94 protein-coding genes, 3 tRNA genes, 1 pseudogene and 1 other annotated feature (1 of these 99 running past the window's edge) are annotated in these 115,343 nt (G+C 53.6%); of the genes and pseudogenes, 56 read left to right on the plus strand and 42 right to left on the minus strand.

Going from position 1 to position 115,343, the window contains the following annotated elements; all coding sequences use genetic code 11:
* Positions 1 to 59: 59 nt before the first annotated feature.
* The 6 genes and pseudogenes from ACT3RR_RS13230 to ACT3RR_RS13255 all read left to right on the plus strand — a co-directional run.
* Positions 60 to 356, plus strand: a pseudogene (locus tag ACT3RR_RS13230) (type II toxin-antitoxin system RelE/ParE family toxin); the annotation flags it as partial.
* The gene (locus ACT3RR_RS13235; RefSeq protein ID WP_353500853.1) at positions 346 to 669 is read left to right on the plus strand and encodes a helix-turn-helix domain-containing protein; all 324 of its coding nucleotides are present in this window, start codon (positions 346 to 348) and stop codon (positions 667 to 669) included. The pseudogene ACT3RR_RS13230 and the gene ACT3RR_RS13235, both read left to right, overlap by 11 nt.
* 503 nt (positions 670 to 1,172) lie before the next feature.
* Positions 1,173 to 2,456 (plus strand): HAAAP family serine/threonine permease, encoded by a 1,284-nt coding sequence (locus tag ACT3RR_RS13240; protein WP_496200489.1) that lies wholly within the window; start codon positions 1,173 to 1,175, stop codon positions 2,454 to 2,456.
* 101 nt (positions 2,457 to 2,557) lie between these two features.
* A complete protein-coding gene (locus tag ACT3RR_RS13245) occupies positions 2,558 to 3,925 on the plus strand; it encodes an L-serine ammonia-lyase (RefSeq protein WP_496200490.1) in 1,368 nt (455 codons plus the stop codon).
* A gap of 132 nt (positions 3,926 to 4,057) precedes the next feature.
* Positions 4,058 to 5,710 (plus strand): dihydroxyacetone kinase subunit DhaK, encoded by a 1,653-nt coding sequence (locus tag ACT3RR_RS13250; RefSeq protein WP_496200491.1) that lies wholly within the window; start codon positions 4,058 to 4,060, stop codon positions 5,708 to 5,710.
* 239 nt (positions 5,711 to 5,949) lie between these two features.
* A complete protein-coding gene (locus tag ACT3RR_RS13255) occupies positions 5,950 to 8,112 on the plus strand; it encodes a YgiQ family radical SAM protein (protein WP_496200492.1) in 2,163 nt (720 codons plus the stop codon).
* On the opposite strand, the gene rhaM is transcribed toward ACT3RR_RS13255, so the two are convergent.
* The 5 genes from rhaM to rhaB are packed head-to-tail and all read right to left on the minus strand — an operon-like array spanning position 8,087 to position 13,178.
* A complete protein-coding gene (gene rhaM / locus ACT3RR_RS13260) occupies positions 8,087 to 8,401 on the minus strand; it encodes an L-rhamnose mutarotase (RefSeq protein ID WP_496200493.1) in 315 nt (104 codons plus the stop codon). The genes ACT3RR_RS13255 and rhaM overlap by 26 nt on opposite strands.
* A gap of 13 nt (positions 8,402 to 8,414) precedes the next feature.
* Complete coding sequence (fucO, locus tag ACT3RR_RS13265) at positions 8,415 to 9,563, minus strand: lactaldehyde reductase (RefSeq protein WP_485902231.1); 1,149 nt, start codon at positions 9,561 to 9,563, stop codon at positions 8,415 to 8,417.
* A 19-nt stretch (positions 9,564 to 9,582) separates the two neighbouring features.
* Entirely contained in the window at positions 9,583 to 10,407 is an 825-nt protein-coding gene (gene rhaD / locus ACT3RR_RS13270; RefSeq protein ID WP_353500860.1) for a rhamnulose-1-phosphate aldolase, read from the minus strand.
* 42 nt (positions 10,408 to 10,449) lie between these two features.
* Positions 10,450 to 11,706: an L-rhamnose isomerase gene (locus tag ACT3RR_RS13275; RefSeq protein WP_353500861.1), complete on the minus strand. Its 1,257-nt coding sequence runs from the start codon at positions 11,704 to 11,706 to the stop codon at positions 10,450 to 10,452.
* Positions 11,703 to 13,178: a rhamnulokinase gene (rhaB, locus tag ACT3RR_RS13280; protein ID WP_496200494.1), complete on the minus strand. Its 1,476-nt coding sequence runs from the start codon at positions 13,176 to 13,178 to the stop codon at positions 11,703 to 11,705. Before rhaB ends, ACT3RR_RS13275 begins: the two co-directional genes overlap by 4 nt.
* A gap of 330 nt (positions 13,179 to 13,508) precedes the next feature.
* Between rhaB and rhaS the strand changes: the two genes are divergently transcribed.
* Complete coding sequence (rhaS, locus tag ACT3RR_RS13285) at positions 13,509 to 14,336, plus strand: HTH-type transcriptional activator RhaS (RefSeq protein ID WP_496200495.1); 828 nt, start codon at positions 13,509 to 13,511, stop codon at positions 14,334 to 14,336.
* Positions 14,337 to 14,424: 88 nt separating this feature from the next.
* Positions 14,425 to 15,294, plus strand: a complete 870-nt coding sequence (gene rhaR, locus ACT3RR_RS13290) for an HTH-type transcriptional activator RhaR (protein ID WP_353500864.1) — start codon at positions 14,425 to 14,427, stop codon at positions 15,292 to 15,294.
* Positions 15,295 to 15,363: 69 nt separating this feature from the next.
* Here the strand turns inward: rhaR and rhaT are convergent, their stop codons facing one another.
* Together rhaT and ACT3RR_RS13300 are read right to left on the minus strand one after the other, a co-directional pair.
* The gene (gene rhaT, locus ACT3RR_RS13295) at positions 15,364 to 16,398 is read right to left on the minus strand and encodes an L-rhamnose/proton symporter RhaT (protein WP_485902240.1); all 1,035 of its coding nucleotides are present in this window, start codon (positions 16,396 to 16,398) and stop codon (positions 15,364 to 15,366) included.
* Between the two features lie 496 nt (positions 16,399 to 16,894).
* Entirely contained in the window at positions 16,895 to 17,986 is a 1,092-nt protein-coding gene (locus ACT3RR_RS13300; protein ID WP_485902242.1) for a GGDEF domain-containing protein, read from the minus strand.
* 264 nt (positions 17,987 to 18,250) lie between these two features.
* On the opposite strand from ACT3RR_RS13300, the gene ACT3RR_RS13305 reads away from it, so the two are divergent.
* The gene (locus ACT3RR_RS13305; RefSeq protein WP_353500867.1) at positions 18,251 to 18,535 is read left to right on the plus strand and encodes a DUF1435 domain-containing protein; all 285 of its coding nucleotides are present in this window, start codon (positions 18,251 to 18,253) and stop codon (positions 18,533 to 18,535) included.
* Positions 18,536 to 18,671: 136 nt separating this feature from the next.
* On the opposite strand, the gene ACT3RR_RS13310 is transcribed toward ACT3RR_RS13305, so the two are convergent.
* The 4 genes from ACT3RR_RS13310 to rsmC form a co-directional block, all read right to left on the minus strand.
* A tRNA-Leu gene (locus tag ACT3RR_RS13310) sits at positions 18,672 to 18,757 on the minus strand.
* 49 nt (positions 18,758 to 18,806) lie between these two features.
* Positions 18,807 to 18,892: transfer RNA gene (locus tag ACT3RR_RS13315), tRNA-Leu, on the minus strand.
* Positions 18,893 to 18,949: 57 nt separating this feature from the next.
* A tRNA-Leu gene (locus ACT3RR_RS13320) sits at positions 18,950 to 19,035 on the minus strand.
* A gap of 281 nt (positions 19,036 to 19,316) precedes the next feature.
* Complete coding sequence (gene rsmC, locus ACT3RR_RS13325; protein WP_396131572.1) at positions 19,317 to 20,375, minus strand: 16S rRNA (guanine(1207)-N(2))-methyltransferase RsmC; 1,059 nt, start codon at positions 20,373 to 20,375, stop codon at positions 19,317 to 19,319.
* Between the two features lie 115 nt (positions 20,376 to 20,490).
* On the opposite strand from rsmC, the gene ACT3RR_RS13330 reads away from it, so the two are divergent.
* From ACT3RR_RS13330 to ACT3RR_RS13360, 7 genes are all read left to right on the plus strand, one after another.
* Complete coding sequence (locus ACT3RR_RS13330; protein WP_396131573.1) at positions 20,491 to 20,904, plus strand: DNA polymerase III subunit psi; 414 nt, start codon at positions 20,491 to 20,493, stop codon at positions 20,902 to 20,904.
* Positions 20,873 to 21,316: a ribosomal protein S18-alanine N-acetyltransferase gene (rimI, locus tag ACT3RR_RS13335; protein ID WP_496200496.1), complete on the plus strand. Its 444-nt coding sequence runs from the start codon at positions 20,873 to 20,875 to the stop codon at positions 21,314 to 21,316. The genes ACT3RR_RS13330 and rimI overlap by 32 nt, the downstream gene beginning before the upstream one ends.
* 149 nt (positions 21,317 to 21,465) lie before the next feature.
* Complete coding sequence (gene prfC / locus ACT3RR_RS13340; RefSeq protein ID WP_034786949.1) at positions 21,466 to 23,055, plus strand: peptide chain release factor 3; 1,590 nt, start codon at positions 21,466 to 21,468, stop codon at positions 23,053 to 23,055.
* 480 nt (positions 23,056 to 23,535) lie between these two features.
* Complete coding sequence (gene osmY / locus ACT3RR_RS13345; protein ID WP_034786952.1) at positions 23,536 to 24,126, plus strand: molecular chaperone OsmY; 591 nt, start codon at positions 23,536 to 23,538, stop codon at positions 24,124 to 24,126.
* 283 nt (positions 24,127 to 24,409) lie between these two features.
* Complete coding sequence (locus ACT3RR_RS13350) at positions 24,410 to 24,571, plus strand: DUF1328 domain-containing protein (RefSeq protein WP_013577105.1); 162 nt, start codon at positions 24,410 to 24,412, stop codon at positions 24,569 to 24,571.
* A 213-nt stretch (positions 24,572 to 24,784) separates the two neighbouring features.
* Positions 24,785 to 25,996, plus strand: a complete 1,212-nt coding sequence (locus tag ACT3RR_RS13355) for a patatin-like phospholipase family protein (protein WP_496200497.1) — start codon at positions 24,785 to 24,787, stop codon at positions 25,994 to 25,996.
* Positions 25,996 to 26,775: a TatD family hydrolase gene (locus ACT3RR_RS13360; protein ID WP_496200498.1), complete on the plus strand. Its 780-nt coding sequence runs from the start codon at positions 25,996 to 25,998 to the stop codon at positions 26,773 to 26,775. The genes ACT3RR_RS13355 and ACT3RR_RS13360 overlap by 1 nt, the downstream gene beginning before the upstream one ends.
* Before the next feature lie 250 nt (positions 26,776 to 27,025).
* Here the strand turns inward: ACT3RR_RS13360 and ACT3RR_RS13365 are convergent, their stop codons facing one another.
* Positions 27,026 to 27,289 carry a hypothetical protein gene (locus ACT3RR_RS13365; protein ID WP_496200499.1) on the minus strand — a complete coding sequence of 88 codons (264 nt, stop codon included), beginning with the start codon at positions 27,287 to 27,289 and terminating at the stop codon, positions 27,026 to 27,028.
* A gap of 55 nt (positions 27,290 to 27,344) precedes the next feature.
* Here ACT3RR_RS13365 and deoC point away from each other — a divergent pair, with 55 nt between their 5' ends.
* The 5 genes from deoC (at position 27,345) to yjjJ (ending at position 33,315) form a co-directional block, all read left to right on the plus strand.
* A complete protein-coding gene (gene deoC / locus ACT3RR_RS13370) occupies positions 27,345 to 28,124 on the plus strand; it encodes a deoxyribose-phosphate aldolase (protein ID WP_496200500.1) in 780 nt (259 codons plus the stop codon).
* Between the two features lie 113 nt (positions 28,125 to 28,237).
* Positions 28,238 to 29,557, plus strand: coding sequence for a thymidine phosphorylase (gene deoA, locus ACT3RR_RS13375; protein WP_353500929.1), 1,320 nt, complete (start codon positions 28,238 to 28,240; stop codon positions 29,555 to 29,557).
* Positions 29,558 to 29,665: 108 nt separating this feature from the next.
* Positions 29,666 to 30,889, plus strand: a complete 1,224-nt coding sequence (gene deoB, locus ACT3RR_RS13380; RefSeq protein ID WP_353500930.1) for a phosphopentomutase — start codon at positions 29,666 to 29,668, stop codon at positions 30,887 to 30,889.
* Between the two features lie 109 nt (positions 30,890 to 30,998).
* Complete coding sequence (gene deoD, locus ACT3RR_RS13385) at positions 30,999 to 31,718, plus strand: purine-nucleoside phosphorylase (protein WP_353500931.1); 720 nt, start codon at positions 30,999 to 31,001, stop codon at positions 31,716 to 31,718.
* Between the two features lie 250 nt (positions 31,719 to 31,968).
* A complete protein-coding gene (gene yjjJ / locus ACT3RR_RS13390) occupies positions 31,969 to 33,315 on the plus strand; it encodes a type II toxin-antitoxin system HipA family toxin YjjJ (protein ID WP_485903069.1) in 1,347 nt (448 codons plus the stop codon).
* On the opposite strand, the gene ACT3RR_RS13395 is transcribed toward yjjJ, so the two are convergent.
* Positions 33,312 to 34,109, minus strand: coding sequence for a YtjB family periplasmic protein (locus tag ACT3RR_RS13395; protein WP_353500933.1), 798 nt, complete (start codon positions 34,107 to 34,109; stop codon positions 33,312 to 33,314). The genes yjjJ and ACT3RR_RS13395 overlap by 4 nt on opposite strands.
* A 252-nt stretch (positions 34,110 to 34,361) precedes the next feature.
* On the opposite strand from ACT3RR_RS13395, the gene serB reads away from it, so the two are divergent.
* The 3 genes from serB (at position 34,362) to nadR (ending at position 38,076) form a co-directional block, all read left to right on the plus strand.
* Positions 34,362 to 35,327 (plus strand): phosphoserine phosphatase, encoded by a 966-nt coding sequence (gene serB, locus ACT3RR_RS13400; RefSeq protein ID WP_396131580.1) that lies wholly within the window; start codon positions 34,362 to 34,364, stop codon positions 35,325 to 35,327.
* Positions 35,328 to 35,356: 29 nt separating this feature from the next.
* Entirely contained in the window at positions 35,357 to 36,739 is a 1,383-nt protein-coding gene (gene radA / locus ACT3RR_RS13405; RefSeq protein ID WP_396131581.1) for a DNA repair protein RadA, read from the plus strand.
* Positions 36,740 to 36,816: 77 nt separating this feature from the next.
* Positions 36,817 to 38,076 (plus strand): multifunctional transcriptional regulator/nicotinamide-nucleotide adenylyltransferase/ribosylnicotinamide kinase NadR, encoded by a 1,260-nt coding sequence (gene nadR, locus ACT3RR_RS13410; protein WP_034786984.1) that lies wholly within the window; start codon positions 36,817 to 36,819, stop codon positions 38,074 to 38,076.
* 65 nt (positions 38,077 to 38,141) lie between these two features.
* Here the strand turns inward: nadR and ACT3RR_RS13415 are convergent, their stop codons facing one another.
* On the minus strand, positions 38,142 to 39,143 hold the full coding sequence (locus ACT3RR_RS13415) for a zinc-binding alcohol dehydrogenase family protein (protein ID WP_496200501.1): 1,002 nt from the start codon (positions 39,141 to 39,143) through the stop codon (positions 38,142 to 38,144).
* Between the two features lie 100 nt (positions 39,144 to 39,243).
* On the opposite strand from ACT3RR_RS13415, the gene ACT3RR_RS13420 reads away from it, so the two are divergent.
* Complete coding sequence (locus tag ACT3RR_RS13420) at positions 39,244 to 40,164, plus strand: LysR family transcriptional regulator (RefSeq protein WP_353500936.1); 921 nt, start codon at positions 39,244 to 39,246, stop codon at positions 40,162 to 40,164.
* 44 nt (positions 40,165 to 40,208) lie between these two features.
* Here the strand turns inward: ACT3RR_RS13420 and ettA are convergent, their stop codons facing one another.
* Complete coding sequence (ettA, locus tag ACT3RR_RS13425; RefSeq protein WP_353500937.1) at positions 40,209 to 41,876, minus strand: energy-dependent translational throttle protein EttA; 1,668 nt, start codon at positions 41,874 to 41,876, stop codon at positions 40,209 to 40,211.
* 420 nt (positions 41,877 to 42,296) lie between these two features.
* Here ettA and sltY point away from each other — a divergent pair, with 420 nt between their 5' ends.
* Entirely contained in the window at positions 42,297 to 44,225 is a 1,929-nt protein-coding gene (gene sltY / locus ACT3RR_RS13430) for a murein transglycosylase (RefSeq protein WP_396131584.1), read from the plus strand.
* A gap of 55 nt (positions 44,226 to 44,280) precedes the next feature.
* Entirely contained in the window at positions 44,281 to 44,625 is a 345-nt protein-coding gene (gene trpR, locus ACT3RR_RS13435; RefSeq protein WP_396131585.1) for a trp operon repressor, read from the plus strand.
* An 8-nt stretch (positions 44,626 to 44,633) separates the two neighbouring features.
* Here the strand turns inward: trpR and yjjX are convergent, their stop codons facing one another.
* Positions 44,634 to 45,167, minus strand: a complete 534-nt coding sequence (gene yjjX, locus ACT3RR_RS13440) for an inosine/xanthosine triphosphatase (RefSeq protein WP_034786997.1) — start codon at positions 45,165 to 45,167, stop codon at positions 44,634 to 44,636.
* Positions 45,168 to 45,218: 51 nt separating this feature from the next.
* Here yjjX and gpmB point away from each other — a divergent pair, with 51 nt between their 5' ends.
* Complete coding sequence (gpmB, locus tag ACT3RR_RS13445) at positions 45,219 to 45,866, plus strand: 2,3-diphosphoglycerate-dependent phosphoglycerate mutase GpmB (protein WP_353500939.1); 648 nt, start codon at positions 45,219 to 45,221, stop codon at positions 45,864 to 45,866.
* A gap of 22 nt (positions 45,867 to 45,888) precedes the next feature.
* Here gpmB and robA read toward each other — a convergent pair whose 3' ends face one another.
* Entirely contained in the window at positions 45,889 to 46,755 is an 867-nt protein-coding gene (gene robA / locus ACT3RR_RS13450; protein WP_353500940.1) for an MDR efflux pump AcrAB transcriptional activator RobA, read from the minus strand.
* A gap of 211 nt (positions 46,756 to 46,966) precedes the next feature.
* On the opposite strand from robA, the gene creA reads away from it, so the two are divergent.
* Positions 46,967 to 47,443, plus strand: a complete 477-nt coding sequence (creA, locus tag ACT3RR_RS13455) for a protein CreA (protein WP_353500941.1) — start codon at positions 46,967 to 46,969, stop codon at positions 47,441 to 47,443.
* An 84-nt stretch (positions 47,444 to 47,527) separates the two neighbouring features.
* Here the strand turns inward: creA and arcA are convergent, their stop codons facing one another.
* On the minus strand, positions 47,528 to 48,244 hold the full coding sequence (arcA, locus tag ACT3RR_RS13460; protein ID WP_034787008.1) for a two-component system response regulator ArcA: 717 nt from the start codon (positions 48,242 to 48,244) through the stop codon (positions 47,528 to 47,530).
* A 664-nt stretch (positions 48,245 to 48,908) separates the two neighbouring features.
* On the opposite strand from arcA, the gene ACT3RR_RS13465 reads away from it, so the two are divergent.
* The 5 genes from ACT3RR_RS13465 to thrC all read left to right on the plus strand — a co-directional run bounded on the left by ACT3RR_RS13465 (position 48,909) and on the right by thrC (position 54,685).
* Complete coding sequence (locus tag ACT3RR_RS13465; protein ID WP_353500942.1) at positions 48,909 to 49,595, plus strand: tRNA/rRNA methyltransferase; 687 nt, start codon at positions 48,909 to 48,911, stop codon at positions 49,593 to 49,595.
* Between the two features lie 232 nt (positions 49,596 to 49,827).
* Positions 49,828 to 49,890 carry a thr operon leader peptide gene (thrL, locus tag ACT3RR_RS13470; RefSeq protein WP_229333726.1) on the plus strand — a complete coding sequence of 21 codons (63 nt, stop codon included), beginning with the start codon at positions 49,828 to 49,830 and terminating at the stop codon, positions 49,888 to 49,890.
* Positions 49,829 to 49,946: a sequence feature (Thr leader region), on the plus strand. (Overlaps the previous gene by 62 nt.)
* 55 nt (positions 49,947 to 50,001) lie before the next feature.
* Positions 50,002 to 52,461 carry a bifunctional aspartate kinase/homoserine dehydrogenase I gene (gene thrA / locus ACT3RR_RS13475; RefSeq protein ID WP_496200502.1) on the plus strand — a complete coding sequence of 820 codons (2,460 nt, stop codon included), beginning with the start codon at positions 50,002 to 50,004 and terminating at the stop codon, positions 52,459 to 52,461.
* 1 nt (position 52,462) lies between these two features.
* A complete protein-coding gene (gene thrB, locus ACT3RR_RS13480; RefSeq protein WP_496200503.1) occupies positions 52,463 to 53,392 on the plus strand; it encodes a homoserine kinase in 930 nt (309 codons plus the stop codon).
* Between the two features lie 3 nt (positions 53,393 to 53,395).
* Positions 53,396 to 54,685 (plus strand): threonine synthase, encoded by a 1,290-nt coding sequence (gene thrC / locus ACT3RR_RS13485; protein ID WP_353503894.1) that lies wholly within the window; start codon positions 53,396 to 53,398, stop codon positions 54,683 to 54,685.
* Between the two features lie 68 nt (positions 54,686 to 54,753).
* Here the strand turns inward: thrC and yaaA are convergent, their stop codons facing one another.
* Both yaaA and ACT3RR_RS13495 read right to left on the minus strand, forming a co-directional pair.
* On the minus strand, positions 54,754 to 55,527 hold the full coding sequence (gene yaaA / locus ACT3RR_RS13490) for a peroxide stress protein YaaA (protein ID WP_353500945.1): 774 nt from the start codon (positions 55,525 to 55,527) through the stop codon (positions 54,754 to 54,756).
* A gap of 137 nt (positions 55,528 to 55,664) precedes the next feature.
* Positions 55,665 to 57,110 (minus strand): alanine/glycine:cation symporter family protein, encoded by a 1,446-nt coding sequence (locus ACT3RR_RS13495; protein ID WP_496200504.1) that lies wholly within the window; start codon positions 57,108 to 57,110, stop codon positions 55,665 to 55,667.
* Between the two features lie 282 nt (positions 57,111 to 57,392).
* Between ACT3RR_RS13495 and tal the strand changes: the two genes are divergently transcribed.
* From tal to ACT3RR_RS13510, 3 genes are all read left to right on the plus strand, one after another.
* Positions 57,393 to 58,346, plus strand: a complete 954-nt coding sequence (tal, locus tag ACT3RR_RS13500; RefSeq protein ID WP_396131592.1) for a transaldolase — start codon at positions 57,393 to 57,395, stop codon at positions 58,344 to 58,346.
* A 148-nt stretch (positions 58,347 to 58,494) separates the two neighbouring features.
* Positions 58,495 to 59,082, plus strand: a complete 588-nt coding sequence (gene mog, locus ACT3RR_RS13505) for a molybdopterin adenylyltransferase (protein WP_353500948.1) — start codon at positions 58,495 to 58,497, stop codon at positions 59,080 to 59,082.
* A 127-nt stretch (positions 59,083 to 59,209) separates the two neighbouring features.
* Positions 59,210 to 60,526: an MFS transporter gene (locus tag ACT3RR_RS13510; RefSeq protein ID WP_485903073.1), complete on the plus strand. Its 1,317-nt coding sequence runs from the start codon at positions 59,210 to 59,212 to the stop codon at positions 60,524 to 60,526.
* Between the two features lie 73 nt (positions 60,527 to 60,599).
* Here ACT3RR_RS13510 and satP read toward each other — a convergent pair whose 3' ends face one another.
* The gene (satP, locus tag ACT3RR_RS13515) at positions 60,600 to 61,172 is read right to left on the minus strand and encodes an acetate uptake transporter (RefSeq protein ID WP_496200505.1); all 573 of its coding nucleotides are present in this window, start codon (positions 61,170 to 61,172) and stop codon (positions 60,600 to 60,602) included.
* Between the two features lie 318 nt (positions 61,173 to 61,490).
* Between satP and dnaK the strand changes: the two genes are divergently transcribed.
* The 4 genes from dnaK (at position 61,491) to nhaR (ending at position 66,983) form a co-directional block, all read left to right on the plus strand.
* Positions 61,491 to 63,392, plus strand: a complete 1,902-nt coding sequence (dnaK, locus tag ACT3RR_RS13520; protein WP_353500951.1) for a molecular chaperone DnaK — start codon at positions 61,491 to 61,493, stop codon at positions 63,390 to 63,392.
* 112 nt (positions 63,393 to 63,504) lie between these two features.
* A complete protein-coding gene (gene dnaJ, locus ACT3RR_RS13525) occupies positions 63,505 to 64,638 on the plus strand; it encodes a molecular chaperone DnaJ (protein ID WP_485903075.1) in 1,134 nt (377 codons plus the stop codon).
* 225 nt (positions 64,639 to 64,863) lie between these two features.
* Positions 64,864 to 66,045, plus strand: coding sequence for a Na+/H+ antiporter NhaA (nhaA, locus tag ACT3RR_RS13530; RefSeq protein ID WP_353500953.1), 1,182 nt, complete (start codon positions 64,864 to 64,866; stop codon positions 66,043 to 66,045).
* A gap of 47 nt (positions 66,046 to 66,092) precedes the next feature.
* Positions 66,093 to 66,983 carry a transcriptional activator NhaR gene (gene nhaR / locus ACT3RR_RS13535; protein ID WP_353500954.1) on the plus strand — a complete coding sequence of 297 codons (891 nt, stop codon included), beginning with the start codon at positions 66,093 to 66,095 and terminating at the stop codon, positions 66,981 to 66,983.
* 97 nt (positions 66,984 to 67,080) lie between these two features.
* Here the strand turns inward: nhaR and rpsT are convergent, their stop codons facing one another.
* Complete coding sequence (gene rpsT, locus ACT3RR_RS13540) at positions 67,081 to 67,344, minus strand: 30S ribosomal protein S20 (protein ID WP_034787052.1); 264 nt, start codon at positions 67,342 to 67,344, stop codon at positions 67,081 to 67,083.
* A gap of 509 nt (positions 67,345 to 67,853) precedes the next feature.
* Here rpsT and ribF point away from each other — a divergent pair.
* From ribF to ispH, 5 genes are all read left to right on the plus strand, one after another.
* Entirely contained in the window at positions 67,854 to 68,792 is a 939-nt protein-coding gene (ribF, locus tag ACT3RR_RS13545; protein WP_353500955.1) for a bifunctional riboflavin kinase/FAD synthetase, read from the plus strand.
* A 71-nt stretch (positions 68,793 to 68,863) separates the two neighbouring features.
* Complete coding sequence (gene ileS, locus ACT3RR_RS13550) at positions 68,864 to 71,680, plus strand: isoleucine--tRNA ligase (RefSeq protein WP_496200506.1); 2,817 nt, start codon at positions 68,864 to 68,866, stop codon at positions 71,678 to 71,680.
* Entirely contained in the window at positions 71,680 to 72,186 is a 507-nt protein-coding gene (gene lspA, locus ACT3RR_RS13555) for a signal peptidase II (protein ID WP_353500957.1), read from the plus strand. The genes ileS and lspA overlap by 1 nt, the downstream gene beginning before the upstream one ends.
* Positions 72,187 to 72,189: 3 nt before the next feature.
* A complete protein-coding gene (gene fkpB, locus ACT3RR_RS13560; RefSeq protein ID WP_034787062.1) occupies positions 72,190 to 72,660 on the plus strand; it encodes an FKBP-type peptidyl-prolyl cis-trans isomerase in 471 nt (156 codons plus the stop codon).
* Positions 72,641 to 73,594: a 4-hydroxy-3-methylbut-2-enyl diphosphate reductase gene (ispH, locus tag ACT3RR_RS13565; RefSeq protein WP_154145902.1), complete on the plus strand. Its 954-nt coding sequence runs from the start codon at positions 72,641 to 72,643 to the stop codon at positions 73,592 to 73,594. The genes fkpB and ispH overlap by 20 nt, the downstream gene beginning before the upstream one ends.
* A 75-nt stretch (positions 73,595 to 73,669) precedes the next feature.
* Here ispH and ACT3RR_RS13570 read toward each other — a convergent pair whose 3' ends face one another.
* Positions 73,670 to 74,539, minus strand: a complete 870-nt coding sequence (locus ACT3RR_RS13570; RefSeq protein ID WP_353500958.1) for an SMP-30/gluconolactonase/LRE family protein — start codon at positions 74,537 to 74,539, stop codon at positions 73,670 to 73,672.
* Positions 74,540 to 74,679: 140 nt separating this feature from the next.
* A complete protein-coding gene (locus ACT3RR_RS13575) occupies positions 74,680 to 75,831 on the minus strand; it encodes a porin (RefSeq protein WP_353500959.1) in 1,152 nt (383 codons plus the stop codon).
* Positions 75,832 to 76,439: 608 nt separating this feature from the next.
* Here ACT3RR_RS13575 and dapB point away from each other — a divergent pair.
* The 5 genes from dapB (at position 76,440) to kefC (ending at position 84,687) form a co-directional block, all read left to right on the plus strand.
* Entirely contained in the window at positions 76,440 to 77,261 is an 822-nt protein-coding gene (dapB, locus tag ACT3RR_RS13580) for a 4-hydroxy-tetrahydrodipicolinate reductase (RefSeq protein ID WP_496200507.1), read from the plus strand.
* A 477-nt stretch (positions 77,262 to 77,738) separates the two neighbouring features.
* Positions 77,739 to 78,899 (plus strand): glutamine-hydrolyzing carbamoyl-phosphate synthase small subunit, encoded by a 1,161-nt coding sequence (carA, locus tag ACT3RR_RS13585; RefSeq protein ID WP_353500961.1) that lies wholly within the window; start codon positions 77,739 to 77,741, stop codon positions 78,897 to 78,899.
* Between the two features lie 17 nt (positions 78,900 to 78,916).
* Positions 78,917 to 82,141: a carbamoyl-phosphate synthase large subunit gene (gene carB, locus ACT3RR_RS13590; RefSeq protein ID WP_353500962.1), complete on the plus strand. Its 3,225-nt coding sequence runs from the start codon at positions 78,917 to 78,919 to the stop codon at positions 82,139 to 82,141.
* Between the two features lie 145 nt (positions 82,142 to 82,286).
* Complete coding sequence (gene kefF, locus ACT3RR_RS13595) at positions 82,287 to 82,847, plus strand: glutathione-regulated potassium-efflux system oxidoreductase KefF (RefSeq protein ID WP_353500963.1); 561 nt, start codon at positions 82,287 to 82,289, stop codon at positions 82,845 to 82,847.
* Entirely contained in the window at positions 82,834 to 84,687 is a 1,854-nt protein-coding gene (gene kefC / locus ACT3RR_RS13600) for a glutathione-regulated potassium-efflux system protein KefC (protein WP_353500964.1), read from the plus strand. The genes kefF and kefC overlap by 14 nt, the downstream gene beginning before the upstream one ends.
* Before the next feature lie 82 nt (positions 84,688 to 84,769).
* On the opposite strand, the gene ACT3RR_RS13605 is transcribed toward kefC, so the two are convergent.
* Positions 84,770 to 85,384, minus strand: coding sequence for a LysE family translocator (locus ACT3RR_RS13605; protein ID WP_496200508.1), 615 nt, complete (start codon positions 85,382 to 85,384; stop codon positions 84,770 to 84,772).
* Positions 85,385 to 85,805: 421 nt separating this feature from the next.
* Here ACT3RR_RS13605 and folA point away from each other — a divergent pair, with 421 nt between their 5' ends.
* Positions 85,806 to 86,294 (plus strand): type 3 dihydrofolate reductase, encoded by a 489-nt coding sequence (gene folA, locus ACT3RR_RS13610; RefSeq protein WP_278878633.1) that lies wholly within the window; start codon positions 85,806 to 85,808, stop codon positions 86,292 to 86,294.
* Between the two features lie 65 nt (positions 86,295 to 86,359).
* Here folA and apaH read toward each other — a convergent pair whose 3' ends face one another.
* The 6 genes from apaH to lptD form a co-directional block, all read right to left on the minus strand.
* Positions 86,360 to 87,214, minus strand: coding sequence for a bis(5'-nucleosyl)-tetraphosphatase (symmetrical) ApaH (gene apaH, locus ACT3RR_RS13615; protein WP_396131607.1), 855 nt, complete (start codon positions 87,212 to 87,214; stop codon positions 86,360 to 86,362).
* Between the two features lie 5 nt (positions 87,215 to 87,219).
* Positions 87,220 to 87,597, minus strand: a complete 378-nt coding sequence (gene apaG / locus ACT3RR_RS13620; RefSeq protein WP_496200509.1) for a Co2+/Mg2+ efflux protein ApaG — start codon at positions 87,595 to 87,597, stop codon at positions 87,220 to 87,222.
* An 80-nt stretch (positions 87,598 to 87,677) separates the two neighbouring features.
* Complete coding sequence (gene rsmA, locus ACT3RR_RS13625) at positions 87,678 to 88,511, minus strand: 16S rRNA (adenine(1518)-N(6)/adenine(1519)-N(6))-dimethyltransferase RsmA (protein ID WP_353500969.1); 834 nt, start codon at positions 88,509 to 88,511, stop codon at positions 87,678 to 87,680.
* A gap of 20 nt (positions 88,512 to 88,531) precedes the next feature.
* Positions 88,532 to 89,539 carry a 4-hydroxythreonine-4-phosphate dehydrogenase PdxA gene (pdxA, locus tag ACT3RR_RS13630; protein WP_353500970.1) on the minus strand — a complete coding sequence of 336 codons (1,008 nt, stop codon included), beginning with the start codon at positions 89,537 to 89,539 and terminating at the stop codon, positions 88,532 to 88,534.
* Entirely contained in the window at positions 89,529 to 90,824 is a 1,296-nt protein-coding gene (gene surA, locus ACT3RR_RS13635; protein ID WP_496200510.1) for a peptidylprolyl isomerase SurA, read from the minus strand. Before surA ends, pdxA begins: the two co-directional genes overlap by 11 nt.
* Positions 90,825 to 90,890: 66 nt before the next feature.
* Complete coding sequence (gene lptD / locus ACT3RR_RS13640; protein WP_496200511.1) at positions 90,891 to 93,266, minus strand: LPS assembly protein LptD; 2,376 nt, start codon at positions 93,264 to 93,266, stop codon at positions 90,891 to 90,893.
* 182 nt (positions 93,267 to 93,448) lie between these two features.
* Between lptD and djlA the strand changes: the two genes are divergently transcribed.
* Positions 93,449 to 94,264, plus strand: coding sequence for a co-chaperone DjlA (gene djlA, locus ACT3RR_RS13645; RefSeq protein ID WP_441656070.1), 816 nt, complete (start codon positions 93,449 to 93,451; stop codon positions 94,262 to 94,264).
* Positions 94,265 to 94,322: 58 nt separating this feature from the next.
* Here the strand turns inward: djlA and ACT3RR_RS13650 are convergent, their stop codons facing one another.
* The 4 genes from ACT3RR_RS13650 to ACT3RR_RS13665 form a co-directional block, all read right to left on the minus strand.
* Positions 94,323 to 98,060, minus strand: coding sequence for a S6 family peptidase (locus ACT3RR_RS13650; RefSeq protein WP_496200512.1), 3,738 nt, complete (start codon positions 98,058 to 98,060; stop codon positions 94,323 to 94,325).
* Positions 98,061 to 98,291: 231 nt separating this feature from the next.
* On the minus strand, positions 98,292 to 98,993 hold the full coding sequence (gene rluA, locus ACT3RR_RS13655) for a bifunctional tRNA pseudouridine(32) synthase/23S rRNA pseudouridine(746) synthase RluA (protein WP_496200513.1): 702 nt from the start codon (positions 98,991 to 98,993) through the stop codon (positions 98,292 to 98,294).
* Between the two features lie 66 nt (positions 98,994 to 99,059).
* The gene (gene rapA, locus ACT3RR_RS13660; protein ID WP_496200514.1) at positions 99,060 to 101,957 is read right to left on the minus strand and encodes an RNA polymerase-associated protein RapA; all 2,898 of its coding nucleotides are present in this window, start codon (positions 101,955 to 101,957) and stop codon (positions 99,060 to 99,062) included.
* 195 nt (positions 101,958 to 102,152) lie between these two features.
* Positions 102,153 to 104,549 carry a DNA polymerase II gene (locus tag ACT3RR_RS13665; RefSeq protein WP_496200557.1) on the minus strand — a complete coding sequence of 799 codons (2,397 nt, stop codon included), beginning with the start codon at positions 104,547 to 104,549 and terminating at the stop codon, positions 102,153 to 102,155.
* Between the two features lie 314 nt (positions 104,550 to 104,863).
* Between ACT3RR_RS13665 and ACT3RR_RS13670 the strand changes: the two genes are divergently transcribed.
* On the plus strand, positions 104,864 to 105,631 hold the full coding sequence (locus ACT3RR_RS13670) for a DedA family protein (RefSeq protein WP_185688587.1): 768 nt from the start codon (positions 104,864 to 104,866) through the stop codon (positions 105,629 to 105,631).
* Between the two features lie 7 nt (positions 105,632 to 105,638).
* Here ACT3RR_RS13670 and thiQ read toward each other — a convergent pair whose 3' ends face one another.
* The 4 genes from thiQ to sgrR all read right to left on the minus strand — a co-directional run bounded on the left by thiQ (position 105,639) and on the right by sgrR (position 110,877).
* Positions 105,639 to 106,340 carry a thiamine ABC transporter ATP-binding protein ThiQ gene (gene thiQ, locus ACT3RR_RS13675; protein ID WP_496200515.1) on the minus strand — a complete coding sequence of 234 codons (702 nt, stop codon included), beginning with the start codon at positions 106,338 to 106,340 and terminating at the stop codon, positions 105,639 to 105,641.
* Entirely contained in the window at positions 106,324 to 107,934 is a 1,611-nt protein-coding gene (gene thiP / locus ACT3RR_RS13680; RefSeq protein WP_496200516.1) for a thiamine/thiamine pyrophosphate ABC transporter permease ThiP, read from the minus strand. The genes thiQ and thiP overlap by 17 nt, the downstream gene beginning before the upstream one ends.
* On the minus strand, positions 107,910 to 108,893 hold the full coding sequence (gene thiB, locus ACT3RR_RS13685) for a thiamine ABC transporter substrate binding subunit (protein ID WP_485903086.1): 984 nt from the start codon (positions 108,891 to 108,893) through the stop codon (positions 107,910 to 107,912). Before thiB ends, thiP begins: the two co-directional genes overlap by 25 nt.
* Positions 108,894 to 109,215: 322 nt before the next feature.
* A complete protein-coding gene (sgrR, locus tag ACT3RR_RS13690; RefSeq protein ID WP_496200517.1) occupies positions 109,216 to 110,877 on the minus strand; it encodes an HTH-type transcriptional regulator SgrR in 1,662 nt (553 codons plus the stop codon).
* A gap of 103 nt (positions 110,878 to 110,980) precedes the next feature.
* On the opposite strand from sgrR, the gene sgrT reads away from it, so the two are divergent.
* Together sgrT and ACT3RR_RS13700 are read left to right on the plus strand one after the other, a co-directional pair.
* Positions 110,981 to 111,160 (plus strand): glucose uptake inhibitor SgrT, encoded by a 180-nt coding sequence (gene sgrT / locus ACT3RR_RS13695; RefSeq protein ID WP_496200518.1) that lies wholly within the window; start codon positions 110,981 to 110,983, stop codon positions 111,158 to 111,160.
* Between the two features lie 157 nt (positions 111,161 to 111,317).
* Entirely contained in the window at positions 111,318 to 112,481 is a 1,164-nt protein-coding gene (locus tag ACT3RR_RS13700) for an MFS transporter (RefSeq protein WP_496200519.1), read from the plus strand.
* 64 nt (positions 112,482 to 112,545) lie between these two features.
* Here ACT3RR_RS13700 and leuD read toward each other — a convergent pair whose 3' ends face one another.
* The 3 genes in view from leuD to leuB are tightly spaced (at most 7 nt apart) and all read right to left on the minus strand, a layout consistent with a single transcriptional unit that may run on beyond the window.
* Positions 112,546 to 113,151 (minus strand): 3-isopropylmalate dehydratase small subunit, encoded by a 606-nt coding sequence (gene leuD / locus ACT3RR_RS13705; protein WP_353503896.1) that lies wholly within the window; start codon positions 113,149 to 113,151, stop codon positions 112,546 to 112,548.
* Between the two features lie 7 nt (positions 113,152 to 113,158).
* Positions 113,159 to 114,559, minus strand: coding sequence for a 3-isopropylmalate dehydratase large subunit (leuC, locus tag ACT3RR_RS13710; protein WP_185688581.1), 1,401 nt, complete (start codon positions 114,557 to 114,559; stop codon positions 113,159 to 113,161).
* Between the two features lies 1 nt (position 114,560).
* Positions 114,561 to 115,343, minus strand: the 3' portion of a protein-coding gene (leuB, locus tag ACT3RR_RS13715; protein WP_353500985.1) for a 3-isopropylmalate dehydrogenase. The gene runs 309 nt beyond the window's last position; 783 of the gene's 1,092 nt are visible here — the last part of the coding sequence; its start codon lies beyond the right edge, outside the window; its stop codon occupies positions 114,561 to 114,563.

The raw sequence follows: 115,343 nt of genomic DNA on the forward strand, positions 1-115,343 counted from the left end.
GGGAAGATGCGTGATCTGATCCTTCAACTCAGCAAAAGTTCGATTTATTCAACAAAGCCGATGTTGCTTTATGTGACGCTCTTAAAAAGGTACTTGAAGGTAAAGCGGAGGACTTAGGCGGAGGTGTTTACAAGAAGCGCCTTAATAAGAATAGAGATCGTTCAATTATTCTCGCTAAAGGTGGTCAAAATTGGTTCTATGCTTTTCTTTTTTCTAAACAAGACAAGTCTAATATTGATGATGCCGAACTCGCTGCGTTCAAGGTTCTAGCTAAGCAATATGCAGCACTGCAAGAAGTAAAACTCACAGAAATGATAATACAGAATGAATTAGTGGAGATTTGCCATGACTACTAAAAGTAAGTTCAAAAGCCCTGCGTTTGAAGCTATTCACAGCGCGGCGTCAGGCTTAAGAAGTGTTGATGCTATTAGTCAGGAAACCATGCGTCAGTTTGATGCAACCTGTTTATCGGTTGTTGACGACTTGCAGCCAGACGAGATCAAATCCCTTAGAAATGGCCTGAACATCAGTCAGCCAGTTTTTGCCAAGTACCTTAACACCAGCGTTTCGACTATCCAGAAGTGGGAAACCGGGTTAAAAAGGCCGAGTGGTTTAGCCTTGAAGTTACTCTCTGTTGTGCAAAAACATGGATTGAAAGTGTTGCTCTAAAGGTTGTGATGAGATTTTGGATTTGGCTTTAACACTGGCATAGTGACAGGAATCGATAACTCAACCCTCATGCCAGAAATACTCCACACAATAAATCACCCACCGCAACTATTAACATCCTCTAAATCACCCTAATAACAAAAACGCCAAAATTATCGTCAATTGGTTTTATTTTTGTGCGATCTGAACAAATAACGCGCAGATATAAGTAGGTGACTACAAATATAATTTGTTACTGAATGTCCTAAGTTGGGATCATCTACAGGGCAATTATGTTAATAAAAGGTGTTTTCTAAGGCTTATTATCGAGCATTAGCTATTAATCGTGACTTTGATCTCAAAGCAGAGCGAAATGACAGCTTTTTATGCTGCCGATAGGTATCATCCCGCCATTAATGATATGTTTTAAGCGATTCATTGGTTTTTTAACGGCGCGCTTGTGGCATTACAACGTAGTTAAAAATCAATTATAAATAACAGATTGTTTTTTATACCGAGGGATTATGGACAATACACATATTGATACGCAGGTAAATGTCTCAACCAGTACCTGGCGTAAAACCGATACCATGTGGATGCTGGGTCTGTATGGTACAGCAATTGGTGCAGGCGTTCTGTTCTTACCTATTAATGCCGGGATTGGTGGTTTAATTCCGCTACTTATTATGGTCGTACTCGCTTTCCCAATGACCTTTTTTGCTCACCGAGGTCTGACGCGTTTTGTATTGTCAGGTAAAAATGCGGGCGAAGATATTACCGAAGTTGTTGAAGAGCACTTTGGAATTTCAGCCGGTAAGTTAATTACTCTATTATATTTCTTTGCTATTTATCCTATCTTGTTGGTTTATAGCGTCGCGATAACCAATACGGTCGAAAGCTTTATTACTCATCAGATGCACTGGACGGCGCCGCCGCGCGCGCTGTTGTCTCTGGTCTTGATCCTTGGCCTAATGGGGATCGTCCATTTTGGGCAGGACTTAATCGTGAAAGCGATGAGCATTCTGGTGTTCCCTTTTGTTGCCGTGCTGATGGCGCTGGCGTTTTATCTCATCCCGAACTGGAATACCTCGGTATTTGAAAACGTCTCAATGTCTGGCAATGGCGTGGGTAGCGGCATGCTGATGACGCTGTGGCTGGTCATTCCGGTGATGGTGTTCTCCTTCAACCACTCGCCAATCATCTCTTCTTTCGCGGTGGCCAAGCGTAAAGAGTATGGCGAAGGCGCTGAGAAGAAATGTTCACGCATCCTGGCTTATAGCCACATCATGATGGTGCTGACCGTGATGTTCTTCGTGTTCAGCTGCGTGCTGAGCCTCTCTCCGACTGACCTGATGGAAGCGAAAACGCAGAACATCTCTATCTTGTCTTATCTCGCCAATCACTTCTCTAATCCACTGATTGAATATATCGCGCCATTTATTGCCTTTATCGCGATCACTAAATCTTTCCTAGGCCATTATTTAGGTGCTCGCGAAGGCTTTAACGGTATGGTGATTAAGTCATTGCGCAGCAAAGGTAAAAATATCGCGCTGCCAACACTGAATCGCTACACCGCTATTTTCATGTTGCTGACGACCTGGGCCGTGGCGACATTAAACCCAAGCATTTTGGGGATGATTGAAAATATCGGCGGGCCTATTATTGCAATGCTGTTATTCCTCATGCCGATGTATGCGATTCGCAAAGTGCCGGCAATGAAAAAATACAGTGGTCATATTAGTAACGTGTTCGTGGTTATTATGGGTTTAATTGCCATGTCTGCGATTGTTTATACTCTTCTGGGTTAATCTTCACCTTTAATAATAAAGAAGGGGCAGGAATATTCTGCCCCTCTATCCAAAACTTTCCTTCCTGATTTTTCTGAAATTTTATTGCCATGGAGTCTAACGTGATTAGCATCTTCGATATTTTCAAAATTGGTATTGGGCCTTCGAGTTCTCACACCGTTGGGCCAATGAAAGCCGGGAAAATATTTAGCGATGAGCTTATCGCCCTCGGCCATATTAATAATACTTCTCGTGTCGTGGTGGATGTTTATGGTTCTTTATCTCTGACCGGTAAAGGCCACCACACGGATTTAGCCATTATCATGGGGCTTGCCGGTAATTTACCCGATACAGTAAATATCGATGCGATCCCTGGTTTTATTCGTGATGTGGAAAGCACGGGCAAACTGATGCTGGCCAATGGTGCCAAAGAGGTGGAGTTCCCAATGCAGGGCAACATGAACTTCCATTCCACCAATCTGCCTCTACATGAAAATGGCATGACCCTGAGCGCCTTCGACGGCGAGCAGCTGCTTTATAGCCAAACTTATTACTCGATTGGCGGCGGGTTTATCGTCGAAGCCAGCCGTTTTGGTATGCAGGAAGAGAGCGCGGTCACCATGCCATTCCCATTCAAATCCGCCCATGACTTGCAGCAGCACTGCAATAATACCGGCTTATCGCTATCCGGCGTGATGATGCAAAACGAACTCGCGGGTCACTCGAAAACTGAGATTGCCGAACATTTTGCGGCTATCTGGGATGTGATGAGCGAGGGCATTACTCGCGGTATTCACACCGAAGGCCTGCTGCCGGGCCCTATGAAAATTAACCGCCGCGCCGCTGCTTTGCGCCGGATACTGGTAACGCAGGATAAGAATAATGTTGACCCGATGGGCGTCGTCGACTGGATAAACATGTACGCCATGGCGGTCAATGAAGAGAACGCCGCCGGTGGCCGCGTGGTGACTGCGCCAACCAACGGCGCCTGTGGCATCATCCCCGCGGTGCTGACTTACTACGATCAGTTTATTCGGCCGGTCAGCCCGGACTCTTACAGCCGCTTTTTCTTAGCCGCTGGCGCGGTGGGCGTTCTGTTCAAAATGAACGCCTCTATCTCGGGTGCCGAAGTCGGGTGCCAGGGGGAGGTCGGCGTGGCCTGTTCAATGGCGGCGGCGGGGCTTACCGAACTGCTGGGCGGCAGCACGGCGCAGGTGTTTATGGCGGCAGAAATCGCTATGGAGCATCACCTCGGTTTAACCTGTGATCCACTGGCCGGGCAGGTTCAGGTGCCTTGCATCGAGCGAAATGCCATCTCAGCCGTGAAGGCGGTGAATGCTTCGCGTATGGCGCTACGCCGCACCAGCGAGCCACGCGTCTGTCTCGATAAAGTCATTGAAACCATGTATGAAACCGGCAAAGACATGAATTCTAAATACCGCGAAACCTCGCGCGGCGGATTGGCCATCGCCGTTGTGGCGTGCGATTAGTCAAAAAATCTGTTTTCTCTAAGGCGGGAAACCGCCTTTCCGCCCCAAATCTCCTGCTGCTCTGTGCTATGTTGGTTTAGAGGTATTCACAAATCTGACCATACTCAATAACAGTTAAAGGGACGAATCGGCATGTCGACATTTTTCATGAATGACCGCAAGAATCTGATTAACGACGTAATTGAAGGCGCAATTCTTACTTCCCCCTACAAAAATCTCGCCAAGCTGGACATCGATCCGGCCATTCGCGTTGTGGTTCGCAGCGACTGGGACAAAAAGAAAGTCGCGCTGATCTCCGGCGGCGGCTCCGGCCATGAACCGGCGCACGTCGGATTTATCGGCAAAGGCATGTTAACCGCCGCCGTCTGTGGCGACGTTTTTGCTTCTCCCAGCGTCGACGCGGTGCTTAACGCCATTATTGCCGTCACGGGCGAAGCTGGCTGCTTGTTGATTGTGAAAAACTACACCGGCGACCGTCTCAACTTTGGGCTGGCGGCTGAAAAAGCCAAAAACCTGGGTTACAAAGTCGATTTAGTGATGGTGTCCGACGACATCTCCTTGCCGGATAACAAGCAGCCTCGCGGCATTGCCGGCACCGTGCTGGTGCACAAAATCGCGGGCTATGTGTCTGAAAAAGGTAAGTCACTCAAGGCGGTAACCGCCGCGGCGCAAAAGGCTATTGATGCCACCTCGAGCATTGGCGTGGCGATGACCGGCTGTAGTTTGCCGGGAGACAGCGGCAAAGAAGAGGAAGAGAGCCGCATCCCTGCCGGACAGGTTGAGCTAGGTTTGGGTATCCACGGCGAGCCGGGCGTGTCGAAAATCAAAACTCAGAACAGTGAAAAAGTCGTTGCCACCCTGGTCGAGAAGCTACAGGCGCAGGTGAAGAAAAGCGACAAACTGGCGGTATTGATTAATAACCTCGGCGGCGTTTCTCCTCTGGAGATGAATCAGCTGACCAAAGAGCTGGTGCATTCGGCGCTCGGCAAGTCGATTCGCTATCTGATTGGCCCTGCGGCGCTGGTCAGCGCGTTAGATATGAAAGGCTTCTCGCTTTCCACCATCGTGCTCGACGATGAAACAGAAAAAGCGCTGTTGGCGGATGTCGAAGCCGCAGGCTGGCAGCCCCTGGTGAAATTGGAAAAACTGCCGACGTTGAAAGCCAAAAAGCTGGGGCAGAAATCAAAAGTTAAGGCCTCAACCAATGCCGAAGTGGGCAAGATTGTCGAGGTAGTCACCGAGACGTTATCCGGGCTGGAAGATGAGCTGAATAAGCTGGACGCCAAAGTCGGCGATGGCGATACCGGTTCAACCTTCGCCTCCGGCGCGCGTGATATCCAAGAGCAAAACAAAGGCAAAAAGCTGCCGCTTAACGACCTTTCTGCGCTGTTAGCCGTGGTCGGCGATCGCCTGGCAACTGTCATGGGCGGCTCGAGTGGCGTACTGATGTCGATTTTCTTCACCGCCGCCGGGCAAAAAGTGGCAGAAGGGAAAAAGATCAACGAGGCGCTGTTGTTTGGTTTGGAACGCATGAAGCACTACGGCGGGGCTGACTTGGGCGACCGCACCATGATTGATGCCTTGCAGCCCGCTCTGGAAGCTTTGGGTAAAAAAGGCGACCTGAAAGCCGCCGCCAAGGCCGCCGCAAAAGGCGCCAAGGACACTTCCACCATGAAGAAAGCCAACGCGGGGCGCTCCTCTTACCTCAGCAGTAATAGTCTGAAAGGGGTGAAAGATCCGGGCGCAGTGGCAGTGGAAAAAGTGTTTGAGGCGCTCGCCAAATAACCTTCTTTATATGCTGTATATGCGCTGAAATAAAAACGGCCTGTGTGGTTTTCCATGCGGGCCATTTTTTATGGGCGCTATTTATTTCTGCATGAAGCCTTATTGCGAAGCTCCAGCAGTTCGGCCAAAAGGTTGATCTAAAGCAGGCAAAGTCGCTTCTTCCCCACGCTCTGTGTGGCTTATCCGTATAATTCCTCGCCAAAATATTCATAATGTCACTCCGCTAACGAAGAGCTTCTATGTCTGCCAGCCTGATCCAGCCCGAGCGCCATCTGTTTTCCTATCCCCTTTATTGGGCCGAGTGCTATGGCACCGCCCCATTTTTACCCATGTCCCGCGAGGAGATGGACCAGCTTGGCTGGGATAGCTGCGATGTGATTGTGGTGACGGGCGATGCCTATGTGGATCACCCCAGCTTTGGTATGGCAATCATTGGCCGCATGCTCGAAGCGCAGGGGTTCCGCGTGGGGATCATCTCCCAGCCTGACTGGACGTCCAAAGATGACTTCATGAAGTTGGGCAAGCCGAACCTGTTTTTTGGCGTGACGGCGGGCAACATGGACTCGATGATCAACCGTTATACGGCAGATAGAAAATTGCGCCATGACGATGCATACACCCCGGATAACGTCGGGGGCAAACGGCCAGACCGCGCCACGGTGGCGTATTCCCAGCGCTGCAAAGAAGCCTTTAATGATGTGCCAGTGGTGCTCGGCGGAATAGAAGCCAGCCTGCGTCGTATCGCCCATTACGACTATTGGTCTGACACGGTGCGTCGTTCGGTGCTGGTTGACTCCAAGGCCGATATGTTGATTTACGGCAACGGTGAGCGACCGCTGGTTGAAGTGGCGCACCGGCTGGCAGCAGGGGAGCACATCAGCGAGATCGTTGATGTGCGCAATACGGCGGTGATGCGCAAAATGGCATTGACGGGCTGGAGCGGGGTGGACTCAACGCGCCTTGATAAACCAGGCCGCATCGAGCCAATAATGAACCCCTATGGTGAAGACCTGCCTTGCGCTGAAGGAATACTGCCCGAAGCCGATGGCCCGCAGCCCATCACCGTTCGCGCACCTAAGCCGAAACCTTGGGAAAAAACCTACGTTCTGTTGCCCTCGTTTGAGAAAGTTAAAAATGACAAAGTGATGTATGCCCATGCTTCTCGGATCTTGCATCACGAAACTAACCCCGGCTGCGCGCGGGCGCTGATGCAAAAACATGGCGACCGTTACGTGTGGATCAATCCGCCTGCGATCCCCCTCGCCACCGATGAGATGGACTCAGTTTTCGCCCTGCCTTTCCAACGAGTGCCGCATCCTTCTTATGGTCAGATGCGTATCCCCGCGTATGAGATGATCCGTTTTTCCGTGAATATCATGCGCGGTTGCTATGGCGGCTGCTCTTTCTGCTCGATCACCGAACATGAAGGGCGAATTATTCAGAGCCGTTCTGCCGATTCTATTGTCAGAGAAATTGAAGAGATCCGCGATCGCGTGCCGGGATTCACCGGCGTGATTTCGGACTTGGGTGGGCCTACTGCGAACATGTATATGTTGCGCTGTCAGTCGCCACGTGCAGAACAAACCTGCCGTCGCGCCTCCTGCGTCTACCCTGATATTTGCCAGCATATGGACACTAATCATGAGCCGACCATTAAGTTATATCGGCGTACTCGTGCTTTGAAAGGTATCAAGAAAATCCTGATTGCATCGGGTGTGCGTTATGACCTCGCTGTACAAGACCCACTTTATATTAAGGAGCTAGCGGAGCATCACGTTGGGGGATATTTGAAGATTGCCCCTGAGCATACCGAAACGGGACCTTTATCTAAGATGATGAAACCTGGCATGGGCAGCTATCATCGCTTTAAGAAGCTCTTTGACCAATATTCGAAAGCTGCCGGGAAAAAGCAGTATCTGATCCCCTATTTTATTTCGGCACATCCAGGGACGCAGGACGAAGATATGGTTAATTTAGCCCTGTGGTTGAAAGAGAATCGCTTCCGACTGGATCAGGTACAAAACTTCTACCCATCACCACTCGCCAGTGCGACCACCATGTATTACAGCGGCAAAAATCCGTTGAATAAGGTGGATTACAAAAGCGAAGACGTGGTGATACCTAAAGGAGATCGCCAGCGGCGTTTGCACAAAGCCTTACTACGCTATCACGATCAGGCGAACTGGCCAGTGATCCGTGAAGGGCTAGTGACGCTGGGGCTCAAGCATCTTATCGGCGAACGTTCGGAGTGTCTGGTTCCCGCCGAAAATAGCAGGGGCTATAACGCCAATCGACCAAAATTCAGCGCCCATCCGGCAGCTACACGCTTTACAGAGGGGCAGAAGCCCCTCCAATCTGGCGTGAGAAAGAGCACCGCTAGTCGAGGTAAAAAACCGGCTTAAGACTATGACTCACCGGGCTATTATCGGCATTGGCGGGCATAATATCCGCCATATGTCGCCACCATTTTTGGCAAATTTCGGTGTCTGCTACTGCATTCCAGCGCGCTTCAGATTCAATCTCTACGGTGGCAAACAGCAAGCTGCGCTGCTCATCCAAGAAAATGCTGTAGTGATGCGCTCCGTGGGCCTTCAGCGTTTCTTCTAACTCCAGCCAGATAGGGGTGTGCCGCCGCTGATATTCGGCGTGCGCGTCAGGATTCACCTGCATCACAAAAGCTTTACGAATCATTTGTGTCCCCTCATTACATCGCGTTGAGATAGAGTTCACGGACCTGTTCCCGAGAAGCTTCTCTTGGGTTGCAGGGCGCGCAAGGGTCTGCCAGTGCTTTATCCAGCCAGCCTTCGATATCGTCTTTCGTGATGCCCAGCTCGGCAAAACCTGAAGGAATACCCACGCGTTGAGAGAGTGCGCGGATAGCGTCGAGCGCAGCGTGGCTGGCGCTTTCTTCATCCATCCCGCTGATATCTACCCCCATAGCACGAGCAATCTCTGCAAACCTCTGCGGACAGGATGGCCGATTAAAGGCTTCAACGATCGGCAGTAATATGGCGTTGCAGACACCGTGCGGCAGGTTGTGCGTGGCGCCCGGCTGGTGAGCCAGTGCGTGAACCAGTCCCAACCCGGCGCTATTGAATGCCATACCCGCCAGATATTGACCGTGGGCCATCTTCTCGCGTGCCTGTAAATCCTTGCCGTTCTCTACTGCTGCTGGCAACCATTGGCTAATGGTACCGATCGCCGCCAGCGCCGTCGGATCCGTCAGGGGATGTGCCCCAACAGAGACGTAAGCCTCGATAGCATGGGTAAGGGCATCCATGCCGGTTGCGGCAGTGACGCTTGCAGGGATGGCCAACATAATGGCGGGATCATCCACGGCGATATCAGGGATCAGGTTGGTGTCGATGATCACTTCTTTGACCTGACGCTGGCTGTCGGTGATCACCGCGTTACTGGTTAACTCGGCCGCGGTGCCTGCCGTAGTGTTGATCGCCACCAAAAACGCACCTGGGTTTTTCACCTTGCCAACGCCCGAATAGGCCGTGACCGGCGCAGGGTTGGCAGTGAGGATTTTGATGCCTTTCGCTGTATCAATCGGGCTGCCGCCGCCAAACGCGATCAGATAGCTGCATTTATTCTGCGCATAGAGCCGGTAGCCTTCATCCACGATTTCACTGGTGGGGTTTGGCGAGACGCCGCTATAGAGTGCATAGGGCAAGCTGGCTGCTTCTAAAGCGTCAAACAGGCCGTCGAGCAGGCCGAGTTCGATCAGCTGGGCATCCGTGACTATGAGCGCTTTGCCGGAGATCTTGGTCTGGAGCAGTGCCACCATATCCGTGATGGCACCTTGCCCATGTAAGCTAATTTTAGGTAAAGCCAACATAAAGCTCATAACGCGTTCCTTTTCATCATTATGCTTTGAGTGCGGCGGCAAAAGGTTTGACGTCGAAACGCTCGCCCAATGCAATCAATTCCTCGGTAGAAATGGTTTGCTTCTTGCCGCCCATTGCAATCACTTTGACCAATATCTCTGCGGATTTCTCAGCGGTATCAATAAGTCCAAAGGCATCGTCGAGGGAAGGGCCGCTGCCGAAAATGCCGTGATAAGCCCAGAGCACCAGAGTGTGGTGTTGCATCTGATCGGCAGTCGCTGCACCGATGCCATCCGTGCCCGGCACCATCCACGGCACAATGCCGATACCATCAGGGAATACCACCAGACATTCGGTGCTGCATTCCCAAATTTCGCGAGTGAATTTTGCGCTATCAAGCTCAAGCACGTAGGTCAGAGCAATCAGGTTAGTGGCATGGCAGTGCATGATCACTCGATCCTGACCATCAGTCACTTTCATGCGAACGATATGAGATTGAAGATGCGCAGCCAGCTCGGAGGTCGGTAAGCCCCCGGCAGTTAAGCCCCACAGAATGCGGTAACCCGTCCCCTGACCGTTAAGTTGTATAACGGCCAAAGACTCGGCGGGCGACAGCTGAACATTGCGGAAGAACTTGCCCGAGCCAGTGACGATAAAGTAGTGATTCGCCAGTTCCGGTGCTGCTTGAGTTAGGGCTACTGACCGTGGCTCGCTGTAAAAATCGGCTTTATAGGGCGCGACATCTTCTGGCAACAGGCGCAGGCTGACGTTGCCGCCGTTGCGCTCATCCCAGCCTTTCAGCCACATATCGCTGGTGGCTTTGATCATGCCCTGGACGAACCAAGCGTTGAGTAAAGTTTTCATCGTTAAATACCTTTAAAATCTTAAAAAATAGTGAGTTAGCTTTTATCGTTTTGCGAGTTCAGTTTTTTCATAATGGCGAACGTTATCCAGCCATTGGCTGCCGACCGGCACGTCATGGCGCAGGCAATACATATCCCACACGGCTTGCCACGGTAGGCATTTCTGTTCTTCGAGCAGCGCCAGTCTTGCGGTGTAGTCCCCCTCGTTCTCGAGCTTTTTCAGCAAGTCGGTGGGTTCGAGCAGGGCGCGCAGCAACGCTTTTTTCATATTGCGCGTACCGATGACCCATGCCGCGATGCGATTGATGGATGCGTCGAAGAAATCGAGTCCGATGTGTACCCGGTCGAACAGCTTGTGGCGGATGATCTCGTTGGCGATGGCCTGAGTTTCGTCATCCAGCAATACCACGTGGTCGCTGTCCCAGCGTACCGGGCGGCTGACGTGAAGCAGCAGGCGCGGGACGTACAGCATCACGCTGGAGATTTTGTCGGAGATGACTTCCGTTGGATGGAAATGACCTGCATCCAGACACAGTGCAGTTTGGCGGCTGGCCGCATAGCCCAGATAAAACTCATTCGAGCCGACGGTATAGCTTTCCGTGCCGATGCCGAACAATTTGCTTTCTACTGCGTCAATGTGATGGTGGGGATCGAGTTTCTCAGCAATGACTTCATCAAGCGCGCTTAATAGCCTTTCACGCGGGGCGAGGCGATCAACGGTGAGATCTTTCATGCCATCAGGGATCCAGATATTCATCACCGATGGGGTATTGAGCGCCTTGCCGAAAGAGGCGGAAATCCGGCGACTGGCCTGACAGTGTTCAATCCAAAACTGGCGGATTTCAGGATTGGCGTGCGACAGCGTGAAGCCATCTGCACTTAATGGGTGTGAGAAGCATGAAGGGTTAAAGTCCAGCCCTAGCTGGTTTTTCTTCGCCCATTCGACCCACTGGCTAAAGTGTTTGGGTTCGATTTCATTGCGTGCGACAGGCTTGTCAGATTCCAAATATAAAGCATGTAAATTCAGGCGATTAGGGCCGGGAATAAGCGACAGGGCCTGTTCTAAATCGGCACGCAGTTGCTGTGCATTTTTAGCTTTACCCGGATAACTGCCGGTGGCCTGAATCCCTCCTGTTAATGCGCCTTCTGGATTTTCAAAACCGGCAACGTCGTCACCCTGCCAGCAGTGCATTGATACAGGTAGGGTGTCGAGTTTCTGCATCGCGTCTTCGGCATCAATACCGAGTTGGGAAAAGCGCTCTTTCGCGAGCGTCCATGCATGATCTATAGATGAAGTCATACTGCGAGTTCCTCATTGGCGTTACTGAGTGCCTGAAAGCGACACCAGTGGGTAGCAAGATTGGGTACAGGCTGCGGCACATAGCGCTGCTGTGGGAATTGGCTAGAGAGCATTTGCCGATAAAGGTCGACATCTTTGACCAAGTTAAGGGCCATCAGCTGGCAGCCGATATTGCCGAGGGTGGAAGCCTCGACAGGCCCAGCGGTCACAGGAATTTGGCAGACATCGGCACAAAGTTGATTGAGAAAAGCATTCTGGCAGCCGCCGCCGACAATATGGATTGCCTCCAGCGGTGCTCCTTGTAGTTCAGCGAGCTGCTGAGCCGTTTGACGATAAAGCATGGCAAGGCTGTCAAAGATGCAGCGTGCTAATGCCGCAGGGTTTGTTGGGACCGGCTCCCCCTGCTCATGGCAGGCTTCACAGATGGCATCGACCATGGATGCGGGGTTAATAAAGCGCGAATCGTTGGGATTGATGAGGCTGACAAAGGCCGGCAGCGCGGCCGCCTCGTTAATTAAGGACGGCAAATCCTGCACGTTCAGCTCGTTGCAGATGCGCTGCAACAGCCACAGTCCCATGATGTTTTTTAATACGCGATAACTGCCGTTAATCCCGCCTTCATTGGTGAAATTCGCCTCAAGAGCCGCGCGATGGGTGAAGGCTTTCGGGCTTTCGATCCCCATCAGCGACCAGGTACCGGAGCTGAGATAAGCTGAGTTTTTTCCGGACATTGGGGCGGCCACCACGGCACTCGCCGTGTCATGGGTGGCAACGCTGGTTACCGGCACGCGGTGCCCGTTAGGAGACAGCCAATAGCCTAATGATTTGCCCGGTTGGGAGGGCTTCTCTAGCCAGCTTTGCGGAATGCCCGCATATTCGAGCAACTTTTCATCCCACTCTCCGCTGTGAATATTGACCATCTGTGTGGTACTGGCATTGGTATGTTCCCAGTTCATCACGCCGGTTAAACGGTAATACAGATAGTCAGGCATCAGCAGAAGGCGGTCTATTTGCGGGAGCCATTCTGGCTGCTGGCGAGTCAGCGCTTTTAACTGGTAGAGGGTATTGAACGGCAAGAACTGAATGCCCGTGGTGCGATAAATCACGTCTCGACCAAGCTCAAAACAGGCTTGTTCCATCACGCCGTCCGTGCGTTTATCACGGTAAGCGACGGGCAGGCCGACACGGTTTCCCTGCGCGTCCAGCAAGACAAAATCGACTCCCCAGGTATCAATCCCAATGCTGTCGAGGCGAATATCGGCACTCTCCAGCAGGGTCAGGCCAGTAAGAATATGCTGCTCTAGAGCGTCGAGATCCCAAGTGTCATAGCCATCAACTTTCACCAGCGTATTAGGAAAACGATGGATCTCTTTCAGCGTCAGTTGCGCTTTATGTTCACTATTAAAGGTTGCAAGCATCACGCGCCCACTCGAGGCGCCCAGATCAATTGCAGCAATATGGTGGAGTGTCATAACGGCCATTCCTTTTCAGATATGGTCGCAGTTTAGGCGGGGAGCTGGGGCATGACCTTCCCGTGAATGCCAAGCAATGGAGGCAGTTGGCAGCATCAAAAAGGTGATGGGGGAGTGGATCACAAAACGATAAAAACGAAGGAATTTCACCGCGAATGTAATGGGAAGAATTTTGCAATTATAGGTTGTGATCTTCGCCGCAGTTCCTTTCAACAGTCGGCAAATCTTTAAAAAATAACCGCAGAACGCGTTTTCTATGCCGTCGTTTTAAGGTTATCCGCCGGTGGTCAGGATAGGGTTATTTCACTTATTGAGGACAGGAGGCGAGACATGACGTTACTAATTGGCGATGATTATTTTGCTTCACCAGAGTTAACCATAGCCGTGGAACGGCGAACTCCGCAGGAAGCCTTCCCTGAGCATTACCATGATTTCCACGAGATCATGCTGGTGGAGAGTGGGTCTGGCGTGCATATCTTTAATGATGCACCTTATACACTTACCGTCGGCACTGTCTGTTTCGTGCGCGCCAGTGACCACCATCTTTTTGAAAGCGTCGATAATCTTCGGCTGACGAATGTGCTTTATCGTTCACCACAGGCATTTCGTTTTCTGCACGACGTCGGGCAATTTCTCCCGCAAGAACATCACTATCAGCAACAGGTGCATTGGCAGCTTAGCCCAACTTTGTTGCAGCAGGCTCTACAATGTATCGCTGTTTTAGAGCAGCATGCGGGGGGAACCCACCCCCAGCAAATCGCGGCGACGGAAAGCCAGTTTCTACACCTGTTGATCCTGCTCTATCAGGGGTGTTTCCAGCCACTATTGCGAGACCCCTCGGAAAACAAAATTAACCAGCTACTCGAATGGCTGCATGGCCATTACAGTGAGGAGATTAACTGGCCGGAAGCCGCAGATCGATTTACGTTGGCACTACGTACCTTACATCGGCAAATGAAGCAGCAAACTGGTATGACGCCTCAGCGTTATCTTAATCGCCTACGTTTGCTCGAGGCACGCCGCAGGCTACACCATAGCGATCAAAGCATTACCGATATCGCCTACGCCTGTGGCTTCAGCGACAGTAATCATTTCTCGACGCAGTTTCGCCGGGAGTTCTCCATGTCGCCAAAACTGATGCGCAACCAATTGCGTTAGCTGCCGCACCTTTTGGCTGCTTGATGCGGGTATAAAATTTGCCCTGCGCTTATATTCCTTTGACTGAATGGGTTTGGGGATAGCCACGATGCAGCTTAAATTAATGAAAAATGATTTTTTTCTGACCAATAAAAACTCCGTCATGGTGGCCGAACGCCACCCTCAGGCAAATTTCCCTTCCCATGATCACGACTTTGACGAGTTAGTGATTGTTTGGCGGGGTAACGGCACGCATATTTGGAATGGCATTCCTTACCCCATTACCTGCGGCGATCTGTTCTATATCAATGCCAATGACCGACATAGCTATGAGTCAGTCAATGACCTGGCGCTGGACAATATTCTGTATTGTCGCGAACGCTTTCGTCTGGCTGCCGATTGGACCCAACTGCTGCCAGGGGAGGGCGTAAGCCAGGAGCAGCGCTATTGGCGGCTCAGTTCCCTTGGCATGACGGCTTTACGGGATAAAGTCGACGAGCTTTCTGCTGAATGTATGAAATCAGAATCAATCTCGGTTCAGCTCAGTGAAGCCTTATTGATGCAGCTCGCCCTCTTGCTGCTGCGTTATCGTCACCCGCCAAATAGCGGCGTTTTACCCGATGCTCACCAGCTAGATCTGCTGCTGATGGCACTGCGAGCGAGTATTAGCGAGCCGTTCCATCTGGAGAGTTTCTGCCAGAAGCACGGCGTAGGGCTACGCGCAGTGCGAGCCTTGTTCAAACAGCATACCGGCATGAGCGTGTCGCACTACTTAAGACAACTACGGCTATGTCGGGCTATGAGTTTACTGCGTTACAGCGATCGGACCATTGGTGAAGTTGCGGCGGAATGCGGCTTTGATGACAGCAACTATTTTTCAGTGGTGTTTAACCGAGCCTGCGGGGTATCGCCAAGAGATTATCGCCAGCGCTTTATGAAACATGTCGTTAAGCCGATGGTGGTGCCGACATTATCCTGATGCTCATGGAGCGACTGCCACAGTGAGTTTATCTTTGTGGCAGTCGCTGTAGGCAATGTGATTAAGGGATTAGGCCGACATTCCCATGCCCACGATGTTGGCGGCCAGAATAATGATCAGACATCCCAGAGACAAAATTGCCACCGGCTTCTTGCCCACGCCTAGCCACTCTTTGAGCAACAGGCCAACAATACCGCCGCACAAGACGTAGAAACTCATGTGTAACATCCAGCTCATGTAGCCGTACTCTGACGGAATGCTGGCGTGGCCCCATGCATAGAAGAAGAATTGCAGGTACCACATGGTGCCGCCCAAGATGGCAAACAGCGCATTCGTGATGAGCAGAGGTTTAGCAATCGACAGATCTGCTTTCACGGAAAGTTCGCGACGGGTTGCCAGCCGAATAAAGCAGAAGCCGAGGTTGACGATCGCGCCGCCGCCCATAATGACAACATAGCTTGGCAAGGCAACATAGAGGGGATTCAAACCTAGCTGCGCGGCTGATTCATGCATAGGCGTCGCGGCGCTCATGGCAAATGACATTCCGGCGGAGAAAATACCGCAGAAAGCGGCCAAAATAAGCCCCTTCTTGAGGTTAAATTCCTCTGCTTTGATGCCCAGCGATTTTTCCTTCAGGTAGCCTGCGTAGCTGACCACGGCAACGCCAATCACCGCGACCAACACCCCGAGCAGCGTCATTCTGCCGCCCGCCGTTCCTATCAGCACATCAACTTTCCCTTGCAGAACGGGTGTCATGAGCGTGCCAATTATGAGGGTGATACCGATGGCGATGCCTATCCCCAGCGACATGCCTAAATAGCGCATGGTCAGACCATAGTTGATATTACCTATGCCCCACATTGCCCCAAACAGGAAGATAGGTAGCAGTGTTGAAAGACTGAATGAGCTGTAATAGGCCCAAAAATCTGGCAATAGAACATAGCTCACTGCCCATGGCAGAACTATCCATGAGAAGAGGCCGGCCATCGACCACATGGTCTCCCACGACCACTTTTTAACTTGCTTGAGCGGGGCGTAAAAACAAGCTGCGCTGGCGGCGCCCACCAAGTGCCAGATAATGCCAAGAATAATAGAACTGCTCATACTGATAACCCTTTTTCGTTATTCATACTGGTTGTAGATGAGGTTGTTATGTGAGGGCACGTTTTACTGCCGCGATAAACGTTAAGGGCGGCATTGAGCGAAGTTTAGGCAGGGTTGTTATTGGGTACCTTCCACTGAGTGCCACCATTGGGGCGCATTTGGCATTCGCTAAAAGATGGTGATGTGGCAGTTCACAGATTAGAAATGGCAGCTAAAAAAAAGGGGAGGGGGTATTTAATTTGGTCAGGCTAAGGAGGTCATAATCACCATCGCGGAATATATCCGGGTAATTTCTACTCTTGGCACTCGTCCGAGAGGTAACAGACTGATGTAACATAGGCATTGAATGGTGCTATTTCATTCAGCAGCCTTAATGGATAAACGAGGTTGTCATAATAATGAAATAAATTTTCTCAGGAATAATGGTTAATGCCAATTTTCTTGGCGTATTAAGCATCCATTTTTTTAATGTTTGAAACATTAAACTCGCCGTTATTCACAGCGAGTTTTTCATGTTATCTGTCGAAAGAATAGCTTCCCAAGAATAAAGTATTTTATTTCTTCCGCTATTTTTGGCGTGATAAAGCAACTGATCTGCCGCAGTTAATGCGGAAGGGAAATCGCCGTCATGGAGGGTAGAAAGCCCGGCACTGACTGTCACATGGGTGGAAACATCAGCATTAAAGTTATGGGGAATATTTAAGCTCAGCACCTTATTTTGAATGCGCTCAGCCATGCGTACCGCGTAGTCCTGGGACACATTCGACATCACGACCAGAAACTCTTCACCCCCGTAGCGCACCACCACGTCGCGAGAACGAACGGCATCGCGTATGGCTGCTGCGACCCGCACCAAAGCCTGATCTCCCATGGTATGACCATAGTTATCGTTGTAGGCTTTGAAGTGGTCAATATCGAGCAACATCACGTAATGGCTGGATTTGTCCTGACTGAATACGGTTTCTAGCTTGTTTTGTAAGCCGCGGCGATTATACAAACCGGTAAGGGGATCAAGCATACTAAGATCGCTAAATTTTTCCCTTTCGCTATAGAGATTAGTCAACATTCGGCGGGTGAAGGCGTCGCTGCGTTTAAGCATCATATGGTGCAGATACAGCCCAATGAGCGGCAGGGCAACGGTGAAAATTATCTTGGAGATGTGAGTGAAACCGTCTAAAAAAATAACGGTTCCAGTGGAAGGTGCTACATGAAGGCAAAATGCCAGGAAATTATCTGATAAAGCGATAACGCTAATAAAGAATATACTGAGCAGGCTGACCAGCAAGTAACTCTTATCATAGTCACCGATTTTATCGAACTGCAGAATTATATGCCATGCCCATAAACTGCCGACCAAGATGGAGCAGATACTTAAACGGAATAGCTCAGTTTTTTTATTCAAATAAATGAATATTAATCCTGATACGCACACCACCCCAATAATCATTAAGGGCAAGCTGGCTTTAGCCATCTTTACTGCTGGGTTAATCATTGAAAATAGGGCCGATGCACTATTTAAGAAAAAGAATAACAATAGCGAAAGACGATGTTTGCTTTTTAGCAATTCATCATAGGCATGAAATATCATTAAAATTCACTCTATTTAGGGTCCGGCCTTATGAATAGATCAATGCTGCAATATCTGCAGTAAATAGCTGAGTTCAAATAAATTGACGACTAATAATCTAGGAAGGTGATTATTTAAATTCGATAGGTTATTAAATACCGAACTTAAAACTATCACTTTTGGTTACCACTGTCACCTTAACGGGCGCGTGGCGGGCAAAATGATGCGCGATGAGAAAAATTGCTATATGCTATTGGTTCTCATTATCACTTTGTGGCAAAGATCATGATTGCAGCGATGGTAGCGGCGTGTGGACTCTGGGGAGTGAGTTGGTTTTTAGGTAAAAGGCTGACCAGCGGCTGGGGCGTACTTTTGCCTTGTGCGCTGCTGCCCTTCTTGGCTTTAGCCAATCTTTCGTTGGATAACCTACGCGTACTGGTCGTTATTGCGATGCTCGCCACGCTGGTGATGTTGCTGCATAAAACACTTCGCCACTATTTACTCCTGCCGTCGTTTGTTGCACTGGCAGGCGGGCTGACAGCACTCTCTTTAAATTTCAATCTGCTATAACCGGACGGGCGAAAGGATAAATCGTTTAACAAGGTTTAGGGGTTTTGGGTGACTGACTGTTGCCTGAAAGGCAGAGATTTTTTGAGAAAAGACAGAGACTTGCAAGAGGGGATGTCGATATTTGAAGAGAATCATGTGGTGCGAAGGGAGGGACTCGAACCCTCACATCCTAAGGACACTAACACCTGAAGCTAGCGCGTCTACCAATTCCGCCACCATCGCACAGATGATTTCTTCTTTATATCTAACTGCCTGATTTATATCACCGGAGTGGTGCGAAGGGAGGGACTCGAACCCTCACATCCAAAGGACACTAACACCTGAAGCTAGCGCGTCTACCAATTCCGCCACCATCGCATCGTGCCGTGCAATATAAATTCAGTTTACTGCTGTTAACTCACTCAGTAGTTGTATTGGTGCGAAGGGAGGGACTCGAACCCTCACATCCAAAGGACACTAACACCTGAAGCTAGCGCGTCTACCAATTCCGCCACCATCGCATTCTCAGCAGAAAATTCATCAGAACTTACTCTGCGAGTAATACAACTACGGGGCCGAATTCTAGAGATTTCCGCTCCGCCGTCAATACTTATTTCCGCCATTGCCGACGTTTGGTGTAAAAAGCAGCATATTCACGGGGAATAGGGCTGTTTAGCTATTTACCAATAGGCCAAATGCAATGACTCGAGGGAAAGTTCGCCGCGTTTGATGTCTCCCTGAGTGAAGCCAAGGCCGCGGCGATGTAAGGTGCCGCAGCCTGTACGGCTCCGGCGAGTTAAGGTTAGCGTTTTTTCTTTTTCGGATCGCGTGGCGTGCGGCCTAGCGTGGCTTGATACACCTTAAAGCGGCCATTCTGCGCCAACACTTCGTGGCTGCCGAAGGTGGCATCCAGCAGGGCAGCGTATGGCAGGAAGGCGTTAGCTACGATGCGCAGGTGCCCGCCGGTATTCAGGTGCTTGGCTGCGCCGCGAATCAGCTGTTCAGCCGCATGGAGGCTGGTTTGCAAGCCTTCGTGGAACGGCGGGTTGGAAATGATCATATCGAAACGACCCGCGATGTCGGAGTAGACATTACTGGCGATAACCTCACCCGGCAGGTCGTTAGCTGCCAGCGTCGCCCGGCTGGCTTCGATAGCCGCTGCGCTCACATCGCTGAGGGTGATTTTCATTTTTGGCGAATAAGTGGCCAATACTGCCGCCAGCACGCCGGAGCCGCAGGCGATATCCAGCACTTTGCCTTTCACCGGCTCTTCAAAGCTGTTAATTAACAACAGGCTGCCGCTATCTAGCCCTTCACGACTGAATACGCCAGGCAGGGTTTTAATAGCGACTTCTTCCACCATATAGGTGTCCCACCACTCTTCGGCGTCGAACGCAGGCTGCTTTTCCAAACGGCCGTGGTATAAGCCACAGCGGCGCGCGCTGTCGATTTTGCTGACGGCGCACAGCTCTTCGAGCACGGTTTCCACGCTGCGAACGCCACTGCGGTTCTCGCCGACCACAAAGAGGTCAATGCCAACAGGCAGCTGGGACAGCAGGTTGAACAGTTGGAATTTTGCTTCCTGCTTGCTCTTCGGCCAGTAGTAGACCAGCAGGTCAGAAGGCTGGATAAATTCAGCATCGGCTAACAGGCTAAATTGCACATTGTCTTGTAATGCGCCGCTCAGCATCTGCCAATGGTGATATTGATTGGTATGAACGCGAACCTCTTCGGCCTCGCACTCATCAACGAAAATGGCGGGTAAATCATCTTGTAAGTCACCGGCAAACAGCACGCGGCGCCCTGTAAATTCGTCACTGTGGCGCAGTATTACTTCACTTGCCGGGGTTAATGCAGACATCAGGTTGTGGCTCCTCAGGAATATGACCGGTGATTATAGAGGTTTATTGGCGCGCGTTCGATGTGTTTGCTAGCATAGCGCGGCATTTCGGGTGTTCAACAGGCAGGGAACAGGTATGGCATCAAGACGAGACTGGCTGTTACAACAGATGGGGATCACCCAGTGGACATTGCGCAAACCCTCTGTTTTACAAGGGGAAGTGGCCGTTAGCTTGCCGGAAAATACCCGACTACTGATCGTCGCCGATGTGCCTCCTGCTGAAGATGATCCGTTGGTAAATGATGTGGTGCGCAGCCTCGCGCTGGCGGCTCAACAGGTTTACCGTCTAACGCCAGAGCAGGTGAGTATGCTCCCCGAAGGCACGCACTGTAATACATGGCGACTGGGCATTAACGCACCCTTAGCGGTCGAAGGCACACAGTTATCCAGCCCGGCTCTGGCCGAGCTTTATCAAAATGCCGCAGCCAAACGCGCGCTCTGGCAGCAGATTTGTGAAAATGAACAACATTTCTATTCTGACGCCCGCTGATATACCCCGTGCTCTGCAAATTGAAAACGCCAGCCACGCTTTCCCCTGGACCGAGAAAACCTTGGCCAGCAATCAGGGCGAGCGTTACCTCAATCTCAAAATCACGCAGGGCGAGCAGATGGCCGGTTTCGCCATCACGCAGATCGTTCTCGACGAGGCGACGCTGTTCAACATCGCCATCGACCCCGCATTCCAGCGCCAAGGTTTAGGCCGCAAGCTGCTTGAAGATGTCATCGAAAAGCTCGAGCAGCGCGACGTCGTCACCCTGTGGCTTGAGGTCCGCGCCTCCAACAGCAAAGCCATCGCGCTGTATGAAAGCCTCGGCTTTAATGAAGTTTCCGTTCGCCGCAACTATTACCCCGCCGCGCAAGGCCGTGAAGACGCCATCATGATGGCGCTGATTCTGGGTTAGCGTAAACCCTGCCTAAAAAACCATTGATTGCCCATCCAGCTTAAATCAGTGAAAATAGCTGGCTATTAACTTTTATTACCGCTTTGCCTGACGTCCTGTGACGTGATGAACAATGATGCAGGGCGGCCAACCGAAGAAACGTGAAAAACATGTCTCCAAGTGAATTCGCCCTCGAAGTGGCTAAACGCCGTACCTTCGCTATTATTTCTCACCCCGATGCGGGTAAAACGACCATCACTGAAAAGGTGTTGTTATTCGGACACGCGATTCAGACCGCCGGTACGGTAAAAGGCCGTGGCTCCAATAACCACGCGAAATCCGACTGGATGGAAATGGAAAAGCAGCGCGGTATCTCCATCACCACCTCCGTGATGCAGTTCCCGTACCGCCACTGTCTGGTTAACCTGCTCGACACCCCTGGGCACGAAGACTTCTCGGAAGATACTTACCGTACCCTGACGGCGGTGGACTGCTGTCTGATGGTGATCGACGCCGCGAAAGGTGTAGAAGACCGTACCCGTAAGCTGATGGAAGTTACCCGTCTGCGCGATACGCCAATTCTTACCTTTATGAACAAACTCGACCGTGACATCCGCGACCCAATGGAAGTGATGGACGAAGTTGAGCGCGAGCTGAAAATTGCCTGCTCGCCAATTACCTGGCCTATCGGCTGCGGTAAGCTGTTCAAAGGGGTTTACCACCTCTATAAAGACGAAACTTACCTGTATCAGACCGGTAAAGGTCACACCATTCAGGAAGTGCGCATTGTTAAAGGGTTGAATAACCCTGACCTCGACGCCGCCGTGGGCGAAGATCTGGCGAAACAGCTGCGCGAAGAGCTGGAGCTGGTGCAGGGCGCGTCCCACGAGTTCGAGCAAGAAGCATTCCTCAGTGGCGAACTGACGCCAGTGTTCTTCGGGACTGCATTGGGTAACTTCGGCGTTGACCACATGCTGGACGGACTGGTTGAGTGGGCACCTGCCCCAATGCCACGCAACACCGACCTGCGCGAAGTGAAAGCCAGCGACGAGAAGTTCACCGGATTCGTGTTTAAGATCCAGGCCAACATGGACCCGAAACACCGTGACCGCGTGGCTTTCATGCGCGTGGTGTCCGGCAAATATGAAAAAGGCATGAAACTGCGTCAGGTGCGTACCGGCAAGGACGTGGTGATTTCCGACGCGCTGACCTTTATGGCGGGCGACCGTTCGCACGTGGAAGAGGCTTATCCGGGCGACATCATCGGCTTGCACAACCACGGCACCATTCAGATTGGTGACACCTTCACTCAGGGCGAGAACATGAAGTTCACCGGCATTCCGAACTTCGCCCCAGAAATGTTCCGTCGTATCCGTCTGCGCGACCCACTGAAGCAGAAACAGCTGCTGAAAGGGCTGGTTCAGCTGTCGGAAGAGGGCGCAGTGCAGGTATTCCGCCCAATCGCCAACAACGATTTGATTGTTGGCGCAGTCGGCGTACTGCAGTTTGAAGTGGTGGTCGCGCGTCTGAAGAGCGAGTACAACGTTGAAGCGATTTACGAATCCGTCAACGTCAGCACCGCCCGATGGGTTGAATGCAGCGACGTGAAGAAGTTCGAAGAGTTTAAGCGTAAGAACGAAGTTAACCTGGCGCTGGACGGCGGCGATAACCTGACTTACATCGCGCCAACCATGGTGAACCTGAACCTGGCGTCAGAGCGTTACCCGGAAGTGACGTTCCGCAAAACCCGCGAGCATTAATTTTCACTGCTCGGTTAACCTATTTCATTGGTTAACTCAGCCCCCCTCAAAAGGCGACGATCCGGTCGCCTTTTCTCTTCCCGCTTGCACAATTCTGCTGTTTTAATCTTTCCGCTGCGAAACTACTTTTGCGGTTTTCGTTGATTTATTGGGCAATATTGTGGTGTTTTGATCGGACTTGTCTGCATTTGGCGCCGATTTAGCATTCTTTCTCCCCATCTTCGATTTCTCAGCTATATTAAATCTGTGTGCAGCGAACGGTGGGTTAAACCACTGCTTCCGATTAATAAAGCAGAGTGTTATAGGGTAAAGGTGACAAATCTCACCCTTTAACAAATGACTCTACTGCACATGCAATAAGAGAAAGGTTTTTAACTAAGTTACAGACCTTGAGTCTGGTTCGATATTGCACAAAACCGTCACGACCATGTGACGTAAAGAGTCCGCCATTTAGGACTTATAAACTAAAGGAAGAAATCGATGAAAAAGTCTAACTTTGCCTATTCCATGCTGGCCGTTGTTTTGAGCACCGCTGTAATGAGCGGGAGCGCATTGGCTGCAACCACCACTGATAGCGCGGGTGCAAAAATCGATAGCTCCATGAAGAAAGTTGATAGCTACATGGGCGACAGCGCCGTTACAGCAAAAGTTAAAAGCGCACTGATCGATGACAAAGCGATCAAGAGCAATGATATCTCCGTTAAAACCGACAACGGCGTCGTCACGCTGAGTGGTTTTGTCGGCTCACAGGCTGAAGGCGAGCAAGCCGTGGCCGTTGCAACTAAAGTTGAAGGCGTAAAATCCGTCAGCGATAAACTGCACACTAAAGACAGCAAAGAGCAGTCCGCGAAAGGCTATGCTGGCGACACCGCCACCACCACGTCGGTGAAAGCTAAGCTGCTGGCTGATGACATCGTTCCATCACGCATGGTCAAAGTTGAAACCACCGACGGTGTTGTTCAACTTTCCGGTTCAGTGAAAGATCAGGCGCAGGCCGATCGTGCTGAAAGCGTGGCTAAAACCGTTGACGGTGTAAAAAGCGTCAAAAATGATTTGAAAATCGCACCATAAGATTTTCGATCAAAGATTGCCTGTTTAGGCAGGCAATCTGCTCTTCAGCAGTAAGCGTTAACACCATAAAACAGAACTCATGGGACCTTTCGCGCCATAAAACAGTCAGTTTTCCTAACAGTTTCATTTTTACGACTATCTTTAAAAGGTAAGCATTTTTCTTTCAACACGTAAAAAGCACTTTTGAAGCAGCCGAAAAGAAATGTTTAAAGCTGAACTGAGGCCCGGAATATTGGGTACCACATTGATTTGGGTAAAAGTTAAATAGGGTAAGGAGAAGCTTATGTTTCGTTGGGGCATTATATTTTTAATCATCGCGCTTATCGCGGCGGCACTTGGTTTCGGTGGTCTGGCTGGTACAGCTGCTTGGGCTGCAAAAATCGTCTTCGTCGTCGGTATCATTCTGTTCTTGGTGAGCTTGTTTACCGGACGTAAACGACTCTGACACCAGGTCGGAAAGATTAAGTAGCACTTAGAATCCTGCCGGGGATTAAATCTTACGCTGAGTACCAACTTCTAGAGATTAGATAGCTTGGTTAACAGAAAGTAACGATTTAATCCCCGGTATTTTGTCTGTTGATTACCCATATTAGAAAGACAATGTATGCTCTTAGTTGAGGCCCGCCATCTGTGAGGCTGAAATACTGAGGGAAAGGCGTTGGGATACAGAATACCTGTCACGCTCGGCAACATTGAACCACTGGCTTACAAACCCTACAAACCAGGCAAGATAGCACTGGTGTGCGAAGGCGGCGGACAACGCGGAATTTTCACCGCTGGCGTGCTGGATGAGTTCCAGCGTGCGGGGTTTAATCCGTTCGACCTGTATATCGGCACCTCTGCCGGGGCACAAAATCTTTCCGCTTTCGTCTGCGGCCAGCCGGGTTATGCCCGACGCGTCATCACTCGCTACACAACCAGCCCACACTTCTTCAATCCGCTGCGCTTTGTGCGTGGCGGCCACCTGATCGATCTCGACTGGCTGGTGGAAGAAACCTCAAAAAATATGCCGCTGGCGATAGATACCGCCGAAAAGCTGCTGATCGACGGCCGCGAGTTCCTGATGTGCGCCTGCCGCAGCGATGACTACTCCGCCAACTACTTTGCGCCGACGCGCGAGAACTGGCTGCCGGTGATCAAAGCCTCCAGCGCCATTCCTGGCTTCTATCGCATGGGCGTGGAGCTGGACGGCGTGAGCTACCAGGACGGCGGCATCAGTGACGCCATCCCGGTGGAAGAGGCTTATCGCCGCGGCGCGGACACGATCGTGGTGATCCGCACCGTGCCGTCCGCCATGTTCTATACCCCGCAGTGGATGAAACGGATGGAGCAGTGGCTGAGCGAAAGCAGCCTGCAACAGCTGGTGCGCATGATGCAACACCATGAAAGCAGTTATCACCGTATTCAGCAATTCATCGAAAACCCACCGGGTGATCTGCGCATCTTTGAGATTTTCCCGCCAAAACCCCTGGCCAGCCACGCGCTGGGCAGCCGTTTCCCGGCGCTGAATCAGGATTACCATCTCGGACGCCGCTGTGCGCGCTACTTCCTGTCTGCTGCGTCACACTGGCTTATCCCGCGCGAAAAAGATAAACCCTTGCCCTACATTTTGCCGCGCAAAACCCGGCCAAAACGCGTGGTGGTGCCGGAGGAGAATCCAGAAAACGTGGTGCCGATCGCCGCGCAGGCCGGGCCGGTGGAGCAGATCATTCTCGATCCCGCCGTGCTTACTGACATCGTGGCCGATGGCGGCATGGTACGCCCGGCCGCATTCCACGATGAGAGCCAATACGCCGCCAAAAGCAGCACGTCTAAGCCCGACGCCTCGCCAAAAGCCGAGGACAAACGCAGCGATGGTGAGAATCTGTAATGGCGCATTTTATTGATACCCACTGCCATTTTGATTTCCCGCCTTTTACCGGCGCCGAGGCTGAGAGCCTCTCCATGGCGGAACAGGCGGGTGTCCGCCAAATCATCGTGCCTGCCGTTACCTCAGACCGTTTTCAGGGCATCGTGCGGCTAGCCAAACAGCATCCCCAGCTTTACGCCGCGCTGGGCCTGCATCCGCTGTATATCGCCCAGCACCGAGATGCCGATATTGATTTGTTGGACGGTTTTCTGGCTCAGCGTGATAACAAGCTGGTGGCGGTAGGGGAGATTGGTTTAGATCTCTATATGGAAGAGCCGCAGTTTGAAAAGCAGCAGCGGCTGCTCAAATCGCAATTTGCCTTGGCGAAACGCGAAAACCTGCCGGTTATCCTCCACTCTCGCCGCAGCCACGATCCGCTGGCCGCCATGCTGCGTCAGGCGAAACTGCCGGCGACGGGCGTGGTTCATGGTTTTGCGGGCAGCCTTTCGCAAGCACAAGCCTTTGTTAAATTAGGCTTTGCTATTGGCGTCGGTGGTACCATTAGCTACGAGCGAGCGCAGAAAACCCGCAATGTGATGGCCCAGCTTCCTCTCTCCAGTCTGCTACTTGAAACCGACGCGCCGGACATGCCGCTGCAAGGTTTTCAGGGCCAACCCAACCGCCCCGAGCGCGCCGCAGCGGTATTTGATGTGCTGTGCGAACTGCGGGAAGAGTCCCCGGAGCAGATTGCCAGCGCCCTGCTGGAGAACACCCGCCGCGTTTTCGCCCTTCCGCTTTAAATTTCCCGGTCAGTTTGGGCTTCTTAAATGTCATTTTGTTATTTAAATAACATTCATAAGCCGCCAAATTTCTAGGTATAGCTTTTAGTGCGCTTTTTAAACGCGATACTTCTCCTTTAAATGTTATTATTATAACATTCATTTCAAGATCACCGGTCGGTGATCACAGAGTGGGCAACCCGCCATCAGTTGTCATGAATCGGGTGTACACTCTTATTAGGGCCGGATATTGAGCATAATTGCGCCAATTTCAGAATTGCTGCAGCGTAAGTGTGATGCGAATCTCATTTGTGAAAGTAACGTTGCAAACGGTTTTCATAATTTGTGAAATACTGCACAGAGCAACCTGATACGGCGTGTTCAAATAGTCACAACGCATTGGCTGATGCCAATCAGGTGCGGTGAGAAGGATCTCATCTGCCAGCAGGGCGCAAATTCGCCTCTGTTCGCTGTCTTCAAGGAACCAAGTCCGCTCGCCAACCGTGCAGAGTTCGGCATCTTTTGCCGGGTTCATGACTGTATGCTCAGTTCTGGCTGGTCGCTGGAATTGAAAATTGTTGGAGAGTTTTATGACCGATTTAACCGCCGCAGCACAACGCGCACTGAACCTGATGGATTTAACTACCCTGAATGACGACGACACTGACGAAAAAGTGATCGCCCTGTGTCATCAGGCCAAAAGCCCGGCGGGCAACACCGCTGCTATCTGCATCTATCCACGTTTCATTCCGGTTGCGCGTAAAGCCCTGCGTGAGCAAGGCACTCCTGACATCCGTATCGCGACCGTCACTAACTTCCCGCACGGCAACGATGACATTGAGATCGCCGTGACTGAAACCCGCGCGGCTATTGCCTATGGCGCAGATGAGGTTGACGTTGTATTCCCATACCGCGCGCTGATTGCGGGCAACGAGCAGATCGGTTTTGAGCTGGTAAAACAGTGCAAAGAAGCCTGTGCTGCCGCCAATGTGCTGCTGAAAGTGATTATTGAAACTGGCGAACTGAAGCAAGATTCGCTGATTCGTAAAGCCTCAGAAATCGCCATCAAAGCCGGTGCTGACTTCATCAAAACTTCAACCGGCAAAGTCCCGGTCAACGCGACCCTGCACAGCGCAGAGTTGATGATGACAGTGATTGCAGAGATGGGCGTAGGCAAAGACGTTGGCTTCAAGCCAGCGGGCGGCGTGAAAACGGCTGAAGACGCCGCGCAGTATCTGGCACTGGCAGACCGCCTACTGGGCCGCGAATGGGCTGACTCGCGTCATTTCCGTTTCGGCGCATCCAGCCTGTTAGCCAGCCTGCTGACCACGCTGGGCCACGCTGACCAAAAGTCTACCAGCAGCTATTGATCGTTAAGGCAATTCGCTAACGCATTCGGCGTTACGGGGTCCGGCTCGCCGGGCCCCAGCCCTGGAACATCAATAACTTCCTCTCTACATTCCTAGTCATTAAGGAGCACTCCGTGTTTCTCGCACAAGAAATTATTCGAAAAAAACGTGACGGACAGCCGCTAAGCGAAGAAGAGATTCGCTTTTTCATCAATGGGATCCGTGACAGTCAGGTATCGGAAGGGCAGATTGCTGCCTTGGCGATGACCATCTATTTCAACGACATGAACATGAAAGAGCGCGTGGCGCTAACCATGGCGATGCGCGACTCCGGCACCGTTCTGAATTGGAACAGCCTCAACCTCAACGGGCCGATTGTCGACAAACACTCCACCGGCGGCGTGGGCGATGTGACTTCGCTGATGCTGGGTCCGATGGTAGCGGCCTGTGGCGGCTACGTGCCAATGATCTCCGGGCGCGGTTTGGGCCATACCGGCGGCACGCTGGATAAACTGGAAGCCATTCCGGGCTTTGACATTTTCCCGGATGACAACCGTTTCCGCAGTATTATCAAAGACGTGGGCGTGGCAATCATTGGCCAGACCAGCTCTTTGGCTCCGGCGGACAAACGCTTCTACGCCACCCGTGATATCACGGCCACCGTCGACTCTATCCCGCTGATCACTGGCTCGATTCTCGCCAAAAAGCTGGCGGAAGGGCTGGACGCGCTGGTGATGGACGTCAAAGTCGGTTCCGGCGCCTTCATGCCGACCTACCAGCTGTCCGAAGACTTGGCGCAGGCGATCGTTGACGTAGCCAACGGCGCGGGTTGTAAAACCACCGCGCTGCTGACCGACATGAACCAGGTGCTGGCATCCAGCGCGGGTAATGCCGTGGAGGTGCGCGAAGCCGTGCGCTTCCTGACTGGCGAATACCGCAACCCACGCCTGCTAGAAGTCACTATGGCGCTGTGCGTCGAAATGCTGATTTCTGGCGGTTTAGCCAGTGACGACGCCGATGCACGCCGCCAGTTGCAAGCCGTGCTCGACAACGGCAAGGCGGCAGAGATCTTCGGCCGCATGGTCGCCGCGCAAAAAGGCCCGGCCGACTTCATCGAGCGCTACGACAGCTATCTGCCGAAGGCGACCCTCAGCAAGCCTGTGTATTCAGAAAAAGCCGGGATCGTCAGCGCCATGGACACCCGCGCGCTGGGCATGGCGGTGGTATCACTGGGTGGCGGCCGTCGTCGCGCCAGCGACCCAATCGACTACAGCGTTGGGCTGACCAACATGGCGCAATTGGGCCAGCAGGTGGACACCCAGCAGCCATTGGCGATGATCCACGCCAGCAATGAAGAAGCCTGGCAGAGCGCCGCTGAAGAAGTTCGCGCGGCGATTGTCCTCAGTGACAAGGCGCCGGAAACCACCCCGGTGGTGTATCGCAGAATTAAATAATCGGATATTTGGGGGTTGAAAATGCGTAGCGACGCCCCCAATTCAATATGATCTGTGTGTCGGCCTGAACCGATGCACGCAACGAATAATTGAGCATAGGAGTGCAAGATGAAACGTACGTTTATCATGGTACTGGACTCATTCGGTATTGGTGCCAGTAAAGATGCTGAAAAATTCGGTGATGCAGGTTCTGACACATTGGGCCATATTGCCGCTGCCTGTGCACGTGGCGACGCCAACGTTGGACGCCAAGGCCCACTGAATCTGCCTAACCTAACCCGTTTAGGTTTGGCGAAAGCTGCCGAAGCGTCTACCGGCAAGATCCCTGACGGTATGGACGGTAACGCTGAGATAACCGGCGCTTACGCCTACGCCAGCGAGCTTTCTTCCGGTAAAGACACCCCGTCTGGTCACTGGGAAATCGCCGGTGTTCCGGTCTTGTTCGACTGGGGTTACTTCAGCGACACCACCAACAGCTTCCCGCAGGAACTGCTGGATAAGCTGGTAGAGCGCGGCAACCTGCCGGGTTATCTGGGCAACTGCCACTCTTCCGGTACCGTGGTGCTGGACGACTTGGGCGAAGAGCACATGAAAACCGGCAAGCCGATTTTCTATACCTCTGCTGACTCCGTGTTCCAGATTGCCTGTCACGAAGAGACTTTCGGCTTAGATCGCCTGTACGAGCTGTGTGAAATCGCTCGTGAAGAGCTGACCGAAGGCGGCTACAACATTGGTCGTGTTATCGCGCGTCCGTTCATTGGTGACAAAAAAGGTCACTTCGAGCGCACCGGTAACCGCCATGACTTAGCCGTAGAGCCGCCAGCGCCAACCATTCTGAAAAAGCTGGTTGATGAGAAAAACGGCAACGTGGTGTCTGTGGGTAAAATCGCCGACATCTATGCTCAGGTGGGGATCACCAAAAAAGTGAAAGCCACTGGCTTGGACGCGCTGTTTGACGCGACCATTCAAGAGATGAAACTGGCTGGCGACAAAACTATCGTCTTCACCAACTTTGTAGATTTCGACTCAGCTTACGGCCACCGCCGTGACGTGCCGGGCTACGCGGCTGCGCTAGAGCTGTTCGACCGTCGTATGCCAGAGCTGCTGGAGCTGGTGAAAGAAGATGACATCATCATCTTCACCGCTGACCACGGTTGTGACCCAACCTGGCGTGGTACCGACCATACCCGCGAGCACATTCCAGTGTTAATCTACGGCCCGAAAGTGAAACCTGGCTCGTTAGGTTACCGCGACACCTTCGCGGATATCGGCCAGACCGTGGCGAAGTACTTCGATTTGTCGCCGATGGATTACGGTAAATCCATGCTGTAAACACAGCGCTTTTCACGCCGTAGCGTTGTTGGCTTCGGGTCCGGCTACGGCGTGAAATCCACCCTGTTTTTTATCTATAAAATCTAAAAAGAATGAAAGGACGATAACAATGGCAACTCCACACATTAATGCCGAGATGGGCGACTTTGCTGACGTAGTGCTGATGCCGGGCGATCCGCTGCGCGCCAAGCACATTGCTGAGACTTTCCTGCAAGACGTGAAACAAGTGAACGACGTGCGTGGCATGTTGGGCTTCACCGGTACTTATAAAGGCCGCAAAATTTCTGTAATGGGCCACGGCATGGGCATTCCTTCTTGCTCAATCTATGCCAAAGAGCTGATCACCGAATTCGGCGTGAAGAAAATCATCCGTGTGGGTTCTTGCGGCGCAGTCCGTCCAGACATCAAGCTGCGCGACATCGTTATCGGCATGGGCGCATGTACGGATTCCAAAGTGAACCGTATGCGTTTTAAAGACCATGACTACGCGGCTATCGCTGACTTCGACATGGTGCGCAACGCCTCTGACGCGGCCAAAGCCAAAGGCATCACCGCGCGCGTGGGTAACATCTTCTCCGCTGACCTGTTCTACACGCCAGACCCGCAAATGTTCGACGTGATGGAAAAATACGGCATTCTGGGTGTTGAAATGGAAGCTGCCGGTATCTACGGCGTGGCAGCAGAGTTCGGCGCTAAAGCACTGACTATCTGTACTGTTTCTGACCACATCCGTACTCACGAGCAAACCACCGCTGAAGAACGCCAGACCACCTTCAACGACATGATCGAAATCGCGCTGGAATCCGTTCTGCTGGGCGATAAAGAGTAAGTTCTGTAGCCAGACTACAAACAACAAAACGGGGACCCTTAAAAGTCCCCGTTTCTATTCATATTTTTCAGCTTTTCTATTCACGAAATCACGGTTTTTTGTGCTTTATTTGATCGGCAATCTTTCTCGTATTTTCAGTAATCGCTCTAAATTTCTATTTTTAATGGTTTTTCCTCGCTTGTTCTTCAGTGTTGATCTATAAATAATTATCTCTTTCTATTCATCTTTCTATTCAGGATGCTATTCATCGATGAGCGAGTTAGCTGATTTACTGCGTCAGGGCAGCCTGACGGCGAAAGAGATCATGGCCCAAATCGGGGTAAGTCAGGCAACCCTTTCCCGCAGGCTTGCCGAGCAGAATGATGTACGCAAGATTGGCCGCGGGAAGTCGACGCGCTACGCCCTGCTGCGACCCATTGGTGGAGAGAGCGAATTTGCATTCTACCGAATTGATACCCAGGGGCAGGCGGAGCAAGTAGGCCGCATTGTGTCGATATGGCCTGCGGAGAGCTGCGCGTTTGAAACTGTCGATGGCCAATGCGTGCTGTTCGACGGGCTGCCGTGGTTTATTACCGACATGCGCCCTCAGGGATTTTTGGGCCGCGCGTGGGGTCGGGATATCAGCGCGCTGCTGGCCCTACCTGAAGACATTAAGCTGTGGAATGAATCGCAAACCCTGCTGGCCCTCAGCCGACATGGCAATGAAACCGTGGGCAACCTCATTGTGGGGCAGGCCGCGTATCAGCAGTGGGCGTTAAAGCCGGATGAGGCGGCCGTGGCTTTCCAAGATAAGATCTCTGCTTTCGAGAAGCTGGCGCAAAAAAGCCTCGCGGGGCAAGAAGTGGGTTCTTCGGCCGGGGGAGAGCAGCCGAAGTTTAGCGTTTTTGTCGAGCACCAGCAGAAGCCCGCTTCCCACGTTTTAGTAAAATTTTCACCACAAGAAGCCAATGAAAACACCCGGCGCTGGGGTGATTTACTGCGTGCGGAGGCTCACGCGCTGGCCGTGCTGCAACAGGCAGGCATTGCAGCGGCGCAGGCAGAGGTGTACAGCGGAAGTCATGGTGAGGTGTTCTTAGAGGTCGAACGCTTTGATCGCCTTGGCGAGCGCGGGCGGCGCGGTTTGGCCTCGCTGGAGGCCGTCGCCGCTGAATTCACAGGCAGCCACGGTAGCTGGGTCGCCATCGCGGCAAAATTGCAGCAGGAGAAACTGATTTCGCAGAGCACGCTGATGCGCATTGGCGAGCTTTACGCCTTTGGCAAGCTGATCGCCAACGGTGACATGCATCAGGGCAACCTGTCGTTTATCGACCCACCGCTGTTGCCGAACAAGTTCGCCTTCGAGCTATCGCCGGTTTACGACATGCTGCCGATGAGCTTCGCGCCGGACAGAAGCGGCAACATGAAACGGCAGGCAATCAATATTGTTTTAGACCCGGCCGTGGCGAAAAGCCAGTGGCTGCGGGCCCAGCGCTGGGCGTTAGATTTTTGGCAGAAGGTGGAGCAGGATGCGCTTATCAGCCCTGAATTCCGCCTGATAGCCAGCCAGATGCTGGCTCAGGTTACGGAAATCACCGCCAATATTCGGCGGCTGGCCTAATCCCGCTTTTCCCGGCTGCGTTTCAGGCTGCGGTAGGCGGCCTGGGCGGCTTCTTTGGTTTGTTGCTCGGTGGCGGGTTTCGCGGGAGCGACCTCGGCGTCTGGCTCGGTCATGTTGAGCGTCGGCGGTGGGCCAAACTCGTCCGTTTCTTCTTCCTCTGGCTCATCATCCTCTTTCACCGGCGTGCTGGCAGTCAGCAGGAAAGGGGATTGCTGCCAGCGGCTGCGGCGGCCCTGCAGCAGGGTGCGGGCGAGAATAATGCCGACGCCTAGCGCGGCGAGCATCATCAGGCGCAGCAGGTTGGTGGTGTTATCCACCTGTTTGGATTCGGTTGCCAGCACGTGGGTGTCTAGGGTCAGGCGCAGAAAGCCGTTCGGGCCGTCTTTATCTTCAATCGGCTGAACGATTTGGTGGTTGAAGTAGCTTCCCGCGCGCTTGCCGTCGAGTGCCAGCCGGTCGCGAACCGGCACCTTTTCACCGGCATGGGCGATCAGCGTGCCGTCCATCTGATACACGCTGGCATCAAGAATGCGACTGTTGTCGGTAAGTTGATTCAAAATAGTGGAAATCTGGGCGATATCCGCGCCATCATTCTCGCTGTCCATCAGCGGAGCCAGAGTAAAAGCCACCTGTTTCGCCAGTGTCTGGGCAAGTTGTTCCACCTGCTGGGAACGGGCAAGCTGATGCCCCAAGCTAAAGTAAGAAGCTCCTTGCATCAGAATTACCAATAAAGCCAAGCAAATCAAAACGATAGCTGTGCGATGCAGGCGAAATTTCAGTTTGGCCTTTGCCATTCTGTTTCCTTAAGATTTTCGACGACTTTAATGTTGCCAGAAGCGCGGGCTATAGGGTAGCTTGTTGCCTCATTTACCCAGCATCCTTCAAGCTGCTTCTGCGTTGGCTGCCTTCGCGAACCCCAGTCACATACTGATGTATGCTCCTGGATTTCACTCAGTTGCCGCCTTGACGCAACGTGAATGATTTTGGGTAATCTTTGAATTTGTTAAATCCTTGTTTCTACGCCTAACTGCTCGACAGGAGTAATCATGCCAAACAGTCTGACCTATTGCGATCTTCCCGCGGAGATCCACCAATGGCCGGGACTTCCCCTTTCACTCAGCGGTGACGAAGTGATGCCGTTGGACTACCGTGCTGGGCATACTGGCTGGCTGCTGTACGGCAGGAAACTGGACAAAACAAGCATTACGAACTTCCAACGCCGTCTGGGCCGCGCTCTGGTGATTGTCAGCGCCTGGACCGTTGATGATTATCAGGTTATTCGTCTGGCCGGTGCATTGACCGCGGACATAGAAGCGTTGGCCGAGTCCTTCGAGCTTGATGTCACCCAGCTTGGCAAAGTGCCGCACATGCGCACGCCGGGGCTGCTGGTGATGGACATGGATTCTACCGCGATTGAGATTGAATGCATCGACGAAATTGCCAAATTGGCGGGCGTCGGCGAGCAGGTGGCTGAAGTGACCGAACGCGCGATGCGCGGCGAGCTGGATTTTTCGGCCAGCCTGCGTCAACGCGTCGCCACCCTACAAGATGCTGATGCCGGTATCCTGCAACAAGTGCGTGAAACTCTACCGCTGATGCCGGGCCTGACCAAAATGGTGCAGCGCCTGCAAGAGCTGGGCTGGCACGTGGCTATCGCCTCCGGCGGCTTCACCTATTACGCCGAATACCTGCGCGACAAGCTGAACCTGATTGACGTGGCGGCCAACGAGCTGGAAATCCGCGACGGTAAGCTAACTGGGCGCGTGATTGGTCCCATCGTCGATGCACAATATAAAGCCGATACTTTGCTCAAGCTGGCAGAGAAGCTTGAGATCCCGAAAGAGCAAACCGTGGCCATCGGCGACGGCGCGAACGACCTGAAGATGATGGCCGTCGCGGGCATGGGCATTGCCTATCACGCCAAGCCGAAGGTCTACGAGCAGGCGGAGGTCTGTATCCGTCATGCCGACTTAATTGGCGTTCTCTGCATTTTAAGCGGAAGCTTAGCCTAAGTTTTAAATCCAATATTTCGAGGTAAGTTGTGGCAAAAGCAGCAAAACGAGCATTTGTGTGTAATGAATGCGGCGCAGATTATCCGCGCTGGCAGGGGCAATGCAGTGCCTGTCAGGCCTGGAACTCCATTACCGAAATCCGTTTGTCTGCATCGCCAACCGTGGCCCGCAACGAGCGTTTGAGTGGTTATGCCGGCGATGCGGGCGTTAGCCGCGTGCAGAAGCTGTCTGAAATCAGTCTCGACGAACTGCCGCGCTTCAGCACCGGGTTCAAAGAGTTTGACCGCGTGCTGGGCGGCGGCGTGGTGCCGGGCAGTGCGATCCTGATTGGTGGTAATCCGGGGGCGGGTAAAAGTACGCTGCTGTTGCAGATCCTCTGTAACCTCGGCGAAAACATGAAAACCCTGTATGTCACCGGCGAGGAGTCACTCCAGCAGGTAGCAATGCGCGCCCATCGCCTCGGGCTGCCGACCGCCAACATGAACATGCTGTCTGAAACCAGCATTGAACAAATCTGCCTGATTGCCGATCAGGAGAAGCCGAAGCTGATGGTGATCGACTCCATTCAGGTGATGCACATGGCGGACATTCAGTCGTCGCCGGGCACGGTGGCGCAGGTGCGCGAAACCGCTGCCTACCTGACGCGCTTCGCCAAGACGCGCGGCGTGGCGATTGTCATGGTCGGCCACGTGACTAAAGACGGCTCTCTGGCCGGGCCGAAGGTGCTTGAGCACTGTATCGACTGCTCGGTGCTGCTGGACGGCGATGCCGACTCCCGCTTCCGCACCCTGCGTAGCCATAAAAACCGTTTCGGCGCAGTGAATGAATTGGGCGTGTTCGCCATGACCGAGCAGGGCTTGCGCGAAGTGAGCAACCCGTCGGCCATCTTCCTTAGCCGCGGTGATGAGATAACGTCCGGCAGCTCGGTGATGGTGCTGTGGGAAGGAACCCGGCCTCTGCTGGTGGAGATTCAGGCGCTGGTGGACCACTCGATGATGGGCAACCCGCGTCGCGTGGCGGTAGGCCTTGAGCAGAACCGACTGGCGATTCTGCTGGCGGTGTTGCACCGTCACGGCGGCTTGCAGATGGCGGATCAGGACGTGTTCGTCAACGTGGTCGGCGGCGTAAAAGTCACGGAAACCAGTGCTGACCTCGCACTTCTGCTGTCGTTGGTTTCCAGCCTGCGTGACCGCCCGCTGCCGCAAGATTTAGTGGTGTTCGGGGAAGTGGGGCTGGCGGGAGAGATTCGCCCGGTGCCGAGTGGTCAGGAGCGAATCACCGAAGCCGCCAAGCACGGCTTCAAACGCGCCATCGTGCCTCATGCCAACGTGCCGAAAAAGGTGCCCGCCGGAATGCAGGTGTTTGGCGTGAAGAAGCTGGCGGATGCGCTGGCGATCCTCGACGATCTGTAACATTTTCTGAGTATTCCTCTACCCGCCAGTTGTGCTATTTTTGTTTAGTAAATTAAACGCAGGGTAGAGGACAAGGTATGTCACAGTTTGATTATCTGAAGACGGCAATTAAGAAACAGGGATGTACATTACAGCAGGTCGCGGACGCCAGTGGCATGACCAAGGGCTATCTAAGCCAACTGCTGAATGCCAAAATCAAAAGCCCGAGTGCGCAAAAGCTGGAAGCGCTGCACCGTTTCCTCGATCTTGAATTCCCCCGCCGGGAGAAAAACATCGGCGTGGTGTTTGGTAAATTTTATCCCCTGCATACCGGACACATCTATTTAATCCAGCGCGCCTGTAGCCAGGTCGATGAACTGCACATCATCATGGGCTATGACGAACCTCGCGACCTGAGCCTGTTTGAGAACAGCTCCATGTCTCAGCAACCCACGGTGAGCGACCGACTGCGCTGGCTGCTGCAAACCTTTAAGTATCAGAAAAACATCCATATTCATTCGTTTAACGAAGAGGGAATGGAGCCTTATCCGCACGGCTGGGACGTGTGGAGTAAGGGGATAACCGACTTTATGAACAAGCAGGGGATCGTGCCGAATACCATCTATTCGAGCGAAGAGAACGATGCGCCGCGCTACCGCGAGCATCTGGGGATCGAAACCGTGCTTATCGATCCCAAACGCTCGTTTATGAATATCAGCGGATCGCAAATCCGCCGCGACCCATTCCGCTATTGGGACTATATCCCGACCGAAGTGAAGCCGTTCTTTGTGCGAACCGTGGCGGTTCTGGGCGGCGAGTCGAGCGGAAAGTCCACGCTGGTCAATAAGTTAGCCAACATCTTCAACACCACCAGTGCGTGGGAATATGGCCGCGATTATGTCTTCTCCCACCTCGGCGGTGACGAGATGGCGCTGCAATATTCCGACTATGACAAAATCGCGCTTGGGCAGGCCCAGTACATCGACTTCGCGGTGAAATACGCCAACAAGGTGGCTTTCATCGATACCGACTTTCTGACCACGCAGGCATTTTGCAAAAAGTACGAAGGTCGCGAGCATCCCTTTGTCCAAGCCTTGATGGACGAATACCGGTTTGATCTGGTGATCCTGCTGGAGAACAACACGCCGTGGGTGGCGGACGGGCTGCGCAGTTTGGGCAGCACCACTGACCGATCCTCCTTCCAGAACCTGTTAATCGAGATGTTGCAGCAGAACAACATCGACTACGTGCACGTGAAATCCTCAGACTACGACGAGCGTTTCCTCGAGTGCGTGGAGCTGGTGCAGATCATGCTGGCGGCCGATACCAGCCGGGTGAGCGCGCTGCCGAAAGAGTAAATTGTCAAAATGAAAAAGCCCTCGATTCTCACAAATCGGGGGCTTTTTTATGCAAACTCTCCGGCTTAGAAGGCGATAACCACTTTGCCTTGCATATGGCCGTCGAGCACTTTGGCGTGGGCGGCTTCAATGCTTTCCACCGTCAGGCCGTGCAGGGTGTCGCTCAGCGTGGTTTTCACTTTGCCCGCGTCCACTAACTCAGCCACCTCCTTGAGAATTTCACCCTGCTGGGCGATGTCCGGCGTGTTGAACATGCTGCGGGTAAACATCAGCTCCCAGTGCAGCGCGGCGCTTTTCACTTTCAGGCTGCTCTGGTCCAGCGGATGCTCATTCTCAACGATGGTGCAGATGTGGCCCATTGGCGCGATCAGGTCGCTGATGGCGGCCCAATGGCCGTCGGTGTCATTCAGGCAGAGGATGAAATCGACCTGTTTGATGTCATGCTTCGCCAACTCACCTTTCAAATCTTTGTAGTTCACGGTCAGGTCCGCGCCGCGATCCAGACACCACTGGGCCGATTCCGGGCGTGAGGCGGTGGCGATCACTTTCACTTTGCTGCGCAGCGCGGCAAAAGGAATAGCCAGCGAGCCAACGCCACCGGCACCGCCGATGATCAACAGGGTTTTCTCTTCACCGGCGTTTTGAATATGCAGGTGTTCGAACAACGCCTCCCACGCGGTCAGCGCGGTCAACGGCATGGCGGCGGCTTCTGCCCAGTTGAGGGAGCTTGGTTTACGGGCCACAATGCGCGAGTCAATCAGCTGCTCGGTGGCGTTGCTACCTGAACGGGTGATGTCACCGGCGTACCAGACTTCGTCGCCCGCCTTAAAGTTTTTCACCGCGCTGCCGACGGCTTTCACCACGCCGCTGGCATCCCAGCCCAGCACGCGCGGGGCATCCAGGCCATTTTTCTGTGCGCCTTTGTGCACCTTGGTATCGACCGGATTGACGGAGACGGCTTTTACTTCAACCAGCAGGTCAAACTCGCCGACTTCAGGCTGTGGCAGTTCAATCGCAATAAAGTGCGCAGGGTTCTTCGGGTTTACGGCAATAGCGTTGATGGACATGTGGGTTCCTCCATTAAGGGTTACACAGAGTGTAGTCGCCATGAGCTAAGCTGATAAGATGGACAATAACTAACAAAGTGTTCGTCTGAGGTGAACAATCATGTTCAAACAATTGCAGGATATGGCGCTGTTTGCCTTGGTCGCCGAGTGCGGCAGCTTTACCGCCGCCGCCGAACGCGCGGGGTTGCCCAAGTCGAGCGTCAGCCAGCGCGTGAGCCAGTTGGAGAAGTCAGTGGGCATTCGCTTACTGAACCGCACCACGCGGCAGCTCAACCTGACCTTCGCCGGTGAGCGCTATTTGATTCACTGCCAAGAGATGATGCTGGCGAGCGAACGCGCCGAGCTGGCGATCCGCCGTCTGCGGGACAATCCCAGCGGCCGCCTGCGCATCACCAGCCCGGCGGGACTGGGTGCGACGCTGCTGGCGCGCATGAACGTCGAGTTTCAAAAGCGTTATCCAGACGTGTCGCTGGAAGTGTCGGTGTCGGATGCCATGGTGGACTTAGTGCAGGAAGGCTTCGATTTGGCGCTGCGCACCGGCAAGCCGCAGGACTCGTCGCTGATTGGCCGCGAGCTGGGCCACAGCCCGCGCTATCTCTTGGCCTCCCCGGCCTATCTCGCGGCACACCCGCCGCTGGCGCATCCGCAGCAATTGGCGTCGCACCACTGTATCGCGCACCGGGCGTGGGCGGAGTGGGTGCTGCATCGCGGCGAGACTTATCATCGCTGGCTGCTGCCGGGGGCGCACTCCACCGACAACCTGCTCTATGCTCGCGAATGCGCGGTGGAAGGGGCGGGGATCACGCTGCTACCGGCGTTTTTATGTCATGACGAGGTGGCGAAAGGGCTACTGGTGCGGGTGTTGCCCGAGTGGGAGGCCGAGGGCAATGACCTCTATTTGGTCTACCCGAGCCGTAAGTTGAACTCACCAGCGCTGGCCTGTTTTATCGATTTTATGCTGGAAGAGTATGGCTTTGCGAAAAGCTACAGCGAGGCGTTGGCGGTTAAAGCGGAGCAATAAAAAAGGCCCGTTTCCGGGCCTTTCATCAAGCAAAGGATCGGGACTTATTTGATCATCTTCTTGTATTTAATACGCTTAGGTTCAAGTGCGTCAGCGCCCAGCGTGCGTTTTTTGTACTCTTCGTATTCGGTGAAGTTACCTTCGAAGAATTCAACTTTACCTTCATCCTGGTAATCAAGGATGTGAGTCGCGATACGGTCGAGGAACCAGCGGTCATGGGAAATGACCATGGCGCAGCCCGGGAACTCCAATAAGGCGTTTTCCAGCGCGCGCAGGGTTTCGATGTCGAGGTCGTTGGTTGGCTCATCGAGCAGCAGCATGTTGCCGCCCACTTGCAGCAGTTTCGCCAAGTGCAGACGACCGCGCTCACCACCGGACAGCTCGCCGACGCGTTTGCCCTGATCAACACCTTTGAAGTTGAAGCGGCCAACGTAGGCGCGGCTTGGCATTTCGGTGGTGCCGATGCGCATGATGTCTTGACCACCGGACACTTCTTCCCACACGGTTTTGCTGTTGTCCATCGCGTCACGGAACTGATCGACAGAGGCCAGTTTCACGGTGTCGCCCAGTTCAATGGTGCCGCCGTTTGGCTGCTCTTGACCAGACATCATGCGGAACAGGGTAGATTTACCCGCGCCGTTTGGACCGATAATACCGACGATCGCGCCTTTCGGTACGGAGAAGGAGAGGTCGTCAATCAGAACGCGGTCGCCGTAGGATTTGCTCAGATTCTTCACTTCGACCACTTTGTCGCCTAAGCGTGGACCAGGTGGAATGAACAATTCGTTGGTTTCGTTACGTTTCTGGTATTCCGTGCTGTTTAGCTCTTCGAAGCGTGCCAGACGGGCTTTGCCCTTAGACTGACGGCCTTTCGCGCCCTGACGCACCCACTCCAGCTCTTTCTCGATAGATTTACGACGCGCCGCTTCAGAAGACGCTTCCTGCGCCAGACGTTCATCTTTCTGCTCCAGCCAGGTGGAGTAGTTGCCTTCCCATGGAATACCTTCACCACGGTCAAGCTCCAGAATCCAACCCGCAACGTTGTCGAGGAAGTAACGGTCGTGGGTGATCGCCACCACGGTGCCTTCGAAGTCGTGCAGGAAGCGTTCCAGCCAGGCCACGGACTCGGCGTCCAAGTGGTTGGTCGGTTCGTCGAGCAGCAGCATTTCTGGCTTTTCAAGCAGCAGGCGGCACAGCGCCACGCGGCGGCGCTCACCACCGGACAGGGTGGCCACTTTGGCGTCCCAGTCTGGCAGACGCAGGGCATCAGCAGCGCGCTCCAGCTGGGTGTTCAGGTTGTGACCGTCGTGTGCCTGAATGATCTCTTCCAGCCTGCCTTGCTCAGCAGCCAGTTTGTCGAAATCTGCATCCGGGTCTGCGTAGAGAGCATAGACTTCATCAAGGCGTTTTAACGCGCCGACGACTTCTGAAACCGCTTCTTCCACTGACTCGCGGACGGTGTGCTCCATGTTGAGCTGAGGCTCCTGAGGCAGGTAGCCGATTTTCAGGTCCGGCTGCGGGCGAGCTTCGCCTTCGATGTCGGTATCAATACCGGCCATGATGCGCAGTAAGGTGGATTTACCAGAACCGTTAAGACCCAGTACGCCGATTTTAGCGCCAGGGAAGAAACTCAGGGAGATGTTTTTAAGAATGTGACGCTTCGGCGGAACCACTTTGCCGAGGCGATGCATTGAGTATACGTATTGAGCCACGTTGTTTTGAGCCTCTTTCTATGCGAGCCGCGCGCTGTCTGCAACAAGCAGGCGCTGCGGCGGATTAAAGTCAGCCCCGCCGTAAACGGCATGACTGATAAGTGTTCCGACTGCGAAGTTTAGCCTGTTTCGCTACGCTTCCCAACCATCGAACCTCACAGGACGCCAATAATCTCCTTTAAAGATGAAAAATGATCGTGCGGGAGAGAAATCGGCTTGCTGTCGTCTGGTATCTGCGCGCGGCTTGCACCACACTGTGTAAAGTTTGTGATGCTGTGTACGCATGACTTCAATTTTAAAAATGAATCGATTAGCGTAGTTGGTGTCTACGCATTGCGGCCTTGATTCGTCATTGATGAGCGACGAAGGCTGCACCCTGTTTGGCAGTCAGCAATACAACCAGCGAGGATAAAGGCAAGTATGGTCAAGGTGGACAAAGGGTATCTTTTGGCAGCAGGCATGTTGTTGGTGGCCGTTTCTGGAGTCGCAAAAGCGGACTCATTGGACGCTCAGCGCCAGCGTTATATGCAAATCAAGCAGGCGTGGGACAATAACCAGATGGACGTGGTTAATCAGCTGATGCCAACCCTGAAGGATTATCCGCTTTATCCTTATTTGGAATACCGTCAGTTGACGCAGGACTTAAGTCTGGCGACGCCGCAGCAGATCAGCAGCTTCGTGCAGTCTCATCCTACTTTGCCTCCGGCGCGTTCTCTGCCGTCACGCTTCGTCAATGAGTTGGCCAATCGTCAAGACTGGACGGGCTTGCTCACCTTCAGCCCGCAGCCGCCAAAGCCGGTGGCCGCGCGCTGTAACTACTATTACGCCAAATGGTCGACGGGCGATCAGCAAACCGCGCTGAACGCGGCGAAAGACATCTGGCTAACCGGCACCTCGCTGCCGAACGCCTGCGACAAGCTGTTTAGCCTGTGGCAGCAGGGCGGCAATCAGACGGCGCTAGTGACCCTGCAACGCATTGGTTTGGCGATGAAGCAGGGCAACAGCAATCTGGTGAATTTCCTCGCCAAGCAGCTGCCTGACGACTACCAGACTATGCGCGACGCCTTGCTGAAACTGCAAAGCGACCCGAACAGCATTGAAAGCTTTGCCCGCAGCGTCGGGCCGACCGATTTCACCCGTAATGCCGTGGCGATCGCTTTTAGCCGCATTGCCCGTGAAGACGTGGAAAACGCCCGCTCGATGCTGCCGATTTTGGCTCGCTTGCAGAAGATGAGCGACAGTGACCGCCTCGAGCTTGAAGAGGCCGTGGCGTGGCAGCTGATGGGCAGCACCGCGACGCCAGAGCAGGCCAAATGGCGCGATAGCGTGATTCTGCGCAGCCATTCGACCTCGCTGGTGGAGCGCCGAATTCGCATGGCGCTGGCCGCCGGGGATCGCCAAGGGCTGAGCCAGTGGATGGATCGCCTGCCTGCTGATGCTCAGCAGGAAGATGAATGGCGCTACTGGGAAGCCTCGGTGCTGATTGACCAAGGTAAACGCCAGCAGGGCGAGGCGATGTTGCGCACGCTGATGCAGGGGCGTGGCTTCTATCCAATGGCCGCCGCGCAAAAGCTGGGCGTGCCTTATCCAATACAGGTGTCTGTCGCCGCCAAACCGGACGCCAGCTTTGCTTCACTGCCTGAAATCGCCCGCGTGCGCGAGCTGATGTACTGGCACATGGACAACCTGGCGCGCACCGAATGGACCTATCTGGTGCTTAGCCGCAGCAAAGAGCAGCAGTCGGCGCTGGCGCGTTACGCCTTCGAGCGCAACTGGGCCGATCTCAGCGTGCAGGCGACCATTGCCGGCAAGCTGTGGGATTATCTCGAGGAGCGCTTCCCGCTGGCGTGGGCCCCTGAATTTAAACAAGCGACGGACGATAAAGGCATTACCCAGAGCTACGCGATGGCGATTGCGCGTCAGGAAAGCGCGTGGAACCCGGAAGCTCGCTCACCGGTGGGCGCCTCTGGCCTGATGCAAGTGATGCCTGCCACGGCGCAGCACACGGTGCAGATGTTTAATCTGCCGGGATACAGCAGCCCAAGCCAGCTGTTCGATCCACAGACCAATATTCTGATTGGCACCAACTATCTGGAATATGTCTATCAGCAGTTCGGGCGCAACCGTATTTTGTCCAGCGCCGCCTATAACGCCGGTCCATCGCGCGTGAACACCTGGTTGGGCAACAGCGCGGGCCAAATCGACGCCGTGGCCTTTATCGAAAGTATCCCTTTCTCCGAAACTCGGCGATATGTTAAAAATGTGTTGGCATATGACGCATTTTATCGCTACTTTTTGCATCAGCCGGCGAAAGTTTTAACCGATGCCGAATGGCAGAGGCGTTACTGATTTTTAACAGCTATGTTATGCTGCCGTACTAGTTTAATAGTATGGCAGCCATGACATGACCCAAACTCCGGTAATCGATCCCGCTCTTTCCCAACAAGGCAATGAGGACTGGCAGTGCTTTATGGCGCTGTTACAGCAATCTTTCGCTGAAAATCTCCACCACGAACTGCTGCAATTGCTGCTGACGCCCGATGAACGGGCTGCCTTAGGCACGCGTGTCAGAATTGTTCAGGAGTTGATGCGTGGCGAGCTGAGCCAGCGAGAGTTGAAGAATCAATTGGGGGCAGGGATTGCAACGATCACCCGAGGGTCTAACGGCTTGAAAAACGCACCGGCCACGCTGAAAGCCTGGCTCGGCACACAATTATTAGGCCCGGACGAAGTCAGTAAAGACGTCTGACGCAGGCGTCAGTGCGTTTGCACTCTGACTTGATACACCGCGTTATGGAAGGGCGCTAACGCCAACACTAAAGCTTGATGATAGACGCTGGTGCGGGTCAGTTTGCCGGCGGTAAAAATGCCAATCGCCCCGCCTTTGCGTTTAACTTCGGCAATTCCCGTCAATTTTTCCATTTCATCGCCCAATTCACTGCCTTGGTTGATCTCTTGTAATATAATTTCAGGCAGCATCAGGCTGGCTGAACGGGATTCACCGCGTTGATGCATGTTTTCGATGACCATCCAGGCGAAGGTCATGTTGTCTTCAATACCGGCTTCTATGCCAACCCAAAAATCCGCCTCTGGGCGCACCTGTCGTGCGCTAATGACGCGGTGTCTGGCACCAGTGCGGGTTTCGCTGCTGCCGATGGGTTGATTGGACACGCCGCTGTCGACATCTACGCCTTCGATACGGAACGAGTCAGTACCAAAAATGTCCTCAAATGCCAGAGCAATAGCTTTAATTTTTGCCGGGTTAGTGGTTGCAGCGACAACGTGGTACATAGAGTTTGAGCATCCTTTAGCAAATTTCACGCAGTATAACGGAAAACACTCATGTTACAGGTATATCTCGTCCGTCATGGCGAAACCGAATGGAATGCAGCACGCAAGATTCAGGGACAGTCAGACAGTCCGTTGACCCAAAAGGGCATTTTTCAGGCACAGCAGGTGGCCGAGCGCGTGCGCCGCGAAGGCATCACGCACGTCATCACCAGCGATCTGGGGCGTACTCGCGCCACGGCGCAAATCATCGCTGACGCCTGTGGTTGCGCTGTCACCGAGGAGCCGCGTCTGCGCGAGCTGCACATGGGCGTGCTGGAAACCCGTAATTTGGATGGCCTGAGTGCTGACGAAGAAACCTGGCGTAAGCAGATGGTTGATGGCACGCCGGATGGCCGCATTCCACAGGGCGAGAGTATGATTGAGCTGGCCGAGCGTATGCGCTCTGCACTCGACAGCTGCCTTGATTTACCGGCGGGCAGTAAACCGCTGCTGGTGAGCCACGGCATCGCGCTGGGTTGCCTTATCAGCACGATTTTAGGGCTTGAGCCTTATGCCGAGCGCCGCCTGCGCCTGCGCAACTGTTCCATTTCGCGTGTGGATCATCAGGAAAGTGCGTGGCTGGCGTCTGGCTGGATTGTGGAGACGGCGGGCGATATTTCGCATCTGGATCAGCCCGCATTAGATGAGCTGCAGCGCTAAACGCGGCAGCCTTACAGCAGAATTAACGGCGAATAGGGATAAGATAATCGCATTCTATTTCGGTCGGCGGCGTGGCGCTCGGCACTTTATGTTTGGTATAGAATCGCTCAATGTCTTGTCCCTTTCTGCGCGTCATTTTCAGCGACGGCAGACAGGTTCCGTACAGCGTTAGGATGAATTCCTGCAACAGTTCCGGTGAACCTTTGTAGTGGAACATCGCGTATTCACCTTCCTGCACGACAATCGGTTGACCTTCCACATTCTCTGGCAGATGCTTCGGTTCGATGGCCGTGGTGTACAACACTTCCTGCTCGTCATCTTTTTCCTGACTCGGGCGAGAGTGGTGCAAACCGTAGAGTACCGGCGGCAAGGTTTTGGCTTCACCAATGTACTGACGCCAGAAATGCAGGCGCATTTCATTACGGTAAGTGGTGATCTGTTCCAGCGTACAGGAGTAGCTCTGCGTAATGCCGATCAGATTTTGCTCCGGCAGCGAGACGAACTCGGGCTGTGGCAAAATGAAAGCGCCAAGGCGAATCGGCGGGCAGATCCCGAAGGAGTGCCAATCTTCTGAACGACGGTAAAGCGCGGGCGTCTGTGCGAACTGTTTTTTGAATGCGCGAGTAAACGTCTGCTGAGAATCAAAACGGTATTGCAGGGCAATATCCAAAATTGGTCGGCTGGTCAATCGCAGAGCGACGGCAGCTTTTGACAGGCGACGAGCACGAATGTAAGCACCAATTGCGTTACTCGTGACATCCTTAAACATACGTTGCAGGTGCCATTTCGAATATCCGGCTTTGGCTGCGACGTTGTCGAGTGATAACGGCTGGTCTAAATGGGTTTCTAACCAGCTGAGAAGATCACGAATGATTCCTGCTTGATCCATAGATCGTCCTCGTTGAACTAAGATAAATGCACAGAATGTTGACGCCGCATAATAGCAACTTTTTCTGCTTAAGACTTCTTAAGATTTTTTTAGCTAAACGTGCTTTTTGCTCAGCTAACCGAATATTCCTACTACAAATTGTGAGCAAGGGCTTTGTTTAATATCGTCTTTGCTTGATCTCACCATTAGCAGCGTGCTGCGGAGTAACCTAATGAAAAAGTGTTGTATTTTTGTTTTTGGACTGTTCTTGATTTGTTCCAATTCGGCGTATGCGGAGCAGGTGGGCTCGGTGGATACCGTGTTCAAATTCCTAGGTCCAGACCACAAAATTGTGGTTGAAGCCTTTGATGATCCTGATATTAAAAATGTAACCTGTTATATCAGTCGGGCCAAAACGGGCGGGATAAAAGGCGGCTTAGGGCTGGCCGAAGACACCTCTGACGCTGCAATCTCTTGCCAGCAGGTTGGGCCAATCGAACTCAGCGATAAGATTAAGCAGGGTAAAGATAAGGGGACGGTGGTGTTCCAGAAACGCACCTCGCTGATATTCAAAAAGCTGCAGGTGGTACGTTTTTATGATGCTACTCGCAATGCGCTTATTTACCTGAGCTATTCCGACAAAGTGGTCGACGGCTCGCCAAAAAATGCCCTTAGCGCGGTGCCAATCATCCCTTGGGGTTCTCGCTAGTCGCCTGATTCCCAAAAGAAAAGGCCAGCATATGCTGGCCTTTTTCATTGACGATGACTGACAACAGGGTTGGCAACCTGCCGCTTAGTCTTCTAAATCACCACAGAAACGATAGCCTTCACCATGAATGGTGGCGATGATTTCTGGGGTATCCGGGGTGGCTTCGAAGTGTTTACGAATGCGACGGATAGTGACGTCAACGGTACGGTCATGAGGCTTAAGCTCACGGCCGGTCATTTTCTTCAGTAAGTCACCACGGGTTTGAATTTTGCCCGGATTCTCACAGAAATGCAGCATCGCGCGGAATTCACTGCGCGGCAGCTTGTATTGCTCGCCAGCCGGGCTCACCAGCGAACGGCTGTTGATGTCCAGTTCCCAACCGTTGAATTTGTAGCTTTCTACCAGACGACGTTCTTCACCGGTGGTGCTCAGATTCATGGTACGGGAGAGCAGATTGCGTGCACGGATAGTCAGTTCACGCGGGTTAAAAGGTTTGGTGATGTAATCATCAGCACCGATTTCCAGACCGAGGATCTTGTCGACTTCATTGTCGCGGCCGGTCAGGAACATCAGGGCAACGCTGGCTTGTTCGCGCAGTTCACGGGCCAGCAGCAAGCCATTTTTACCTGGCAGGTTGATGTCCATGATGACCAGATTGATGTCATGTTCCGACAAGATGTTGTGCATTTCTGCACCATCATTGGCTTCATGCACCATGTAGCCTTCTGCTTCAAAAATACTTTTTAGCGTATTACGGGTCACTAACTCGTCTTCGACGATCAGGATATGAGGAGTCTGCATGTTTGCTACCTAAGATTGCCAACAAATTGAAAATAGGAGTACAGAAGTCCTTGTTATTCCGATGAATTTTGACAGCGAATGCGCTATCTCACTCGTTACATGACTAAAGTACGTAAATGCGTTTCTGATGCGCTTTACATCAACACCAATGTCGTCGCCAGCTCTGTCGCGAAGCCCACTTTGTGACTTCCTATTGGGTGCTGGAATGGCGCTTATCCTAACCCTATTAACAGCAATATAACAGCGAGTGCCGACATTACCACCCAACAAAACTACGCTTTGTTGACATATATCAAATTCAATTGTAGCACGGTAACACTTTAGTGAAAAACACTTATAGGAATGCACGGTTAAGTCACATTTTGCGCAAAATTGGTCACGATTCAGCAGGTTATAATTTCCGCCCACTATATTGAGAGAATTGATTCTAATCATTCAATATATCAATATGATTAGTAAGGCTTATTTAATTTTATAAGTCATGTAGTAGTGGTTCATTTCTATTTTCTGGCTAATGGCAGATTTTACGGCATTTAGTTATTAGCCCATATTTGACTGTTAAGTTTATGTGAAAAGTTGATCATTTTGAGAAGTCACTTTTACTCAATTAAAAGCTCACTTAAGATCGACCGCAGATATTCCAATACGAACATTCAGAGGACTGATGCAACTTCATATTATTTTGGTTTCCCCGGCGCGGCCTGAAAATGTCGGCGCAGCGGCACGAGCAATGAAAACCATGGGGTTCGCGTCATTGCGTATTGTCGACAGTCAGGCTCATCTGCAACCCGAGGCGGGGTGGGTGGCGCACGCGTCCAATGAGATTCTGCATAATGCGCAACATTTCGAGACGCTTGAGGCGGCGCTGGCCGATATCGATTTCACCGTGGCGACCACAGCGCGCAGCCGCGCCCGTTTCCACTACTACAGCACGCCTGTGGAGCTGCTCGGCCAGTTAGAGGAGAAGCGTGGATGGATAAGCAACGCCGCGCTGGTCTTCGGGCGGGAAGATTCTGGGTTGACCAATGAAGAGCTGGATCTGGCCGATATTCTCACCGGCGTGCCGATGGTGGCGGATTATCCTTCGCTGAATCTTGGCCAGGCCGTAATGGTGTTCTGCTATCAGTTGTCGGCGCTAAACCAAATTTCGGCACCCGTGGCGGTTCAACCCGATGCCGGACAGTTGGGTGCGTTGCGCTCAAGAATTAACCGTTTATTGGACGCGGTAGAAGCCAGCAACGACCAAAAATTGTCAGATTGGGTGCAGCAGCGCGTAGGACTTTTACAGCAAAGAGATGCTGCAATGTTGCACACTTTGCTGCATGACATCGAAAAAAAGCTGACGAAGTGATCTGAGGCGCAGCGTGGTTTGTATGGGGAAATGCTCGGGCCTGTGCCTCACGACCTCTCTTTTTCACTGATTTAGGCCGTTTTGGCAGAGAATAATCTGTTTGTATTTCATTGCGACGCTTGGCGCAAAATCAGAAAAAAATTGACTTGTTGTGCCTGATGCTTTAGCTAATAGGGGCAGACAGAGTAAAAAACACAACATATAAACAGACAGACAGAAAATAAAAATGCGAATGATCAGCCTGAACACAACAATTATTACCACCACCGAAACCACTGGTTACGGGGCGGGCTGACGCGTACAGGAAAAACAGAAAAAAGCCCGCACCTAAACAGTGCGGGCTTTTTTTTTAGCGACTTTTTTAACGAATCGTCATCTACGAATGAGCTTCAGGAGAGTACCAGAAATGCGAGTGTTGAAATTTGGCGGGACTTCAGTAGCAAACGCGGAACGCTTCTTGCGCGTCGCGGACATCATGGAAAGCAATGCACGTCAGGGACAGGTTGCCACGGTACTTTCTGCGCCGGCCAAAATTACCAACCACCTCGTCGCGATGATTGAGCGAACGGTTGCTGGGCAAGAGATCCAGCCAATCATGAGCGATGCAGAACGCATTTTCTCCGAATTAATCACCGGCCTTGCTGAGAAAGTACCGGGCTTCGACTTGCCGAAAGTGAAAACCTTTATCGAGCAAGAGTTCGGCCAGCTTAAGCAATTACTGCATGGAATCAGTCTGTTAGGACAGTGTCCTGATAGCGTCAACGCGTCCATCATCTGCCGCGGTGAAAAGCTCTCTATCGCCATCATGGAAGCCGTATTCGTCGCCAAAGGCTATGGCGTCACTGTGATCAACCCAGTGGAAAAATTGCTGGCTCAGGGTAGCTATCTGGAATCCACCGTTGATATCAACGAATCGACTCTGCGCATCGCCGCCAGCGGTATTCCTGCTGATAATATCGTGCTGATGGCGGGCTTCACCGCCGGTAATGACAAAGGCGAGCTGGTGGTGCTGGGCCGTAATGGCTCCGACTACTCGGCGGCGGTATTGGCGGCCTGTCTGCGCGCCGACTGCTGCGAAATTTGGACTGACGTCGATGGCGTTTATACCTGTGACCCGCGCACCGTGCCCGATGCTCGCTTGTTAAAATCGATGTCCTATCAAGAGGCGATGGAGCTTTCTTACTTCGGCGCCAAAGTCCTTCACCCTCGCACCATCCTGCCCATTGCCCAATTCCAAATTCCATGCCTGATTAAAAACACCACCAACCCGCAAGCGCCGGGCACCCTGATTGGCAGCGAAAGCCTTGATGACAATACGCCGGTCAAAGGCATCACCAACCTGAACAACATGGCGATGATCAATGTCTCCGGGCCGGGCATGAAAGGCATGGTCGGCATGGCGGCGCGGGTGTTCGCGGTGATGTCACGCTCGGGCATTTCGGTGGTGCTGATCACCCAGTCCTCCTCTGAATACAGCATCAGCTTCTGCGTGCCTCAGGGCGAACTGGAGCGCGCGCGTCGCGCACTGGAAGACGAATTCTATCTGGAGCTGAAAGACGGCCTGCTCGAGCCGCTGGACGTGATGGAGAAGCTGGCGGTTATCTCGGTCGTTGGCGACGGCATGCGCACGCTGCGCGGCATCTCGGCCAAGTTCTTCTCGGCGCTGGCTCGCGCCAACATCAATATCGTGGCTATCGCCCAAGGCTCCTCCGAGCGCTCAATCTCAGTCGTGGTGAACAATGACGACGCCACCACTGGCGTTCGCGTCAGCCATCAGATGCTGTTCAACACCGATCAGGTTATCGAAGTGTTCCTGATTGGCGTCGGCGGCGTCGGTGGGGCGCTTATCGAGCAGGTTCGCCGCCAGCAGGCGTGGCTTAAGGCCAAGCATATTGACCTGCGGGTGTGCGGCATCGCCAACTCGCGCGCTATGCTGACCAACATTCACGGCATCTCTTTGGACAACTGGAGTGACGAGCTGGGCGCGGCGAAAGAGTCGTTCAACCTTGGCCGCCTGATTCGTTTAGTCAAAGAGTATCACTTACTTAACCCGGTGATTGTTGACTGTACCTCGAGCCAAGAAGTGGCTGATCAATATGCGGATTTCCTGGCTGACGGCTTCCACGTCGTGACGCCAAACAAGAAAGCCAACACCTCGTCGATGAACTATTACTATCAGTTGCGTAAAGCGGCTGAGCATTCACGCCGCAAATTCCTTTATGACACAAACGTCGGCGCGGGCCTGCCGGTGATTGAAAACCTGCAAAACCTGCTCAACGCGGGTGACGAGCTGGTGCGCTTCTCCGGCATTCTTTCAGGCTCGCTGTCCTACATTTTCGGCAAGCTGGATGAGGGGATGTCGCTGTCCGAGGCCACGCTGCAGGCGCGTGATATGGGCTATACCGAGCCAGACCCGCGTGATGACCTGTCAGGAATGGACGTAGCTCGCAAGCTGTTGATTCTGGCCCGTGAAGCCGGTTACAAACTGGAACTCTCTGATATTGAAGTTGAATCCGTTCTGCCGTTATCCTTCGACTCTGAAGGCAGCGTGACCGACTTTGTGAGCCGCCTGCCGACGGTGGACGCTGATTTCGCCCAGCGCGTGGCCGATGCCACGGCACAGGATAAGGTTTTGCGCTACGTTGGTGCTATCGAAGAGGGGCGCTGCACGGTGAAGATCGAGGCCGTCGATGGTAACGATCCACTGTATAAAGTGAAAAATGGCGAGAATGCGTTGGCGTTCTACAGCCGTTATTATCAGCCTCTGCCATTAGTCTTACGCGGTTATGGCGCGGGCAATGACGTTACTGCTGCCGGCGTATTTGCCGATCTTTTGCGAACGCTGTCATGGAAGTTAGGAGTTTAATATGGTTAAGGTGTATGCCCCTGCCTCAATTGGCAATGTCAGCGTCGGTTTTGACGTGCTGGGCGCCGCGGTTTCTCCGGTTGACGGCACGCTGCTCGGCGACTGCGTGAGCGTAGAGGCAGCGACAGAGTTCAGTTTGAAAAGCGAAGGTCGCTTCGTCTCCAAGTTACCGGATCGCATGGAAGACAACATCGTCTTCCAGTGCTGGCAGCGTTTCTGTCAGGAAATCGGTAAAGAGATCCCAGTCGCCATGACGCTGGAAAAGAATATGCCCATTGGCTCCGGCCTGGGTTCTAGCGCCTGTTCGGTGGTCGCTGGCTTGATGGCGATGAACGAGTTCTGCGGCAAGCCGCTGGATGAAAACACCATGCTTTCCCTGATGGGCGAGCTGGAAGGGCGCATTTCCGGCAGCGTGCACTTCGACAACGTCGCGCCATGCTATCTCGGCGGCATCCAGCTGATGCTGGAAGAGCTGGGTGTGATCAGCCAAAACGTGCCGAGCTTTGATGATTGGCTGTGGGTGATGGCGTATCCGGGCATCAAAGTGTCGACCGCCGAAGCGCGCGCGATTCTACCGGCCCAGTACCGCCGTCAGGACTGCATCAGCCACGGTCGCTATCTTGCTGGCTTCATTCACGCCTGCCATACGCAACAACCGGCACTGGCTGCTAAATTAATGAAAGACGTAATTGCCGAGCCTTATCGCACGCGCCTGCTTCCAGGTTTTGCCGAGGCGCGCACCGCCGCTGAAGAAATTGGCGCTCTGGCTTGTGGTATTTCAGGCTCCGGCCCGACGCTGTTTGCCGTGTGCAACGACAGCGCAACCGCCAAACGTATGGCGGACTGGTTGCAGAATCACTATCTGCAAAATGATGAAGGCTTTGTTCATATTTGTCGTCTGGATACCGCAGGCGCGAGACTATTGGGATAAATGATGAAACTGTACAACCTGAAGGACCACAATGAGCAGGTCAGCTTTGCTCAGGCCGTTAAGCAAGGTTTAGGAAAGCAGCAGGGCCTGTTCTTTCCTCTCGAGTTGCCTGAGTTTGCGCTGAGTGACATCGACGGCCTGCTGGATCAAGACTTTGTTACCCGCAGCAGCCGCATTCTGTCCGCGTTCATTGGTGATGAAATTCCAGAAGACCAGCTCTACCAGCGCGTAAAAAGTGCTTTTGCTTTCCCTGCGCCGGTTGCCAAAGTGTCCGACGATATTGCCTGTCTGGAGCTGTTCCACGGCCCAACTCTGGCGTTCAAAGACTTCGGCGGCCGCTTTATGGCGCAGGTGCTGACACAGGTTTCTGGCGACCAGCCGGTGACCATTCTGACCGCCACCTCTGGTGACACCGGCGCGGCCGTCGCTCACGCCTTCCACGGCATGAAAAACGTGCGTGTCGTTATCCTCTACCCGAAAGGCAAAATCAGCCCGTTGCAGGAGAAGCTGTTCTGTACGCTGGGTGACAACATCCACACCGTGGCGATCGACGGCGACTTTGACCAGTGTCAGGCACTGGTGAAGCAGGCATTTGATGATGAAGAGCTGAAGCATGAGCTGAAACTGAACTCAGCAAACTCGATTAACATCAGTCGCTTGCTGGCGCAAATCTGCTACTACTTTGAAGCCGTGGCGCAACTGCCACAGGAAGCGCGCAACCAGCTGGTTATCTCCGTACCGAGCGGCAATTTTGGTGATCTGACGGCTGGTCTGCTGGCGAAATCACTGGGGCTGCCGGTCAAACGCTTTATCGCAGCAACCAACGCCAATGACACCGTGCCGCGCTTTCTCGCCAATGGCGAATGGGCGCCGAAAACTACGGTGGCGACATTATCCAACGCGATGGACGTCAGCCAGCCAAACAACTGGCCGCGCGTGGAAGAGCTGTACCGCCGCAAAATTTGGAAGCTGAAAGACCTGGGCTTCGGCGCGGTGAGCGATGACACCACTGAAGACGCGATGCGCGAGCTGGCGGACATTGGCTACATCTCTGAACCTCACGCCGCGATTGCCTACCGCGTGCTGCGCGACCAACTGCAACCGGGCGAATTCGGCCTGTTCATCGGCACCGCGCATCCGGCCAAGTTCAAGGAGAGTGTGGAGGCGATTCTGGGTCAGGACATTGATTTGCCGAAAGAGCTGGCGGAGCGCGCGGATCTTCCGCTGCTGTCGCACGACTTGCCGGCTGATTTCAGCGAAATGCGTCGTTTCCTGATGGCGCTGCCAAAGTAACGATCTGCTGACTTTTAGAGACTAAAAAGCCCTCTTGCGAGGGCTTTTTTTATGGTTTGAAGCACGGCTTACTGCTCTGGGCGGGTGAACACCAGCTCATTACCTTCTGAGCGGGCTGGGTCATACTCATAGCCTTCCAGATTGAAATCTCGCAGTTGACTGACCTTGCTCAGACGCTCTTTGATGATGAAACGACTCATCAGGCCACGGGCCTTTTTAGCGTAGAAGCTAATGACCTTGTAATTCCCCTTTTTCTGGTCGAGGAACACCGGCTTGATGATTTCACCGTCAAGCTTAGCCGGTTTCACGGCTTTGAAATACTCATCAGATGCCAGGTTAATCAAGACTTTATCGCCTTGTTCAGCCAATAATTTATTGAGCTTCTCCGTCAATAAATCGCCCCAGAAAGTATACAGATTCGACCCCTGCGGGTTCTCCAGGCGGATCCCCATCTCCAGACGATAAGGCATCATTAAGTCCAGCGGGCGCAGCAGGCCGTACAGACCAGAGAGCATGCGCAGATGGTCTTGGGCGAACTCGAAATCTTTCTCGCTGAAATCTTCCGCCTGCAAGCCGGTATACACATCACCTTTAAACGCCAAGATTGCCTGACGCGCGTTGTCCGGGCTGAAATCCGGCTGCCAATCGTTAAAGCGTTCGGCATTGAGCAGCGCCAGCTTGTCGCTGATGCCCATCAGGCTGGAGATCTGGGCTGGCGTCAGTTTGCGGGCAATGCTGATTAGCTGGCTCGACTTATCCAGTAATTCAGGTTGGGTAAAGCGTTTTGTGGCGAGCGGGCTTTCGTAGTCGAGCGTTTTAGCAGGAGAAATAATGGTCAGCATAGTCGCATCCGTTGGTCGGCTATCGGTTCATCGTGAGATCTTGGTTTCGTCTCTATTTTAGCAAAAATCTGCCCTGAGCCGGCCATAAAAATGGCGCAAAGGCCGGGCAGAACGGAAATTGCTGCAATAGGAAAAACTTAATGTTTCGCCTGAGGTGGGGTTTTCTGCCACACGTCGGGAGTGAGCTGTTCGCGGAATTCCGGGAAGTGGTCGGGGTTGAACACCGGCGTTCGCCCCATGCGGCGCTGGCGCTCGTAGTCCTTGATGACTTTCAGCGCAATGCCCGAAAGCAGCATCAGCGCGGTGAGGTTGATGATAGTCATGAGTGCCATGCTGATATCGGCCATTTTCCACACTGTTGGCAGTTTTGCCAGGCAGCCGAAAGCCACCATGCCCAGAACTAGCAGGCGGAAAACGTAGAGTTTGGCTTTCTCGCCACTGCGCAGGAATACCAAATTGTTCTCGGCATAAACATAGTTGGCGGAGATAGAGGAGAAGGCGAAAATAAACACAAAGGTCGCCACCAGATAATGGCCCAGCTCATTGCCGGTCGCGGTCGAGACGGCCTGCTGAATCAGCGCGATGCCCTTGAGCTGCTGGTCAGGGGCATCTAACAGGCCTGAACTGAGGATAATCAACGCCGTGGCGCTGCAAATCACGATGGTATCGATAAATACGCCGAGCATTTGCGAGAAGCCCACCGCCGCCGGATGAGCGGGCTCGGGGGCGGCAAGGGCAGCGGCGTTGGGGGAAGAGCCCATGCCCGCCTCGTTGGAGAACAGACCGCGCTGCACCCCTTGGGTCAGCGCCTGTGTAATAGCAAAACCGACCGCGCCCGCGGCGACTTCCTGCAATCCAAAGGCGCTTTTAACTATCAGAACAAAGACTTGCGGCAGGCGTTCAACATTGTGCCCAATCACCCAGGTAGCCATCAGCAGATAACCCACCGCCATGACAGGCACCATCCATTGCGACAGTTTAGAGAAGCGTTTTAGGCCGCCAAACAGGGTGACGGCGGTCAGTAACACCAGACCTGCGGCGACGTAATGAGGATTACTGTCAAAGGCGAGGGCGGCCACCTGAGCAATCGCATTGGCCTGTAGCGCATTGAAAATTAAACCAAAAGAGAGTACCAGCATGATGGAAAACAGCACGCCCATCCAGCGCATGCCGAGGCCTTTCTCCATGTAATCCGCCGGACCGCCGCGATAATGACCTTTTAAATCACGCCCTTTAAACAGCTGGGCCAAGGTGTTTTCGAACAGTGCGGTCACCATGCTAATGAAGGCAACGACCCACATCCAGAAGATGGCTCCCGGCCCGCCTGCGGCAATAGCCAAGGCCACGCCCGCCACGTTGCCTGTACCAATACGGGCAGCAAGGCTGATACACAGGGCCTGAAAGGTTGAAATACCGCGCGGGTTGGCGCCGTTTTTATGCAGATGTGAGGAGAAAATATGGCCAAACAGGCGGAACTGAATAAAACGCGTGCGCAGGCTAAAGTAAATGCCCGTCCCCAGCAGCAGGTAAATAAGGATTGAGCCCCAAAGAATGTTGTCGAAAAAATTCAGCATTTCGCTCATTGGGCGCCTTTGTTAATCAAGGTATTGATAGTTGACCCCTGCATGGGTGGTTGTATTTTAGCCATTTTGTATAGAGTGCTGGTTAACATAGCCTTTTTGCCCCCATGGGGACACTGTCATTTTGACTGAAAAATTAAGATTCTGCAGACGATAAACCCATTTTCGTTATGCCTATCGCACCGCCATATCTGCCTTGCGCGTGGCTTTTTGCATGTTATCATCAGGCAAAGGCAAGGCATGAAAATGCCTCAACGAAAATGTACAAACGATGAGATATGCCAAATGACCGATAAACTGACTTCCCTACGCCAACTCACTAAAGTTGTTGCAGACACCGGGGATATTGCGGCAATGAAACTGTACCAGCCGCAAGATGCTACGACCAACCCGTCTCTGATCCTCAACGCTGCACAAATTCCTGAATACCGTAAATTGATCGACGAAGCCATTGCATGGGCTAAAGATCAAAGCAGCGATCGTGACCAGCAGGTTACTGACGCGGCTGACAAACTGGCGGTAAATATCGGTCTGGAGATCCTGAAACTGGTCCCGGGCCGCATTTCTACCGAAGTCGACGCGCGTCTGTCCTATGACACTGAAGCGAGCGTGGCTAAAGCCCACCGTCTGATCAAACTTTATAACGATGCTGGCATCAGCAACGACCGTATCCTGATCAAACTGGCTTCAACCTGGCAGGGTATCCGTGCCGCAGAGCGTCTGGAAAAAGAAGGCATCAACTGTAACCTGACTCTGCTGTTCTCCTTCGCTCAGGCTCGTGCTTGTGCCGAAGCTGGCGTTTATCTGATTTCTCCGTTCGTTGGCCGTATCCTCGACTGGTACAAAGCTAACGGCGACAAAAAAGAGTTCGCGCCGCACGAAGATCCAGGCGTTGTCTCTGTGACCGAAATCTACGAATACTACAAACAGCACGGCTACGAGACTGTGGTTATGGGCGCAAGCTTCCGTAACATCGGCGAAATCATCGAGTTGGCTGGTTGTGACCGTCTGACTATCGCACCTGCTCTGTTGAAAGAACTGGCAGAAAGCGAAGGTCCGTTGGAGCGTAAACTGTCCTACACTGGCGAAACCAAAGCACGTCCAGAGCCATTGACTGAAGCTCAGTTCTACTGGGATCACAGCCAAGACCCAATGGCTATCGACAAACTGGCGGATGGTATCCGTAAGTTTGCTATCGACCAGGGTAAACTGGAAAAAATGATCGCTGACCTGCTGTAATCACGGCACTCGGTATCAGAAAGGCGACTCATTGAGTCGCCTTTTTTAATGTCTGAAGAAAAAAATCTCGCCCCGACTTACCGATATACTTATCCTTTATCCCACTAACGGCTGGGTTGCCGAACAAATGCTTGGGGAGAAGAAAAGCATGGATAACTTACGAATTGGTTTGGTGTCGGTTTCGGACCGCGCTTCAAACGGCATTTATCAGGATAAAGGCATTCCGGCATTAGAAGCCTGGCTGGAAAAGGCGCTGATCACGCCCTTCAAGGTGGAGAAGAGATTGATCCCCGACGAGCAGCCGCTGATTGAGCAAGCGATTAGCGAATTGGTGGATGAAAGTGGCTGCCATTTGGTGCTGACCACCGGCGGTACAGGCCCCGCACGTCGCGACGTCACGCCGGATGCCACGCTGGCCGTTGCCGACCGCGAAATGCCAGGCTTTGGCGAGCAGATGCGTCAAATCAGCCTGCACTTTGTGCCCACAGCTATCCTTTCTCGTCAGGTTGGGGTTATCCGCAAACAGGCGCTGATTTTGAACCTGCCGGGCCAGCCAAAATCGATTCAGGAAACGCTGGAAGGCCTGAAAGATGAGTCGGGTAAGGTGATTGTTTCCGGCATTTTTGCCAGCGTGCCTTACTGCATTCAACTGCTCGACGGCCCGTATATTGAAACGCACGAGGACGTGGTAGCAGCTTTTCGTCCCAAAAGTGCCCGCCGCGATACAAAAAACTAAAGTTAGACTTTTTCTGACATAAGATTCAGCCCATCTGGTGCGCAAAACGTTTGCCGTTATAGTAATCATTCCTTTACAGGTAGCGGCTCGTTTTTTACACCTTCCACTTTGTGCTATACGGTATCTTATGCAACAGGCTAATAATCGTCGGCTTAACCGGCAAGATTTCAAGACACTGTCCCTTGCTGCACTAGGCGGCGCCCTCGAGTTCTACGACTTCATCATTTTTGTTTTCTTTGCTGCGGTCATCGGCGATCTGTTCTTTCCGGCGGATATGCCTGATTGGGTTCGGCAGGTGCAAACCTTCGGCATCTTCGCCGCTGGCTATCTGGCGCGCCCGCTGGGTGGCGTCATCATGGCGCACTTTGGCGATCTGATTGGCCGTAAGCGAATGTTTAGCTTCAGTATTCTCTTGATGGCGCTACCGACGCTGGCGATGGGCCTGCTGCCAACCTATTCCTCCATTGGTATTGCCGCACCTCTGTTACTGCTGTTGATGCGCCTGTTGCAAGGCGCGGCGGTGGGCGGGGAAGTGCCGGGAGCCTGGGTGTTTGTGGCCGAACACGTGCCGCGCAGGCACATCGGTTTTGCCTGCGGTACGCTGACGGCGGGCCTGACCGTCGGCATCTTGCTCGGCTCGCTGGTGGCGACCGTGCTGCACAGCACGCTGTCAGCAGAGGCCGTGCGTGACTACGGCTGGCGCATTCCTTTCTTCATCGGCGGGATTTTCGGCCTGGTTGCCATGTATCTGCGCCGCTGGTTACAAGAGACGCCGATTTTCCTTGAGATGAAAGCCAAGAAAGCCTTGGCGGAAGTGCTGCCTCTGAAGTCAGTGGTGGTCAATCACAAAAAAGAAATTGTGATTTCAATGCTCTTGACCTGGCTGCTGTCGGCCTGTCTGGTGGTGGTTATTCTGATGACGCCAACCTATTTGCAAAAGCAGTTTGCTATCCCGGCGGCTCAGGCTTTGCAGGCTAACAGCATGGCGACCATTGCTCTGACCTTCGGCTGTATCGTGGCGGGCTGGATTATCGACCGCATCGGCGCCAGCAGGATGTTTATCTTCGGCAGCCTGTTCTTGGGCGTTTGTACTTGGGCCTTCTACCACGTGGTTGCCACTGACCCATCAAAACTGATGGTGATGTATGCGCTGGCGGGCTTTAGCGTCGGGCTGGTGGGGACGGTGCCTTATGTCATGGTTCGCGCCTTCCCGGCGGAGGTGCGTTTCACCGGCATCTCTTTCTCTTATAACGTCTCTTACGCCATTTTTGGCGGGCTGACGCCAATCTTCATCTCCTTTATTACGCACGTTACGCCGATGGCACCGGCCTATTATATTCTCGCCATGGCGGTGGTTGGGGTGCTGATTGGTTTCTACCTGACGCGTGATTTGAATAGCGATGAGAAGAGTGAGTTTACTCGGCAGGCGGCCTCAGGCCGTTAATCGAAGCAGGTAGCGTGAAAGCAAAAAGCCCCGACGAAGATGCCGGGGCTTTTATCTTTTGGAGCAAGCCCTATTAGGCTTTTTGCATCTCGCCAATCGGCAGCACGGTTCGGCCATACTGCTCGTTCAGCACTTCGGCCATCGCCAAATAAATGGCGCTCGCGCCGCAGAAGATCCCTTCGAATCCGGCGATATGCAGCACTTCCGCGTTACCGGTGATATTGCCCACGGCCAGCAAAGCGAACAGTACAGTCAGGCTGCCGAAAACCACCTGTAATCCGCGGTTTGCTTTCAAGGTGCCGAAAAACATGAAAAGGGTGAAGACGCCCCACAGACCAAGATAAACCCCTAAGAAGCTTTCGCTACTGGCATCTGCCACGCCCATGCGCGGCAGCATCAGAATGCCGACCAAGCTCAGCCAGAATGCGCCATAAGAGGTGAAGGCCGTGGTGCCAAAGGTATTGCCCTTTTTAAACTCCATGATGCCCGCAAATATCTGAATCAGGCCACCATAGAAAATCCCCATGCTGACGATGACGGCAGTCAGGGGGAAGAAACCGGCATTGTGTAAATTCAACAAGATAGTTGTCATGCCAAAACCCATCAGACCCAAGGGGCAGGGGTTGGCCATCATTTTGCTTTGCATAATTCCTCTGGACTATAAATGTCGCGAATAAATAACCGGGCTAGATTCACTTGTGAAAGGGGCAAAAAGGCCACATATCGTCACCAGCGCGCGGCATCATAAGGAGGTGTCAGCGAGCAAACATTGATCTGGCGTAACCGCAGTTGAAGATTTTTTTTCATTGAACCCCTTGATGCTGGCTCGCATGGCCCCATCTTATTCTCAACCGCAGTTGTTACCGCCAGTAAAAGGCAATATTGGGCAGTTGAAATTAAACAATTCGTCCACATATACAGTAACAACCTGACCGAATATGAATTTTTAGTGGAGACGTTTTAGATGGGTAAAATTATTGGGATCGACCTGGGTACCACCAACTCTTGTGTGGCTATTATGGATGGCACAACTGCACGTGTGCTGGAGAACGCAGAGGGTGATCGCACCACTCCTTCCATCATCGCTTATGCAGCAGATGGCGAAACTCTGGTGGGCTCACCAGCTAAGCGTCAGGCTGTCACTAACCCGCAAAACACCCTGTTTGCGATTAAGCGCCTGATTGGCCGTCGCTTCCAGGACGAAGAAGTACAGCGTGACAAAGGCATCATGCCTTACCAGATCGTTGGCGCAGATAACGGCGACGCATGGATCGACGTTAAAGGCCAAAAAATCGCACCTCCGCAGATTTCTGCAGAAGTGTTGAAGAAAATGAAGAAAACGGCTGAAGATTATCTGGGCGAACCAGTAACTGAAGCGGTTATCACTGTACCTGCTTACTTCAACGATGCTCAGCGTCAGGCAACCAAAGACGCCGGCCGTATCGCAGGTCTGGAAGTAAAACGTATCATCAACGAACCAACCGCTGCTGCTCTGGCATACGGTCTGGATCGTGAAGTCGGCAACCGCACCATCGCGGTATACGACTTGGGTGGTGGTACTTTCGATATTTCAATCATCGAAATCGATGAAGTTGATGGCGAGAAAACCTTCGAAGTTCTGGCAACCAACGGTGATACCCACCTGGGTGGTGAAGACTTCGATAGCCGTCTGATCAACTATCTGGTTGAAGAGTTCAAGAAAGAGCAAGGCATGGACCTGCGTAACGATCCGCTGGCTATGCAACGTCTGAAAGAAGCGGCTGAGAAAGCGAAAATCGAACTTTCTTCTGCACAACAGACGGACGTTAACCTGCCGTACATCACTGCTGATGCGACAGGTCCAAAACACATGAACATCAAAGTGACCCGTGCAAAACTAGAATCACTGGTTGAAGACTTGGTAGGTCGTTCTATCGAGCCACTGAAAGTTGCTCTGAAAGACGCTGGCCTGTCAGTTTCTGACATTCAAGACGTTATCTTGGTAGGCGGTCAGACCCGTATGCCAATGGTTCAGAAGAAAGTCGCAGACTTCTTCGGTAAAGAACCACGTAAAGACGTTAACCCGGACGAAGCGGTAGCTATCGGTGCTGCAGTTCAGGGCGGCGTGTTGTCTGGTGATGTTAAAGACGTTCTGTTGCTGGACGTGACTCCACTGTCTCTGGGTATCGAAACCATGGGCGGCGTGATGACTCCACTGATCACCAAGAACACCACCATCCCAACTAAGCACAGCCAGGTGTTCTCTACTGCGGAAGACAACCAGTCTGCAGTAACCATCCACGTGGTGCAGGGTGAGCGTAAACGTTCTAGCGATAACAAGTCTCTGGGTCAGTTCAACCTGGACGGCATCCAAGCTGCACCACGCGGTATGGCGCAGATCGAAGTCACCTTCGACCTGGATGCTGATGGTATCTTGCACGTTTCTGCTAAAGACAAAAATACCGGTCGCGAGCAGAAAATCACCATCAAGGCTTCTTCTGGTCTGAGCGAAGAAGAAATCCAGAAAATGGTGAACGATGCCGAAGCTAACGCCGAGTCTGACCGTAAGTTTGAAGAACTGGTCCAGACCCGTAACCAAGCGGATCACCTGATCCACGGTACGCGTAAGCAACTGGAAGAGTCTGGCGACAAGCTGCCAGCTGAAGATAAAACCGCAATTGAAGAAGCCCTGAAAGCACTGGAAGTTTCTGCTAAAGGCGAAGATAAAGCGGATATCGAAGCTAAGCTGCAGGCGCTGGTGCAGGTTTCTGGCAAGTTAGCAGAAATGGCACAGCCACAAGGCCAGGCCGAAGGCGGCGACGACAGCGCGAAGAAAGATGACGACGTTGTTGACGCTGAATTCGAAGAAGTTAAAGACAAGAAATAATCGCCCTTAAGCGGGCACAGTAAGAGTTCTTAATAAGACCTTTTATTGAAAACCAGCACGGGCGTCGAGGAAACTCTGCGCCCGTGCACGCATGTTGAGGGCAGGAAAAAGCATGGCGAAGCAAGATTATTACGAGCTGTTGGGCGTTTCCAAAACGGCCGACGAGCGCGAAATCAAAAAAGCCTATAAGCGGCTAGCGATGAAGCACCATCCTGATAGAAATCAGGGTGATAAAGAATCCGAAACCAAATTTAAAGAAATCAAAGAAGCTTACGAAATTCTGACTGACGCACAGAAACGTGCTGCTTACGACCAATATGGTCATGCTGCCTTCGAACAAGGCGGAATGGGCGGTGGCGGCGGCTACGGTGGCGGCGGTGCAGACTTTAGCGACATCTTTGGTGACGTCTTTGGCGACATCTTCGGTGGTGGACGCCGTCAGCGTGCCAGCCGAGGTTCAGATCTGCGTTACAACATGGATCTGACTTTGGAAGAGGCCGTTCGTGGTGTCACCAAAGAGATCCGCATTCCGACACTGGCCGAGTGTGACGTTTGCCACGGCAGCGGCGCGAAAGCCGGAAGCTCTCCGGTAACCTGTCCGACCTGTCACGGTGCCGGTCAAGTGCAGATGCGTCAGGGCTTCTTTACTGTGCAGCAGGCTTGTCCTACCTGCCAGGGCCGCGGCCAAATCATTAAAGATCCGTGCAACAAGTGTCACGGCCATGGTCGCGTAGAACGCTCGAAAACCCTGTCAGTGAAAATCCCTGCGGGTGTGGACACTGGCGACCGTATTCGTCTGGAAGGTGAAGGCGAAGCGGGCGAGCACGGTGCTCCGGCGGGCGACCTGTACGTTCAGGTTCAAGTCAAAGCGCACAAAATCTTTGAGCGCGAAGGCAATAACCTGTACTGCGAAGTGCCAATCAACTTCGCGATGGCGGCTCTGGGCGGCGAGATTGAAGTGCCAACCCTCGATGGCCGCGTGAAGCTGAAAGTGCCAGCAGAGACTCAGACTGGCAAGCTGTTCCGCATGCGCGGTCGCGGTGTGAAATCCGTTCGCGGTGGGGCTCAGGGCGACCTGCTGTGCCGCGTCGTCGTTGAGACTCCGGTTAGCCTCAACGATAAACAGAAGCAGTTGCTGCGCGATCTGGAAGAGAGCTTCGGTGGCGCATCGGGCGAGAAAAACAGCCCGCGTTCTAAAAGCTTCTTAGATGGCGTGAAAAAGTTCTTTGATGATCTGACGCGTTAATCCCTTCAGACTCAAGACGTTAGTTAATGCTTTCAATCCCCGTCAGCCTGTTCAGGCGGCGGGGATTTTTTTATGGCGGAGCTATAGGGCGTCTTGGCGTATAATTCGGTTAAACCGAGCTATGAAGCAGCAATAATCGATTTTTTCCGAGCTTTGCTATTGGCTATAATTTGCCGCAACTGCGCAGGAAATGGCTGCGTTAACGCATTTAACAGGAGTCTGAAAGTGTCGAATATTATTCGTCAGTTTTTACGTATGGAAGCCGCGGGCGGCATTGTATTGATTGTGGCCGCAATCATTGCACTGGTTATGGCCAACACGCCAATGCAGGGGCTTTACCAAGCCTTTCTCGACATTCCCGTCACGCTGCGCTTTGCTGACCTATTAATTGATAAACCGCTGCTGCTGTGGATAAACGACGGCTTGATGGCGGTGTTCTTTCTGATGATTGGCCTTGAGGTTAAGCGCGAACTGCGCGAAGGCAATCTGGCAAATCGCGAGCAGGCGCTGTTCCCGGCCATTGCGGCAGTGGGCGGTATGGTCGCCCCGGCGGTGATTTACCTGATGTTTAACGGAGCGGATGAGGTCGCGCGCCAAGGCTGGGCTATTCCGGCGGCGACTGATATCGCTTTCGCACTCGGCGTAATGGCGCTGCTGGGTTCGCGCGTGCCGACCGGGCTAAAGGTGTTCTTGCTGGCGCTCGCTATTATTGATGACCTTGGCGCTATCGTGATTATCGCGCTGTTCTACAGCCACGATATCTCGGGCATGGCGTTAGGGCTGGCGGCGTTGTCCATTGCCGTACTGGCATGGCTGAACTGGCGCGGCGTCGGCAAACTCACGCCGTATCTGCTGGTGGGTGCGGTGCTGTGGGTCTGCGTGCTGAAATCGGGTATCCATGCCACTCTGGCGGGCGTGATCCTCGGTTTCTTCATTCCGCTAGAGACAAGACAGAAAGTCTCTCCGGCTCGCCGTTTAGAGCATGGCATTCACCCTTACGTGGCCTGGTTTATCCTGCCGATATTTGCCTTTGCTAATGCCGGTGTCTCGCTGCAGGGCGTGTCGACGGAGAGTGTCTTCTCTCTGTTGCCGATGGGTATCGCGGCCGGTTTGTTACTTGGCAAGCCAATCGGCATCATGATTTTCAGCGGCATAGCGGTAAAACTTGGCATTGCGCGCTTGCCGGAAGGGATTAATTTCAAACAGATTGCCGGGGTATCCGTGCTCTGCGGTATTGGTTTTACGATGTCGATTTTCATCGCCTCGCTGGCCTTTGCCAAAGCCGATCCAGAGCTACTGACTTACTCGAAAATCGGTATTTTGCTCGGCTCCACCGTTTCGGCAGTTTTAGGTTATCTGTTACTGAATAAGTTATTGCCGAAGAGAGGCCATCGCCACGGCGCGTAGGCCAATGCTCACCTTGTGTGAACCTCGAATAGCCAGAAGGAGCAGGTATGTCGCATATCAATTTCAACCACCTGTACTACTTTTGGCAGGTTTGCAAAACCGGATCGATGGTGGGGGCGGCAGAGGCATTGTTTCTGACGCCGCAAACCATCACCGGTCAGATTAAGTCATTGGAAGAGCGTCTTGGCGGCAAGCTGTTTAAGCGTCAGGGGCGTGGACTGGTGCCTTCTGAGCTGGGGCAGCTGGTCTTTCGCTACGCCGACAAGATGTTTGCCATGAGCCAGGAGATGCTGGATATCGTCAACTATCGCAAAGAGTCCAGCCTGCTGTTTGATGTCGGCGTGGCCGATGCGTTGTCGAAAAGATTGGTCAGCCGGGTGCTGGATGCCGCCGTGGTGGATAACCAAGATATCCATCTGCGCTGCTTCGAATCGACTCACGAGATGCTGCTGGAGCAGCTTAGCCAGCACAAGCTCGACATCATTCTGTCGGATTGTCCGGTGGACTCCACCCAGCAGGAAGGGCTGTTTTCAGTCAAGCTGGGGGAAAGCCCTATCAGCTTTTATTGCCGCCAGCCGGCAGAAAGTGAGGCTTTCCCCGAGTGCCTTGAGAAGCGCCCATTGCTGATCCCCGGAAGGCGCTCAATGCTTGGCCGCAAGCTGCTCAATTGGTTTAACACTCAGGGGCTGAAGGTGAAAATCTTGGGCGAGTTTGATGATGCCGCGCTGATGAAGGCTTTTGCCCAGAATCACAATGCGATCTTTGTCGCGCCGTCGGTGTATCTGACCGAGGTGTTTCACGGGGATGATATTGTCGAGGTAGGGCGGGTAGAGGGCTTACAGGAAGAGTACTACGTGATTTTCGCCGAGCGGATGATTCAGCACCCTTCGGTACAGCGGGTGTGTAACACCGACTTCTCAGGGCTGTTCACTGGCTGAGGGGGATTTGCGAAGTAATGAGCCGGGAAGCTCAAAAAACAGATATAAAAAAACCGGCAGAAGCCGGTTTTTTTATCAAGCAGACAACGAAATGCGATTATTGCATTGCGTTGATTTGCGCAGTCAAGTTTGACTTATGACGCGCTGCTTTGTTTTTGTGGATCAGGCCTTTGCAAGACTGACGGTCCACAATTGGTTGCATTTCGTTAAATGCATTTTGTGCAGCAGCTTTGTCGCCTGCTGCAATAGCCGCGTATACCTTCTTGATAAAGGTACGCACCATAGAACGACGGCTCGCGTTATGCTTACGACGTTTCTCTGACTGTACGGCGCGTTTCTTAGCTGATTTGATATTAGCCAAGGTCCAACTCCCAAATATTTTTCTATTGAGGACAATTCGAAGGCCGAGGAATATGCCTTTTCGGTCTTCTTTTGTCAATGGATTTGTGCAAATAAGCGCCGTTTCTATATTCAAATCGGATTCAAACTACAATCGGCGCTTGTTACGTTGTGATGGCGCAGGATTTTAACAGCTTCCCACCTTGGAATACAGTCTTTCGCAAGAAAATTCGACAGGAGAGTGGTTATTTAGCCAACGGGGGGCATTAACGCTTTGTTTCTACGAAAAGTCACGCTTTCCGTACATATATAGCCAAAATAATTCGAGCTACGGCTATCGCACCTGCAACTCGCACTCTGAAGGAGAGAAAGTAAGATTTTCCTCGGTGATGCCGTAATTGCGCCGTCAGATCTGCCGTATGGCGAAGAGATTGCGCTGATCCAGTGAATCGCTGGTTAACCTTGGAGGCTGTACAAGGTATAATCCGCCGATTTCCACCGTTATGAGTCAGCTATGGATTTGAGCCAGCTATGGAGCTAATTCGCGGGATACACAATATTCGGGCGCGCCATCATGGCTGCGTCCTTACTATTGGTAATTTTGATGGCGTGCATCGCGGCCATCAAGCACTGATTGAACAACTAAAGCTGGAAGGGCAGAAGCTTGGCGTTCCGGTAATGGTGATGATTTTTGAACCGCAACCTCTTGAGCTGTTTGCGGGCGATAAAGCGCCTGCTCGACTGACCAGTTTGCGAGATAAGGCCAAGTATCTTGCCGAATGCGGCGTTGATTACTTGCTATGTGTGCGCTTTGAACCGCGTTTTGCGGCTAACATTGCTCAGGCATTTATCTCCCAGCTATTGGTGGAGAAACTAGGCGTCAAATTCCTGACCGTGGGCGATGATTTTCGCTTTGGTGCTGGTCGTCTGGGCGATTTCGAATTGCTACAGAAAGCCGGCGCTGAATATGGTTTTGAAGTCATAAGCACCCAGACTTTCCGCGAAGGCGGCAGTCGCATTAGCAGTACGGCGATTCGTGACGCGCTGCGTGATGACGATTTAGCATTAGCTGAAACGCTGCTCGGCCACCCGTTCAGCATATCCGGGCGCGTGGTTCATGGCGACAAACTAGGCCGCACCATCGGCTTCCCGACGGCCAACGTGCCGTTGAAGCGTCTGGTGTCTCCGGTGCGCGGCGTGTATGCCGTGGACGTGCTGGGTCTGGGCGATGAGCCTATTCCTGGCATTGCCAACATTGGTATTCGCCCGACGGTTGGCGGCGTGCGCAAGCAGCTTGAAGTGCACCTGCTCGATACCAATATCAATTTATATGGGCGCCACATAGACGTGGTGCTACGCGCAAAATTGCGCAATGAACAGCGTTTTTCGTCGCTTGATGCCTTAAAGCAACAAATTGCGAACGATGAGGTGACCGCCCGGGAGTTCTTTGGGCTGACAGCACCACGCTAATTATTTATGACAGGTTTACTGGCAGCCGCCATGGGCCTGACATCCAGCAGAAAAACGGAACCGAGAATCTAATGAGTGACTATAAGAACACCCTGAACTTGCCGGAAACAGGGTTCCCGATGCGTGGCGATTTGGCCAAGCGAGAACCTGACATGCTGAAAAACTGGTATGAACAGGATCTGTACGGGATTATTCGCGCAGCCAAAAAGGGCAAAAAGTCCTTTATTTTGCATGACGGCCCTCCGTATGCGAACGGCAGCATTCATATTGGTCACTCAGTTAACAAAATTCTCAAAGACATTATTGTTAAGTCCAAGGGCATGGCCGGTTTCGACTCCCCTTATGTGCCGGGCTGGGACTGCCACGGTCTGCCAATCGAGCTGAAAGTAGAACAGCTGATCGGCAAGCCGGGTGAGAAAGTCTCCGCTGCTGAATTCCGCGCGGCATGTCGCAAATACGCCGCTGAGCAGGTTGAAGGTCAGAAGAAAGACTTCATCCGCCTTGGCGTGCTGGGCGATTGGGACCACCCATACCTGACGATGGATTTCAAAACCGAAGCCAACATCATTCGCGCTTTGGGCAAAATTATCGGCAATGGCCATCTGCACAAAGGCGCTAAGCCTGTCCACTGGTGTGCGGACTGCGGCTCTTCTCTGGCTGAAGCCGAAGTGGAGTATTACGACAAAGTGTCGCCATCCATCGACGTGACCTTTAACGCCGTCGACCCAGCCGCCGTGGCGGCAAAATTTGGCGCGACCGCCTTCAATGGCCCGGTTTCTCTGGTTATCTGGACCACCACGCCGTGGACCATGCCAGCTAACCGCGCGATCTCATTGAATGCCGAGTTTGCTTACCAGTTGGTGCAGGTTGAAGGCCAGTGCCTGATTCTGGCAACCGACTTGGTGGAAAGCGTTATGAAGCGCGCGGGTATCGCTGAGTGGACCGTGCTGGGTGAGTGCAAAGGCGCTGACCTCGAGCTGCTGCGCTTCAAGCATCCGTTCCTCGACTTCGACGTGCCAGCGATTCTTGGCGACCACGTCACGCTGGATGCCGGTACGGGTGCTGTTCATACCGCGCCGGGCCACGGCCCAGATGACTTTGTTATCGGCCAGAAATACGGTTTGGAAGTGGCTAACCCGGTTGGCCCGAACGGCTGCTACCTGCCGGGCACCTATCCTTCACTGGATGGCAAATTCGTCTTCAAAGCCAACGACCTGATCGTTGAACTGCTGCGCGAGAAAGGCGCACTGCTGCACGTTGAGAAGCTGAATCATAGCTATCCGTGCTGCTGGCGTCACAAAACGCCAATTATCTTCCGCGCTACGCCGCAGTGGTTCGTCAGCATGGACCAGAAAGGTCTGCGCGCGAAATCTCTGGAAGAGATCAAAGGCGTGCAGTGGATCCCAGATTGGGGTCAGGCGCGTATCGAAAACATGGTCGCTAACCGTCCGGACTGGTGTATCTCCCGTCAGCGTACCTGGGGCGTGCCGATGTCTCTGTTCGTGCATAAAGACACTGAACAGCTGCACCCGCGCACTCTGGAACTGATGGAAGAAGTGGCGAAACGCGTTGAAGTTGACGGTATTCAGGCTTGGTGGGATCTCGATCCTGCCGACATTCTGGGTGCTGACGCCGCAGACTACGTGAAAGTGCCTGACACGCTGGACGTGTGGTTCGACTCCGGTTCAACCAGCGCCTCGGTGGTTGCCGTGCGCCCTGAGTTCAACGGCCACGAAGCTGACATGTATCTGGAAGGCTCCGACCAACACCGTGGCTGGTTCATGTCATCTCTGATGATTTCAACCGCCATGAAAGGCAAAGCGCCTTACAAACAAGTTCTGACTCACGGCTTCACCGTTGATGGTCAGGGCCGCAAAATGTCCAAGTCCATCGGCAACACCGTCAGTCCTCAGGACGTGATGAACAAGCTGGGCGGCGACATTCTGCGTCTATGGGTTGCGTCAACTGACTACACCGGCGAAATCGCCGTGTCAGACGAAATCCTTAAGCGCTCTGCCGACTCTTATCGTCGTATCCGTAACACCGCGCGCTTCTTGCTGGCTAACCTGAATGGGTTTGATCCTGCGCTGCACTGCGTGAAGCCGGAAGAGATGGTGGTGCTGGATCGCTGGGCCGTCGGCCGTGCCAAAGCCGCTCAAGAAGAGATCATTGCCGCTTACGAGCGCTATGACTTCCACGAAGTGGTACAGCGCCTGATGCAGTTCTGCTCGGTTGAAATGGGCTCGTTCTATCTCGACATCATTAAAGACCGTCAGTACACCGCGAAAAGCGACAGCGTGGCTCGCCGCAGCTGCCAGACCGCACTATATTACATCTCTGAAGCACTGGTGCGCTGGATGGCGCCAATCATGTCCTTCACAGCGGACGAAATCTGGGCCTTCCTGCCAGGTTCTCGCGAGAAGTTCGTCTTCACCGAAGAGTGGTTCGACGGCCTGTTTGGCCTGGCTGGCGACGAATCGATGAATGATGACTTCTGGGACGAACTCCTGAAAGTGCGTGGCGAAGTGAACAAGGTTATCGAGCAGGCGCGTGCTGATAAGCGTGTGGGTGGTTCGTTGGAAGCGGCGGTCACGCTGTACGCTGACGATAAACTGGCTGCTGACCTGCGTTCTCTGGGCAACGAGCTACGCTTTGTGTTACTGACGTCCGGCGCTCGCGTGGCGTCATTGGCGGATGCTGATGACAGCGCGCAAGCTAGTGAGTTGCTCAAGGGCCTGAAAATCGGTCTGGAAAAAGCAGAAGGCGACAAGTGCCCACGCTGCTGGCACTACACCACTGACGTCGGCCAGAACGCGGAACACAGCGAAATCTGTGGCCGTTGTGTGACTAACATTGCCGGCGACGGCGAAGAGCGTAAGTTTGCATAATGAGTAAACCTATTTGTTCTACCGGACTCCGCTGGCTTTGGCTGGCGGTTTTGGTTGTCATCCTTGATCTCGGCAGCAAGTTCTTGGTCATGGGGCATTTTCAGCTTGGCGAATCCATGCCGCTGATCCCGTTCTTTAACCTGACTTACGCCCATAATCCGGGGGCGGCGTTTAGCTTCCTGGCGGATAAAGGCGGCTGGCAGCGTTGGTTCTTTGCCCTGATTGCTCTGGCTATCGTGATTATTCTGCTGGTGCTGATGTACCGCAGCAGCGCCACTCAGCGCATGAATAACATCGCTTTTGCGATGATTATCGGCGGCGCGCTGGGCAACCTATTCGATCGCATGGTGCACGGTTTTGTCATCGACTTTATCGACTTCTACGTCAACGACTGGCATTACCCGATCTTCAATCTGGCAGACAGCTTTATCTGTGTGGGTGCCGTGCTGGTGGTGCTGGAAGGCTTCTTAGCCAAACCCAATGCTGCCGCGAAGAGCAAAGGATAAAACATGTCTGAACAGGTAAAACACGACAGCGCGGTGCTGGTGCATTTCACCCTGAAGCTGGAAGATGGCTCAACGGCGGAATCCACCCGTGGTAATGGCAAACCGGCCCTGTTTCGACTGGGAGACGGCAGCCTGTCCGACGCGCTGGAGAATGAACTGCTCGGGTTGAAAGTGGGCGATAAGCACGCTTTTACACTGGCACCTGAATCTGCTTTCGGCTCGAAAAGCCCTGATCTGGTTCAATATTTCTCGCGTCGAGATTTCCAAGAAACGGGCATTCCTGACGTGGGCACCATCATGTTATTTACTACCCGTGACGGCAGCGAAATGCCTGGCGTGGTGCGTGACGTGACCGAAGATTCCATCACCGTTGATTTCAATCATCCACTGGCGGGCCAGCATATCGATTTCGATATCGAAGTGCTGGAGATTGATCCGCAACTGGAGGAGAAAGATGCAAATACTGCTGGCTAACCCACGCGGGTTCTGCGCAGGCGTAGATCGTGCGATCAGCATCGTCGAGCGCGCCCTTGAGCTGTATGGCGCGCCGATTTATGTGCGTCATGAAGTGGTTCATAACCGCTATGTGGTCGACAGCCTGCGCCAGCGCGGCGCGGTGTTTATCGAGCAAATCAGCGAAGTGCCGGACGGCTCAATCCTGATTTTCTCAGCACACGGCGTTTCTCAGGCCGTGCGTGCCGAAGCCAAGGCGCGTGAGCTGACCATGCTGTTTGACGCCACTTGCCCATTAGTGACGAAGGTCCATATGGAAGTCGCACGTGCCAGCCGTAAGGGCACCGAGGCGATTTTGATTGGTCACGCCGGTCACCCAGAAGTGGAAGGCACCATGGGGCAGTACAGCAACCCTAATGGCGGCATGTACTTGGTCGAATCGCCAGCGGACGTCTATAAGCTGCAGGTGAAAGATGAAAGTAACCTGTGCTTCATGACCCAAACCACGCTGTCGGTGGATGATACTTCAGAAGTGATCGACGCCCTGCGCGACCGTTTCCCGAAAATCATTGGCCCACGCAAAGACGACATTTGCTACGCCACCACTAACCGTCAGGAGGCCGTGCGCCATCTTGCCGACGGGGCTGACGTGGTGCTGGTGGTCGGCTCGAAGAACTCGTCAAACTCTAATCGTCTGGCCGAACTGGCGCAGCGCGTTGGCGTGCCTTCTTACCTGATCGACTCCGCCGCTGATATCCAAGAGTCTTGGCTGAAAGACGCCAAGAGCATTGGCGTCACCGCCGGTGCTTCTGCTCCAGACATTCTGGTGCAGGACGTGATCAGCAAGCTGAAAGCCTTTGGCTGCGCGGATGTGATTAACGTGGAAGGGCGCGAAGAGAATATCGTTTTCGAAGTGCCGAAAGAGCTGCGGGTTGATGTGCGTCAGGTTGACTAAGTTCATCAGCTAATCGAGCAAGACGAGCAAGAGTAGAAAGCGGTCAGTGAAAACTGGCCGCTTTTTTTATGATAATCAGTTGAGACGGAACAGGTTCTGCGGCGTACCCGTGGTGCCGGTCTGCACGTGGAGCAGGGCGCCGTCCAGTTCGCTTGGGTTCTCCAAGCCTTTGCGCGCCGAGGTGATGAACAGCTCGCTCATGTCCGGCCCGCCAAAGGTACAGCAGCTTGGCTGAGCGACGGGAAGGGCAATGGTGTCGAGGGTCAGCAACTCGCCCTGATTTATTTGCTGGCGTAACAGGCAGCTGCTGCCCCAGCAGGCAGTGAGCAGCAGGCCGTCCAAGGAGACTGCCGAGCCATCCGGCGTTTTATCCCCAGACGAGAAGCAGGCGATTTTCAGCGGATTGATGTGGCGGGCGTTGGCAGAGTAAAAACGCTTCTTCATGCTGTCGGCAAACCACACTTTGCTTTCATGCCACGCCAGCGTGTTGGGAATGCCCACGTTGTCCATCATCAGCTCGGGATGTGGCGCACCGCTCTCATAGCGATACCACCCGCCCAGCGTCTGCTCTTCCTTCACATCCATAGTGCTGAACCACAGGGAGCCGTCTGGCGCGATAGCGGCTTCATTGGTTCTGGTGCCTTCTCTGCCGACATAATCACAGATTTTCTCTGTCTTGCTGAAGGCATAGTCATACAGGTGCAGGCCATCTTGCGAGACCAGCAAAAAGCGATTCAGCGCGCTGGTTAACAGCACGGCGCTGGTTAACGAGGGCAGCTTGCGTACCTCGGTTTTGTGCTGGGACGGCCAGTAGCGCAGCAGTTTTAAGTTGAGAATATCGACCCACAGTAATGACTGCGTGCGTTGACACCATACCGGCGTCTCTCCCAGCTCGGCACGGTAGTCGTCTATCGCAGTGATGGCGGATCGTAAAAATGCTGACATCGTAAAGCTCTCCTTCATGGCAGTGTCTTTACATAGTCTAGTCTGGCTTTGCTGATGGAGGATAGAATAAAAGGCGTAAAAAGAAGGGGCCGGCCCGTTAATAAAACGTAAAGCCAGCCCCTGAGGTGAGTTAATGAGGGTTAGAAATCGTATCTCAGACGAACCAGGTTCATGTCGCCACGGTCGTCGGTGGTGGAGCTAAATACGTGTTCATAATCAACGCGGAAGCCGTAATCGAGTTGAACCGATACGCCTAAGCCATTATCGATACGCTGATAATCACGGCCGGAGACGTAGGTTAGTCGGTCACCCATGAAGTATGGCTGAACGGTTTTCACCGCGTACTGGTTGATTGGGAAGGCGTAGCCCAGGAAGTATTCCAGACCGTAGGCGTCGCCAGCAAAGTAGTTATTATCCGCTTTCTGCTTAGTAGTCAGGAAGTTGTTGTAATAACCGCCGCCGAAAGAGGCCGTCCAGTTGCCCGGTTTCCAGCTTAATGCGGTACCAATGATATTTTGGTCATAGTTGGTGGAGCTGTTGCCGCCCGGGTTTTTCATCTCAGCGTTGGTGTAGTTGTACGCCGTGCCCCAAGTCAGTTCTTTGGTGATGTGGTAATCCACGCCGATAGAGCCGCCGCCTTTACGTTTATAACGCAGGCCATCGCCGGTCAGCAGATCGGTATCAGCGAACAGGTAAGAGGCGTAGACATCAGCATCGCCGAAGGTGTTCTTGTATTTCAACATCTTGCGCGAACGATAAGAGCCGTCGTAGTCGCCATTCACGCCGTTCCCCGGCGCCTGAGCGAGCATGTCGTAGTCCCAGATGTCAGTTTTCACGCCAACCACGTCGTAATACACGCTGTTTTGCTGGCCGAAGGTCAACTGTCCGTATGTTTTGCTTTTCAGGCCGGTGTAGAGTTGGCGGCGAGAGGTATTGCGCGCGCCGTCGGCATAGTGATTATCCCAGTCGAACAGGGCAGGGAAGTTGACACCCAGTTCGTAGTAGCTGACCCAGCTGATATCATCAAACAGGTAGTAATCCGCCGTGAAGCGAAAACGCGAGCCGCCGTCAAAGCCGTTGTTTTTGTAAGAGCCTTTATCTTTATTGCCTGTTTCCATATTCCACTGTGGGCGAATACTGCCGCCAACCTTGAAGTCGAGACGACTCAGCAGGTCATTTGGCTGCGGATCTTGCTTAATAAGGGTGATTTCAGCCTGTGAAGCGAAAGACGTCAGGCCAAAGAGTAGCCCGGCAGAAGCCACCTGTGTGACTCTGTTTAGTTTGAATTTCATCGTTGCCCCTGCGCCAACTCGATGATTTTAAGAGAATCATCAATGATGTTGGCTCATTATTATTTTATATTCCCTTTACCGGTGACTATCTGGCAAAGGTGAAAACGCGCCGAATTATTAACGCAACGAAATCAAGTTTCGCGGGTTAAAATTAGCGGGCTATTTATTACCATATTTATTGGTTTTATCAATATCATTTCGTTACATATAATGAAAAATTGATGTTTTAGATCGTTAAAAGTGCGCGTTTGTTGCTTTATGTAGCAATTAGCGAGTGGGATTGTGCTGCGTAAAGACAAATCGGGGATACGCCAACGGTGCTGTATGCCGCAGCCAAACTCTGTGCAACCCTATGCATAAAATTGAATGATTATGCGCGAGTGGGGAATGGCTATTTTCAGAAACGCGCCTTGCTTGCCCTGACGCTTTTCATTGATGAGTAACATAAAATCATCAAATGGATAACTTTTGAGCTGATATGTTTTACTGATGTCAGCTGGGCTATATCATAATTTTCTAATTATGCCGCAATTTTGCTGGCTCCTCTCCTGAGGGGCCGATAACCTGCTGCTGTTATAAAGCAGAACACATTTATAAAGAGAGAGATTATGAGTAATGCTGAACTGCGCATGGCCATTGTGGGCGCGGGTGGAAGAATGGGACGCCAGCTTATTCAGGCGGTTTGCGAAGCTGATGGCGTAGTGCTGGGCGCAGCCATTCAGCGCCAAGGCTCCTCGCTGGTGGGAACTGACGCGGGCGAGCTGGCGGGCGTCGGCCGTTTGAATATCAAGGTGAGCGATAGCCTCGATGACGTGGTGAACGACTTCGACGTCTTGATCGACTTCACGCGTCCAGAAGCTTCTCTGGCTTATCTCGACTTCTGCGTGAAACACCGCAAAGGTATTGTTATCGGCACTACCGGCTTTGATGACGCCGGTAAGGCGGCAATCCAGCAGGCAGCCGAGTCTATTCCGGTCGTTTTCGCCGCGAACTTTAGTGTGGGTGTCAATCTGGTCCTCAAGCTGTTGGAAAAAGCCGGCGAGGTGATGGGCGACTACACGGATATCGAAATTATTGAAGCTCACCATCGCCATAAAGTTGACGCGCCTTCGGGCACGGCGTTAGCGATGGGGGAGGCGATTGCCGACACATTGGGTCGCAATCTCAAGGAGCACGGGGTGTTTTCCCGCGTCGGCCATACCGGCGAGCGTGATCCTAAGAGCATCGGTTTTGCGACCGTGCGTGCAGGAGACATCGTGGGTGAGCATACGGCGATTTTTGCCGATATCGGCGAACGCGTTGAGATTACCCATAAGGCGTCTAGCCGAATGACATTTGCAAAAGGCGCAGTTCGTGCAGGAAAGTGGCTGGAAGGCGTTAAAGTTGGCTTATTCGATATGCGTGATGTGCTGAAATTAGATGATATTTAAGTTTTACACCATTGTGATGTGGTTGTTTTAATCATAGTTCTTTGATTATAGGGCGGTTCCTTGACTGCCCTTTTCTTTTTTATAAAAAAAATGAAGCTTGGCTCCTTTTTCTTGATTTGATGCCTATTTAAATGTGTTTTGTGAGTTTTTAAGCTCTTCGCTGACTACAAAACGACCTCCTCAACAGATCCGATGTGTAACATTTGCCGATTTCCCGCCTTTTTTCAGACAACCGCCCTCGCAAACGTTTACTATAGTGACTTAGCCCGTGCTTTTATGGCTGTGAGGTCGCTATTTCACTGAGTTCTGTATAAAACAGAGAAATATTGGTGCTTTTGGTAGACAAAGCGAGCGCCCATCATTAGAATGCGCGCAATTTGCCGAAAATTGGCTTCGAGGGCGATTTTTGCATTGATTTAGATCGGCTTATCTGAATTAATATGCAAATAATGTGATTGATTATTCCTGGAGGATGCTTTGATAAAGTCAGCGCTATTGGTTCTGGAAGACGGAACCCAATTCCACGGTCGGGCCATCGGGGCAGAAGGTACGGCAGTGGGGGAAGTGGTCTTCAATACGTCGATGACCGGTTATCAAGAAATCCTTACTGATCCTTCCTATTCCCGCCAAATTGTTACTCTTACTTATCCCCATATTGGTAATGTCGGCACTAACGCCGCTGATGAAGAATCCTCTGCAGTACACGCTCAAGGTTTGGTTATCCGCGATTTACCTCTTATTGCCAGCAACTACCGCAGTACCGAAAACCTTTCTGACTATCTCAAACGCCACAACATCGTCGCTATCGCCGACATTGATACCCGTAAACTGACTCGCGTGCTGCGTGAAAAAGGCGCACAAAACGGCTGCATCATCGCTGGCGATTCCGTGGACGCGGTGCTGGCACTGGAGAAAGCCAAAGCCTTCCCAGGCCTGAAAGGGATGGACTTGGCGAAAGAAGTGACCACCAAAGAGTCTTACAGCTGGCAGCAGGGCAGCTGGACATTAGAAGGCGAACTGCCTGAAGCGAAACCGGCTGAAGAGCTGAAATTCCACGTGGTGGCTTATGACTACGGCGCAAAACGCAACATCCTGCGCATGCTGGTTGACCGCGGCTGCCGCCTGACCGTGGTGCCGGCACAAACGCCAGCCGAAGACGTGTTAAAGCTCAATCCAGACGGCATCTTCCTGTCCAACGGACCGGGCGACCCGGAGCCATGCGACTACGCCATCGACGCCATCAAGGCCTTCCTCGAGACTGACATTCCGGTCTTCGGCATCTGTCTGGGCCACCAGTTACTGGCACTGGCCAGCGGCGCGAAAACGCTGAAAATGAAGCTTGGCCATCACGGTGGTAACCACCCGGTGAAAGATCTCGACAACAATGTGGTGATGATCACCGCGCAGAACCACGGCTTTGCGGTAGATGAAAATGGCCTGCCAGCCAACCTGCGCGTGACCCACAAATCGCTGTTCGACCACACGGTTCAGGGGATCCACCGCACGGATAAAGCGGCGTTCAGCTTCCAGGGGCATCCAGAAGCCAGCCCGGGCCCGCACGACGCGGCACCGCTGTTCGACCACTTTATCGAGCTGATTGAGCAATACCGTTCTCACGCTACTCAGACTGGCAAATAAATCAGGAGCACTAAAACATGCCAAAACGTACAGACATAAAAAGCATCCTGATCCTCGGCGCTGGCCCGATTGTTATCGGTCAGGCTTGTGAGTTTGACTATTCCGGCGCGCAGGCATGTAAAGCCCTGCGTGAAGAGGGTTACCGCGTCATTCTGGTGAACTCCAACCCGGCGACCATCATGACCGACCCGGAAATGGCCGACGCGACTTACATCGAGCCAATTCACTGGGAAGTGGTGCGTAAAATCATCGAGAAAGAGCGTCCAGATGCCGTGCTGCCAACCATGGGCGGCCAGACAGCACTGAACTGCGCACTCGAGCTGGAACGTCAGGGCGTGCTGGCGGAATTTGGCGTCACCATGATTGGTGCCACCGCCGACGCTATCGACAAAGCCGAAGACCGCCGCCGTTTCGACGTGGCGATGAAGAAGATTGGCCTCGACACCGCGCGTTCCGGCATTGCTCACAATATGGAAGAAGCGCTGGCGGTTGCCGCTGACGTTGGCTTCCCATGCATCATCCGCCCATCATTCACTATGGGCGGCACCGGCGGCGGTATCGCCTACAACCGCGAAGAGTTCGAAGAGATTTGCGAGCGCGGTCTGGACCTTTCCCCAACTAAAGAGCTGCTGATTGATGAGTCGCTGATTGGCTGGAAAGAGTACGAAATGGAAGTGGTGCGCGATAAGAACGACAACTGCATCATCGTCTGTTCAATCGAAAACTTCGACGCCATGGGCATCCACACCGGTGACTCCATCACCGTGGCTCCGGCGCAGACCCTGACCGACAAAGAATACCAAATCATGCGTAACGCCTCGATGGCGGTACTGCGTGAAATCGGCGTGGAAACCGGCGGTTCTAACGTGCAGTTCTCCGTGAACCCGAAAAACGGCCGCCTGATTGTTATCGAAATGAACCCGCGCGTGTCGCGCTCTTCTGCTCTGGCTTCTAAAGCAACCGGCTTCCCGATTGCCAAAGTGGCCGCCAAGCTGGCGGTAGGTTATACGCTGGACGAGCTGATGAACGACATCACCGGCGGCAAAACGCCGGCATCGTTCGAGCCTTCAATCGACTACGTTGTGACTAAGATCCCTCGCTTCAACTTCGAGAAGTTTGCCGGTGCTAACGACCGTCTGACCACGCAGATGAAATCTGTCGGCGAAGTAATGGCGATTGGCCGCACCCAGCAAGAATCTCTGCAAAAAGCCCTGCGCGGCTTGGAAGTGGGCGCTAGCGGCTTCGACCCGAAAGTCAGTCTGGACGACCCGGAAGCGCTGACCAAGATCCGCCGCGAACTGAAAGAAGCCGGTTCAGACCGTATCTGGTACATCGCCGACGCCTTCCGCGCTGGCCTGTCTGTCGACGGTATCTTCAACCTGACCAACATCGACCGCTGGTTCTTGGTGCAGATTGAAGAACTGGTGAAGCTGGAAAACGAAGTGGCCGAAGGCGGCTTCAACATCCTGACCCACGACTACCTGCGCATGCTGAAGCGCAAAGGCTTTGCCGACCTGCGTTTGGCGAAGTTGGTTGGCGTGTCAGAGAGCGAAGTACGCAAACTGCGTCACAAATACAACCTGCACCCGGTCTACAAACGTGTTGATACCTGTGCGGCAGAATTCTCCACCGACACTGCCTACATGTACTCCACTTATGAAGAAGAGTGCGAGTCCAACCCGACTAACGATAAGCCAAAAATCATGGTGTTAGGCGGCGGGCCAAACCGTATCGGTCAGGGCATCGAGTTCGACTACTGCTGCGTTCACGCCTCGCTGGCGCTGCGCGAAGACGGCTACGAAACCATCATGGTGAACTGTAACCCTGAAACGGTTTCCACCGACTACGACACCTCTGACCGCCTGTACTTCGAGTCAGTGACGCTGGAAGACGTGCTGGAAATCGTGCGTATCGAACAGCCAAAAGGCGTGATCGTGCAATACGGCGGGCAAACTCCGCTGAAACTGGCTCGCGAACTCGAAGCAGCGGGCGTGCCAATTATCGGCACCAGCCCTGACGCCATCGACCGCGCCGAAGACCGCGAGCGTTTCCAGCAGGCGGTTAACCGCCTGGGCCTGAAACAGCCCGCTAACGCCACGGTCGCGACCATTGAGCAAGCGGTAGAAAAAGCCAGCGGCATTGGTTATCCGCTGGTGGTGCGCCCGTCTTACGTGCTGGGCGGCCGCGCGATGGAAATCGTGTATGACGAAATCGACCTGCGTCGCTACTTCCAGAACGCGGTTAGCGTCTCTAACGACGCGCCGGTGCTGCTCGACCGTTTCCTTGATGACGCGGTAGAAGTCGACGTCGACGCTATCTGCGACGGTGAGCGCGTACTGATTGGCGGCATCATGGAGCACATCGAGCAAGCTGGCGTGCACTCCGGCGACTCCGCCTGTTCTCTGCCAGCCTACACGCTGAGCAAAGAGATTCAGGACGTGATGCGCCAACAGGTTGAGAAACTGGCCTTTGAGCTGAGCGTTCGCGGCCTGATGAACGTGCAGTTCGCGGTGAAAAACAATGAGGTTTACCTGATTGAGGTTAACCCACGCGCCGCGCGTACCGTGCCGTTCGTCTCTAAAGCCACGGGCATTCCGCTGGCGAAAGTGGCGGCTCGTGTGATGGCGGGGCAGACGCTGGCTCAGCAAGGCGTGACCGAAGAGATCATTCCACCGTACTACTCGGTGAAAGAAGTGGTGCTACCGTTCAACAAGTTCCCGGGCGTTGACCCAATCTTAGGGCCAGAAATGCGCTCAACCGGTGAAGTGATGGGCGTCGGTCGCACCTTCGCCGAAGCCTTCGCCAAGGCGCAGCTCGGCAGTAACTCCGGCATGAAGAAAGCCGGACGTGCGCTGCTGTCAGTGCGCGAAGGGGATAAAGGTCGCGTGGTGGATTTGGCCGCCAAGCTGCTTAAACGCGGCTTCGAGCTGGACGCTACTCACGGTACTGCTGTGGTGCTGGGCGAAGCGGGGATTAACCCACGCCTGGTCAACAAGGTGCATGAAGGCCGCCCGCACATTCAGGACCGCATCAAAAACGGCGAGTATGTGTATATCGTGAACACCACGGCGGGTCGTCAGGCGATTGAGGATTCCAAGCTGATTCGCCGCAGCGCGCTGCAATACAAAGTGCACTATGACACCACCCTGAACGGCGGTTTCGCGACCGCAATGGCGCTCTCTTCCGACCCAACCGAGCAGGTGATTTCGGTTCAGGAAATGCACGCTAAAATTAAAAAGTAACCTTAAGACTTTAGTGTCTGGTACTGCGACGCCCGCAACCGAAAGGAAGCGGGCGTTTTTATTACTTTCGCTTGGCACTGGCGGCAGTTATAAACCGCAGAAATACTTTATGATTAATCTATGTTTTGACGATATGAGCTGACTGATGATTTTAATTGTTTACGCCCACCCTTATCCACGCCACTCCCGGGCCAATCAGCGCTTGCTGTCGGCAATCGCTGATCTTCCTGATGTCGAAGTCCGCTCTCTTTACGATCTCTATCCCGATTTCAGCATTGATATCAGCGCTGAGCAGGCGGCGGTCGAGCGCGCCGATCTGGTGGTTTTCCAACATCCTCTTCAGTGGTACAGCATGCCGCCGCTGCTAAAACTGTGGATTGATAAAGTGCTGGAGCACGGTTGGGCCTATGGCCATGAAGGCAATGCCTTGAATGGTAAACACTGTCTGTGGGCGGTGACCACCGGCGGCAATGAGCATCACTTTGAGCTGGGCGACCATCCTGATTTCGACGTTCTAGCCCAGCCGCTGCAGGCCACTGCAGTTTACTGCGGGATGAACTGGTTGCCGTATTTTGCCGTACATAACACCTTTATTTGCGACGAGGTGGCGCTGAAAGCCTCCGGCGAAGAGTATCGCCGCCGCCTGTCGGCTTGTCTGAGTTTGAAAGAAACCGCGCCAGTGGGAGGCAGCGATGGAAAACCATAATTTGCTGCTTGAAGGGCTGCTCTACCTCGGCTCCGCCGCGCTGTTTGTGCCGATTGCCGTGCGCCTTGGCTTAGGCTCGGTGCTGGGCTATCTGATTGCGGGCTGCATCATCGGCCCGTGGGGGCTAAAGCTGGTTTCTGACCCTGAGTCGATTCTGACCTTTGCGGAGATCGGCGTGGTGCTGATGCTGTTTATCATCGGCCTTGAGCTGGACCCGAAACGCCTATGGACCCTGCGCGCCTCGGTATTCGGCGGTGGCAGTATCCAGATGGGCGGCTGTGGTTTACTGCTCAGCCTGTTCTGTTATTTGCTGGGTCTGGACTGGAAAGTCGCTTTGCTGATTGGCCTGACGCTGGCGCTTTCCTCCACCGCTATCGCCATGCAGGCCATGAGCGAGCGCAGCCTGACCACTTCACCCATTGGCCGTAGCGCCTTTGCCGTGCTGCTGTTTCAGGACATCGCGGCCATTCCGCTGGTTGCCATGATCCCTCTATTGGCGAGCACCGGAGAAGCCACTACGCTGGCAAGCTTTGGGCTATCCGCCGCGAAAGTGATTGGCGCACTGGCAGCGGTTATTCTGCTCGGGCGCTACGTGGCGCGGCCCTTGCTGCACTTTGTTGCCCGTTCGGGTATGCGCGAAGTGTTCAGCGCCGTGGCGCTTTTTCTGGTATTCGGCTTTGGTATTTTGCTCGAAACGGCGGGCCTGTCGATGGCGATGGGGGCGTTTTTGGCAGGTGTGATGCTGGCGAGTTCGGAATACCGCCACGCGCTGGAAAGCGATATTCAGCCCTTTAAAGGCTTGCTGCTGGGGCTGTTCTTCATCGGCGTCGGCATGTCTATCGACTTCGGCACGCTGGTGCATCAGCCGCTGTTAATTGCCACTTTGCTGGTGGGCTTCATGCTGCTGAAAGCCGCGCTGCTGTGGCTTATTGGGCCGATGCTCGGCGTGCCAAAACGCCAGCGCGGCCTGTTTGCCATTCTTATCGGGCAGGGCAGTGAATTCGCTTTCGTGATTTTCAGCACCGCGCAGATGGCCGGTGTGCTGCCAGTAGAGTGGGCGAAAGCCCTGACGCTGGCGGTGGCGCTTTCCATGGCGGTCACGCCGCTGCTGCTGGTGCTGGCGAGTCGTCTGGAGCGCAACGCGCCGAAAGACAATCGCCCTGACGATACCATTGATGATGAAAATGCCACGGTGATCATTGCCGGATTTGGGCGTTTCGGGCAGATCGCCGGCCGTCTGTTGCTGGCCAATAACGTGCATACCGTGGTTTTGGATCACGACCCGGACCATATCGAAACGCTGCGCAAGTTCGGCACAAAAGTGTTTTACGGCGACGCCACCCGCGTTGACCTGCTGGAGTCCGCTGGTGCGGGGCAGGCCAAGGTGCTGATTAACGCGATTGACGACGTTGAGGCCAATCTCCAGCTCACCGAGCTGGCGAAAGAGCATTTCCCGAACTTGAAAATTATCGCCCGCGCTCGCGACGTCGACCACTGGTATCAGCTGCGTCGCCTTGGCGTTGAGGCGCCAGAGCGTGAGCTGTTTGAAGGCTCGCTGCGCGTCGGGCGTGAGACGCTGGAGTTCCTGGGATTAGATGCTTACGAGGCGCGGGAAAAAGCCGATCTGTTCCGTCGCTACAACCTTAAAATGCTCGAAGCCACTATCGAGAATTATGAGGATACCGAGTTCCGCGTTGCCAGTATGCAGCGTGCCAAAGATATGCTGACGGACGCCATCGAGCAGGATCAGAAGCGTCTGGCCTCAGGGCAGCAGCAGGGCTGGCGTGGAAGTATTGACGGTAAAGCGCCGGAAGATGAGGTGATTGAAGCCAAGGGATAAGGCGAACTTGAAGAGATAAGAAGTTTATTATTAAACGGGCGGTGCGCAGGCATCGCCCGTTTTGCGTTAAGGCCGCGGGGTATTAGCTCAGCGCGACTTTAATCCCTAAACCAATCAGCACGCCACCGAGCAGCTTATCGACAATCTTCTGTGCTTTTGCCAGACCACGGCGCACCGGCGCGCTTTGGATCAGCAGGGAGAGCAGCGGCCACCAAATGGCTGACAGCCCAATGATAATCGAGGCATACCACAGCTTTTCGCCCACGCTGGAGTTCACTTGCAGCACCTGAGTGAACATCGCCAGGAAGAACAGAGTGGCCTTTGGGTTGAGCAAATTGCACAAGTAGCCCTGAATGAAAGCTTTGTGCAGCTTGATTTGTTGCTGTTCTAAACCGTCCAGATTCATTTTGCTATTGGAGCGCGAGAACAGCGCCTGAATGCCGACCCAAATCAGGTAAGCCGCGCCGACATACTTCAGGATGTCGAACAGCCACGGCGTGGTGGTGATCACTACCGCCAGCCCGGCCACGCAGTAAGACATATGGGTTATCACCCCGCAAATCACACCCAGAGACGTCATCAGCGCCGCCACTTTCGGATAGCGCGCCGCATTCTTTATCACCAGAAAGAAATCTGGGCCGGGGGAGAGCATGCCGAGCAGGGAGATGCTGGCGACAAACAGGGAGGTTTCAAGCATGGTAATAACCGTCGTTGATTCAATAGCAGATAGGGCGGCATCATACGCCAATCCTGAAAGTCATAAACTACGGGCGACGCTTTTTTTTTGTGTTTCGTATAAAGTCGCGTCGGCGGAGTGGTGAGGGCTGTACGGCCCTGTACGCGAATGCCGCCAGCATGTAAGCCGCACTGTACAAGCTCTGAAGAGTCTGGAATTCGTATAAGTGATATATACCGTTTTAAGATAATTATCCGTTATATATGACGTGGATTAAGGTGCCGAATTGGAATTTTTATAATGATAAATCGCGCATGACTAAGAGCCATCTTATATCTGTAGGTTGGGCAGTTATCGCTATCGACGGCTTGAGGGGCTTTCCGTATAGTGTCTGCACTTTTTTGAGTCACCGTAAATATCCTCTTCTACACAGGGCTTCATAATGATTATCAGCCTGATCGCCGCACTGGCGGCGGATCGCGTTATTGGCATGGAAAACGCCATGCCTTGGCATTTACCGGCTGACCTGGCTTGGTTTAAGCGTAATACGCTGAACAAACCGGTCATCATGGGACGCAAAACGTTCGAGTCTATTGGTCGTCCTTTGCCTGGTCGCTTAAATATCGTGATCAGTTCACAACCGGGCACGCACGACGGCGTCACCTGGGTTACCTCCATTGATGCTGCTATTGCTGCGGCGGGCGATGTTGAGGAAGTGATGGTCATGGGCGGTGGTCACGTATACGACCAGTTCCTGGCGCGCGCTGACCGTTTATACCTGACGCACATTGATGCCGAAGTAGAAGGGGACACGCACTTCCCCGACTACGAGCCGGATGAGTGGGAAAGCACCTTCAGTGAATTCCACGACGCTGACGAGCAGAACTCTCACGGCTTCTGCTTTGAAATTCTGGACAGAAATCGCGGCTAATCCCGCACGCTGGCCAAATAAAAAGGCACCTGAAAAGGTGCCTTTTTTGATCTGCCGAAGCCAATTCAGGACGCGGTCGGCGCCGCAACCTGCTCTTTGTCGCTACGGCGATTAGAGCGTTGGGTGAAATATTGCTTATCTTCCCAACGGATCATGGTCAATACGCCACCCCAGCAGCAGCCGGTATCCAGCGCATAAACGCCTTCCGGCGCGCCTTTACCTTCCAGAGAAGCCCAGTGCCCAAAGGCGATACTGTATCCAGCCTGGCGGATCGGGCTTTCAATATCAAACCAAGGTTTAAGTGGGCGCGGCGCGTTCTCCGGCGTGTCCTTGCACATCATGTCCAACTGACCGTTCGGGAAGCAGTAGCGCATGCGGGTAAGGGCGTTGGTGCTAAAACGCAGGCGGGCTAAGCCGCTCAGCTCTGGCGACCAGTTGTTCGGCATATCGCCATACATGGCGTCGAGGAACAGCGGATAGGTGTCGCTGCTCAGCACGGCTTCCACTTCACGGGCGCACATCTGCGCGGTTTCCAGGTCCCACTGCGGCGTGATGCCCGCATGAGCCATCACCAGCTTCAGCTCTTCATCAACCTGCAATACCGGTTGACGACGCAGCCAGTTGATCAGCTCATCGGCGTCTTCTGCTTCCAACAGCGGATTGAGACGATCTTTGGGTTTGTTAAAGCTGATCCCGGCATAAATCGCCAGCAAGTGCAGGTCATGATTTCCCAGCACCATGCGCACTGACTCACCCAAGCTGCTGACATAGCGCAGCACTTCGAGCGAGTTGGGGCCGCGCGCCACGAGGTCGCCTGTCAGCCATAATCGGTCTTGTTCAGGATTGAAATTGACTTGCGCCAATAGCGCTTTGAGTTCATCGATACAGCCGTGAACATCACCAATAAGATATGTCGACATGAGAGTTAATTTATCAGCGTTGGGATTGCGAGGCGAAAAACAGGGATAGGGACACGGAATAATTCACCGTCCTCTGCGACCATTTCGTAATGCCCTTCCATGGTGCCCAGTGGCGTTTCTAGCACGGCGCCGCTGGTGTAATGGAATTCGTTACCAGGAAGAATAAGCGGTTGTTCACCGACCACACCTTCACCCTGAACTTCTATCTGCCGGGCATTACTATTAGTAATCAACCAATAACGGCGGAGTAATTTTACGTTGAAGCGGCCGAGATTACGGATGGTCACGGTGTAGGAGAAGACATAGCGCTCTTCTTCAGGTATCGACTGCGATTCAATGTAGACACTTTGCACCTGAACACATACGCGTGGTGAATCAAGCATAGCGTTACTCCTCGCTTCCTTTATGTTTCGAGGCGCAGTGCTTTGGCACTTGCGCCCCTTATCATATTGGCTCAGTACGATTATTGTTCTGGCTGCGGCTGGCCGTTTTTTGGCCGGGTAGATAAGCGATTAGCCAGTTTGCAGTACATCTCAACAGAAATATTCTCTGCGCGCATCTGTAAATCCAGACCCAGTTCTACCATCTCTTCAACGGTGAATAAATGGCCGAGGCTGTTACGCACGGTTTTGCGACGCTGGTTAAAGGCATCGGTGGTCAAACGACTCAGAATACGGATGTCGTCAACCGGATAAGGGATTTCAGCGTGCGGAATTAAACGCACCACCGCAGATTCCACTTTTGGCGCTGGCGTGAAGGATTCCGGCGGAACTTCCAGCACGGGAATAATATGGCAGTAGTACTGCGCCATCACGCTCAGGCGGCCGTAAGCTTTGCTGTTCGGCCCGGCAACCAGACGGTTAACCACTTCTTTTTGCAACATAAAGTGCATGTCGCGAATAGCATTAGTATATAGGAACAGGTGGAACATCAGCGGCGTGGAGATGTTATACGGCAAGTTGCCGAACACGCGCAGCGGCTGGCCCAGCTCTTTCGACAGCTCGCCGAAGTCGACTTTCATGGCGTCAGACTGGATCACACGCAGCTTGCCGGCCATTTTCGGATTGGTCTCCAGACGGGCGGCCAAATCGCGGTCAAGCTCGACCACGGTCATACTATTAAGGCGCGAGGCAACCGGCTCTGTTAAAGCAGCCAGGCCGGGACCGATTTCGACAACGGCCTGATCGGGCAATGGATGGATAGCCGATACAATGCTGTCGATAACAAACTGATCGGTTAAAAAGTTTTGCCCGAAACGTTTACGAGCAAAGTGGCCTTGGTGTACACGATTATTCATTGTAGTTGTTTTACTTTTCTTTATAGAACAGCAGAATTGGTTGCCATGCGAATGGCGAGATTTATTGCAGTCTTGAAGCTGCCTGCATCGGCAGTGCCGGTGGCGGCCAGTTCAAGTGCGGTACCGTGATCAACGGAGGTCCGGATAAAGGGCAGGCCGAGTGTGATATTCACTGCGCGACCGAATCCTTGGTATTTTAGCACCGGAAGGCCCTGATCGTGATACATCGATAACACCGCGTCGGCGTGTTGCAGATATTTCGGCTGGAACAGCGTATCTGCTGGCAGCGGACCAATCAGACTCATTCCCTTTTCGCGCAGTTCATTCAGCGCAGGAATGATGGTATCAATCTCTTCATGCCCCATGTGACCGCCTTCCCCCGCGTGCGGGTTCAGACCACAGACATAAATTTGCGGATCGACAATACCAAATTTGGTCTGCAAGTCATGATGCAAAATGGTGATCACTTCATGCAAGCTTTGACGAGTGATCGCTGCGGGGACGTCCATCAGCGGCAGATGCGTCGTCGCCAGAGCAACGCGCAACTCTTCCGTCGCCAACATCATCACCACGCGATTGCATTGGCTGCGATCGGCGAAGAACTCGGTATGGCCGATAAACGGAATTCCGGCATCATTGATAATGCTTTTCTGCACCGGACCGGTCACTAAGCCGGCGAATTCGCCGTTGATAGCGCCGTCACAGGCGCGAGCCAGCGTTTCCACCACGTAACCTGCATTAGCTACGTTAAGCTGACCGGCGATCACCGGAACCGCGGTTTTCACCGGCAAAACGGTCAGCGTGCCCGCGGCTTGAGGCTGAGGCGCCGCGCCCGGCTGGTAATCACGTAACTCGATTTTCAATCCCAAAATCTGGGCGCGCTCAAGTAACAAAGCCGGATCGGCACAAACCACTAACTCAACAGGCCACGCCTGTTGAGCCAGAGCAAGTACCAGATCCGGCCCAACCCCGGCTGGCTCGCCGGGGGTGATGACCAAACTTTTTGTCGCTAAAGAATTATTGTCCATTACCGTCCAGAATCTTCACGTACGCATTGGCACGTTGTTCCTGCATCCAGGTCTGAGCTTCTTCAGAGAATTTACGGTTGAACAGCATGCGATACGCGCGCTCTTTCTGCGCTGCGTCGGTTTTATCCACCTGACGGGTATCGAGTAACTGAATCAAGTGCCAGCCGAATGAGGAGTGAACCGGTGCGCTGAGTTCGCCTTTTTTCAGGTTCATCAGGGCGTCACGGAACGCCGGATCGTACATGTCAGGAGATGCCCAGCCTAAGTCGCCGCCCTGATTCGCTGAACCTGGGTCCTGAGAAAGCTGCTTCGCTTCATCAGCAAACTTGGCTTTACCGCTGCGAATATCCGCCGCGACCTGCTCAAGCTTCGCGCGAGCCTGATCGTCAGTCATGACCACCGACGGCTTCAGCAAGATGTGACGTGCGTGAACTTCGGTAATAGAAACGGTTTTGTTGTCGCCACGGATATCGTTAACTTTCAGGATATGGAAGCCGACGCCGGAACGGATTGGGCCGATGATTTGGCCTTTCTGCGCGGTGCTCAGTGCCTGAGCAAACAGCGTTGGCAGCTCCTGCAATTTGCCCCAACCCATGTTGCCGCCTTTCAGCGCCTGGGAGTCAGCAGAGTAGGCGATCGCCATTTTGCCGAAGTCGCCACCGTTGTTCAGTTCAGCTACCAGTTTCTTGGCTAAAGCTTCAGCCGTATCGACCTGATCCTGCGTTGGGTTTTCCGGCAGGGGGAGCAAAATGTGGCTCAGGTTGAACTCAGCGTCGCCGCCGTTTTGCGCGCCAACCTGTTTGGCCAGTGCATCCACTTCCTGCGGCAGAACGGTAACGCGACGGCGAACTTCGCTGTTACGCACTTCGCTGATCATCATCTCTTTGCGGATCTGGGCACGGTAAGTGCTGTAGTTCAGACCGTCGTAGGCCAGGCGGCTACGCAGTTGGTCAACCGTCAGTTTGTTCTGTGCGGCAATACCGGCGATGGCTTTATCAACGTCATCATCAGTCAGTTTGATGCCCATTTTATCGGCCATCTGTAACTGGATCTTGTCCATGATCAGACGATCAAGGATCTGGTGACGCAGTGTCGCATCATCAGGTAATTGCTGATTTGCTTCTTTAGCCTGCTGTTTAACAGATTGCATCAGGCTGTTGACGTCACTGTCCAGGACCACACCGTTATCCACCACGGCGGCCACTTTATCAACCTCTTGAGGGGCTGCAAACGCGGTGCTGGCACAAAGCGTTACGCCGAGGAGAAGTGTTCTCCAGTTCTTCATACATTTTCCATTTGTTTAATCCGCAATTGCGGATGCAAGTTCACTGAGTTCAACATGTCGTCGGTCTTAGAATGCACGTTGGTAAGGCAATATACCGCGGCCCAGCATTTCTGCGGTTCCGAGGGTATGACTATTACTCAGGCCACGAAGTTCCAGAGTGAGTGAAATCCTGTTGTCATACTTACTTTCTGCGTTGACGGTATCAAAGGTGGTGATTTTACGCTCGTAGCCAAAGCCAACTGCCCAACAGCAGGTATTGTATTGCAGACCGAGCAATTGATCAGCCGGTTGCTGTGCTTTGGTGTCGTAATAATAGGCACCCACGATGGCCCAGCGATCGGCGATTGGCCAGCTGGCGATGCCGCCCACTTGCGAAATGCCTTGCTGATAACCCGGGTTTTGCACGTTTGGCAGCGTAGCCTGAATATACTCTGGGCTGGCATAACGGTAGCTCAACTGAACCATTTTGTCCGAGTCAGCACGGTATTCAAGCACCGCATCACCCAGCGCTAAGGCATCAAGGCGTGTGTCATACTGCGCACCGCCGCGAACACCCCAGAAGTCGTTGATTTTATAGTAAGTGTCACCCGCCCACACCAGGCTGCCAGTATCATCATTCTTGTCCAGAACGCTGTTCTGATCGCCAGTGCGCGGAGGGGTGAAGTAGTAAATCTGCCCCAATGACGCGTTAAAGCGTTCAACCAAACCATCATCGTAAATACGGGTGGTTAAACCACTCGCCACTTGGTTAGCTGAAGCAATGCGGTCAAGGCCACTGTAACTCTTATCGCGGAACAGGCCGGTGTAGTCGGACTGTAGCAGCGTGGAGTCATAGGTGTTGATCCCACTCTGGTCGCGGTAAGGAATATAAAGATACTGGGCGCGTGGTTCGAGGGTTTGGGTATAGCCCGCGTTCCAATCCATAGTGCGTTCAAACACCATCTTGCCGTCAGATTTAAACTCAGGCAGCGTACGGTTCACCGAGCTTTGCAGCTTAGAGTTAGGGTTGGCAGCAAAGAACGAGTCAGGAATATCCTGCTGATAATGGGTCGTCATTAATTTGACTTCATTATCCAGGCTACCCAGCCTGTTACTCAGCGGTAGGCTTAATGTTGGCTCTAAGTGCAGTCGCGTGGCTTCCGGGTTATCCGGGTTCACGCTGGTGAACTTGGCGGCCTGGCCGTAAACATGAAGGTCAAACGGACCGAGATCGTTTTTGTAGTAGTTGACGTCAAACTGCGGCATTGCGCGGTATGCGTTGGTGTTACCTGCGCCGTTAAAGATTTGGAACTGCTTACTGGCTAAGGTCGCATCCCAATTCTGATTGGCATAGCCGACGCTGAATTTCTGCGCCGCATAGCCGTCGGTGGTTGAGCCATACTTGGAGTCAAAGTCGGTGAAGTAGTACGGATCGCTGACCTTGGTATAGTCAACGTTGAAACGCCAGACTTGATCAACGACGCCTGAGTGCGCCCAGTAGTACATCCAGCGCTTGGTTTTATCGCTGGTACGCGCCTGACTCTTCACATAATCGTCGTCAATTTTTTTGTCATTGCCCAAATAATCGAACTCCATCATACCCGCGCCGAGGCCGGTCAAATAACGGAACTCGTTCTGCAATTGCAGACCACGGTTGCTCATGTAGTTCGGGGTGATAGTGGCGTCGTAGTTAGGCGCGATATTCCAGTAATAAGGAATAGTAACGCCGAAGCCGTTGGTGTTGCTGTAGTTGGCGTTCGGGATTAAGAAACCAGAACGGCGGCGGTCGCCGATAGGCAACTGCATATAGGGACTGTAGAACACCGGCACCGGGCCAATATGGAAGCGCGCATTCCAGATTTCAGCCACTTCTTCCTGACGATCTTCAATGATGGTCGAACCCACCACGCTCCAGCTGTTATCGCCGGGCAGACAGGAAGTAAAGGTACCATTATCCAAGATGGTGTAGCGGTTGCTGTCACGCTGCTTCATCTTATCTGCCGTACCGCGACCTTGGCGGCCTACCATCTGGTAGTCACCTTTTTCCAGATCGGTATCTTTGGTGGTCAGATTCGAGAAACCTTTAGGGCCGTTCAGTTTGATCTGCGGATCGCTATATCTTACGTCACCGGTAGCGGTCACGGTGCGAAGTGGCGTGGCTTCGCCAGGGGTTGTCACCTGGTTAAGCTGCACCTGATCGGCAGTAAGAGAGCTGTTACCCTGCTCGACATTAACGCTACCGCTAAACAGCGCGTTGTCGGGATAGTTGCCGGTGGCCTGATCCGCCTGAATATTAACAGGAAGCTTATTCGGATCACCGGTTACCAGAGGTTTATCATAAGTAGGCACGCCGAGCATACACTGCGCAGCGAGATCAGCTAAAGCGCCATGGCTGTACAGGGCCGTCCAAATAGTGGTGGCCAGCAGCGTGGGGAAGCGTGTTTTCAGACGTCTGTTTTTCATACGTAAAATGGTGTTCCGTCATCAGAGGCATCATGCCGGCAAACGGTCAGAGACTATATTACTCATCATCGTTGCGCTAGTGTTAAATCCAACCGGTAAACGTCGTCGCCGTTAGGCACAACGATAAATGCCAGTTATGATAAAGCAATTTTTCGACGACGCCATGGTGAATTGAGGAGTATATGCAGTATTGGGGAAAGCTGCTCGGGCTTGTGCTGGGTTTAATGTCCGGCGTGGGATTCTGGGGAATCGTTATAGGACTGTTGATTGGGCATATGTTCGACAAGGCGCGCTCGGCTAAAAGCCGCGGCTATTTTGCCGATCAACAGACAAGACAAACACTATTTTTCCGCACCACCTTTGAGGTGATGGGGCATTTAACGAAATCAAAGGGGCGTGTTACCGAGGCTGATATTCAGATTGCCAGCCTTTATATGGACAGAATGCAGCTGCACGGCGAGAACCGAAATGCGGCACAGCGCGCATTCCAGAGTGGTAAAGAGTCGAGTTATCCACTGCGTGAGAAGATGCGCGAACTGCGCAGCGTCTGTTTTGGGCGTTTCGACCTAATCCGGACTTTTCTGGAAATTCAGATCCAGGCCGCCTTTGCCGATGGCTCGCTGCATCCTAATGAACGGCAGGTGCTGTACGTCATCGCCGAAGAGTTAGGCATCTCCCGCCAGCAGTTCGACCAGTTCCTCAGCATGATGGAGGGCGGTCAGCAATTTGGCGGGCAGCAGGGGCATTACTCACAGGGCGGATTCCGGCAGGCTCCGCAAGGGCCGACGCTGGCCGATGCTTGTAAAGTGCTGGGTGTCAGTCCGTCAGACGATAGCGCCGTCATTAAGCGCGCCTATCGCAAGCTGATGAGCGAACATCATCCCGACAAGCTGGTGGCGAAAGGCCTGCCGCCGGAAATGATGGAGATGGCGAAAGAGAAGGCGCAGGCGATTCAGGCGGCTTATGACCTGATTAAACGCGAGAAAGGTTTTAAATAAGCATCCATGCAAAAGGCACCTAAAAAGGTGCCTTTTTTACTTCCCAGCTTTCTAATTATTAGAAGCTAATCTTAACCCCCGCAACCCCTTGCCAGTAATTCACACCTTCGTTATCCAATCTGCGCTGATACTGCACACCGGCATTCAGTGAGATGTTGGCGACAGGATTATTAATAATCCCCACATCGATCATCCCAGAGCTACCGGTTGAGCCGCTGATGAAGCTATTAGTGCGACTATTGAAGGTACTGCCGATATCCAGCGTTGCATCACTACTGAGATCCTTAATAAAGGTGGTATTAGCTATCAACGCCCATTTTCCGGTTTTTGAGGTATCCCAGTTGTAACGATAACGTAGCCCAGTGCGAATGGTAGGGCGATTTATGTCGTTATAATCCACCTTAGTGTTATCGACGTCAGTCACATCATCGATTTGCAGATGCTGGATACCCACGCCGACCAGAGGAGTGAGCTGATGATTACCAAGCTTAAATTTACGACCTACATCCAGCGTAGCGCCGATTGATTTTGCATGAATATCAGCTACGTCACCACCGCGTAGATCGGTAGAAACATTACCGTCGTACTTCGCAATATCAGCACTGAGGTCAACCGTGATGCCACTGTTGTGTTCATAAGAAGCCAAAGATGAGATACCCCAAGCTGTGTACTGGATTTTGCTATTTCCGTCAGCAGCCTGCGGTGTGACATCAAGCTGGGTGTTGGAGAGACCGAGATTAATGTCCAACGAGTGAGTATCATTTGCTAAGTGCAGGGCTTTTCCACCCAGCAGCCAACCACTCTGTTTCTGCGTATAGTCGTAGCCATAATTCATAAAGCCTAGCGAAGAATGATATTTGTCTTCTCCGTTAAGATACTGGAAGAAAATGTTCAGCTTAGTATCTTGAGTCGCCAGAACCTGATTGCGGAAGGTTTCATTCAGCCGCGAACTGTAGTTCAAAATGGCAGATGACAGTGAAAGATATGATGGGATCTGCGGCGTCACGGCTTTCCGAGAGGCTTTTGATGAATTTTGTTTTGCTAGCCTGCTGCCATCGTTGCCAGATTTTAGAGCTAGTTCCTCAATCAAACCGTTACTTGGTTCCGGCGCAGGCCTCTCATCCCAATAAGCCTCGTTCTGAGGGATCGCATTTTCTCCTTCGCTCAGCAGGGTGTTTTGCAGACGATAATCCCAATACTGGTTACCGAAACCTTCAACTTCACGTTGCTTTGCTGAACTCTTCCCAGGTGCAAACGCGTATAGACCATAGGCATAGGCTCCGCGTGCGACATAGCCTTGAGCCAGTTTAAAGCTGTTTTTCGATGCCTGGCCAGCTACCTGGATAAGCGACAAGCCTTCATCATTATCCGCATGACCCAGATTATGAAAGTCAGTCAGCAGCCCGTTTCCCGATAGCGAAATTCGCACTGAAATAGGCTCTTTGGTGATCACATCGCCTTTTATCAGCAGTTTGTCGGTTTGTGCAGACTGTCTATCTAAATGGGTACGTAGGCTGAGAAGCGTATTATTGCCTGTAGTGAGATTGCCGTTAATTCTCTGCACCGCAGGGTTGAAGTTATAACCATCACTCGTGGCCGTCCTGCTAGGTGCCCATCGCACATTGTCTTTAAAGATAAGGTCAGAGAATAAGGTGCCACTACCGTAGAGTTGGGTGTTATCTCCCATCGTCAAAGTAGAGTGCAGCGAACCATTGAGTACGAGCGAACCGCCGTTGATGTCCGTGGAGCCAGTAAAGGGACTAAAGCTGTTGAAATACAGGGTGCCTGGCCCGCCTTTCACCAGTTTCCCATCACCGCGGATTTCAGCATCAATAACTACATCATTCCCGCCGTCAGTACTGGTTGTGCTCTCAACTTTTTGGTCAACACTAATCAAACTACCTGATGTTAAATCCACTTCGCCTTTCAGGTGTGATTTGCTGTTAAGCACCATGCGGGCGCGTTCATTAAGTTTTACCTTCGCAGTTAATGACGCATGTTCACTCACCCGAAGCGTTGAAAAACTTGCCACATCGATGTTGTTAAAGCTGTAGGTTTCATCGATCCAGTCATTATCGACTACCACACCTCCGGCATGGGGTGTCGGTCTGCCACTCAGAATAAAGGTGCCTCGATTGACAGATAATTTATTTAGCTCTGCGCCGCCCGCAAGTTCCCAGCTATGGAGAGCTGACTCAGGTGAATAGTCGATATCTAGATTAAAGCGTGTTTCTTCACTACCGAGGTGACCGATAAACCTCTGATTATTCAAATTGTTAAAACGCAGAGTGCTGAGCTTGTTTGGATGACTGTTAAGGATTTTAGCGCCATTATCATTATGATTAATGGTTTTAAAGGCAAAGTCATGCCCGTTAACATCCAGTGTGCCGCCGCGATAACCGAAATTGATTCTGTTGCTTTCAATTTGATTCTGGCCTTCAATACGCACAGTCGGGCGGCCACTGACTAGCGTCACACTGGAAAAAGCCTGCTGCTGCCCCCGAGCATTTACCCGCTGGTTCAGAATAACCAAGCCATCGCCGACGTTTAACCCACCCTCGTTATTTCCAATACCATTAACGTGCAGGGTGCCTTTACCAATTTTATGCAGGTTATCGCCTAGTAGGCCATTGACTCGCCAATCGACCGTTTTTTCAGCGTCGATTTCAATCCCCCCGCCGACCCAGGTACTATTTTTTCCTGGAGCAGAGTCGACTTGGTAGTTGTTGGAGAACCTTAATTTTGCTGCGCCATGGTTGATAGAGTCTTCCAGAACGATCCGGCCTCCATCCCCTGCAAATCTCAGGTCTTTACTGGCATCAAGTTGAGCATTGCTAGCCAGATAGGGCAGGATCGCGTCGACGCCATGCCATTGCCAACTATTATTGCCTTGACTGATGCTTGCCTTAGTCCAGTGGATATCACCCATGCCAGTACTGTCAGTGACATCTGGATCTGTATTTTTGGCAAGTACACTGTTCATGAATGATTGCTGCATATAGAGTGTGTAACTTTCTAAGTTATAGGGGCCATTGCCACCTACCCAAGGCGACACACCGATTAACTTCCAGATTTTTTCTTTATTATCGTAGACATAGAGCGGGCTTCCGCTGTCCCCAGGCTGAATACCACTACTAAAAGGTTCGACCCGAGGATCGTTTGGACCATAGTTTTTCCACGTTAAATGACCATTTTGGAAAGTCGGATTGGTTATGGTGCCGCCGGTTTTCCAGCTATAAGCTCCTGAAAGCCATTTTTTCTCTTTTGTCACCGGGTCGATTTGATATTGAGTACCCGTACCCGCTCGTGCGAAATATTGGTATCGCTCGCTGTCGTTTTTAACATCGTTAGGGTCGGCAATTGGCATCGGTGCAGTTTCGGTAACTACTTTATTAAGACGTGGAAGATGAAAATCCTTATTATTTGTTTTATATGCCGGGTCATCGTTGCGGTTAATTATCTGATACTCAGTATTGTACTTGGCCTTATTACCGAAATTAACACTTTGATATCCCCCATTATGCGCCACGCTGGCAATATAAGAAGGGTGCGTCAGTGTGGCTATCCCATTACTATCAATGGCGCTAAAATCGGGAATAGGGAAGTTTAGCTTTCCCGCCGGCGTGCCATCCTTCTTTAAAACTTCAACGCCTTCCTTCCCTGGACTGTACTTGCCAAGATTTTCAGCAAAATCGCGGTAATCCTGTACCGAGACATCTTCTCGCATGACGGCCGCGTCAACATCAAAAAGAGCCAAGGCAATTAAGCTACTTAGTAACTTTGGTTTCCATGTCATATTCATATTTCCCTAAATAATTATAATTCCGGTCAATGTTTAATTTGAAACTATCTAATTAATATAGAGATAATCCAGATTCTATTACCGGTTACTTAGAGAGAATATATTGATTTACATCCCCAAACACGGGGTTGTTTATTATGGGAGTAGAATGATTAATTAGTTAAATATAAAATACAGAATCACACATTACTTATTCTGTTTCTGAGTAATGTGTTCTTCATCTTATTAGAAATCCGGCTCGCAGTTGAAGACCAGCGGCGTATCGGTGATCGGATGGTAAAACGACAACTCCTGCGCGTGCAGCTGCAGGCGATTGACCACGGCCATTGCCTCGGGCGGCGCATAGAACTTATCGCCAAGGATCGGATGACCAATAGCCAGCAGGTGAACGCGCAACTGGTGCGAGCGGCCGGTGATCGGGCGTAGCTTAACGCGCGTGGTGCCGTCATCGTCCCAGGACATCACTTCATACTGGGTGAGGGCTTTTTTTCCGGTTTCGTGACACACCTTCTGTTTCGGGCGATTCGGGTAATCACAAATCAGCGGCAAATCGATAATGCCGTAATCCTCTTCCACCCGGCCCCAGACGCGGGCGATATAGACTTTTTTGGTCTCGCGCTCGCGGAACTGGCGTTTCAGCTCGCGCTCGGCTTCCTTGGTTAACGCCACCACAATCACGCCGCTGGTGGACATATCCAGGCGATGCACCGACTCGGCTTCGGGAAACTCTTGCTGAATGCGGGTCATCAGGCTGTCGTGATGCTCAGCCAGCTTGCCGGGAACGGACAGCAGGCCGCTTGGCTTATTGACCACCATGATGTGCTTATCCTGAAAAATCACCTGTAACCAAGGATCCTTCGGCGGGTGGTAATCCTCCAGCGGCTTGGTATTGGAAGGGATGTAGGATGTGGATTGATTTTCACTCATCGCGGTTTCAATTATCTACTGTCATGAAAAGGGAAGAGGCAGGGGGCACCTGCCTCTTGGCTGGCATTACTGGTGGCTAACCACCACCAAGCGGATTGCATCCAGACGCCAGCTGGCATCGTTCAGGTTAGCCAGAACCTGTTGGCGGTTCGATTCTATCGCTTCCAGCTCGTCATCACGAATGTTTGGGTTAACCTCTTTCAGCGACTTCAGGCGCGCCAGCTCTTGGTTCAGCTGCACGTCGGCTTCGACCTTGGCGGCTTCAATCAGCGTGCGGGCTTCTTCGGCAATCTGCGGCTCAGCCTGTTGCAGCATGGCGTGGACATCAGCCTGTACCGCGTTGACCAGCTTGCTGGAGTTGTGACGGTTAATGGCATTTAACTGGCGGTTGAAGCTTTCGAATTCAACCTGAGCCGCCAGATTGGTGCCTTTACGGTCCATCAACATGCGAACCGGCGTCGGTGGCAAGAAGCGGGTTAATTGCAGGTGCTTCGGTGCCTGACACTCCACCACATACACCAGCTCGGCCAGCAGCGTGCCGACCGGCAGCGCCTTATTCTTCAGGATAGACACCGCGCAGCTGCCGGTATCGCCTGACAGGATAAGATCCAGACCATTGCGAATGATCGGATGTTCCCAACTGATGAACTGCGTGTCTTCGCGGGACAGCGCCTGCTCACGGTCGAAGGTCACGGTGCAGCCATCTTCCGGCAGGCCAGGGAAGTCCGGCACCAGCATGTGATCCGACGGCGTCAGCACGATCAGGTTATCGCTGCGGTCTTCCTGATTGATCCCCACGATGTCGAACAGGTTCAGCGCGAAGTTCACCAGATTGACGTCGTTATCCTGCTCGCCGATCTCTTTTGCCAGCTGCTGCGCCGGTTCGCCGCCGTTGGAGTGCATCTCCAGCAGGCGGTCGCGGCCGTTTTCCAGCGCCAGCTTCAGGGCGTCGTGCTTACTGCGGCATTCAGCAATAAACTCGTTCAACCCTTCTTGCTCGTTTGGCGTCGCCAGGAAAGCAATCAGCTGCTCATAGGCGCTGTCGTAAATGGTGCGGCCGGTCGGGCAGGTGTGCTCGAAAGCGTCCAGACCTTCATGGAACCAACGCACCAGCACCGACTGCGCGGTCTGCTCGAGGTAAGGCACCATGATGTCGATGTTATTCTGCTGACCGATACGGTCCAGACGGCCAATACGCTGCTCCAGCAGGTCCGGGTTAAAGGGCAGATCGAACATCACCATTTTGCTGGCGAACTGGAAGTTACGCCCTTCGGAGCCGATTTCAGAACAGAGCAGCACCTGCGCGCCATCTTCCTGAGAAGCGAAGTAGGCCGCCGCGCGGTCACGCTCAATAATCGACAAACCTTCGTGGAACACGGCGGCGCGAATGGCTTCTCGCTCGCGCAGCACCTGCTCCAGTTGCAGCGCGGTGGCGGCTTTGGCGCAGATCACCAGCACTTTTTCGTCACGGTTGGCCGTCAGGTAGCCCAACAGCCACTCCACGCGCGGGTCGAAGTTCCACCAGGTGGCGTTGTCGCCTTCGAACTCCTGATAAATCTGCTCCGGGTAGAGCATGTCGTAAGCGCGCGCTTCTACCGTTTTCTTGGCGCCCATGATGCCGGACACCTTAATCGCCGTCTGGTACTGCGTTGGCAGAGGGAGTTTCACCGCGTGCAGGTGGCGCTCGGGGAAGCCTTTCACGCCATTACGGGTGTTACGGAACAGCACGCGGCTGGTGCCGTGGCGGTCCATCAGCATCGCGACTAGCTTCTTGGCGGCGGCTTCATCACCGGCGTTGGCGGCGGCCAGCAGGGTGTCGACGTCGGCATTGCCCACGCGTTCGCCCAGCAGCGCCAGTGCTTCCGGCGTTAATTGCTCTTGGTTGAGCAGCAGGGTCACGGCGTCAGCCACCGGCTGATACTGCTGCTGCTCTTCAATGAATTCTTCGTAATCGTGGAAACGATCCGGGTCGAGCAGGCGCAGGCGGGCAAAGTGGCTCTGCTGGCCCAGTTGCTCGGGGGTTGCGGTAAGCAACAGCACGCTTGGGATCTGCTGAGAAAGCTGCTCGATAACCTGATATTCGCGGCTCGGCGCGTCTTCGCTCCACACCAAGTGGTGCGCTTCGTCGACTACCAGCATGTCCCACTCTGCTTCGGACAACTGCTCCAGGCGAGACTTATTGCGGCGCACGAAGTCCAGCGAACAGATAACCAACTGCTCGGTTTCAAACGGGTTAGTGGCTTCATGGACCGACTCGGCGTAGCGATCGTCATCAAACAGCGAGAAGCGCAGGTTGAAGCGGCGCAGCATCTCGACCAGCCACTGGTGTTGCAGGGTTTCCGGCACCACGATCAGCACGCGTTCAGCGCGACCAGAAAGTAATTGCTGGTGGATAATCATCCCGGCTTCGATAGTTTTACCCAGACCCACTTCGTCGGCTAACAGCACGCGCGGAGCGTGGCGCTGGCCCACTTCATAAGCAATGTGCAACTGGTGCGGGATCAGGCTGGCACGCATACCGCGCAGGCCGCCGAACTCCAGACGAAACTGTTCGCGCTGGTATTTACGGGCGCGGAAGCGCAGGGCGAAACGGTCCATGCGGTCGATTTGACCAGCGAACAGTCGGTCTTGAGGCTTACTGAAGGTCAGCTTGCTGTCGAGCAGCACTTCGCGCATCGCGACGCCCGTCTCTTCCGTGTCGGTACGCGTACCGATGTAGGTCAGCAGCCCTTTATCTTCAACCACTTCTTCAACCAGTAGCTGCCATCCTTCATGGCTACTGATGGTGTCCCCGGTGTTAAACATCACGCGGGTGATTGGGGAATCATTACGAGCATACAGTCGGTTTTCACCAGTGGCGGGGAAAAGCAGGGTTACCATGCGCGTATCAATCGCGACGACGGTCCCTAATCCTAATTCGCTTTCCGTGTCGCTTATCCAGCGTTGACCCAATGTAAACGGCATAATCTCTCTCTGTGTCTGTCTGTTATGAACGGCTTTACTGCGCCCTGATTTTTAGTAATAGCTTGCTTTCCTCGCCAGTGGCGCGGAATGGTTAATTTTATGGGGGTGGTTCAGATTCGGGAAAGGGCGCTATGGTAATAGAAGGCGGCCCTTACGTCACGATACATCTTTACTAAACAGACCCGCGCGCCTGATTTAAAACAAACCCATCTGGCCAGTGATAAGTGTAGCAAAGTCATCATGCAGGAAGGGCAGAATGCCGTCGGCCACCGGCTCGAGCTGGCGCTCAATATAGTGGTCGTAATCAATCGGCGAATGCAGATTCTCCAGCGGCTCCGGCCCGGAAGTGGTCATGACATAGCTTATCCAGCCGCCGTTTTGATACTGCTGTGCGCGGCCTTGGGCCAAATTATACTCGTCGGCCAGCCTTGCAGCACGGACGTGCGGCGGCACATTGCGCTCGTAGTCGCTGAGTTTGCGGCGCAGGCGTTTGCGATAAACCAGCCGGCTGTCGAACTCGCCCGCCAGCGTGCTTGCCACGTAATCCCGCACATAGTCCTGATAGGGCTGATTATGGAAAATACGCTGATACAGCGCCTGCTGGAAATCTTGCGCCAGCGGCGTCCAGTCGGTGCGTACCGTTTCCAAACCTTTATAGATGATGTGTTCGCCGTCCGGCCCTTGGGTTAATCCGGCATAGCGCTTTTTACTGCCCTGGTCGGAGCCGCGAATGGTCGGCATCAAGAAGCGTTTGAAGTGGGTTTCAAACTCTAGCTCCAGCGCGCTTTCCAGCCCATATTCTTGCTGAAGATGGGCCTTCCACCAGGCATTCACCTGCTCAACCAGGCGGCGGCCAATGGCACCGGCCTCCTCTTCAGAGTGGGCTTTATTTAGCCAGACAAAAGTGGAATCGGTATCGCCATAAATCACCTGAAAGCCTTCAGCTTCAATCAGTTCGCGAGTCTGGCGCATGATGTCGTGGCCGCGCAGAGTGATGGATGACGCCAGCCTTGGGTCGAAGAAGCGACAGCCGCTGGAACCCAGCACGCCATAAAAGGCGTTCATGATGATTTTCAACGCCTGCGACAGCGGCTTGTTATTTTGCTGCTTGGCGGTTTCGCGCCCTTGCCAGATTTGCCGCACGATCTCCGGCAGGCAGTGCTTCTCGCGGGAGAAGTACGCACCGCGATAGCCCGGCACGGCGTGTTGCTCGTCGGGCTGCTGCAAGCCCGCGACCAGCCCGACGGGGTCAATCAGGAAGGTGCGGATAATCGACGGGTAAAGGCTTTTGTAGTCGAGCACCAGCACGGAGTCATACAGGCCAGGGCGGGAGTCCATGACAAAGCCGCCGGGGCTCATTTCCCCTTCGCGCTCGCCCATATTCGGCGCGACATAGCCGATGCGATGCATGCGCGGTAAATAAAGGTGGGTAAAAGCGGCGACCGAGCCGCCGTGGCGATCGACCGCCAGCCCGGTCACTGAGGCGCGCTCGAGCAGGAAGGGCATCAGCTCGGTTTTGGCAAAAATGCGCGTCACCAGCTCGCAGTCTTTCAGGTTGTAGTGGGCCAGCGCGGGCTTATTTTCGCGAAAACGCTGTTCAATCTCGGCCAGCCGCTGGTAAGGGCTGTCACTGGCTTTCCCTTCGCCAAGCAAAGTTTGCGAGACGTTTTCCAAACTGAACGAAGAGAAGTTCCAGAAAGCCGATTTCAGTGCTTCAATGCCGTCAATGATCAAACGCCCGGCGGCCGCAGCAAAGAAATGCCCCTGTTTGAAGCCGTGCTCGCGCCATTCTAGGTCGCTGCCGTCGCGGCCAAAACGCAGTGGAATATGGTAGCGCTCGGCGTGTCTTTGCAACACGCGCAGGTCAAACTGCACCACATTCCAGCCGATAATGACGTCAGGGTCGTAGGCCGCCAGCCACTCATTGAGTTTTTCCAGCAGCTTCGGGCGGCTGTCGACATACTCCAGAATGAAGTCGCGCGGAGTGTCTGGGTCACCGTTCGGCGGCCCGAGCATGTAGACGTGGCGCTGGCCGCAGCCCTCAAGGCCGATACAGTAAAGCTCGCCGTTGCCGCTGGTTTCAATGTCCAGCGAGCAGAGCTTTAGCGGCGGACGATAGGCTTCGGCGGGCTTTATGCGGGTTTCAACCAGCAGATTGTCGCCACTCTGCTGGCCGCTGAACCACACCGGCGCGGTGATGAAGCGCTCCATTAAATAGCGCTCGGGCGGGCGAATATCTGCTTCGAACAGGGTGACTCCCCCTTCTTTAAGCAGTTTTTCCAGCCGCATTAGCTGGCGGTGCTGAGTGCAATACAGCCCAAGGACCGGGCGAGATTGGAAATCCTGCAAAGGCAGCTCGCGCAAGCTGTAGCCTTTCTCACCGACCAGTAGTCGTTCGGCCTGCTCTTGTTGCTCGACCGGCAGAAAAGCCACCGACTCCTGCAAAGGCAAACGCACGCGCTGGGGGCCGCTGTCGGTCGCTAGCCATAGCTCCACCTCCGTGCCGCGCGGGGTGTCGCGCCAGTGTCGGGTTAACACAAACCCCTGACGTGGCGAGGTGAGCGTCGAAGCGTGCGAAGTGGGTGCGTTGATAAGCGCCTCATTGGGTCGAGTAAAAAAGCAGGGTAGAGCAATATAGTATGGTTATTTATACAGTTCTTGTCCATCGGCGCGGGTTTAAGGCGCATTTAGGCAAATATGCATACAATTCGCCGGTTGACTCACTTTCGCCCTGCGCTGACAATTCAGCCGCGTAATGTTTTATAAAGCTACACTTATGAATTACTGGACTGAAATGCATTTTGTGAATGTTTTTCATTTATAAAGTATTCAGTCATTTACCTGATATTGCAGGGATAGTCAGCCATTGATTTGGCCATGCAAGACGCACATAACACTGGGATTTTATGGAAGCCTATTTACAGCATCTCGTCGCGCAGTCGGTGGGAATTGCACTGATTATCGTTGCGGTGGTGGCGTTTTTTGAATCGCTGGCGCTGGTCGGGTTGATCCTTCCCGGCACCGTCATGATGGCCACTCTGGGCACCCTGATTGGCAGTGGACAGGTTGGCCTGTACGAAGCCTGGCTGGCCGCAGGGCTGGGCTGTTTCGTGGGCGACTGGGCCTCCTATTTCATCGGCCGTCGCTTCAAGGGGCCGCTGCATAACTGGAAGTTCCTGCAACGCTATCAGGCACTGCTCGACAAAACCGGCAGCGCGCTCGACCGGCACAGCTTCGCGACGGTCATTATTGGCCGCTTTATTGGGCCGACTCGCCCACTGGTGCCGATGGTCGCCGGTATGCTCAGCCTGCCGCCGTATAAATTTGCGCCGCCGAATATCGTCGGCTGCATCACCTGGCCGCCGGTCTACTTCCTGCCGGGCATTTTGGCGGGCGTGGCGATTGATATCCCCGCCGGGCATAACAGCACGGTGTTCAAGTGGCTGCTGCTGGGCTCTGCCGCCTTGTTGTGGCTGACGGCGTGGTTACTGTGGCGGTGGTTCCGTTCAGATAAAAACAGCGGCGACGCTATGGCGCGCTGGCTGCCTTTGGCGCGAGTGCGCGTGCTCTCCGTGCTTGGCGTGATCGGCACAGCGGTCTGCTTTGTGATGTTGAGCAAGCAGCCCTTAATGCCGGTTTATGGGCATCTGCTGTGGAAAGTGATCACCCGTTAACCCTCTCTCAGCGCAGCGGAATGCCCAAGATCTGGGCTTCTGCTGCACTGCCTTCCACCAGATCCTGCGTCGGGCCGTCATAGTAGATGCGGCCGTCGACAATCAGCAGCGTGCGTTGCGCCACCCGAACCGCATCATCCAGATTGTGCGACACCATCAGCAGCGTCAGACTGCGCTCCGAGCAGACCTTATCCAGCAAATTGAGCATCTCACTGCGCAAGGCCGGGTCGAGGGCAGAAAATGGCTCATCCAGCAGCAAAATAGGCTGGCTGCGTAACAGGCATCTCGCCAAAGCCACGCGCTGGCGCTGCCCGCCGGAAAGCTGCGAAGGCTGGCGATCCAGACAATCCTCAAGCCCCACCTGCCGGGCGATTTCCAACAATTCTTGCTGCTGCGCGGCGCTTAGTTTCAACCCCGGATGCAGCCCCAGCCCCATGTTCTGGCGCACGGTCAGATGGGAGAACAGGTTGTTCTCCTGAAACAGCATGGAGACCGGGCGCTTGGCCGGTGGCGTTTGGCTATGGTCTTGATCATTAAGCAGAATCTTCCCGCTGGTCGCCGCCAAAAAGCCCGCCGTCAGGCTGAGCAGGGTGCTTTTCCCCGCGCCACTTGGCCCCAGAATGGCGACGCGCTCTCCCGCCTCAATCTGTAAATCAAAGCGCATCGGCAGGTGTTCATACAGGTAAGTCAGTTTATTTAGCGTCAGCATGGCGGCCCGGTAAACGTTCAATCAGGGTGAACAGCAAGAAGCATAGCAGCAGCAATAGCAGCGCGGTCACCGCGCCGTCCTGACTGCGATAAGAGCCAATCTGCTGATAAAGGTAGAAAGGCAGCGTGCGGAAATTCTCATTGCCAAACAGCGCAATGACGCCGAAATCCCCGAGGGAAAGCACGCAAGAGAAGGCCAGCGCCTGGGTTAAAGGGCGTTTCAGCGCGCTGAATTCCACCCAGCGCAGTCGACGCCAGCCGCGCATATCCAGAGACAAACAGAGCAGGCTGTAGCGTTCGGCGACGTCACGCATCGGGTTATCCAGCACCTTCATGGCATAGGGCACCGCCATTAGCGCGTTGGTCATGATAACTAGCGACCATGGCGATTGCGGCAGACCGATGGTGTCGCTGAGCAGTAAGAAGAAGCCGGTCGCCAGCACGATGCCGGGCATCGCCAGAATCAGCATGCCGCTGATATCCAGCGCCTGCGCCCAGCCGCTGCGCTGGCGAAGTCTCAGCTCGCGGTTGCTCCACAGCAGCATCATGGTCAGGATCACGCAGAGCGATCCGCTGCCCGCCGCGATGCGCAGCGAGGTCCAAAGAGCCTGCCACAGCGCCGGTTGTTGAAGCACGCTGAGCACGGCGCGGTTGGCACCATCAACCACTACCGCCAGCAGCGGAGGGAGAATAAGCAGCAGCGCGAGGGCGATCAGCAGGGCGTCGCAGCCCCGGCGCAGCAGCGAGTCGTTGGGGTCATACCATTTTTGCGCGTGGGTATGACCGACAGGCAGCGCGCGGCTGAGCTGCTGGCTTAGCATCACCAGCCCGAGACAGCACACCAGCTGAATCAGCGCCAGACTGGCGGCGCGGGTTAGTTCATAGTCGTAACTCAGGGCCTGATAAATCGCCAGCTCGATGGTGGTGGCCTGCGGGCCGCCGCCCAAGGAGAGCACGGTAGCAAAGCTGGCGAAGCACAGCATAAAGATCAGCGCGGCGACGGGCAGGATCTGGCGGCGCAGCGCGGGCCATTCGACAAAACGGAACTGCTGCCATGCGTTCATGCCGAGCTGGGCGGCAAGCTGGCGCTGCTCGGTAGCGATGTTTTCCAGCGCCTGAAGCAGCAGGCGGGCGGCCAGCGGCAGGTTAAAGAAGATGTGAGCCAGCAAAATGCCTTTCAGCCCATAGGGCGAGAAGGTGTAATCCACGCCCAACCATTGGCAGAGCTGGGCCAGCCAGCCCTGGCGGCCATAGACGCTGAGAATGCCGAACACCGCCACCAGCACCGGCAGCACTAAGGTCATGGCGCACAGGCGCAGCAGGATTTGGCGGCCGGGAAAGCGGCGGCGGAACAGGGCGCGCGCCAGCAGAATCGCGGGCAGCACGGAGAACAGCGCCGACAGCAGCGCCTGCCAGAAGGTGAAGCGAATGACATGCCACAGATAGGCGTCTTGCCACAGCGAGGGGCCAGCTAACTGTGGCGCATGACGCCACAGGGAACCCAGAGCCAGCACGGCCACCGCTAAAATACTCAGGGCGGCGACCATGCCCGGCCATAGCCAGTGGGGGATTAGCGGCTGACGGCGGTTTGCCATGCCTGAATCCATTGACTGCGGTGATCAGCGACGTCTTGCGCGCTGTATTGCAGGGATTTGCTCGGTACGGTCAGCTGACCAAAGGCGGCAGGCAGCTCGGATTTGACCACCGGGTACATCCAGTTGCCGGTCGGGATGGCGTTCTGGAAGCCCGCGCTGGTGACGAATTTGATGAATTTCGTTGCCAGTTCCGGCTGTTTGCTGGCGGCCAACTGCCCGGCTACTTCAACCTGCATATAGTGGCCTTCGCTGAAGTTTGCGGCGGCGTAGTTGTCTTTCTTCTCTTCAATGATGTGATAAGCCGGAGAGGTGGTGTAGCTCAGCACCAGATCACTTTCCCCTTTCAGGAACAGCCCGTAAGCTTCGCTCCAGCCCTTGGTGACGGTGACGGTTTTCTTCGCCAGCTTCTGCCACTCTTGCGGCGCTTTGTCGCCATAGACTTTCTGCATCCACAGCAGCAGGCCGAGGCCCGGCGTGCTGGTGCGCGGGTCTTCGTAAATCACTTTCCAGTTCTGCGGGCTGTTGATCAGCTCATCGAGACTTTTCGGCGGGTTCTTCAGTTTGTTCTTGTCATAGACGAAGGCGAAGTAGCCGTAATCGTAAGGCACGAAGGTTGAGTTGTTCCAGCCACCCGGAATATCGAGCTTGGCGTCGGTAGCCGGGGCTTTGGCGAACAGGCCGGTTTGCTCCGCGGCTTGCAGCAGGTTGTTATCCAGCCCGACTACCACGTCGGCCTGACTGTTTTTGCCTTCCATCCGTAAGCGATTGAGCAGCGAGACGCCATCTTCCAGCGCGACATATTTCAGTTCGCAGCCGCAGTCAGCTTCAAAGGCTTTTTTAATCGCCGGGCCGGGGCCCCAGTCAGCAGCGAAAGAGTCGTAGGTGTAAACGGTGAGGACAGGCTTGGCGGCGAAGGCCGGGGCGCTCAACAGCAGCAGGAAAGGCAGTAATTTCTTCAACTTTGCACTCCATAAAAGAAAAGGGGCAAAGGATTTTGAGTAAGCAGGTGCAGTCTCAAATCCCTCCGCCGGGGTTAACCGGATCAGGTTCGACGGGTATCAAATCTCAGCCTTTAAACTTGCTGCGCGGGTGTTGATCGGGTGTCGTGCAGTGCTCGCCTTGCTCACGTACTTGAGTACGCTGCGCTGGCTGTGCGCTGGACTTCACCCGCTGAACACTCGCTCGCGGCGTTTAAATAGAGTTCATAAAACAATGAACTTCAGGCACCCCGTTGAGAACGATTGCCATTCTAGAGACTTCGCGCGGCTTGTGGAAGAAGCATTAACTGTCCGGCGGCGCGAACCAGGCGGATTTAAAGTCGAACCAGCCGAGGGTGTTCATGCGCACCCCGCGCATGCTGCGCTGTCCCTGTAGCACCAGCCAGTGATGGAACAGCGGATGCAGATGGTTATTCTCCACCAACTTTTGCGCCCACTCCGCCATGTTCAACTGTCCGGCGCGCCACTTTGCGCCGTCGGATTTCAGGTCGCAATCCATGCAGTAGTTGATCAACGGCAGCTCAAGCAGGGTAGCAAACAGCGAAAACTCAAGGGGCAGGGTGAAGTTGGCGCTGCCCAGCCAAACATCGCTTTTCGCTTCCCCTCTGTGCCAACTGGCGTAATCCACCACCTGAATGTTGAGCTTCACCCCGTGCGCCGCCAGCAGAGGCGTAATGGCCTTGCTGATTGCCTGATGCTCCGAGTGCTCGCTGTAGTAAGTCAGGGTTATCTCCCGCAGGTGGGCGGGCTTGGGATGCGGAAGGTGGGTCTGCAGGTGGTGCCAGCGCGGCAGCAGGCCAAAGGCGGGTGCCCAGTAGCGCTGGTAAATGGTCTCGGTGGCGTTGAGCAGGGCAATCGGGCTGAGTAACTCGCTGAGCCACAGGCGGCTGGCTTCATCACTGCCGATTGGCGAACGCTGGTCATAAAGCAGGAAATAACAGCCTTCCTCGAGGCGGCTTTCCGGCTCGCTGTCGCCAGATTCGTCGGCTTGCAGCTGGACGCCGGAATGCACCAAGTCCTCGGTGAGTTCCGGCAGAACCCAAATATTGACTTCATCAATCAGCGCGCGAAAGCCAAAATACTCGTCAAAGGCGCGAATGCGCAGCTGGGTGTTTTGGTTGAGCACCACGGCGTAGGGGCCGGTGCCGACAGGGTGACGGGCAAAGTCCGGCATCGACGCCCACTCTTGCGGCAAAATCATGGCGTGAACGTTGCCCAGCAGCCACGGCAGCCACTTGTCGGTCGAGCTGAGATAGATGTCGATGACGTTGGGCGTCGGCGACGTCACTGATGAAAAGTGGGCAAACAGCGGATGGGTGCTCAGCCGCGCAAAGCTGCTGATGATATCCGCCATGTTCAGCTCGCGGCCGTGGTGGAAGTGAATGGCCGGGCGCAGATAAAAACGCCAGTGCAGCGGGGAGATCTGCTGCCAGTGGTGAGCTAAATCGCCTTCCAGTTCCCCGTTTTCCTCATTTATGCGCGTCAGGCCGCTGAAGATTTGCCGGGCGATATGGGTTTCTGAACGACGCAGCATGGTGCCGGGCAGCAGATTGAGCAGCGGGCGATAGTAGAGCACGCGCAGGATATGTTTCCCCTGACGAAAGCTGCGGCCCAGCTGAGAAATCAGCATCTGGCGCACGGCCTTTTTGTCGCCGACCAGCTGCACCAGCTGATCGATTTTATCCTCTTCTAATAGCTCTTCGGCCCGCTGTTGCTGGAGTGCCAGTCCGGTATAGAGAAAGCTCAGTGTAGATCGTTTTCCGCGACCGGCCTCGGCCTGCCAGTTGATCCAACCCTGCTCCTGCATGGTAGTGAGCAAGGATCGCATATGGCGGCGCGAGCAGTTCATCACCACGGAAAGCGCCTGCAAAGTGGTGTGCGTCTCTTCCCCGTGGCAGCTTTGCCAGAGGCGAATGAACTGCTGTTGCAAACGCGGTGATGACATAAAAGAGGAACTCCAAGTGCTGTTTTCATCAATTTATCTTTCCTCATATTACTCCGATACTGTTTAGCAACAAAGGCGTGATGCACATACCCCGGAGGTCAGCATGCAAGGTCTTCTAAATCGAGATTTTTTCAAGCGCTATTTCCGCGCGGTCGCTCCAAAAAGCGCGCCAGCCGAGTGGTTGAACTGGGTGCCGCAAGAGTATCGCGTTGCCACGCTGACTCAGCTAATGCAGTGGGATATCGACGAGATGAGCGACGAGCAGTACCGCAAACATACCTAAGCCGGGCCTGAACTTAAGCGGCTTCAGGCTGGCTAAAACGATTTCTGAGTAATGGTGTATTGTCACCAGCCAGTGAGGTAACTCACTGGTTTTTTTATTTTAAAACGCAGCTACACTGGGAGTTGTTTACCCGCCTTCGACCACCTTGGGATGGCTCATGCTTACGCGTCGTATCAATTCAATCTATGCCACTTTTCTGACCGTTTCCCTGCTGTGTGGCATTGCCGGGGCGTTACAGGCACCTACTCTAAGCCTGTTTTTGACCAATGAAGTGAAGGTCAGGCCGATGTGGGTTGGGCTGTTTTATACGGTGAATGCCATCGCGGGCATTGCCGTCAGCTTCCTGCTGGCCAATCGCTCGGATAAGAAGGGGGACCGCCGAAAGCTGCTGCTACTTTGCTGCGTGATGGCGGTGGGCAACGCGCTGGTTTTTGCCTTTAGCCGCGACTATTTAGTGCTGATCACCGTCGGCGTGCTGCTGGCGGCGATTGCCAATACTTCGATGCCGCAGCTGTTTGCGCTGGCCCGCGAGCACGCGGATCGCTCCGCCAGCGAAGTGGTAATGTTTAGCTCGACCATGCGCGCCATGCTGTCGCTGGCCTGGGTGCTCGGCCCGCCGCTCTCCTTTATGTTGGCGCTGAATTACGGCTTCACGCTGATGTATCTCAGCGCGGCGGCGGTGTATGTCGCCAGCATCCTGATGATTTGGCTGTTTTTACCGTCGGTGCCGCGCGTGGAGCAGTCGGTGGATAATGCCGAGGTGGCGGTGAGCGCGTGGCGCAATCGGGATGTCAGGCTGCTGTTTTTCGCGTCGTTATTGATGTGGACCTGCAATCTGATGTATGTGATTGATATGCCGCTGTATATCGCGCGCGATCTGGGTCTGCCAGAAGGCTTAGCCGGGCTGCTGATGGGCACGGCGGCGGGGATTGAGATCCCGGCGATGCTGATTGCGGGCGCTTTAGTGAAACGCTGGGGCAAGCGCCGCCTGATGCTGTTTGCCGCCGTCAACGGCGTGCTGTTCTATGCCGGGCTGGTGCTGTTTGAGTCGAAAACCGCGCTGATCCTGCTGCAACTGTTCAATGCGATATTCATCGGCATTATTGCGGGCATCGGCATGCTCTATTTCCAAGATCTAATGCCCGGCCGCGCAGGTTCAGCGACCACGCTGTTTACCAATAGTATTTCGACCGGCGTGATTTTCGCCGGGCTGCTGCAAGGCACTATCGTCGAGAACTTCGGCCATTATCCGGTCTATTGGGCGATCACCCTGTTATCCCTACTGGCGCTTGGCCTGATGTGGAGAGTCAAAGACGTGTGAGCTGAGTCAGCGGCAATAAAAAACCCGCGAAATTCGCGGGTTTTTTTATCAAACGGCTCAGCCATTACTTCATGAATGCGGGCTGCTTGTTCTCGTAAGTGGAGATATTTGCTTCGTGTTGCAAGGTCAGTCCAATGCTGTCTAAACCATTGATCATGCAGTGACGGCGGAAACTGTCGATTTCAAACGCGTAGCTTTTGCCACCGGCGTTGACTACCTGTTTTTCCAGATCCACCTCGAACGTGATGCCTTCGTTAGCTTCAACCAGTTTGAACAACTCATCCACTTGCTCATCGCTCAGGGTGATAGGCAGCAGCTGGTTGTTGAACGAGTTACCGTAGAAAATATCGGCAAAGCTTGGGGCGATCACGGCGTGGAAACCGTAGTCAGTCAGCGCCCAAGGAGCGTGCTCACGAGATGAGCCGCAGCCGAAGTTTTCACGCGCCAGCAGGATGCTCGCCCCTTTGTAACGCGGCTTATTCAGCACGAAATCAGGGTTAGGCTGCTGCCCTGCGTCGTCCAAGAAACGCCAGTCGTTGAAGAGGTGCTGGCCGAAACCGGTACGGGTCACTTTCTGCAAAAACTGCTTAGGAATGATGGCATCGGTATCGACGTTAGCCGCATCCAGCGGAACCACCAGACCAGTATGTTGGGTGAATTTAGTCATGATGGATTCCTTAGTTCAGTTCACGAATATCAGCGAAACGGCCAGTGACCGCGGCGGCAGCTGCCATTGCCGGGCTTACCAGATGAGTACGACCACCGCGGCCCTGACGACCTTCGAAGTTACGGTTGCTGGTGGAAGCACAACGCTCGCCCGGATTCAGACGGTCATTGTTCATCGCCAGGCACATTGAGCAGCCCGGCAAACGCCATTCGAAACCGGCTTCGATGAAGATCTTATCCAAACCTTCTTCTTCTGCCTGCGCTTTCACCGGGCCAGAGCCTGGCACCACGATAGCCTGCACGCCGCTGGCGACTTTACGGCCTTTGGCAATGGCCGCAGCTGCGCGTAAATCTTCAATACGTGAGTTAGTGCAAGAGCCGATAAACACTTTGTCGATGGAGACGTCGGTCAACTTAATGCCCGGCTGCAAGTCCATATAAGCCAACGCTTTTTCAGCTGACGCGCGTTCTACCGGGTCGCTGAAAGAGGATGGGTTAGGGATAACCTGATTCACCGCCATCACCTGGCCTGGGTTGGTGCCCCAAGTAACCTGAGGCGCGATATCCGCTGCGTTCAGGGTGACAGTGGTGTCGAACGTGGCGTTTTCGTCGGTTTTCAGCGTCTTCCAGTAAGCCACGGCTTCATCCCAGTCTTGGCCTTTTGGCGCAAACTGGCGGCCTTTCAAGTAAGCGAAGGTGGTTTCATCGGCGGCAACCAAGCCCGCTTTAGCGCCCATTTCAATAGCCATGTTGCACAGGGTCATACGACCTTCCATGCTCAAGGCTTCAATCGCTTTACCGCAGAACTCGACCACGTGGCCAGTGCCGCCCGCGCTGCCGGTTTTACCAATGACGGCCAGCACGATGTCTTTGGCGGTGATGCCTGCCGGAGCGTCGCCAGTCACTTCGATTTTCATGGTTTTCGCACGGCCCTGCTTCAGGGTTTGCGTCGCCAAAACGTGTTCAACTTCAGAGGTGCCGATACCGAAGGCCAATGAGCCGAAAGCGCCGTGCGTGGCGGTGTGGGAGTCGCCGCACACGATGGTCATGCCCGGCAACGTCATGCCTTGCTCTGGGCCGATGACGTGGACGATGCCCTGGAACGGGTGATTCAGGTCATACAGCTGTACGCCGAACTCAGCACAGTTCTTGATCAGTTCCTGCATCTGGATGCGGGCCATTTCGCCGCTGGCATTGATGTCTTTGGTCTGCGTCGAAACGTTGTGGTCCATGGTGGCGAAGGTTTTGCCCGGCTGGCGCACCTGACGGCCCTTGGCACGCAGGCCGTCGAACGCCTGCGGGGAGGTCACTTCGTGCACCAAATGACGGTCGATATACAGCAATGGAGTTTCGTTTGGCGCTTCGTACACCACGTGCGCATCAAACAATTTCTGATATAAAGTCTTCGCCATGTTATGCCCCTTCTGCCACGAAGCGGGCAATAATGTCGCCCATTTCGTTGGTACCAATTGCGTTACCGCTGTTGGCCAAATCGCCTGTGCGATGGCCTGCCTCTAATGCTTTGTTTACTGCTTGCTCGATAGCGTCCGCCGCGTCGTCAGCACCGAGGCTGTAGCGCAGCAGCAGGGCTGCGGAGAGGATTTGCGCAATCGGGTTAGCGATGTTTTTGCCCGCGATATCTGGCGCAGAGCCGCCAGCCGGTTCGAACAAGCCGAAGGCCTGCTCGTTCATGCTGGCTGATGGCAACATGCCCATGGAGCCGGTGATCATCGCGCACTCGTCAGACAAGATATCGCCGAACAAGTTGGAGCACAGCAGCACGTCGAACTGCGACGGGTCTTTGATCAGCTGCATGGTAGCGTTGTCGATGTACATGTGGCTCAGACTGACGTCCGGGTAATCTTTGGCGATTTCGTTAACCACTTCGCGCCACATAATGGAGGTTTGCAGCACGTTAGCTTTATCAATTGACGTCACTTTGCTGCGGCGTTTGCGGGCAGATTCAAAGGCGATGCGGGCAATACGCTCGATTTCGAAACGATAATAAACTTCGGTATCGAAGGCTTTTTCGTGCATGCCTTGGCCTTCGCGACCTTTAGGCTGACCGAAGTAGATGCCGCCAGTCAGTTCGCGCACGCACAGAATGTCGAAACCTTTTGCGGCGATGTCGGCACGCAGCGGGCAGAACTCTTCCAAACCTTGATACAGGCGAGCAGGGCGCAGGTTGCTGAACAG

The sequence above is a fragment of the Ewingella sp. AOP8-B2-18 genome, assembly GCF_052376015.1.
In the GTDB taxonomy this organism is placed as follows: domain Bacteria; phylum Pseudomonadota; class Gammaproteobacteria; order Enterobacterales; family Enterobacteriaceae; genus Ewingella; species Ewingella allii.

What these genes read in the sequence shown, in the direction of transcription:
- rluA (WP_496200513.1), bottom strand. Translation starts at nt 98,993, where the DNA reads ATGAGTGAAAATCAATCCACATCCTACATCCCTTCCAATACCAAGCCG.
- ACT3RR_RS13495 (WP_496200504.1), bottom strand. Translation starts at nt 57,110, where the DNA reads ATGAGCGAAATGCTGAATTTTTTCGACAACATTCTTTGGGGCTCAATC.
- serB (WP_396131580.1), top strand. Translation starts at nt 34,362, where the DNA reads ATGCCAAACAGTCTGACCTATTGCGATCTTCCCGCGGAGATCCACCAA.
- rhaT (WP_485902240.1), bottom strand. Translation starts at nt 16,398, where the DNA reads ATGAGCAGTTCTATTATTCTTGGCATTATCTGGCACTTGGTGGGCGCC.
- fucO (WP_485902231.1), bottom strand. Translation starts at nt 9,563, where the DNA reads ATGAGCTTTATGTTGGCTTTACCTAAAATTAGCTTACATGGGCAAGGT.
- rhaM (WP_496200493.1), bottom strand. Translation starts at nt 8,401, where the DNA reads ATGATTCGTAAAGCTTTTGTGATGCAGGTGAATCCTGACGCGCACGCC.
- deoB (WP_353500930.1), top strand. Translation starts at nt 29,666, where the DNA reads ATGAAACGTACGTTTATCATGGTACTGGACTCATTCGGTATTGGTGCC.
- djlA (WP_441656070.1), top strand. Translation starts at nt 93,449, where the DNA reads ATGCAGTATTGGGGAAAGCTGCTCGGGCTTGTGCTGGGTTTAATGTCC.
- satP (WP_496200505.1), bottom strand. Translation starts at nt 61,172, where the DNA reads ATGCAAAGCAAAATGATGGCCAACCCCTGCCCCTTGGGTCTGATGGGT.
- ACT3RR_RS13415 (WP_496200501.1), bottom strand. Translation starts at nt 39,143, where the DNA reads ATGTCCATCAACGCTATTGCCGTAAACCCGAAGAACCCTGCGCACTTT.
- folA (WP_278878633.1), top strand. Translation starts at nt 85,806, where the DNA reads ATGATTATCAGCCTGATCGCCGCACTGGCGGCGGATCGCGTTATTGGC.
- ACT3RR_RS13700 (WP_496200519.1), top strand. Translation starts at nt 111,318, where the DNA reads ATGCTTACGCGTCGTATCAATTCAATCTATGCCACTTTTCTGACCGTT.
- ACT3RR_RS13255 (WP_496200492.1), top strand. Translation starts at nt 5,950, where the DNA reads ATGTCTGCCAGCCTGATCCAGCCCGAGCGCCATCTGTTTTCCTATCCC.
- gpmB (WP_353500939.1), top strand. Translation starts at nt 45,219, where the DNA reads ATGTTACAGGTATATCTCGTCCGTCATGGCGAAACCGAATGGAATGCA.
- nadR (WP_034786984.1), top strand. Translation starts at nt 36,817, where the DNA reads ATGTCACAGTTTGATTATCTGAAGACGGCAATTAAGAAACAGGGATGT.
- apaG (WP_496200509.1), bottom strand. Translation starts at nt 87,597, where the DNA reads ATGCTTGATTCACCACGCGTATGTGTTCAGGTGCAAAGTGTCTACATT.
- thiQ (WP_496200515.1), bottom strand. Translation starts at nt 106,340, where the DNA reads ATGCTGACGCTAAATAAACTGACTTACCTGTATGAACACCTGCCGATG.
- deoD (WP_353500931.1), top strand. Translation starts at nt 30,999, where the DNA reads ATGGCAACTCCACACATTAATGCCGAGATGGGCGACTTTGCTGACGTA.
- lspA (WP_353500957.1), top strand. Translation starts at nt 71,680, where the DNA reads ATGAGTAAACCTATTTGTTCTACCGGACTCCGCTGGCTTTGGCTGGCG.
- sgrT (WP_496200518.1), top strand. Translation starts at nt 110,981, where the DNA reads ATGCAAGGTCTTCTAAATCGAGATTTTTTCAAGCGCTATTTCCGCGCG.
- ACT3RR_RS13670 (WP_185688587.1), top strand. Translation starts at nt 104,864, where the DNA reads ATGGAAGCCTATTTACAGCATCTCGTCGCGCAGTCGGTGGGAATTGCA.
- rsmA (WP_353500969.1), bottom strand. Translation starts at nt 88,511, where the DNA reads ATGAATAATCGTGTACACCAAGGCCACTTTGCTCGTAAACGTTTCGGG.
- thrC (WP_353503894.1), top strand. Translation starts at nt 53,396, where the DNA reads ATGAAACTGTACAACCTGAAGGACCACAATGAGCAGGTCAGCTTTGCT.
- ACT3RR_RS13510 (WP_485903073.1), top strand. Translation starts at nt 59,210, where the DNA reads ATGCAACAGGCTAATAATCGTCGGCTTAACCGGCAAGATTTCAAGACA.
- nhaR (WP_353500954.1), top strand. Translation starts at nt 66,093, where the DNA reads ATGTCGCATATCAATTTCAACCACCTGTACTACTTTTGGCAGGTTTGC.
- thrA (WP_496200502.1), top strand. Translation starts at nt 50,002, where the DNA reads ATGCGAGTGTTGAAATTTGGCGGGACTTCAGTAGCAAACGCGGAACGC.
- ACT3RR_RS13330 (WP_396131573.1), top strand. Translation starts at nt 20,491, where the DNA reads ATGGCATCAAGACGAGACTGGCTGTTACAACAGATGGGGATCACCCAG.
- leuC (WP_185688581.1), bottom strand. Translation starts at nt 114,559, where the DNA reads ATGGCGAAGACTTTATATCAGAAATTGTTTGATGCGCACGTGGTGTAC.
- rhaB (WP_496200494.1), bottom strand. Translation starts at nt 13,178, where the DNA reads ATGACACTCCACCATATTGCTGCAATTGATCTGGGCGCCTCGAGTGGG.
- dnaJ (WP_485903075.1), top strand. Translation starts at nt 63,505, where the DNA reads ATGGCGAAGCAAGATTATTACGAGCTGTTGGGCGTTTCCAAAACGGCC.
- rhaD (WP_353500860.1), bottom strand. Translation starts at nt 10,407, where the DNA reads ATGAAAACTTTACTCAACGCTTGGTTCGTCCAGGGCATGATCAAAGCC.
- rapA (WP_496200514.1), bottom strand. Translation starts at nt 101,957, where the DNA reads ATGCCGTTTACATTGGGTCAACGCTGGATAAGCGACACGGAAAGCGAA.
- ACT3RR_RS13305 (WP_353500867.1), top strand. Translation starts at nt 18,251, where the DNA reads ATGATTGCAGCGATGGTAGCGGCGTGTGGACTCTGGGGAGTGAGTTGG.
- ACT3RR_RS13250 (WP_496200491.1), top strand. Translation starts at nt 4,058, where the DNA reads ATGTCGACATTTTTCATGAATGACCGCAAGAATCTGATTAACGACGTA.
- ribF (WP_353500955.1), top strand. Translation starts at nt 67,854, where the DNA reads ATGGAGCTAATTCGCGGGATACACAATATTCGGGCGCGCCATCATGGC.
- ACT3RR_RS13360 (WP_496200498.1), top strand. Translation starts at nt 25,996, where the DNA reads ATGGCGCATTTTATTGATACCCACTGCCATTTTGATTTCCCGCCTTTT.
- ACT3RR_RS13420 (WP_353500936.1), top strand. Translation starts at nt 39,244, where the DNA reads ATGTTCAAACAATTGCAGGATATGGCGCTGTTTGCCTTGGTCGCCGAG.
- fkpB (WP_034787062.1), top strand. Translation starts at nt 72,190, where the DNA reads ATGTCTGAACAGGTAAAACACGACAGCGCGGTGCTGGTGCATTTCACC.
- ACT3RR_RS13570 (WP_353500958.1), bottom strand. Translation starts at nt 74,539, where the DNA reads ATGTCAGCATTTTTACGATCCGCCATCACTGCGATAGACGACTACCGT.
- ispH (WP_154145902.1), top strand. Translation starts at nt 72,641, where the DNA reads ATGCAAATACTGCTGGCTAACCCACGCGGGTTCTGCGCAGGCGTAGAT.
- tal (WP_396131592.1), top strand. Translation starts at nt 57,393, where the DNA reads ATGACCGATAAACTGACTTCCCTACGCCAACTCACTAAAGTTGTTGCA.
- thrB (WP_496200503.1), top strand. Translation starts at nt 52,463, where the DNA reads ATGGTTAAGGTGTATGCCCCTGCCTCAATTGGCAATGTCAGCGTCGGT.
- yaaA (WP_353500945.1), bottom strand. Translation starts at nt 55,527, where the DNA reads ATGCTGACCATTATTTCTCCTGCTAAAACGCTCGACTACGAAAGCCCG.
- kefF (WP_353500963.1), top strand. Translation starts at nt 82,287, where the DNA reads ATGATTTTAATTGTTTACGCCCACCCTTATCCACGCCACTCCCGGGCC.
- deoC (WP_496200500.1), top strand. Translation starts at nt 27,345, where the DNA reads ATGACCGATTTAACCGCCGCAGCACAACGCGCACTGAACCTGATGGAT.
- carB (WP_353500962.1), top strand. Translation starts at nt 78,917, where the DNA reads ATGCCAAAACGTACAGACATAAAAAGCATCCTGATCCTCGGCGCTGGC.
- ileS (WP_496200506.1), top strand. Translation starts at nt 68,864, where the DNA reads ATGAGTGACTATAAGAACACCCTGAACTTGCCGGAAACAGGGTTCCCG.
- yjjJ (WP_485903069.1), top strand. Translation starts at nt 31,969, where the DNA reads ATGAGCGAGTTAGCTGATTTACTGCGTCAGGGCAGCCTGACGGCGAAA.
- ACT3RR_RS13365 (WP_496200499.1), bottom strand. Translation starts at nt 27,289, where the DNA reads ATGAACCCGGCAAAAGATGCCGAACTCTGCACGGTTGGCGAGCGGACT.
- lptD (WP_496200511.1), bottom strand. Translation starts at nt 93,266, where the DNA reads ATGAAAAACAGACGTCTGAAAACACGCTTCCCCACGCTGCTGGCCACC.
- ACT3RR_RS13650 (WP_496200512.1), bottom strand. Translation starts at nt 98,060, where the DNA reads ATGACATGGAAACCAAAGTTACTAAGTAGCTTAATTGCCTTGGCTCTT.
- dnaK (WP_353500951.1), top strand. Translation starts at nt 61,491, where the DNA reads ATGGGTAAAATTATTGGGATCGACCTGGGTACCACCAACTCTTGTGTG.
- rhaS (WP_496200495.1), top strand. Translation starts at nt 13,509, where the DNA reads ATGACGTTACTAATTGGCGATGATTATTTTGCTTCACCAGAGTTAACC.
- dapB (WP_496200507.1), top strand. Translation starts at nt 76,440, where the DNA reads ATGAGTAATGCTGAACTGCGCATGGCCATTGTGGGCGCGGGTGGAAGA.
- kefC (WP_353500964.1), top strand. Translation starts at nt 82,834, where the DNA reads ATGGAAAACCATAATTTGCTGCTTGAAGGGCTGCTCTACCTCGGCTCC.
- arcA (WP_034787008.1), bottom strand. Translation starts at nt 48,244, where the DNA reads ATGCAGACTCCTCATATCCTGATCGTCGAAGACGAGTTAGTGACCCGT.
- robA (WP_353500940.1), bottom strand. Translation starts at nt 46,755, where the DNA reads ATGGATCAAGCAGGAATCATTCGTGATCTTCTCAGCTGGTTAGAAACC.
- ACT3RR_RS13395 (WP_353500933.1), bottom strand. Translation starts at nt 34,109, where the DNA reads ATGGCAAAGGCCAAACTGAAATTTCGCCTGCATCGCACAGCTATCGTT.
- rsmC (WP_396131572.1), bottom strand. Translation starts at nt 20,375, where the DNA reads ATGTCTGCATTAACCCCGGCAAGTGAAGTAATACTGCGCCACAGTGAC.
- ACT3RR_RS13275 (WP_353500861.1), bottom strand. Translation starts at nt 11,706, where the DNA reads ATGACTTCATCTATAGATCATGCATGGACGCTCGCGAAAGAGCGCTTT.
- ACT3RR_RS13575 (WP_353500959.1), bottom strand. Translation starts at nt 75,831, where the DNA reads ATGAAATTCAAACTAAACAGAGTCACACAGGTGGCTTCTGCCGGGCTA.
- thiP (WP_496200516.1), bottom strand. Translation starts at nt 107,934, where the DNA reads ATGGCAAACCGCCGTCAGCCGCTAATCCCCCACTGGCTATGGCCGGGC.
- ACT3RR_RS13605 (WP_496200508.1), bottom strand. Translation starts at nt 85,384, where the DNA reads ATGCTTGAAACCTCCCTGTTTGTCGCCAGCATCTCCCTGCTCGGCATG.
- prfC (WP_034786949.1), top strand. Translation starts at nt 21,466, where the DNA reads ATGTCTCCAAGTGAATTCGCCCTCGAAGTGGCTAAACGCCGTACCTTC.
- ACT3RR_RS13350 (WP_013577105.1), top strand. Translation starts at nt 24,410, where the DNA reads ATGTTTCGTTGGGGCATTATATTTTTAATCATCGCGCTTATCGCGGCG.
- creA (WP_353500941.1), top strand. Translation starts at nt 46,967, where the DNA reads ATGAAAAAGTGTTGTATTTTTGTTTTTGGACTGTTCTTGATTTGTTCC.
- osmY (WP_034786952.1), top strand. Translation starts at nt 23,536, where the DNA reads ATGAAAAAGTCTAACTTTGCCTATTCCATGCTGGCCGTTGTTTTGAGC.
- ACT3RR_RS13300 (WP_485902242.1), bottom strand. Translation starts at nt 17,986, where the DNA reads ATGATATTTCATGCCTATGATGAATTGCTAAAAAGCAAACATCGTCTT.
- yjjX (WP_034786997.1), bottom strand. Translation starts at nt 45,167, where the DNA reads ATGTACCACGTTGTCGCTGCAACCACTAACCCGGCAAAAATTAAAGCT.
- pdxA (WP_353500970.1), bottom strand. Translation starts at nt 89,539, where the DNA reads ATGGACAATAATTCTTTAGCGACAAAAAGTTTGGTCATCACCCCCGGC.
- ACT3RR_RS13240 (WP_496200489.1), top strand. Translation starts at nt 1,173, where the DNA reads ATGGACAATACACATATTGATACGCAGGTAAATGTCTCAACCAGTACC.
- apaH (WP_396131607.1), bottom strand. Translation starts at nt 87,214, where the DNA reads ATGTCGACATATCTTATTGGTGATGTTCACGGCTGTATCGATGAACTC.
- sgrR (WP_496200517.1), bottom strand. Translation starts at nt 110,877, where the DNA reads ATGTCATCACCGCGTTTGCAACAGCAGTTCATTCGCCTCTGGCAAAGC.
- rhaR (WP_353500864.1), top strand. Translation starts at nt 14,425, where the DNA reads ATGCAGCTTAAATTAATGAAAAATGATTTTTTTCTGACCAATAAAAAC.
- ACT3RR_RS13235 (WP_353500853.1), top strand. Translation starts at nt 346, where the DNA reads ATGACTACTAAAAGTAAGTTCAAAAGCCCTGCGTTTGAAGCTATTCAC.
- trpR (WP_396131585.1), top strand. Translation starts at nt 44,281, where the DNA reads ATGACCCAAACTCCGGTAATCGATCCCGCTCTTTCCCAACAAGGCAAT.
- mog (WP_353500948.1), top strand. Translation starts at nt 58,495, where the DNA reads ATGGATAACTTACGAATTGGTTTGGTGTCGGTTTCGGACCGCGCTTCA.
- sltY (WP_396131584.1), top strand. Translation starts at nt 42,297, where the DNA reads ATGGTCAAGGTGGACAAAGGGTATCTTTTGGCAGCAGGCATGTTGTTG.
- surA (WP_496200510.1), bottom strand. Translation starts at nt 90,824, where the DNA reads ATGAAGAACTGGAGAACACTTCTCCTCGGCGTAACGCTTTGTGCCAGC.
- rimI (WP_496200496.1), top strand. Translation starts at nt 20,873, where the DNA reads ATGAACAACATTTCTATTCTGACGCCCGCTGATATACCCCGTGCTCTG.
- ACT3RR_RS13465 (WP_353500942.1), top strand. Translation starts at nt 48,909, where the DNA reads ATGCAACTTCATATTATTTTGGTTTCCCCGGCGCGGCCTGAAAATGTC.